We start from the raw sequence: 93,000 nt of genomic DNA, 5'->3' as shown, positions 1-93,000 counted from the left end.
CGGTGATGGGATGTAGTTTCTTGCTCATCGTGTCTCCGGTTCGGAGCGACAGTGTCGCTCATTAGCCGGTTACACAAAAATTCGTACACCCCCCACCCGAGACATGCCCCTGCAGACACACGTATTCGGACACATTCATGAAGGTTACGGGATGTACCAACGAGGAGAACAGTTGCTGATCAATGCGTGCTCTTGCACCGAGCACTACGAGCCGATTAACACCCCGGTGATATTCGTTGCCACATCTAGGCCTGCAAGGGGGGAGTAGGTCATGCGCCCCAAAATCCGAATAAGTTTCCCAACCTCATCCGGGCCTAGGCGCACACGAACCAACTGCACGGATAACAAGGGGCTGCACCTGACGCTCATGATATTAGCGACTCAGCGCTACGAGCCTCTCTCACGCTCCCAGCGTCGAATGAAACGCCCCAGCGGAGTTGTGTCTGACACACCACCGACAAAGTCCACCGCCACCGGATCATGGCTACGGCCATAGCGGGCGTCCCGAGTTGAAACACGTACCCGCTCCACATCAGCACCATTGGCCGGAGCAACGTATAGCTTGCGCCCCTCGCCTTTACGCCGATCCCCGTATACATCAATCGATTCGGTCGACTGGTGCCCCATGATGTAGGCAAGATGCCGTGGACTATCAGATGACGCCTTCAAATTCGCACCGAGCTGGTGACGAAGACTTTTCAATGTGAGCTGCACTGCCCGCCTTAGCCAGAGCTGCCTGCATGCCTTACGCAGCGCGTCACGGATAGCAGTATCGGAGCGGGCAGTATGCCGCAGACGCTCCGCCGCCAAGGTAACGGCTTTTAATGCTTTCCGGTTTTCAATCAGCAGCACCCTGTCTGCGCCGCGCTTCAGCTTACGACTTTTCTTGCCCCCTCGAATGGTGACCAGGTTGCCCTCGACCTCGATCGAGCGCATCTCGCAAGGCCGGGCACCAGTTACGTACGCCAACATCACCGCCGCCCACTCATCGCTGCAGCCAGTATCAGATAAGTGCCGCACCAACAGAGCGACGTCTTGCTTGGAGACCGAGCGCACCCGGCGCGGCCTCGGCTTACGCGGCATGGTTGAGCCAGGCGCCGTTACGGGATTGGTGACCGATCGAATCGCCTCAGCAGCAACCGGATTCCCTCGAGCCAACTGATCCGCCGCCAGTGCATTCTTCAGCACGCGAAAGGAGCTGCTGACGTACTGTGGCGCGAGCGCCACCATAGCCGCGCATATCTGCGCCGAATCAGTCGCGCTTCCGTTGCAATGGTCGCGGTAAAAATTCCGCGCCCGGGTCTGGTACTTCTTCAGGGTTTCAGGCTGCATGAGCACTCACCTCTTGTTGTTATGTTGATGACAAAGCAGCCGCTACGCGAAGGTGCGGTGAGCCGGTTCAGGCTGCACTGAAACACCCTCGGCCTACGCCTCGTGTATTTCTCATTCCGCCCGAACCAGCACACCGCCCCCATACTCGCGCCGCGAGTATGGGGAGCACGAGCGTTACTCGCGCGCCGCTTCATCTACATTCAGCGTGCGCATGGAGCAAACGTCCGTGCAAGTGTTTGTCATCAAAACAGCAGTAGCCTCCGAGGCTTCCGCCACAGAGAAAGAGCACCCTACGCCGCGCAGTGCTCGCGTCGCAGCCCCCAGGCTGCGTGGAGCGACGATATGTCAAGGACATGCGACAAGACAGGTTGGCGCAATCTAGTGCCCGGATACCACACTCAGCGGCGTGACCTATGATGAAGCACATGCACCTAGACGTTCGCGGGAAGCGGCAAGTGGACTCTGCGACTACCGGTGATCAGTGCAGACTCACACTACAATCACCTCTATACCGATATCGGATGTGCTCACGCGCTTGGCTGCAGACCCGACGCCCGCCTCACATCCACTGCTCAGCACCACCTAGGCGGCATAACCGTCAGAGTTTGTACGGGCTGAGAGCCCTGTAACCGTAAATTCGTGTACACCGCGCTAGAAGCCAGGAAAACCGAGCAGAAAGCGCCCTAGAACCTACTTGACCGTCAGACGTTGTACGGCAAGAAGCTGTAATGTGCCCATCGACTTTTGTGCGCAGCAGCCCTAACCAGGCCCGTACACGAGTTGACGGTCTTAGACAGTGGCGTCCACCTAGTTTTCGACCGTCAGCTTGTGTACGCCACGCTGGAAGCCAGGGAGATAAGGCGTAAAGCACGCGCTCCAGCCTGTCTGACCGTCAGAATCTGTACGGCAAGGTTCGTACTTTGAGCGCCGATTTCTGTACGCAGCAGGCCAAAATAGGGCCGCACACAAGTTGACGGTTGCCAGAGGCTTTCAGAGGAGGTTTTCTACCGTCAGTTTTTGTACGCAGGGCTGGAAACCAGGTAGATCAGGCAAAAGGCTCGCTACAACCTGCCTGACCGTCAGAAGTTGTACGGCCAGGATTCGCGCTTTGACCGTCGATTTCTGTACGCAGCAGCCCTAACCAGGCCCGCACACGAGTTGACGGTCTTTGATCGTAAAAGCAGCTCTCGAAATAAGAAGGCTTTTAAAATGAAGGTATCCCAACTCATCCAACTGCTCAGCAGCTACCCTGCGGATACGGAGGTACTCGTGGAAGGCTACGAGAACGGTTACGACCCGCTTCATTCCGTGCACATGCGAACACTCGCCAAGGTGCTGAATGCTGCGGACTATGACGGCCTGTTCGATGCACCTGAAAACCTGGTACTGGACGTTACCGGGGAGACACTGACAGGCATACGGAGGATGGCGCGAAAGGAAAATGGCGAACACCACAGTTACTTGGTGATCACTGGATTGCGAGGACACCGACGGTGAGACGCTAGAGGCGAATTGCTTGGCTGCGATACCTGTCTGGCAGGGAGAAATCAGAGCATCAAGGCGAAGCCTGTTGCGCACGCATCAGAGCGAGCAAGCCACCAACCGCTGGCGATGCAGATGCCTTGCGGCAGCGATTTATAGCGGACTTTTGAGCCCTGTCAAAACCCTACCCCAATCCTACCCCGGAGCTGGTTTTCGCAGAAAAAAAGGGCTACGCTGAAGCGTAACCCTTTGATTTGTCTGGTGCCGGCACCAAGAGTCGAACTCGGGACCTACTGATTACAAGTCAGTTGCTCTACCAGCTGAGCTATACCGGCGCGGGGTGCATTATATATCGCCAGATTTCTGTGTAAAGAGATCGACACCTTCGGCGGCGGCTTTTTCGCAGTGGATTTTATCCCCTGGCAGGGCAATCGCACTTGTGCATGACTTTTCTACCGACGCCTTACATAGTGCTCGCAAGCTGTTGTTTTTACACAAAGACAAAAACTGATCAACATTTAGCCTGCACCCGCCAGGCCGCGCCAAATCTGGCTTTGGCAAGGTTACTCCAGTGTCATCAACACAGTTATGCACAGAAGGCGTGGATAACCACAGGCCAGCACAAGCTGTGGATAACCCTGTGCGCAAGCGGTAGACAGGCTGGTGAGTAACTGTCAGTTGTTGTGTATAGACTGCATGGACCCATCGCACACGCCCTGTAGAGCCTTGAGCGCTCGTTCCACGCGGCGTTCAGACTTGATCAGGGCTTGCTGTCGCCAGTAGCAGCAGGTTGCGCGGGGTCAGTTCGGCTTCGCAGAACTCGCCAAGGCTGACGCTGTAGCCTGCCTCCTGTAGATAAAGTGCGCGCTCAATAACCAGCCACAGCTCCAGCGGGCGCCGGAACAGGCCGGCTACCAGCTCCAGGTTCCGTACCTCGGCCAGTCGCCGCCAGCCGCGCTGCTCCAGCGCGTCCCAGCAGGGGGGTGCCGCCAGCGTCAACTGGTGGTGATTGGCAACCGCCTGGCAGAACTGCTGTAGGTTTTCAGGCGGCCCCGGGGGCTTGGACGGGGTTGGCAGGTAGGCGTCTATCCCGCGTGCTTCACGCTGCCAAAGGTCACAGGCCAGGCGCCAGGCCATGGAGCGGTCGCGCTGGCGGCGTTCGCGTGCGCCAGCGGTGGCCGTCTGCTGCAACGGCAAACCCAGCTCATCGCGGCTGAGCTGCAGCCCGGCTTGCCTGCCGGCATTCGATATAGGTTGGTGCTGCGGCGCGCTGATTCGGTTGTAACAGCAGGGCGACAGCGCCAGCTGTGCACAACCGGCAGCCACTACCTGCTCAATCAGTTGCCGGTGCAGGTCGCCGCAGGCGTGCAGGGCCACCGCAGCGTCCTCCGGTTGCAGCTGCGCTAAAGGCAGCTGCATGACATCCGCCGTCAGATGCTGCACCGGCAGTTGCAGTTGCTGGCTAAGCTGCTGCCCGGCATCACACAGGGCGGCGTCCCACTCCAGGCAGCACACCGGACATTGGCTGTGCCAGGCCAGCAAGCGGCCCAGATGCCCCTTCCCGGCGCACCAGTCCACCCAGCGCTGCGGCGAGGCCGGCATACGCGCAGAAGTGACGGCACTGAAGCGAGTAATCTGCTGCCATTTGCGCCCCGGCATGTGCCGGTGCAGCAGCTCCGGCAGCGGCTGCATAAGGTCGCCGTGCCAGCGCGGCAGGCTGCACAACGCGCGCGCCTCCACCGCCAGCTCAGCAAAGGGTGCAGGGGCATCGGTCAGTAGTGCGGGTTGCAGTTGGGCAGCCTCTGCATCGGCGAGGCTGCGCTGGCGCAGCCACTGTGCCAACGCTGGCCAGTCCTGCTCCCAGGACAATTGCAGATGGGTAAAGGGGCGCTGGCGCCACAGCGCCTGATGACGCTGCAGCCAGTCGGTCAGCAGATTGAACCGCTCAAGCAGCCCCACCGGGTAATGTCAGCGCTGCTGACGGCCAGCGTCGACCTTGAGCCAGCGCTCCACCAGCCGGAACAGCTGGGTGAACAACAAGGTGATGATCAGATACATGACGCCGGCGACAAAGAAGAACAACTCGTACTGGTAGGTACGCGAGTTGATGGTGCGGATCACTCCCATGATGTCCATCATGGTGATGGTGTACACCACGGCACTGGCCTTGAGCATGAGGATCACCTCGTTGCCGTAGGCCGGCAGGCCGATGCGAATGGCGCGCGGCAGAATGATGTACTGCAGCGCTTGGCGCCGTGACATGCCCAGCGCGCGAGCCGCTTCCACCTCTCCGGGCGGAACCGCCTGAATGGCGCCGCGCAGGATCTCGGCGATATAGGCCGAGGTGTGCATGGTCATGGTGATCAACGCGCACCAGTAGGGCTCGCGCAAATAGGGCCAGAGAAAGCTCTTGCGCACCACCTCAAACTGCGAGATGCCGTAGTAGACCAGAAACAGCTGCAGCAGCAGCGGCGTACCGCGGAAGAAGAAGATATAGCTGTACGGCAGCGCGCGGATGTACCAGTGCCGCGAGGCCCGCGCCAGCCCCAGCGGAATCGCAAAGAACAGGCCGATGAGCACCGCCAGCCCAACCAGCTGCAGGGTGACCAGGGTGCCGTCCCACAGCTGAGGCAAAAAGCGCTCGATGGTTGCCCAGCGTTCAGCCCAGGTCATAGCTCAGTCCTCACAAAACCGCGGTTGGCGCGGCGCTCAAACCAGTGCAGCGCGCCCATGATAAAGACCGTGAGGAACAGATAGATCAGCGCGGCCAGCAGGTAAAAGGTGAACGGCTCCTTGGTGGCGTTGGCGGCCGTCTGCGCCTTGCGCATGATCTCCTCCAGGGTGATCAGCGAGACCAGCGCCGTGTCCTTGAGCATGATCAGATAGAGGTTGCCCAACCCCGGCAAGGCCACGCGCCAGAGTTGCGGCAGAGTAATGCGCCAGAAGATGCGCAGGTTGGACATGCCCAGCGCCTGCCCGGCCTCTTTCTGCCCCTTGGGAATAGCCAGCAGCGCACCGCGAAACACCTCGGTGGCATAGGCGCCAAAGCACAGCGCCAGCGCAAAGGTGCCGGCAACAAAGGGGCTGAGTGACAGCTTCGGGTTGCCAAACCAGGCACCGATGGCATTCATCGCCGACACGGTGCCGAAGTACATCATCAGTACCCAGACCGTCTCGGGTACGCCACGCACTACCGAGGTATAAAAGCCGCCCAGCAGGCGCGGCACGCGCTTGTCCGACACCTTGGCAGAAGCGCCAAGCAGGCCGAACAACAGCCCCAGCGCCAGCGCCGCCAGGGACAAACGAATGGTCATCCAGGTCCCTTCGAGAAGGGCTGGACCAAAACCGTGAAGATCAGGCATGGGTTACGTCCAAACCGGGCCCCGCAGGGCCCGGCTGGTTATCAGTAGATGCTGAAGGGGAAGTACTTGGCGTTGATGGTCTCGTAGGTACCGTTTTCAACGATAGTCTTAAGTGCGGTATTCAGGCGCTCGCGCAGCGGGTCGCCCTTGCGTACGGCAATACCGATTTGATCATTGTCGAACACCGGCTCACCCTTGAACTCGAAGTCCGCACCGGCATCGCTCTGCAGCCACTCGTACTGCACAAAGTTGTCGGCCAGCACACCGTCGATACGGCCCGCGCTCATGTCCAGATAGGCGTTTTCCTGGGTGTCGTACAGACGAATGTCGACGACATCACCCAGGTTGTCTTCCAGCCACTGACCAGCGATGGTCGCGCGCTGTGCACCGATGGTCTTGCCGTCCAGGCTCGCTTCGTCGGTCTGGAACTCGGCGTCCTTGGGCGCAACAAACTGCAGCTTGTTGGTGTAGTAGGGCTCGGTGAAGTCAACGGCCTGCTTGCGCTCGTCGGTGATCGACATGGAGGCGACCAGGAAGTCGAACTTGTTGTTGTTCAGGGCCGGGATAATGCCGTCCCAGTCGGAGGTAACCACGGTGCATTCAACCTGCATCTCGGCACACAGGGCCTTGGCGATGTCCAGGTCAAAACCCACCACTTCACCGCTGGCATCAATCTGGTTGAAGGGCGGGTAAGCGCCTTCGGTCCCAATGCGCAGGGTTTCGGCTACAGCGGGTGCACTCACGAACAACGCGGTGGCAGCCGCCAGCAACATCTTCTTGTACTGATTCATGGTACGACTCCTTATTTATGGCTAGACATGAACTGTCGGCAGCGTTCGGAACCTGGGTTATCGAACACCTGATCCGGGGTGCCGATTTCCTCGACCTGCCCCTGATGCAGAAACACCACCTGACTGGACACCTGCCGGGCAAACCCCAATTCGTGGGTAACCAACAGCATAGTACGGCCCTCGTCAGCCAGTGTACGAATCACGTTGAGCACCTCCTGGACCATTTCCGGGTCCAGTGCCGAGGTTGGCTCATCAAACAGAATCACCCGCGGCTGCATGGCCAGCGTACGCGCAATCGCGGCGCGCTGCTGCTGACCACCTGAGAGCTGAGCGGGGAAGGCATGACGCTTGTCAGCAATACCGACCTTTTCCAGAAAGGCTTCGGCTGCCTCGACCGCTTCGGCCTTGGACTGGCCCAGCACGCGGCGCGGCGCCTCGATGATGTTGTCGAGGATGCTCATGTGCGGCCAGAGGTTGAAGCTTTGGAACACAAAACCGACGCGGGCACGTAGGCGGTTGATCTGCCGATTATCGGCCGCGACCAGCTCGCCCTGGCGGGCACGCTTGAGCTTGAGCTCTTCACCGGCCACCAGAATCTGACCGTCGTGGGGGTTTTCCAGCAGATTGATGCAGCGCAGCAGCGTGCTCTTGCCGGACCCGGAGGATCCGAGAATGGAAATAACGTCGCCATCGCGGGCGACCAGATCAACGCCCTTGAGTACCTCAAGGTCGCCGTAACGTTTGTGCAGGTTGCGCACTTCCAGAGCGGGCGAAGTCACGTATCAATATCCACCTGGCTGTTTGGCCATCAGGTCTTGGGTTGGCGCACTTTTGGTGCAGCCGGTGGCGCGCGGGCGTGCACGCCGTTCGCTGTGAGGGCAAAGCTAGCACAGCTGCCAATCATGACCAAGATCAGGCGATCGGTCATTCTGGCCGTTTTCAAGGCAAAACCCTTGCCAACACCTGCGCTAGACGTATCGACTCACCAGAAACAAAAAAGCCCGCTGGGGTTGCCAGCGGGCTTTTTAAAAGGTGGTGCCCGGGGACGGAATCGAACCGCCGACACGGGGATTTTCAATCCCCTGCTCTACCAACTGAGCTACCCGGGCAACGTGGGCGCCATTAAATAGATTGCGCCTCAAGCTGTCAAGCGATCCGAAAAATATTTTCCACTTTTTCAGCCGCTTACCGCGTTATCACTCGCTGGGCGGGACGTAGCCGTCTGCCTGAGCGTATTCCTCACCGGCAAGAAACTTGTCCATTTCCTGCTGGATGAAGCGACGATCTTCGGGGTCCATCATGTTCAGCCGGCGCTCGTTGATCAGCATGGTCTGGTGTTTCTGCCACTCATCCCAGGCCTTGCGCGACACCTCGTTGAACACTTCCTGCCCCTTGGGGCCCGGATACGGCGGGCGATCCAGGCCTGGCAGCTCCTGCTTGTACTTGCGGCACATCACCATGCGCGTCATTGGCTTACTCCTCCAGGGCCGCCTGCAAAAGCGGCTCAATCCGGCCCAGCAGCTTTTTCACCGGCGCTGCCAGACCCAGTGGTTCGGGTTGCCGCAGGTTATACCAGACCTGACCGCTTTCAGCCACGCCAGCCGGGGCGGAGACGCTCAGCAGCAGAGGCTGAATATCCAGATGGAAGTGGCTGAAGGTGTGGCGCAGGGGCGCCATGTCCTGGCGTTGGTGGGCTGCCAGTTGCAAGCCGTCGAGCAGCGGCGCGAGCTGCTCTTCGTCATCCAGTTGCGGCGGACACCAGAGTCCGCCCCAGAGCCCGCTGGAGGGCCGACGCTGCAGCCACACGCTGCCGTCGCCATTCACCAGCAGGGGCATGATGCAGCTGCGCACCGGTAGTGTCTTGCGAGGTTTTGAGCCTGGGTAGCGGGTTGGCTCACCCAGTACCCGCGCTTCGCAGCCGTCACCCAGCGGGCACAGCAGACAGGACGGTTTACTGCGCGTGCACAGGGTGGCCCCCAGATCCATCATGGCCTGGGTGTAGTGCGCCACCCTGCTTTGGGGCGTTAAACGCTCGGCCATGCGCCACAAACGATCATGCACTGCCTTTTCACCGGGCCAGCCCTCGACCGCAGCAAAGCGCGCCAGCACCCGCTTGACGTTGCCATCGAGGATTGGCGCGCGAATGCCCATGCTGAGCGAGGCGACCGCACCCGCGGTGGAGCGCCCGATACCGGGCAGCTCGGCCAAGGCTTCAACGCTGCGCGGAAACTCGCCGCCATGCTGACTGACGACCTGCCGAGCAGCCTTGTGCAGGTTGCGCGCCCGGCTGTAATAACCGAGGCCCGTCCACAGGTGCAGCACCTGATCTTCCTCGGCGGCCGCCAACGCCTCAACCGTTGGCAGCTCGGCCATAAAGCGCTGGTAATACGGAATCACCGTGGCGACCTGCGTTTGCTGCAGCATGATTTCCGACACCCAGACCCGATAGGGCGTCATGTTCTGCTGCCAGGGCAGGTCGTGTCGCCCATGCCCGTCATACCAATCCAGCACGCGCTGGGCGAAAACCTCAGGTGTCACCGTGAAAACAGCCCCTTGATGGCGTCACGCAGCTCCGGTGCCTTGTCGCCAAGCGAATCATCAATGCGCTCTTCCAGTTTGCGCTGTACTTCGTTGCCCACCAGCTTGGCAGCGATCTTGCCCACCCCTTCGCTATCGACACCGCAGCTGCTGCCCGCATTATGCAGGTAGCCCTGACAACGGATCGGCCATTCGATGTCGGCATAGCGCTCGTTTACCTGACAGGCCTCATCCGGCATCTCGCTGCGATCGCCTTCGAGCAGGAGGCCGATGCTGTAATCCAAACGTTGCTCAGGCAGGTTGATGTCACCCTTGCCCTTGCCGGCCAGGCCCGGCAGGTCAACCACCAGATCACGGTTGGCAACCACACCGTTGCGGATGGTGAAGCTACCGTCGAGCTGTTCAAAGGGGGTGTTCTCGCTACCGCGCTCGCCGCTCAGCGACTTGCGGTTAGCCAGGGCGATCGCGCGGCATACCTGCTGCTCCAGATTCACGCCCAGCAAAGCGCCGTCCGTCACCTTGAAGGACGCATTACCGTTCAGGGTGTTCATCCAGCGACGCAGGCTGTTGCCACCGGCAGTGACATCCAGGTTCATATCGAGCAGGCCACTTACCTGCTGCGGCACCTCGTAGGCCTGCTGCGCGGCAGCCGAGTCGATGCCCTTGAGCTGCGCCTTTAGGCCGCTGCCGACCGGCGTCTTACGGGTATCGATACTGCCACTGGCGCTGAAGCTGCCACCAAAGATGCCACCGTCCAGCTGGGTCAGCCTGACCACGCCATCACGCGCGCGCACGGCCATGTTAAAGGGCTTGATGGTCTGCCCGGTCAGCGTGACCTGCTGCAGCGCCAGCTTGCCATCAACGTCCAGTCGCGCCAGCGTGTCCAGCGGCAACACGTCGTCATCATTCCAGGGCTCGGGCGCCGACTGCGAGCGGCTGCCGCCAGAACCGGCGCTGCCACTGCTGCTGCCCTCACCCTCGGCACTGGGCGGCAGGTAGTTATCCAGGTTCAGGTTGTCGCCGGCCAGATCAAAACGCAGCGCCTGACGCTCAAAGTCGGCCAGGCCAAGCGAGCCCTGCAGGGCAAACCCGTCGAGCGCCAGCTGCAGGTCGTTCAGCATCAGGCTGCTCGCGCCGCCCGCCAGGTTAGCGGACAGGGCAACGCTGGACAGCGCGCCCGGATCAGCCATATCTGGCAGCGTCTGGCCCAGATCACGCAGCAGGTCGCGGGCATCAAAGGCGGCCACGTCCAGGCGGCCCGCCAGCTGTGGCTCACTGTCCAGATCGCTGACCTTGAGCTGGCCGGTTGCCCGCATGTCAGCCAGGGACAAGCGCAGTTGAGTCAGCTCGGCCACCTGCTCGGCCAGATCAACCAGACCGTCGCCCTGCAGTTGCAGATTGACCGCCCGACCGCCAAAGGGCTCGCCGCTGGCGTCGACCTTCAGATCAACCCCGCTGAGCAGATAGCGCTGCTCGCCCGGCTGCAGGGTGGCCACGGTCTTCAGATCCATGCGCACGCGCATGGCCGGTTGGTCCAGTGTCAGCAACCCCAGGAAGGACACATCAAAGGGCTCGCCCGGGATCAGCGCGCCGGTGGTCAGGTTGGCTTCATCCAGCGACAGGATCTGGCCGGTCTGACGGTCTTCGTAGTGCACGCTGGCGTTGGTCACCTGCACGCTCTCTACGGTGATCTGCAGCGGCTCATTGCCGTCGTCATTCTGCGTTTGGGCCTCGGCGCCGGCATCACTGCCCTGCTCTGCTGCCGCGCTATCCTGCGGGCCGACCGTTTCCCAGTTGCCCACGCCCTGATCGTTGCGCACCAGTTGCAGCTGCACGTCGTCCAGAATCACATCGCTCATGCGCACCTGACGGCGCAGCAACGGCAGCACCTTGACGCCCAGTCCCAGGGTGCCGACCTTGGCCAGCGGCTGGGCGGGGTTATCCACCGGCGCCACGCCAACGTCTTTCAGCTCCAGCCCCAGCCACGGGAACAGCGACCAGCCGATGTCGCCGTCCAGCGCCAGCTCGATATTGGCCTGCTCGCGGGCAGCTTCGCGAATGTCGTCCTTATAGTCATTGGGGTCGAACAAACGGGTGAGGAAGAACAGGGCTGCAATCAACAGCAGGGCAATCGCACCTACTACCAACCCCAGCACCTTGACGACGGATTTCATAGTCACTCCTTGGTCTACCCGGCCGGCCCGGGGCAAAAATCTTGGCACAGTGAGAGAGGGGAGCCTACACCGCATCCAGTCGCTGCGCGACCAGCTCGGCCAGCGCCAGACTGGCTGTCAGGCCCGGCGACTCAATTCCCAGCAGGGCGATCAACCCCGGCACCCCGTGCTCGCTCTGGTCTTGGATGACGAAATCCCGAGCCGGTTCCCCCGCAGCAGACAGCTTGGGGCGCACGCCGGCATAGGCTGGTTGCAGCCTGGCTGCATCAACCTCTGGCCAGTAGCGGGCGATGGCGGCGGCAAAGCGCTCTCGCAGCGCCTCATCCACTTGATAATCCAGCGTGTCGAGGTAGCGCACATCGGGCCCAAAACGCAGCTGCCCGCCCAAATCCAGCGTCGCATGCACCCCAAGACCGGCGGCATTGGCCTCGGGCATCGGATAGACCAAATGAGAAAACGGCGAGCGCCCGCTGTAGCTGAAATAGCGGCCCTGACACAGGTGCAGCGGCAAAATCTGCTGGGCACCAGCCGCTGCCTGCAACGGCTGGGCGAACAGTCCGCCGGCGTTAACTACTTGCCGCGCGCGCAGACTGAACACCTCTCCGCTGCTGTGCCCGCTCAGCTCAAGGCCGCCGTGCGTCGGGTTAATGTGCTCGACCTGCGTGTGACACAGCAACTCACCATCCGCAGCCTGCAGCGCCGCCTCAAACGACTGCAACAGCGCATGGCTGTCGACAATCCCGGTCAATGGCGACAACAGACCAGCCACCGCCCGCACCTGCGGCTCTCGTGCCTGTACCTCGGCAGCGCTCAGCCAGATCAGCTCTACGCCATTGGCAGCGGCATTGGCCTGCAACCGCAGCAAGGCGGGGATCTCGTCTTCGTTCACCGCCACCAGCAACTTGCCGAGCTGCTGGTGCGGCACCCTGTAGTCGCGGCACCAGGCGTACAGCAGATCGCGCCCCTGACGGCACAGCTGCGCCTTGAGCGAACCCGGCGCATAGTAGATACCCGCGTGGATCACCTCGCTGTTGCGGCTGGAACAGTGCAGGCCCGGCGCCTCTTCCTGCTCCAGCACCAGCACGCTGCGCCCCGCCCGCGCCATGCGCTGGGCAATAGCCAGGCCCACTACGCCGGCGCCGATCACCACCAGGTCGACATCCACCACACATCTCTCCGCCGCTTGAATTGGCCCATTGTGCCGCCCTATCACACCGATTGGCAGGGTGAATCCGCCACTGGTAGCCCTCGGCATGGGCAGGGACGTATAATGCACGCCTTTGAACGTATCCATCAGCGGAGACAGCCATGGCTGAACGCAAGGCCAGCGTCGCGCGCGACACGCTGGAAACCCAGGTCAAGGTCGCCATCGACCTCGACGGCACCGGCCAGGCCGATTTCGACATCGGCGTGCCTTTCCTTGAACACATGCTCGACCAGATTGCCCGTCACGGCCTGATCGACATGACCATTAAGGCCCGCGGCGATCTGCACATCGACGACCACCACACCGTCGAAGACGTCGGCATCACCCTTGGCCAGGCCTTTGCCAAGGCCATCGGCGACAAGAAAGGCATCCGCCGCTACGGCCACGCATACGTGCCGCTGGACGAAGCGCTGTCACGCGTCGTGATCGACTTCTCCGGCCGCCCCGGTCTGCAGATGCACGTGCCCTACACCCGCGCCAGCGTGGGCGGCTTTGACGTTGACCTGTTCATGGAGTTTTTCCAGGGCTTCGTCAACCACGCCCAGGTCACCCTGCACATCGACAACCTGCGCGGTGTTAACACGCACCACCAGATCGAGACCGTGTTCAAGGCCTTTGGCCGCGCGCTGCGCATGGCGATTGAAGAAGATCCGCGCATGGCCGGCATCACCCCTTCAACCAAGGGTTGCCTGTAAGCCATGAGCAGCCATGTAGCCGTCATCGACTATGGCATGGGCAACCTGCACTCGGTTGCCAAGGCGCTTGAACATGCAGGCGCCCGTCAGGTCGACGTGACCAGTGATCCGCAAGTCATTCTCGCCGCCGACCGCGTGCTGTTGCCGGGCGTTGGTGCCATTCGCGACTGCGTCAGCGAACTGCGCCAGCTCGAACTGGACGGTGTCGTCCGTCAGGCTGCCAAGGAAAAGCCACTGCTCGGCATCTGTGTCGGCATGCAGATGCTGCTGGAGCACAGCGAAGAGAACAACGGCGTTGACTGCCTTGGCCTGTTCCCCGGCAAGGTGCGTTTCTTTGGCAATGAGCTGAAAGAGGCCGACGGCACCCGCCTGAAAGTCCCGCACATGGGCTGGAATCAGGTCAAACAGGCCATCGACCACCCGCTCTGGCACCGCATCGAGCAGGATGCCCGCTTCTACTTTGTGCACAGCTACTACGCCGCGCCAGACAAGAGCGGCCAGCTGGCCGGACGCTGCCATTACGGCGTCGACTTTGCCGCGGCGCTGGCACAGGACAACGTATTCGCCACCCAATTCCACCCCGAGAAAAGCCACACCAACGGCCTGCAGCTGTTGAGCAACTTTCTCGCCTGGGATGGGCGCTGGTAAACATCGAGCGACAAGCCACAAGCTGCAAGCCACAAGCCAGACCGCTTGCAGCTTGAAGCTTGAAGCTTGAAGCTCTTTTTCCAAAGGAAAAAGACATGCTGATTATTCCCGCTATCGACCTGAAAGACGGCGCCTGCGTGCGCCTGCGCCAGGGCCTGATGGACGACGCCACCGTGTTCTCCGACGACCCGGTCGCCATGGCCGCCAAATGGGTTGAAGCCGGCTGCCGCCGCCTGCACCTGGTTGACCTCAACGGCGCCTTTGAAGGCAAGCCGGTCAACGGCGATGCGGTCACCGCGATTGCGCGCCGCTACCCGGACCTGCCAATCCAGATCGGCGGCGGCATTCGCTCGCTGGACACCATCGAGGAATACGTCAAGGCGGGCGTCAGCTACGTCATCATCGGCACCAAGGCGGTCAAAGAGCCGGAGTTCGTCGGCGAAGCCTGCCGCGCCTTCCCGGGCAAGGTCATCGTCGGCCTGGACGCCAAAGACGGCTTTGTCGCGACCGACGGCTGGGCTGAAGTCAGCACCATTCAGGTCGTCGATCTGGCCAAGCGCTTTGAAGCCGACGGCGTCAGCGCCATCGTCTACACCGACATCGCCAAAGACGGCATGATGCAAGGCTGCAACGTCGAAGCGACTGCCGCACTGGCCAACGCCACCTCGATCCCGGTGATCGCCTCCGGCGGCATTCACCACATCGGCGACATCCAGACCCTGCTCGACGCCCGCGCACCCGGCATCATCGGCGCCATCACCGGCCGTGCGATCTATGAAGGCACGCTGGATGTGGCTGAAGCGCAGGCGTTGTGTGATAACGCAGCGGCAAGCCGCAAGCCGTAAGCGGCAAGCTGTCCGCGCTGGTTTACTGATTTTGCTTGCAGCTTGAAGCTTGTCGCTTGCAGCTGCTTTCGGAGAAAGCCCATGCCTCTGGCCAAACGCATCATCCCCTGCCTCGACGTCGATAACGGTCGCGTGGTCAAGGGCGTCAAGTTCGAGAACATCCGCGATGCCGGTGATCCGGTGGAAATCGCTCGCCGTTACAACGAGCAAGGTGCGGACGAGATCACCTTCCTCGACATCACCGCCAGCCACCAGGAGCGCGACACCACGCTGCACACGGTTGAGCGCATGGCCAGCCAGGTGTTCATCCCGCTGACTGTCGGCGGCGGCGTACGTACCGTGCAGGATATTCGCAACCTGCTCAACGCCGGTGCGGACAAGGTCTCGATCAACACCGCTGCGGTGTTCAATCCGGAGTTTGTCGGCGAAGCGGCTGATCGTTTTGGCTCGCAGTGTATTGTTGTTGCGATCGACGCCAAGCGCGTGTCCGGCCCGAACGAACCCGGCCGCTGGGAGATTTTCACCCACGGCGGGCGCAAGCCGACCGGGCTGGACGCGGTTGAGTGGTCGAAGAAAATGGAGCAACTGGGCGCCGGTGAGATTCTGCTGACCAGCATGGATCAGGACGGCGTAAAGAGCGGCTACGACCTAGGCGTAACCCGCGCCATCAGCGACGCCCTGCACATCCCGGTCATTGCCTCAGGCGGCGTGGGTAACCTGCAGCATCTGGCCGATGGCGTACTGCAGGGCGGCGCCGACGCGGTACTGGCCGCCAGCATCTTCCACTTTGGCGAGTACAGCATTGCCGACGCCAAGGCCTATATGGCCGAGCGTGGAATTGAGATGCGTCTCTGATACCACGGATGATTCCCACGCGCTGCGTGGGAAGCCGACCGCAGACGCTACGCGCCTATTTCCTCCGGCACCACCACGCTGCAGGGCCACGGCACGCCGTGGCCGCGCGAGTTCCATCTCCGCACCGCTGGCCAGCTCTCTACGCAGCTTTTAGTCCGCTTTTCGCCTTTTACGGCGAGCCAAGGGGGGCTGCTTGCCCAGCCCCCCCTTAGCAATCCCCCGGGGCACCCGACTACGCGGCCCTTCGGGTTCGCTGCGTTGCTCGATTTATCGGGGAGCCACAAAACTCGTCGCTTCGCTCCTCAGACACCCTGTGGCTCTTGTCCCCGATAAATCTGCGCTACTCGCCCGCGTAAACGGGACGACAGCCGGTGCACACTCCGCCGACGGAGGGCATGCGCACTATCAGCACCTAGCCCCGCCGCCATGGCGAGCCGGAAGACTCAAACTACAGTGCTCCGCAGCTACCGCTCCAACAACACCTGCACACTCACCAACTGCACCCCTTCCGCCTCCAGCTGCGGCAAGCGGCGCTCCAGATAAGCCAGGGTTTCCGGGTAGGGATGGCCGATCAGCACGGCTGCGCCCTGTTTGCGGGCGCGGGCCAGTACCTGGCGAAACTCGTGATCGATCTCTGCTTCGCTGCGCACGTTGTCCAGAAAGATGTCGCGCGAAACGTGCGGCACCCGTGCGGCCTCGGCGGCAAATGCGGCCTGGGTTTGCGCTGTGGTACGGCTGTCGACAAAGAACAGCTGCCGCTCGGCCAATACCTGCATCAGCCAGTCCATGCGCTGACGGTCTGCGGTGAGCCGGCTGCCCATGTGGTTGTTGACGCCCTGAATCGGCCCAAAGGCGTTCAGACTCTGCTGCAGCTGGCTGCGAAACTCAGCCTCGGTCATGCCGGTGGTTAGTCCGCCCGGACCAATCGACAGGCCGGCCATGTTCTCCATCGGCAGATGCAGCATTACCGGCTTGCCGGCGGCGGCCGCTTCGCTGGCCAGCGTTTGGGAATGGGGCAACTGCGGCAGAATCGCCAGCGCAACCGGCCCCGGCAGCGCCAGTAGACGTCGACCAACCGTCAGACTCTGGCCAACATCGTCGATCACAACGGCCAGACGCGGCAGCGCCGGAGCAGCAGGTGGCGGCTCCGGCGCGGGCAGCTCGGGGGCGTCGTCAGGCGCTGCGTCCGGCAAGTCGAAAGGCACCTCGACAGGCGCATCGGGAATAGCTGACGGAAGGCTCTCTGGCAGACTGACCACCGGTTCTGGCGGCAATGGCGTACCCTGCTGCACCGGCTGCGCATCAGGCGCCGGCGCGGCGGTTTGTTCAGTGCTGTCATCGGAGCAGGCTACCAGCGCTGCCAACAACAGCGCCGCCAGGCCGCAGCGCAGCCCGGCAAAGACCCCGGACCTCACTCTACGTTGCGGACGATATTGAGGCCCTTGAGCAGGTTGAGCGCCTGATTGAGCTGGTAATCGGCATCACGGGCGTCGCGCTCGCGCTGCGGCATACTGCCGGTGGGGCGCTCCTGACCGCTGGCGTTGTTGATGTGCCCGGCCAGGTCGGCCTCGCGATAGCCGCTGCTGTCATCCACCTCGTCCAGCGTCAGGTGGGCGCGCTCGACACGAATATCCGGCACGATGCCCTGGGCCTGGATCGAGCGCCCCTTGGGCGTGTAATACAGCGCCGTTGTCAGCTTGAGCGCGCGGTCATTATTCAGCGGCAGCACGGTCTGCACCGAGCCCTTGCCAAAGCTGTCGGTCCCCATGATCACGCCGCGGCCATGATCCTGCAGGGCGCCGGCAACAATCTCGGAGGCCGAGGCCGACCCGCCGTTGATCAGCACCACCAGCGGCACACTTCCGGAGGGGTTGCTGCTGGTCGCGCTGTAACGCAGCTCGGCGTTGCTCAGCCGGCCCTTGGTGTACACAATCAGCCCCTGATCGACAAAGCTGTCTACCACCTCGACTGCGGACTGCAGCACGCCGCCCGGGTTGTTGCGCAGATCCAGCACCAGCCCCTTGAGGTCGCCATTGGCGTTCAGACGGTTAAGGCTGGTGCGTACTTCATCGCCGGTGTTGTTCTGGAACTGGGTGATGCGCAGGTAGGCGTAGCCGGGCTCAAGCTCTTCGGTCTTGACGCTCTTGACCTTGATAACCGCGCGGGTCAGGGTGACTTCAAAGGGGCGACCGCTGCCACGCACCAGGGTCAGGCGAATCTCCGAACCCGGCTCACCGCGCATGCGGTCAACCGCGTCCATCAGGCTCATGCCCTTGACCGGCTGGTCGTCGATCTTGACGATCAGGTCGCCCGCCTCGATGCCTGCTTCTGCTGCCGGCGTGTCGTCAATCGGGGAAACCACCTTGAGAAAGCCGTCTTCCTGACCGACTTCAATCCCCAGGCCGCCAAACTGGCCTTCGGTGGTGTCCTGCAGGCCGGTGTAGTCTTCCGGCGTGAGGTAGGCAGAGTGCGGGTCGAGCCCTTCGAGCATGCCGCGCACGGCGTTGTCCAGCAGGGTGGCATCGTCGACCGGCTCAACGTAGGCAGCACGAATACGCTCAAACACCTCGGCAAAGGTGCGCAACTCGTTTAGCGGCAGGGGTGCTGCGGCTGCCTCGGCAGCTTGCTCCTGTGCCTGCAGGGGCATGACAAACGCCAGACTCAGACCGGCCACCAACAGACTACGCGCTGCAATCATGTAACTCTCCAATCCAGGGAAATCGAGCGGCTACCCCACCAGCGCGCTGTCATCCAGACAGCATACACCAGCGTGCCGGATCCAGCGCCTGACCGCGATGACGAATGGCGAAGTACAGCGACGGGTCAGCCTGTCCGCCACTGGTGCCGACCGTTGCAATCGCCTCGCCCGGCTGCACCCAGGTGCCTACTTCCTTCAGCAAACTCTGGTTGTGGCCATACAGGCTGAGGTAGCCGTCACCGTGATCCAGAATCAGCAACAGGCCGGAGCCGCGCAGCCAATCCGCAAAGACCACCCGGCCGCCGTGAATCGCGCTGACCTGGCTACCCGCGGCTGCACTGATCAGCAAACCGTCCCACTTCAGTCGCGCATCACTGCCACGCTGACTGCCAAACCGTGCCTGAATACGCCCACGCAGCGGCAGCGGCAGCTTGCCCTGCGCCTGTGCGAAGGGCTGATTACCGGCCGGCGTGGGAATACTCACCACTGCCTCTTCAAGACGCTTGATAACCCTGGCGAGTTCCGCACGCTCCGCTTCGCGGCTGCGTAATTGTTCGCTTTGCGAGCGTTGCTGGCCCTGCAGCGAGGCCAGTACCTGGGTCCGACGGCGCTGTTCAACGCGCAGGGCTTCGGCCCGGCTGGCCAACCCTTCACGCTGTTCCTGCAACTGCGCCTGCTGGGCGGCAGCGGCCGCTGACGCCTGCTGCACCTGGGCGATGGTGTCGTTGAACCGGCCGATCTCCTCGACCCGCGCCCGCCCGACGTATTCGTAATAACGCAGCATCCGCGCCATGCGGCCCGGATCATCCTGATTGAGCAGCAGTTTCATATAACCCTGCTGCCCTGCCATATAGGCGGCGCGCACCTGCCGCGCAATCTGCTCCTGCTGAGCGTCGAGCGAGGCCTGCAATTGCTCTGCCTGCTTGTGCAGCTCCTGCAGGCGGCTTTCGCCGTCGCGAATCTGCTGTTCTAGCTCGCCGCTCTCACGCTGCAGGCGGCCAATATCGGTTTCGCTGTCCTTGAGTTCGGCTTCCAGACCGGAGGCCTCCTGGCGCAGCTCGCTGAGGACCTCCTTCAGCCGCTCGATATCCGCCTGTGCCTTTTCCAGCTCGGCGCGGGCAGCGCGGGCGTCCTCGGTCTGATCGGCAGACAGCGGCAGCGTGAAGGCGCCGCCGCATACCAGCAGCGCCGCTGCCAGCCAGTGCCGTGCGCGTCCGTGCGTGCGCATGGTGGCTTACTGCACCCGGGTGATGATGCTGCGCCCGGTCATCTCGGCCGGTTGCGACAGCCCCATCAGGGTCAGCAGGGTGGGCGCCACATCAGAGAGAATGCCGCCGTCGCGCATCTCGACCTGACGCGGACCCACGTACACAAAGGGCACCGGCTCGCAGGTGTGAGCGGTGTGCGCCTGACCGGTGTCATGGTCGGACATCTGCTCGACGTTACCGTGGTCGGCGGTGATCAGCGCCTCGCCGCCCACCTTCTCCAGCGCAGCAGCAATGCGGGCAATGCACTTGTCGAGGCATTCGACCGCAGCAACGGCCGCGTCAAACACGCCGGTGTGGCCAACCATGTCGCCGTTGGCGTAGTTGACGATGATGGCGTCATAGCGCTGTTGCTCAATCGCCTCAACAATCCGGTCGGTGACCTCGGGCGCACTCATCTCGGGCTGCAGGTCATAGGTAGCGACTTGCGGGGAGGGAATCAGAATGCGCTCTTCGCCCTCGAAGGGTTCCTCGCGACCACCGGAGAAGAAGAAGGTGACGTGAGCGTATTTTTCGGTCTCGGCGATGCGCAACTGGGTCTTGCCCTGGGCTGCCAGATACTCACCCAGCACATTAACCAGAGTACCCGCCGGGAAGGCGCAGGGGGCCGGAATATCGGCGGCGTACTGGGTCAACATGACATAACCGGCCAGTTTGAGCTCGCGCTGACGGGGGAAGCCACTGAAAGCGGGCTCGACAAAGGCGCGGCTCAGCTCGCGGGCGCGGTCGGCGCGGAAGTTCATGAACACCACCGCGTCGCCATCCTCGACGCGCACCGGAGCACCCACGGTGGTGGCCTTGACGAATTCATCGCTTTCACCGCGTTCATAGGCGGCAGCCAGCGCATCGGCGGCGGTCTCGGCGGCAAACTCGCCCTGACCTTCGGTGATCAGCTTGTAGGCAGCTTCTACGCGGTCCCAGCGGTTATCGCGGTCCATGGCGAAATAGCGACCGATCAGGCTGGCGGTGCGGCCCTTGCCCAGGCGAGCGTAGGCGTCTTCCATCAGCTTGAGTGAGGGCTCGGCGCTGCGCGGTGGCGTGTCGCGACCATCCAGGAAACCGTGCACGTAGATCTGCTCGGCGCCGCGCTTGGCGGCCAGCTCGACCATGGCGACCAGGTGGTCCTGGTGGCTGTGTACGCCGCCATCGGACAGCAGACCCATGATATGCACCGCGCGACCAGCGGCTACGGCCTTGTCGACCGCCGCGCAGATCACCTCGTTGGCGAAGAAATCGCCGTCCTGAATCGACTTGGTGACGCGGGTAAAGTCCTGATAAACCACCCGGCCGGCACCCAGGTTCATGTGCCCGACTTCGGAATTACCCATCTGACCGTCCGGCAGGCCCACGTCCATGCCCGAACCGGACACCAGCGTGTGCGGCGCAGTTGCCCAAAGCTTGTCCCAAACCGGCGTATTCGCTGCCATGATGGCATTGGAGTCAGGGGACTCGCTGTGACCGAAGCCATCCAGGATCATCAGGACTACAGGTTTAGGGGCTGCTGTCATTGCACAAAGCTCTCGTTGGAAGGGTTCAAGGGCAACCGCGGGCATTGCCGCCGCCAATCTGCCGCACAGTTTACTTGCCCACCCCCCGGCTGTCATGCTCGGCTCGGCCCTGGGGAGCCCTTAACCACGCTTTACCTGCCGCCCGACCGGAAAGCCAGAGGGAATGGGGAACTGATCAGTGCGCCCTTGGGAAGCACTGATTAATTCCACGCTCCCCCTGCGAGTGCTCAAACGTGTGGATGCAAGGCGCGCTGTGCAGCCAATAGTGGTTCTATTGGCAAGCAGCGCAACGCCGCAGCTGCATGCTTGAACGCTCGCCCGGAGGGGCTCTCATACTGGACCGCACTCTGCCGACAAATCCCGCAATGCCCTCGGAACGACACCTTGATTCGGGACCGACCTGAAAGCCAGAGGGAATGCGGAATTAATCAGTGCTTCCCTTAGTGTATACTCGCCCTCTTTTTACCGTCCGGAAGCCCGTCAATGCAGTTTCTCCAACACCTGATCGAATTCATCGGCAACCATTACCTGCTGACCAGCGCCTTTCTCATCGTGCTGGCCCTGCTGCTGTTCACCGAAGGCCGCAAGAGCGGCAAGGCCGTGAGCACCGGCGAAGCAACCACCCTGATCAACCGCGAGAACGCAGTGGTCGTTGACCTGCGCCCGAAGAAGGACTTCAGCGCCGGCCACATTGTCGACTCGCTGAACATCCCCTACGAGTCGCTGACCAGCCGCATGGGCGAGCTGGACAAGCACAAGGGCAAGCCGCTGCTGCTGGTGTGCGCCGCCGGCCAGCACGCAGGCAGCTGCGCCAAGCAACTCAAGGCCGCTGGCCACGAGAACGTGGTACGCCTGTCCGGCGGTATCGCAAGCTGGCGCTCCGACAACCTGCCGCTGGTCAAATAACATGGCCGAGGTTCTCATCTACAGCAGCGACTACTGCCCCTTCTGCATGCGCGCCAAGCAACTGCTGGCCAGCAAGGGCGTCGACTTTCAGGAAATCTGCGTCGACGGCGAGCCTGCCGTACGTGCAGAAATGACCCGACTGGCCGGCGGCCGCACTTCCGTGCCGCAGATCTGGATTGGCGACACCCACGTTGGCGGCTGCGACGAACTCTACGCCTGCGCACGCGCTGGACAACTGGATGAGCTGCTGGCAGGGTAAGCAGCTCTTTCCAACACGCATCATTTACCATCACACCAAGGACTTTCACGATGGCCGAAGAACAGAACAATCAAGCCGCCAACGGCGCCCAGGCTAACCAGCCGCAATTCAGCCTGCAGCGCATTTACGTCAAGGACCTGTCCTTTGAATCGCCGAAGGCCCCGGCCATTTTCCAGACCCAGTGGAATCCCCACGTCAATCTGGACCTGAACACGCGCAACACCGAGCTGCAACCGGGCATCTATGAAGTCGTACTGTCAGTCAACGCCACCGTCACCACCGGCGAGAACGAGACCTGCTTCATCGCTGAAGTCCAGCAGGCCGGCATCTTCGCCATCAACGGTCTGGAAGACGCCGCACTGCGCCACACGCTGGGCGCCTTTTGCCCGAACATCCTGTTCCCCTATGCACGCGAAGCGATCGACAACCTGGTCCTGCGCGGCAGCTTCCCTCCCCTGATGCTGTCGCCGGTCAACTTCGACGCCCTGTTCGCCCAGTCCGAGCAGCGCCGCGCCAACGAAGCCGCCGGCACCGCCTGATCGGCCTGCTGCCGGGTAGCCAGCCTGCCCGGCAGTCAACGCGACACCCCGCCACATAATTCGTCTTGTGCGCCCTGCGGCGCATGCTCTAAGGTAGGCAACCGCACAGCCACCAACAGACGGAATCACGCATGACCCTCCCGGCTTCTCGCCCCCTGTACCTGCTAGCATTTATTGTCTGCGTGCTGCTCATGGCCGCCGCGCTCTATCTGGAACATGGCGTTGGCTTGGAGCCCTGCCCGCTGTGCATTCTGCAGCGTATCGCTGTCATGGTCATTGGCGTTATCTGCCTGGCTGCCGTGCTGCACAACCCCGAACCGCGCAACGGCAAGCGCACCGGCGCACGCGTATACGGCGTGCTGATCACCGTAGCCAGCGCGCTTGGCGCCGCCACCGCCGGGCGCCAGGTGTGGCTCCAGCACCTGCCGCCGGATCAGGTTCCCTCCTGCATTCTGCCGCTCGACTATATGCTCGAAACCATGCCCATGTGGGACGTGCTCAGCCAAGTTCTCAGTGGTACCGCGCAGTGCGCCGAAGTGACCTGGACCTTCCTGGGTCTGAGCATCGCCGAGGGCACCCTGATCGCCTTTATCTGCTTCACGCTGTTCGGTGTTATGCAACTGGTGCGCAAGGTCGACTGAAAGTCTTGATGCCGCCGCGCTCACTGGCCTATTCTGTTGCGACCCGGAACACATACACCCAAGTCGGCCCGACCGACACCGGAAGAAGAGGTGGAAGATGCTGGACAGTTGCACAAATGCCCAGGAGCGCTGGGGCGGCGTCCACCAGCTGATCGACCGCTGGTTGGCCGAGCGCCAACAGCTGATCCTCAATTACCGCCAGCTGCGCGAACGCCCCGAACCGGGCACGCAAGCGGACAGCGAACTGACTGCCTTCTGCGACATCCTGGTCGACTACGTATCGGCCGGACATTTCGAAATCTACGAACAACTACTACGCGAAGCGCAGGACTTTGACGACCAGCGCGGCATCGAGCTGGCGCATCGGGTCTACCCGCGCATAGAAACCATTACCCTGCAGGCCGTTGGCTTCAACGATCAGTACGGGCAAAACGCCCATGCCGACGATGAAGCAGCCATGCAGACGCAGCTGCAACAACTTGGCGGCATGCTGCATGAACGATTTGAGCTTGAAGACTGTCTGATCGAAGTACTCCACAACGCTCACAAGGACCTGCTCAGCGCCGTCTGAGAGGCCAGCACAGGAAGATCACGCGTGACCACCGACACTCCCAGCTCCAACGACAAGGTTTCCTCTCCGCTGCACCTGCTGCAGACCTTGACCCGCACCCTGAACGAGCACTTGGCAGAAGCCTGCAGCAAGGCCGAGAAGGATGCGCGCAAGGCTCACGAAAAGCTGCTGCGCCAGCAGGAAAAACTGGAGCTCAAGCTGCGTCAGGCCGAAGAAAAACTCGCCAGCCGCACCGCCGAAGACCCGGACAAACCTGCCAGCAAGACCCGTCGCAAGCTGGCCGACCTGCAGAGCGCACTGGATGAGCTGAAAACCGCACGCGAGCAGGCCGAAAGCTACATCAAGCAACTCGAAGCCGACGTGCGCCAGACCCTGCGCCTGGCCAAGGGCCTTGAGCGCATCGATGCCCAGGTAGGCCAGGCACTGGAAAAGCGCGATGCGCCCAAGCCGGCCGCCAAACCGCGTAGCCGCCGCGCCCCGACCCGCCGTAAGCCTGCAGCCAAGCCCGCCACGGCGCCTAGCGAAGGCTGAGCAGCGCTGCCAGCTGCGCCAGCAGCTGTGCACGCAGGCCGCTCACCGGCCCTGAGCAGGCAGCGCCCAACGCTGCCTGCATTGCCTGATCAGCCCGATCACCCCGCCCCACGCTGCCCTCCAGCACCTGCAAGCGCTGCAATTCAACCTCGACCTCCATCGCCTTGAGCCGCTGATATTGCGCCTGCAAGGCGGCCTGCTGCGCCAACGCACGACGCGCCTGACGCAGCGGTAGCATCAGCTCCTCACGCCAACAGGCCTGCTGCGCATGCACCTGCTGCCAGAGATCGGCGGGCAAGGCGCGGCCCTGTTGCCACAGCCAGGCGGCCAGCAACAGCAGCAGCACGTCCTCACCCGCCTCGTCCTGCAGGGCCAGCAGCGTGCTCGCCACGCCCTCCTGGGCATAGGTCTGCTCACTCCAGCGTGCCAGCGTCATCTCATTCATCACTCTTCTCCCGCCATGCGGCGCTGATATACTCCCGCTCCATGATCAGCATCGACTCCCTTACCCTGCAGCGCGGCCCCCTGCGACTGCTTGAAAACGCCAATCTTACCCTGCATGCCGGCCAGAAGGTCGGCTTGCTGGGCACCAATGGCGCCGGCAAATCCAGTCTGTTCGCGCTGCTGCGCGGACAAATCGAACCCGACGCCGGCAGCTGCAGCATTCCCGCCGACTGGCGCATCGCGCATATGCAGCAGGAGGTCAGCGCGCTGGAGCGCAACGCCGTGGACTATGTGCTCGACGGCGACCAGCGGCTGCGCGATATCCAGCAACGCCTGGCGACCGCCGAGCAGCAGGAACAGGCCGAAGCGCTGGGCGCGCTGTACGCCGAGCTGGACAGCCACGGCGGCTTCAGCGCCGACAGCCGCGCCCGCACCCTGTTGGCCGGCCTGGGCTTCAGCAGCGAACAATGCGAACGCCGCGTCGGCGACTTCTCCGGTGGCTGGCGGATGCGCCTGAACCTCGCGCAGGCGCTGATGTGCCCCTCCGACCTGCTGCTGCTCGACGAGCCGACCAACCACCTGGATCTGGACGCCATCCTCTGGCTGGAAGACTGGCTGCGCAGCTACCCCGGCACCCTGCTGCTGATTTCCCACGACCGCGACTTTCTGGATGCCGTGGTTGAGCACATCGTGCATTTCGAGAACCGCGCGCTGCATCTGTATCGTGGCGGCTTCAGCCAGTTCGAGCGCACCCGCGCCGAACGTCTGGCCCAGCAGCAATCGGCGTTCGAGAAGCAACAGGCCCAGCGCGAGCACATGCAGAGCTACATCGCCCGCTTTCGCGCCAAGGCCAGCAAGGCCAAGCAGGCGCAAAGCCGCCTGAAAGCACTGGAGCGCATGGAGGCACTGAGCCCGGCGCACATCGACTCGCCCTTCTCCTTCAGCTTTCGCGAGGCCGCCAACCAGTCAATGCCGCTGCTGGATCTGCATCAGGGCACCCTCGGCTACGATGGCAACGCCATTCTCGAGCAGGTCAAACTGCAGCTGGCTCCCGGCGCGCGCATCGGCCTGCTGGGGCCCAACGGCGCCGGCAAGTCGACCCTGATCAAGTCACTGGCAGGCAGCCTGCCGCTGATCGGTGGCGAACTGAAAACCGGCGAACACCTGGCCATCGGTTACTTCGCCCAGCACCAGCTCGACAGCCTGGACCCGAAAGCCAGCCCGCTGCTGCACCTGGCGCGCCTGGCACCGGAGGAGCGCGATCAGGTGCTGCGCAACTTCCTTGGCGGCTTCGACTTCAAGGGCGACCGCATCGAAGAGCCGGTGCTGAACTTCTCCGGCGGCGAAAAGGCACGCCTGGCGCTCGCGTTGATTGCCTGGCAGCGCCCCAACCTGCTGCTGCTCGACGAGCCGACCAACCACCTGGACATGGAAATGCGCCACGCGCTGACCGTCGCCCTGCAGGCCTTTGAGGGCGCCATGCTGCTGGTCTCGCACGACCGGGCGCTGATTCGCGATACCACCGATGAGCTCTGGCTGGTTGCCGACGGCCGGGTGCAGACCTACAGCGAAGACCTGGACAGCTACACCCGCTGGCTGGCGCAATTTCGCCAGCAGCAGGCCGCCGCCAACGCACCCGAGCCAGCCAGCAGCGCACCCAAGGTGGATGCCAAGGCGCAGCGCCGCGCGGCCGCCGAACAGCGCCAGCGGCTGGCACCCTTGAAGAAAGCCGCCGACAAGCTGGAGCAGGAGCTGAACAAGGTCAGTGAACTGAACGCCGAGGTGGAAAACGCCCTGGCCGACAGCAGCCTCTACGAAGCCGATAACAAGGACCAGCTGAAAACCCTGCTCGCCCAACAGACCGACTACCGCCAGCGCATCGCCCAACTGGAAGAAGACTGGCTGCAGGCGCAGGATGAACTCGAAGCGCTGCAGAGCGAACTCAATGGCGACTGACGCCCGGAGCCCCCATGACCCTATGGATTGACGCCGACGCCTGCCCAAGACCGGTACGCGATGTAACGGTCAAGGCGGCGCGCCGCAAGCAGATCGAGCTGGTGCTGGTCGCCAACAGCGCCCAGCAGTTGCCACCCGGCCCCGGCGTGCGGCAGGTGATCGTCGCCTCAGGCGCCGATGCGGCCGATCACTACATCATCGAGCACGCCCGTCCGGGCGATCTGGTCGTCACCGCCGACATTCCGCTGGCCGCCGGCCTGGTCGACCGTGGCATTACCGCGATCAACCCGCGCGGACAGATCTACGACAAGGGCAGCATTGGCGAACGCCTGGCGGTGCGTAATCTTATGGATGAACTGCGCGGGGCCGGACTCGCCGGCCGCAGCGGCCCGCCGCCCTACAGCGACAAGGACAAGCAGGCCTTTGCCAACGCGCTGGACCGCCTGATCGCCAGACTCAGTTGATCAAGCCTGCTCAGCGAGTACGAAACTGCCTCGCCTCGTCGGACAGTCGCCCACGCACCTGAGCCAACTCGCTGGCCAGGCGATCCAGCTCGACCGCTTCGCCGGCGTTATCCTCGCTGACCTGTTCTACCTCGCGCAAACGTCCGGTAACGTCGCCGCCCACCGCCGTCTGCTGCTCGGTGGCCGCCGCGATCTGACCGTTGAGTGCGGCGATGCTGGCTATTTCAGTGACGATGCCGGACAAGACCTGCGCACTGCTTTCAGTCACCTGCAGACAGCGGTCGACCGAGGCGCGGCTCAGCACCATGGCCTCGCGCGCCTGGGATGATGCCAGCTGCAAGCGCTGGATAAAGTCCTGAATTTCTCCGGTCGACTGGGCAGTGCGCAGAGACAAGTTACGCACTTCATCCGCTACCACGGCAAACCCGCGCCCCTGCTCGCCTGCCCGGGCCGCCTCAATGGCTGCATTAAGCGCCAGCAGATTGGTCTGATCGGCGACGCCCTTGATGACATCAACGACCTGATCGATGTCGATTGCCAGCTGGGCAGCACCTTCTACCGCATCGCTGGTCTGCGCGATATTACGCTCCAGCGATTGCACCTCGTGGGTTATATCCTGCATGGCGGCATGCCCCTGCTGGGCGTGGCGATCAGCATCACCTGAGGCACGCGCCGCCTCCGCTGCGTTGCGCGCCACTTCGCCAGTCGCCTGACTCAGCTCACTCATGGCCTGCACCATGTAATGGGTCTCACTTTGCTGGCGCTGCGCCCCCTGACGCAGATCACTGGCCCCCTTGCTCACGGCGCTACCCAGCTGTTCCAGTTGCTGCAAACTGCCATTAAGCCCGGCGACCATGTGCTCAAGGGTGTCGAGTAACTGGTTAAACGAGCTGAGCATGGGCGTATGCATCTGCGCGCGGCGGGTGAGGTCCACCCCGCGCCCGTCACCGATCATCTGCGCAACGGTATGCCCCATGTCTTCGCCCTCACGCGCTTCCTTGAACGCCATGCGCGCCAGATAAACAAGCACCGCCGCTTCAATAACGACATAGCCTGCGTGCACCAGGACCAGGCCAAAGGTGACGCCCTGAGCCAGCCAGACGCCAGCTTCACGCATCTGCAATGCGTAGAAGGCCAGGTGATGCACCGCGATCACCGCCGTCGCCACGACAATAGGCACCCAGTCTCGGTAGATGATCAGAAAAGCCAACAAAACAAAGATGGAGAAGTGCATCTCCACCGTGCCTTCAGCCTGATTGATATGCAGGGCCGCCATAACCATAAAGGCGGCACCGATAACACAGCGAAATAGCGAGCTGCCACGAATCAGCGCATACAGCAGATGCACCACTACCAAGGTGCCGCCGCCCACCAGCAGGGCCTGCAGCCAGGTACCGTGCCAGGCGGCAAGCGCCAGTGCGCCCAGTTGGCAAAGCCAGAGCACGCCGAGCATGGCTCGATCGGCGCGCAGGTAATGGGCATCAAGGGTAAGACTATGGCTGACGGGTGCGCTCATCGATAGATTTCTCCACAGCAGGCAGATCACACAGACAGGAGACTGAATCCTGCTGAGTAATATTGACCGCGCGACCATCCAGCAGTGCCTGCAGCACCGGCTCGACAAAACTGCTGTCAGCGCTGCAGTGGGCGCCATCGCTGTAAGGCCCCACGTAGGCGAGACTGCCATCGGCCGCCCAAATGGCGATGGAGGGCGCGCCGGGCCAATCAGCCCATACCTCGGGTATCGGCCAATAAGGCAATTCTTTTAAGCCTGCCGATAAACCGACTGTCGAGTACTGCCCCGAGCGCGCAAAGCGCACCCCGCGGCCGGCGAAACGCGCAGTCATTTCCTCAACGTAGGCTTCATGGCCGGCGCTGCACGGGCAGTTGGACTGCCACACATGGACTACCTGCACCTGCCCTGGGGCGAAGGGCGGCGCCACCTGTTCGGCCTGAAAAAACGCGGGCCGCTCGAAGGATTTGATGTAACGCCCCTCAAACCACCAGTAAGCCCAGCCCAGGCCGGCCGCCCACACCAGCAGCGCCAGGCTGACCAGCAACCTGCGTACCCAGATATTCATTGCGCCACCACTCGCCATACAAAGGAGATAGCCGGTCATTGTGCCATAGTCGTAGTTAGCCTATTTGTGCAAACCCCTCCACAACCTGACGCCAGAGCGGTTGGCTCTGTCTCAGCAGTGGTTTACCGTCCCGGTGCTGGCAGACTGCCTCCCTGCCAGCACAAATGCCATGGACGAACCCGCACAACCGGCTGCCGCGACGGCCAGGGATATTGCTGCGCATGCTTGCCGATCTTGATCTCAAGACCCTGACGCTATCGCTCAGTCTGGTCACTTTGATGATGACGCTACTGCTGGGGCTGGCCGCCTGGCACGCCGGCTCCGGGCGCGGCCTGCGCCACTGGGCGCTGGGCAACCTGGCGCTGATGTTCGGGCTAATGCTCAACGTCAATCAAGAATACCTGCACCACACGCTGTCGATCCTGCTGGCCAACGGCCTGATGACGCTGGGCCTGGGTCTGGTCTGGCTGGGTATACGCGCCTTCTTTGAGCGAAGCCAGCCGCAGTTGGTACCGCTGCTGGCCACCCTGCTGATCATCGTGCTGCTGGGTGTGTTCCGCTACCAGTTCGACAGCAACGCCGTGCGCTATGCCATCAGCTCGGTGATTCTTGGCGGCCTGTGCCTGCTGTGTGCCAGCGAGCTTCTGCGCCCAACCGAGCCGCCACTGCGCTCGGCCTGCTGGTTCAGCGGCGCCATCGCCCTGCTCTACGGCCTGATGCTGCTGGCCCGGCCGGTCGCCTCGCTGCTCGGCTGGAACGGCGCCGCCAACCTGCTCGGCGGCCCGCTGCAGTTGATCACCCTGCTCGGCGCCATGGCAGCCCAGATCGGCATGGCCACCGGTTTTATCCTGATGACCCACTACCGCAATCTGGCCGCCCTGCACCGCCTGTCCGAACGCGACGGGCTGACCGACACCCTGAACCGCCGCAGCCTGCACCAGCAGGCCGGCGCCCTGCTCGCGCGCATGCAGCATGGCGGCGAGCCGGTCACCCTGATCATGGTCGACGCCGACCATTTCAAGCGCATCAACGACGAATTTGGCCACCAGACCGGCGACGCCGTGCTCTGCCATCTGGTCAACCGCATCAGCCAGCACCTGCGCAATCGCGACCTGCTGGGCCGCTTTGGCGGCGAAGAGTTCACCCTGCTGCTGCCGGGGCTCGACAGCGAACAGGCCAGACCTGTCGCCGAGCGTATTCGGCACGGCATCAGCCAGGCTCCCTGGCGCCTCGCGGGTGAGACAATCAGTCTCACCGCCAGTCTCGGTGTAGCCTGCTCGCAGCATCACGGTTATGATTTCAACACGCTGCTCGGCGCCGCCGATGCCGCGCTCTACCGTGCCAAGACGCTAGGCCGCAACCGCGTCGAGCTGGCCCCGCCCCCCGGCCAGACTGATCAGGAGCAGGTCGCCCTGCGCCTCTTGTCACAATTCAGTCACAATCTTGACGTATAACGTCAGTCAGACAGGTGCACTGCGACCCGCACCCCCCTGGAGTCCCTGTGAGTTATTCCCCTGTTCCGCGTCCCTTTCCTGCCAGCCGTCCCCGTCGCATGCGCAAGGATGACTTTTCTCGCCGCATGATGCGTGAGAACACCCTGACCGCCGACGATCTGATCTACCCCGTTTTTGTCCTTGAGGGCGAGCAACAGCGCGAAGCCATTGCCTCCATGCCCGGCATTGAACGGCTGTCGATCGACCTGCTGCTGGAAGAAGCCGCTGAGCTGGTAGAGCTGGGCATTCCGGCCATCGCGCTGTTCCCGGTGACGCCGCTGGAGAAAAAGTCACTGGATGCCGCCGAAGCCTGGAACCCGGATGGCCTGGCGCAACGCGCCACCCGCGCCCTGAAGGCCCGCTTCCCCGAGCTTGGCGTCATTACCGACGTTGCGCTGGACCCGTTCACTACCCACGGCCAGGACGGCATCATCGATGACAACGGCTACGTGATGAACGACATCACCGTCGAGGCGCTGGTCAAACAGACCCTGTCGCACGCCGACGCCGGCGCCGATATCGTCGCCCCCTCCGACATGATGGACGGCCGGGTTGGCGCCATGCGCGAAGCGCTGGAAGCGGCCGGGCATATTCACATCCGCATTCTTGCCTACTCTGCCAAGTACGCCAGCGCCTACTACGGCCCGTTCCGCGACGCGGTCGGCTCGGCCGGCAACCTCGGCAAGGGCAACAAGGCCACCTACCAGATGGACCCGGCCAACAGCGATGAGGCCCTGCACGAAATCGCCGCCGACCTGTCAGAAGGCGCGGACATGGTGATGGTCAAACCGGGCATGCCCTATCTGGATGTGCTGCACCGGGTCAAAGACACTTTCAAGGTGCCCACTTTTGTTTATCAGGTCAGTGGCGAGTACGCCATGCACTGCGCCGCCATCAACAATGGCTGGCTCAGCGAGGCGGTGATTCTTGAATCGCTGACCGCCTTCAAACGCGCAGGAGCCGACGGCATCCTGACCTATTTTGCCAAGACCGCTGCGCGACAATTACGCAGCCGTCAGTAGTCGTATCGAGGAGATCATGGCAGAGCTCAACAGCACCCGAGACACCACCAAGGACAGCGCAGCGCCGGCCCTCGAGGCCAGCCCGCGTACCGATCTGGTTACCCGACCGGCGCAGGTCAGCGAAAAGGTCGCCGAACCGGCACCGGTTCCAGATCTGGGTGCGCCTGAGCTCTACATTCACCGTGAGCTGTCGCAGCTGCAGTTCAACATCCGCGTGCTGGAGCAGGCGCTGGATGAGTCCTACCCGCTGCTTGAACGCCTGAAGTTTTTGCTGATCTTCTCCAGCAACCTCGACGAGTTCTTTGAAATTCGCGTGGCCGGCCTGAAAAAGCAGATCACCTTTGCGCGTGAACAGACCGGGCCCGACGGGCTGCAGCCGCAGCAGGTACTGAGCAAGATCAGCGAGACCGCGCACTATCAGGTCAGCCGCCAGTACAGCATTCTCAACGACATTCTGCTGCCCCAGCTGAGCGAAAAGGGCATCCGCTTTCTGCGTCGCCATCAGTGGACGCACAAGCAGACCCTGTGGATTCGTCGTTTCTTCCGCCAGCAGGTTGCGCCGATCATCAGCCCGATCGGACTGGACCCGACGCACCCCTTCCCGCTGCTGGTGAACAAGAGCCTGAACTTTATCGTTCAGCTCGACGGAATCGACTCCTTCGGCCGCGACTCCGGTATGGCGATCATTCCGGCGCCGCGCTCGCTGCCGCGCCTGATTCGCCTGCCCGACGAGCTGTGCGACGGGGGCGACAACTTCGTATTCCTGTCGTCGATGATTCACGCGCACGCCGACGAGCTGTTCCCGGGCATGAAAGTGCTTGGCTGCTACCAGTTCCGCCTGACCCGCAACGCCGACCTGTTTGTCGACCCGGACGAGGTTGACGACCTGGCGCGCGCGCTGCGCGGCGAGCTGCTGTCACGCCGCTACGGCGACGCGGTACGCCTTGAGGTGGCCGACAACTGCCCGAAACCGCTGACCGACTTTTTGCTCAAGCAGTTCGGCCTGACCGAAGCAGAGCTGTACGAAGTCAACGGCCCGGTCAACCTGACGCGCCTGTTCTCCATTACCGGCCTGGAAAACCACCCGCAGCTGCAATTCCCGCCCTTCAGTCCGGGCCTGCCGCGCGTGCTGTCGAGCGCCGACAACCTGTTCCAGGCGATCAGCAAGCAGGACATTCTGCTGCAGCACCCCTACGAGTCCTTCAGCCCGGTGGTCGACCTGCTGCGCCAGGCCGCGCAGGACCCGAACGTGCTGGCGATCAAGCAGACGCTATACCGTACCGGTGCCAACTCGGAAATCGTCAACGCGCTGGTCGATGCCGCCCGTAACGGCAAGGAAGTGACCGTGGTGATCGAGCTGCGGGCGCGCTTTGACGAGGAATCCAACCTGCAGCTGGCCAGCCGCCTGCAGCAGGCCGGTGCCGTGGTGATCTACGGTGTGGTCGGCTTCAAGACCCACGCCAAGATGATGCTGATCCTGCGCCGCGAAGAGAAGAATCTGAAACGCTACGTGCACCTGGGCACCGGCAACTACCACGCCGGCAACGCCCGTCTGTACACCGACTACAGCATCCTGACCTCAGACGTCGCGCTGACCGAAGACGTGCACAAGCTGTTCAACCAGCTGATCGGCATGGGCAAGACCCAGCGCATGAAAAAGCTGCTGCAGGCGCCCTTCACCCTGAAAAAGCGCCTGCTGGAGCTGATCAACCGCGAAACCCTGAATGCCCAGGCGGGCAAGCCGGCGCACATCATCGCCAAGGCCAATTCGCTGACCGACGCCAAGATCATCAAGGCGCTGTACAAGGCCTCGCAGTGTGGCGTGAAGATCGACCTGATCGTACGCGGCATGTGCTGCCTGCGCCCCGGCATTCCGGGCGTATCGCACAACATCACGGTGCGCTCGATCATCGGCCGCTTCCTGGAGCACAGCCGGGTCTATTACTTCCTCAACGACGGTCAAGAACAGGTGTGGATGTCCAGTGCGGACATGATGGAGCGCAACCTCGACAAGCGTGTCGAGACCTGCTTCCCGCTGGAAGGCAAAAAGCTGATTACCCGCGCCAAGCAGGAGTTGCTGGTGTTTCTCACCGACAACACCCGCAGCTGGATTCTGCAGCCCGACGGCACCTACCTGCTTAGCTCACCGAGCGGCAACCAGATCCCCCGCAGCGCCCAGGCGACGCTGCTGGAGAAGCTGGCCTCGCCTCAGCGTACCGTCAACCTGTAACCGGCCTTGGCCCAGTACTGGGCCTCGCGCTCGAAGTCAGCCTGCGTCAGCGGGTTGTCTTCGAGCCAACCAGCCGGGAAGGTAACCGCCAGCGCGTCTTCCGCCGCCTCAACGGTCATTTCCGGCATGTCCTGAAAGCCACGGATGTGGTGATAAAGGATGGCCAGGCGCAGCACCATGCACAGGCGCAGCAGCGTCACCGCCTCATCACCGAACTCGCTCAAACGGTCACTGCTCGGCAGGTTACGGCGGTGTCCGCGCACCAGCAGCGCCAGCGTCTGCTGGTCCGGGCGAGAGAAGCCCGGCAGGTCGGAGTGCTCGATCAGATAGGCGCCGTGCTTGTGAAACTGGTTGTGGGCGATGTCCAGGCCAATCTCGTGTACCCGCGCCGCCCACACCAGCATCGGCGCCAGTTTGCTCTGCGCCAGTTGCCAGGCCGGCTCAACCTTCTGCAACAGCCGCAGCGCCTTGTTCTCTACCCGCGCCGCCTGATCCAGATCGACGTGGTAGCGCTCCATCAGTGCGCTCAGGGTGCGCTCGCGCACATCCTCGTGGGAGTAACGCCCCAGCAGGTCGTACAGCACACCTTCGCGCAGCGCGCCCTCGGAGTGCGGCATCACCTCAACGCCGAGGGCGTCGAACAGCGCCTCAAGAATCGCCAGGCCCGCCGGCAGAATCGGCTGGCGGTCGGGTTTGAGGCCCTGAATATCCAGCTTGTCGACGTGCGCAGCCTTAAGCACTTTGCGCTTGAGCCACTGCAGCCCCTCGCGATTGACCTCGCCCTGCCCGCGCCCGCCGGCCTGAATGCACTGGCCGACCGAGCGAATGGTGCCTGAGGCGCCCACCGCTTCGCTCCAGCCCAGGCGCTGAATGGCCTGTTCGATATTCATCAGCTCGAGACGCGCAGCGGTATAGGCCTGACTGTAGCGGGCCGCGGTAATGCGACCGTCCGGAAAGAACTGCCGACTGAAGGCCACACACCCCACGTTCAGACTTTCACGCAGCAGCGACTCGAAGCGCTCGCCAACAATGAACTCAGTGCTGCCACCACCGATATCCACGACCAGGCGTTTGCCTTCATCGTCAGCCAGAGTATGCGATACCCCGAGGTAAATCAGACGCGCTTCCTCGCGTCCGGAAATCACCTCAACGCGGTGACCCAGCACCTGCTGCACCTGACGAATGAACTGCCCGCGGTTACGCGCCTCGCGCAGCGCACTGGTGGCGACGATGCGGACAGCGCCCGGCGGCAGGCCGTTGATCAGTTGAGCGAAGCGCCGCAGACAATCGAGCCCGCGCTGCATGGCCTCTTCGCTGAGCATGTTGTCTTCGTCCAGCCCGGCGGCCAACTGCACCTTCTCGCCCAAACGTTCAAGGATGCGGATCTCGCCCTGCTCAACGCGCGCCAGCACCATATGGAAGCTGTTGGAGCCCAGATCAATCGCGGCTACCAGTGAAAAATCGTTCGCTTCTGCCTCTGCCATGCGCTCTTCCCGTGGATTTTCAAATACTCTGGGATTCTAGCACCGCGACGATGACATTTTCCCGCACAGCCGGCCGGCAAAGCCACTCAGGCACGCCACAGCCCCCATTATGCGCACCGCCTGGCATAGCGCCGGCGGCAACGCGCCGCAGCCTCAGCCCCCGCCCAATCGCCTTTCGCTGTCGCGTCGGGTGGTGCTATGATGCTGCCATTCCGCCTTTTTATCCCTCTGGAGAAACACATGAGCGATCTGATTGTGCACGTCACTGACGGCAGCTTCGACGACGAAGTGCTCAAGTCCGACACCCCTGTACTGGTTGATTACTGGGCCGAATGGTGTGGCCCCTGCAAGATGATTGCCCCGGTTCTGGACGAGATCGCCAAGGACTACAGCGGCAAGCTGAAAATCTGCAAGCTGAACATCGACGAGAACGCCGACACCCCGCCCAAGTACGGCGTACGCGGCATTCCGACCCTGATGCTGTTCAAGGGCGGCAACGTCGAGGCAACCAAGGTCGGCGCACTGTCCAAGTCGCAGCTGGCTGCCTTCCTCGACAGCAACATCTGATGTATCGCGCCCCGACCACCGTGTCGGGGCGCCTGTTTTTGCGCCCACAATGCTGGACGTCACCAGCCTGCGGTGCTAGATTTGCTTTCCAACGCCCTGACGCACCCTGCGCAGCGGCTTCCCAAACCCGCAGCCAAGCTGATCGCCCCATGCTCCATGGTGGCCGAAACACATCTTTCCTGCCGACACTCTGACATCACTCACCGACCCCTATGAACCTGACTGACCTCAAACAAAAACCTATTACCGAACTGTTGGAAATCGCCAACCAGATGGGCCTCGAGAACATGGGCCGATCGCGCAAGCAGGATGTGATCTTTGGCATCCTGAAAAAACATGCCAAAGGCGGCGAAGACATCCTCGGTGACGGCGTACTGGAGATCCTTCAGGATGGGTTCGGCTTCCTGCGCTCGGCCGACTCTTCCTACCTGGCCGGCCCGGATGACATCTATGTGTCACCCAGCCAGATTCGTCGCTTCAACCTGCGTACCGGTGACACCATTTCCGGCAAGATTCGCCCGCCCAAAGACGGCGAGCGCTACTTTGCCCTGCTGAAAGTTGACTCGATCAACTTCGACAAGCCGGAAAACACCAAGAACAAGATCCTGTTCGAGAACCTGACGCCGCTGTTCCCCGATCAGCGCCTGGTGATGGAAGCCGGCAACGGCGCTACCGAAGACCTGATGGCCCGCATCATCGACCTGTGCGCGCCGATCGGCAAAGGCCAGCGCGGCCTGCTGGTTGCACCGCCCAAGGCCGGTAAGACGCTGATGCTGCAAAACATCGCCTCGAACATCGCGCGCAACAACCCCGAGTGCCACCTGATCGTTCTGCTGATCGACGAGCGCCCGGAAGAAGTAACCGAGATGCAGCGCACCGTGCGCGGCGAAGTGGTTGCCTCGACCTTCGACGAGCCGCCGGCGCGCCACGTACAGGTCGCTGAAATGGTGATCGAGAAGGCCAAGCGCCTGGTTGAGCACAAGAAAGACGTGATCATTCTGCTCGACTCCATCACCCGTCTGGCGCGTGCCTACAACACCGTAATCCCGAGCTCCGGCAAGGTACTGACCGGTGGTGTTGACGCCCACGCCCTGGAGAAGCCCAAGCGTTTCTTCGGCGCCGCGCGCAACATCGAAGAAGGCGGCAGCCTGACCATCATCGCCACCGCACTGGTCGACACCGGTTCGAAGATGGACGAGGTGATCTACGAAGAATTCAAGGGCACCGGCAACATGGAGATCCACCTGGATCGCAAGATTGCCGAGAAACGCACCTTCCCGGCGATCAACATCAACCGCTCCGGTACCCGCCGCGAAGAGCTGCTGACCAGCGAAGACGAGCTGCAACGCATGTGGATTCTGCGCAAGATCCTGCACTCGATGGACGAGATCGCTGCCATCGAATTCCTGCTTGATCGCCTGAAAGACACCAAGACCAACGACGAATTCTTCCAGTCGATGAAGCGCAGCAAGAACTAAAACCCGGCCACAAGCTGCAAGCCTCAAGCGGCAAGCTGTCCGCGCGGGCTTGCTGCCGAGCGCCGGGCCTGCCGCCCCGCTGCCAGCCCGGCGGGCGGATCAAACTCCCAAGTGGCATGCATGCCTCATCCAGCTTGCCGCTTGCAGCTTGAGGCTTGAAGCTAGATGCAATATTCCGATCTACGCGATTTCATCAAGGGCCTGGAACAGCGCGGCGAACTCAAGCGCATCCAGACACCCGTCTCCCCCGTACTGGAGATGACAGAGATCTGCGACCGCACCCTGCGCAAGGGTGGCCCCGCCCTGTTATTTGAAAATCCCACTGGCTCTGACATGCCTGTACTCGGCAACCTGTTCGGTACGCCCGAGCGCGTGGCCATGGGTATGGGCGCCGAGAGCATCAGCGAGCTGCGTGAAATCGGCAAACTGCTGGCCTTTCTCAAGGAGCCCGATCCGCCGAAGGGGCTGAAAGACGCCTGGAGCAAGCTGCCGATCTTCAAGAAAGTTATCAACATGGCGCCCAAGGTCCTGCGCGACGCCCCCTGCCAGGCGCAGGTGTTTGAAGGTGACGATGTCGATCTGGGCCGCATTCCGGTCCAGACCTGCTGGCCGGGCGATGCCGGCCCGCTGATCACCTGGGGCCTGGTGGTTACCAAGGGGCCGCACAAGGAGCGGCAGAATCTGGGTATCTATCGCCAACAGGTGATCGGCCGCAACAAGGTCATCATGCGCTGGCTGAGCCACCGCGGCGGTGCCCTGGACTTTCGTGAGTGGCAGGAAAAGCACCCCGGTAAGCCCTTCCCCGTTGCGGTGGTGCTGGGTGCCGACCCTGCGACCATTCTGGGCGCGGTAACGCCGGTACCCGACAGCCTGTCCGAGTACGCCTTTGCCGGCCTGCTGCGCGGCCAGCGCACCGAGCTGGTCAAATGTCGCGGCTCGGACCTGCAGGTGCCAGCCAGCGCCGAGCTCGTGCTCGAAGGCGTGATTCACCCCGGCGAGATGGCCGCGGAAGGGCCGTTCGGCGACCACACCGGCTACTACAACGAGGTTGATCGCTTCCCGGTATTTACTATCGAACGCATCACTCAACGCGAGAAGCCGATCTACCACAGCACCTACACCGGCCGGCCACCGGATGAGCCTGCGGTACTGGGCGTAGCGCTGAACGAGGTCTTTGTACCGCTGCTGCAGAAGCAGTTTCCCGAGATCACCGACTTCTACCTGCCGCCCGAAGGCTGCTCCTACCGCATGGCGGTGGTGTCGATGAAAAAGCAGTACCCGGGGCACGCCAAGCGCGTGATGCTGGGGGTCTGGAGCTTCCTGCGCCAGTTCATGTACACCAAATACGTGATCGTGGTGGACGAGGACATCAACATCCGCGACTGGCACGACATAATCTGGGCCATCACCACTCGCATGGACCCCAAGCGTGACACCGTGATGATCGACAATACCCCGATCGACTACCTCGACTTTGCCTCACCCGTCTCCGGGCTGGGCAGCAAGATGGGGCTGGATGCCACCAACAAGTGGCCGGGCGAAACCACCCGGGAATGGGGCGTCGCTATCGAGCAGGACGCCGCCGTGCGTCAGCGTATCGACGCGATCTGGGCAGAACTGGGTATCGACTAGATGAGAGTAGCGCTGGAGCCAGGCGACCTGAGCCTGGAGATTGACCAGGGCGAGACCATTCTCGCCGCCGCACGCCGCCAGGGCTTTGATGCGCCCAACAGCTGCCGTAACGGCAACTGCCATGTCTGCACGGCAGTACTGCTGAAGGGGCGCGTGAGCCTGCCCGGCGACCGCGAAGGCCAGGCCGGCGACGAGATTTACACCTGCGTCGCCACGCCACTGGAAGACTGCACCCTGCATTGGGAGGGCGTCTTGGCGCCGGGCCAACTGCCGGTGCGCTCGCTGGCGTGCCAGGTTGTCGAGTGCAGCCCGATAGGCGGCGACGTCTGGCGTGTACGGCTGCGTACCCCGGCTGGCAAGCCGCTGCGCTATTACGCTGGCCAGTATCTGCTGCTGGAGCGCGAGGGCGCCGAGCCGGCAGCCTTCTCCATCGCCTCGGCACCGGGCGAGGAGCGGATGATCGAACTGCATATTCTGACCCGCGACCCGCTGACCCAGGCCGTCATCGACTACCTGCAGCACCACCGCATCGCGCGCGTACAGGTGCCGTTCGGCGACGCCTGCCTGACTGCCGCCCCCACCCAGCCGCTGGTACTGATAGCGGCCGGCACCGGCCTGGCACAGATGCAGAGCATCATCGAGGACTGCCTGCAGCAGGGCGTTACCCAGCCGATTCACCTGTATTGGGGCGTACGCCACAGCGACGACCTGTACAACGCGCCGCACTGGCAACGCTGGGAGCAAGCTCCCAACCTCTATCTGCACCGTGTAGTCAGCGACCAGGCCGACTGGAGCGGGCGTCAGGGCTTGCTGCACCAGGCCGTGTGCGAGGACCTGACCGACCTTGCCGACTACCGGTTTGTGGTCAGCGGCTCACCCGGCATGGTCTACGCGACCCTGGATGCTCTGGTCGCCGCCGGCATGCCGGAGCAGCAGATGCAGGCCGACGCCTTCGCCTACGCCCCGCGCTGACAGCGCAGGCCCGCCTCCCTATAATCACCGAAACCTGCGCAGCCCGAACAATCGGGCCGCGCGGGCCAACTCGCCGTTATTGAGGGCACGCGACATGCGGGCGCTGCCGTACTCAAGCTGGTTTTTCGGACTCTGGCTATGCGCCAGTCCGGTCAATGCCTTCGAGTTGAACAGCCTTGAGTGGCCACCCTACACAGGCGCAGCCCTGCCGGAGCAAGGCCAACTGTCCAGCCTGTTGCGCGACGCGCTGGCGCAGCAGGACATCCCGCTAAGAATCCGCTTCTGACGTGGAACCGGGCCGTCAAAACCGCCATCACCAGCCCGGAGACGCTTGGTTACTTTCCCCAGTATCAGACCGCAGACCAGACCTGTGTCCATTCAGACAGCCTGGGCACCAGCCGACTGGGCCTGGCTCATCGCAGCAGCGAACCACTCGATTGGCAGCAACTGACGGATCTGGCGCCGTATCGTATTGGCGTGGTCAGCGGCTATCGCAACACGCCGGCCTTCGACCAGAGCGTCGCCAACGGCGTCTTGCAGGTAGAGGAGTCAAACAGCGATCGGATCAACCTGCTGAAGCTGCTGTATGGTCGGCTGGACCTGGTGGTGATTGATCAGGCGGTCATGCATTACTGGTTGGAGACCTCGGAGGAGCTTAGGCACAGCGCCGAGCAGCTGGCGTTTTCCCCCAGACTGCTCGGTGAGCTGAGCTTGCATGTGTGCTTTGTGGATGGCCCCGACGCCGATCAGGCCCGGCGCCGGCTCAACCACGCGCTGCGCACATTCAGGCCCTGAGCCCGCTGCTCACTCCGGCAGCGGCAGTGTCGGCAGCTGACCCTCGATCATCTCAAAGCCATCGCGCAGGGTACGCTCGGCAGCGCCCTTGTCACCCATACGTTCCTGCAAACGAGCCAGCTCAGCGCAGGTCTGAATATCCCGGCGGCTGGAGAAGCTCGCCTCCAGGTAGTCACGCGCCTTGCCCCAAAGCCGGTTACGCTGGGCCAGGCGCCCGGCAGCCAGCAGCAGACTGGCATTGTGCGGGTGCTGGGTGAGCCACTGCTCGGCGGTCACCAGTTGGCGCGCCACATCCTTGCCCTTGAGCAAGCCGTAGAGATTGACCAGCCGCTCGTTGAACTGCTGCTGCAAGGCGCTGCGCAGCACCTCTTCGGCCAGCTCGTCACGACCACGCGTGCGCAGCTGCAGCGCATAGGCCTCGACCAGTTCCGGCTCCTCGCGCAGGCGTTTGGGCATGCGCTCCCAAGCGGCAATCACCAGACTGGCCGGATCGCTGTCCTGGGACGCGGTACGCTGCCCGGCTTGCGCCAGCAGCGCCACATGCACCTGACGCTCCAGCGCCTGCTGGTCTTCCTCGCGCAGCACCTTCTGCCGGCGCAGCTCGGGCAACAGGTCCAGCAGGCTGTGCCAGTCTTCCAGACGCACATACACCTGGCTAAGCAGCTTGAGGGCGTAGAGGTGCTTGGGGTGTTCCTTGCGCAGCCGCGTCAAGGTTGCCAGCGCCTGCTCCAGCTGGCCGCGGGCGATCTGCAGCTGAGCCTGGGTCACGGCAATAGCGACATCCGCCTTAGGCGTCGTTTCATAGGCTTCACGCAGCAGAGCATCGCACTCGGGATAGTCTTCCAGCTCGTTGGCCGCACGCGCGGCCGCCAGATAGTTGATCAGCGGCAGTTCGGAATGCGGAGCCGAGCGCTTGAGCAGGCGCAGCGACTGCTGCCAGTGCCCTTCGGCAAACTCCAGCAAGCCGCGCGTGGCGAGCAGGTTGGCGCGGTTCTGCAGATTGCGCCGCGACCAGGGGTTGATGCGCCGTCCGGATGCCGTCAGCATGCGCAGCAGCGTGCGGGTCAGCATCAGCAGTAGCCAGAAGGCAAGCAGAAAACCCAACCCGACCCAGATACTGGTCTCGATGGAAAAATGCCGCCAGGCAATCAGCATATAGCCCGGGTCCTGGGCAATGGCCATCCCCAGCAGCGCGGCGACCAGCACCACCAGCAGGATGGCTACATAACTCTTACTCATCCGCCGCCTCCTCGGCCGGCGCACTGCTGCGACGGCTCTGCAGGTAGTTGGCCAGGCTCTGCTGCAACGGCGCCAGATCCGGCGGCGACAGACTCACTGCGCGGCCATGCAGCTCCTGCAGTTGACCCTGCATTGCCTGCACCTTGGGATTTTCCAGTTCGAAATACTGCGTCAGGATCTGCTCGGCCCGATCCAGGCTGGCCTGATAGACGGTTTCTTCGCCGCGCAGGGCGGCCCACTGAGCCTGCTCCAGCGTCAGTTGCAGGGTGCGGCGCACGCGCTGCATCTCGGCCTCATCCAGCAGCGGGGTGATCACCTTGCCACGTTGAAAGTCGACCCGGACATAACGCTCCAGACGCATCAACACACGATCCCAGCGGTCGCGGCGCTGCAGACGGTCGGCGTACTCTTCCTCGGCGCTGACGTCAGTCGGGTCAAACTCCGGTACCGGCAGCGCCACCAGACGGTCGACCTGATCACGCAGGGCGCCCAGACGCAGGAACACACCAGCCCGATCCAGCTCCGGCAGGCCCTCCAGCTCGGCCTGATAGCCGGCCAACTGCTCACGTACGCCGTACAGCCCGCTATCGGGCATGGACTTGAGAATACCGTCGACGGTTTCCAGCAGCTCGCGGGCAGCGGAGACATCCTGCACGGCCTGCAGGCGCAACGCGGCAAGCCGCAGCAGGTATTGGGCCTCGGCCAGTTTCCACTCCTCACGGCCATCGCCCTGCAATACGTCAAGACGCTCGCCGAGCGCCTGCTGGCTGCGCTGCATCTCGGCAATCAGACGCTCGGCGGCCTGCCAGTCATCGCCCTCGGGAACGCCCTGCAGGCGCTGATCAAGCCGGGCGTTGGCGCGATCAAACTGGCCCTGTTGCTGCGCCAGCGCATTACGCTGGGCCTGCTGCAGGCTCTGCGCCTGCCACCACTGCCAACCTGAGGCTGCCAGCGCGATCAGCGCCAGCAGCAGGGCCAGCAAGCTGACGCCGCGACCACCACCTCCTGCGGCTGGCTTACCCGGTTTGGGGCGCTTGGCGTCACTGCCCTTTTTGTCGCTGGCCGCCGCCACCGGCTCTGCGGGCTTGGTCGCCGCAGCGGCTGCAGGCTGTTGTTCGGTCTTGTCGTTCGCTTCGCTCGGTTCCACGCGCTTCCCCTTTGTCATCCCGACGACGAGAGTACGGCCTCCACGACGGCCGCGTCATCTGCACCTCGACAGGTTACTACATCCGTGCAGCCCCACTCCCGGGCCTGCGCCGCAATCCGTTCACTTGCCACAAAACAGCGCCAGTGGCGCTGCACCTCCCAGTCTCCAGCCGCAGCCTCGCGCCAATGACGCAGGGCCTGGACGCTGAGCACCAGCACCTGATCGAGCTGCGGCGCCAGCGCGGCCAAGTCAGCCGCCAGCGCCGCCGGCATGTGCCGGGCGTAGAGCGGCAGGTAATCCACCCGCGCGCCCGCTGTCCGCAGCTGATCTGCCAGATGCTCGCGTCCAACCTCGCCACGCCAGATCAGCACCTTCAGATCGGGGCGGGCCAGCAAGGACTGCCACAACGGCATGGCCAGCAGCGCCTCGCTGTCCTGGCCCTGGGCCGGGCAACGGGCTGGCAAACCATAGTCGCGCAACACCTGCGCGGTACCGCCACCAACGGCCAACCAGGCAACGCCCTCAGGTGGCTGCGGCCAATAGTGATCAAGCCGCTCCAGCCCAAGACGCGCCGCCACCGGGCTGACCACCACGACGGCGTGATACAGATCCAGATCCAGCATGCGCTGGCGCTCTGCCGGCCCTTCGGCACAGGGCTCCAGCGCCAACAGCGGCAAGCTGCAGGTTCTGACACCGAGCGCAGCCAGACGTGCGGCCAGTCGCTGGTTATCCGCCGGTTGACGGGTCAGCAACAGGCAGCCGCTCACCGTGGCGTCGCCTCCTCGTAGACGGCATCCAGGATCGACTGCGCGCCCTGGGCCAGCAGGTCTTCGGCAACCGCAATGCCCAGCGCCTCGGGGTCGCCCTCCGACCCACGCGCCTCGGCACGCAGCATGCGCTGTCCATCCGGGTCGCCGACCAAGCCACGCAGCCAGAGTTCGCCATTCTCGCGCTCGGCGTAACAGGCAATCGGCACCTGACAACCGCCATTGAGGCGCGTGTTGAGCGCACGCTCGGCGCGCACGCGCAGCGCGCTGTCCTCGTCGTTCAGTTGCACCAGCAGCGCCTGCAATTCGGTATCCGAACTGCGGCATTCGATGCCCACCGCGCCCTGACCGCCCGCCGGCAGACTGACTTCCGGCGGCATCGGGTAGCGAATACGCGCATCAAAGCCCAGGCGCAACAGCCCGGCGGTCGCCAGTACGATCGCGTCGTACTCGCCCGCGTCGAGCTTGGCCAGACGGGTATTGACGTTACCGCGCAGGAAGCGGATCTGCAGATCCGGGCGGCGCGCCATGATCTGCGCCTGGCGGCGCAGACTGGAGGTGCCGACCACGCTACCGGCCGGCAGCGCATCCAGATCATCAAAGTGGTTGGAAACAAAGGCGTCGCGCGGGTCTTCGCGCTCACAGATGGCATACAGCCCGAGACCGTCCGGGAACTGCATGGGCACATCTTTCATGGAGTGCACCGCCAGATCGGCTTCGTCGTTGAGCATGGCGGTTTCCAGCTCTTTGACGAACAGGCCCTTGCCGCCGATCTTGGCCAGCGGTGAATCCAGCAGTTGATCGCCACGGCTGACCATGGGCACCAGAGACACGGTGATACTCGGGTCCAACTGTTCGAGGCGCGCCTTTACGTATTCGGCCTGCCACAGGGCCAGGGCGCTCTTGCGGGTGGCAATTCGCAGATGTCGACTCATGGAACTCTCACTTCAAACCAGGTCGCATCATACGCCATGGTCAGACGGGCATCCACGCGGGCGACTGTCGCAGCAAGCTTACAGACACAGATGCTCCATCAGACGACGCACGCCCGGCACGTGGCGGCGACTGACCGTGAGGGTTTCGCCCTCCAGCCCTTTCAGGCACAACTCAAAGTGCCCCATGGCCGTACGCTGCAGACATTCAATGCGGTTGCGGGCCACCAGCGCGTTGCGGTGGATGCGCACAAACTGGTCACCAAACTCTTCTTCCAGCGCCTTCAGTGGTTCGTCCAGCAGCACCTCGCCTTCGAGGTGACGCAGGGTCACGTACTTGTGGTCAGCGATGAAATACAGCACATCCTCCACGGGGATCAGCTCAATGCCCTTGCGGGTGCGCGCGCTGATGTGGCTGCGCGCCTGGGCCCCCTCGGGCTGCGCCGTGGCCTTGCCGAGGCTGGCAAGCTGCATGCGATTGGGCCGCTGCGCCTTGGCCAGGGCATCGGCCAGCGCTTCGCTGCGCACGGGCTTGAGCAGGTAGCCGACAGCACTCACGGCAAAGGCGTCGAGCGCATACTCGCCGTGCGCGGTGCAGAACACCACGGCCGGCGATTCGGCGTTCTCACAGAGCTTGGCGGCGGTTTGCAAGCCGTCCAGCCCGGGCATGCGAATGTCCAGCAGCAGGATATCGGGATGATGCGCCTCAACCAGTTGCAGGGCCTCGTGCCCATTGCTGGCCATCTCGGGCAACGCCCTGTACCCCGGCAGCGAACCAACCAGTCGCGCCAGCCGCTCGCGGGCCAGCGGCTCATCATCAGCGATCAGTACTTTCATTCGATAATGACTTCTCTGCCGTTGTTGAATCTTGTGTAACAGGATAGACCAGCCTGCTGAAGAAGCACTCCCCCTCCCGCCAGCCCGCCAACTGCGCTCGCTCACCAAACAGCGCCTGCAACCGGGCCCGGATATTGGCCATGGCCATACGCTCGCCCTGGTGCGTGTCGTTCTGCTGAGGACAGGTGTTACTCACCATAAGTTCAACCACCCCGCCCTGCAGGCGCCCTCGGATAAGCATCTCGCCACCGTCGATACGTGGCTGCAAACCATGCAGTATGGCGTTCTCCAATAAGGGTTGCAGGGTCAGCAGCGGTATCGGCAGGGTATCGGGCAGCTCGCCCACATCCCATTGCACGCGCATGCGCTCACCCAGCCGATATTGCTCAATGCGCAAGTAGCCTTCGCACAGGCGGCGCTCCTCCCCCCAACAGGAGAGGGTCTCACTACCGGACAGGTTGGCACGGAACAGGTCGGACAGATCCAGCACAGCCTGTTCGGCCTTGGCCGGCGCCACCTCGATCAGGCTGGCAATGCTGTTCAGACTGTTGAATAGAAAGTGCGGGCGAATACGCGACTGTAGCGCTTGCAGCCGTGAACGCAGCTCGGCCTGTTGTTGATGCTGCCACTGTTGCTGCAGATAAAAGTAGCGCAGCAACAGGCTGGTCATGATCAGCGCGATCAGGCCATGGCGCAGTAACTGCCCTGCTTCCCATTGCAGGGCGCCGGTCATGCCACGGTAAACCACCCAGTCGCCGAGGACGGTAAAGAACAAGGTCAGCCCCACCACCACCGCGTGACAGGCAGCGACCGCCAGCCCTAGCGGGCGCCGACGCATCCAGCCGCGCAGGCGGCACAGAGCGGCAGCCGAGAGCAGCACAATCCACTGCACAAAGAGCGAGGCCATGGCCAGCTGCAGCCAGTCAAAACCGCCGTCGGCAGGCTGCGCCAGCACCCATACCAGCACAACCAGCTGGGCAAGCACCACCAGGGTAAAAACAGCAACGGACGAGCACAGGTCAGGGAGGAAAAAGTCCTCCCCCTCATAAGGGCGTTTGAGCAGGGTCCAGAATCCGTTCTTCATCACGCCAGTGTCTGCCAGCCGGCCGCCATCGCGCAAGCGTGAAATGCTATGCTATGCGCCTCTTCACGCAGCGGAACCATCCGAGACATGAGCCAAGACAAGACAACCAACCAATCCTGGGGTGGCCGGTTCAGCGAACCGGTCGACGCCTTCGTCGCCCGTTTCACCGCCTCGGTGGATTTTGACCAGCGCCTGTACAAGCACGACATCCAGGGCTCCATTGCCCACGCCACCATGCTGGCGAAGGTGGGCGTGCTGACTGAGGCAGAGCGCGACACCATCATCGAAGGGCTGAACACCATTCGCGGCGACATCGAAGCCGGCCGGTTCGACTGGCGCGTTGACCTCGAAGACGTGCACATGAACATCGAGGCCAAGCTGACCGAGGCCATCGGCATTACCGGCAAGAAGCTGCACACCGGCCGTTCACGCAACGACCAGGTAGCAACCGATATCCGCCTGTGGCTGCGCGACGAAATCGACGTCATCATGGGCGAACTGGTGCGCCTGCAAACCGGTCTGCTGGATCAGGCCGAGCGCCACAACGCGGTTATCATGCCCGGTTTTACCCACCTGCAGACTGCGCAGCCGGTGACCTTCGGCCACCACCTGCTGGCCTGGTTCGAGATGCTGCAACGCGACCGCGAGCGTCTGATCGACTGCCGCAAGCGGGTCAACCGCATGCCGCTGGGCTCGGCCGCACTGGCCGGCACCACCTACCCGATCGACCGCAGCATCACCTGCGAGCTGCTGGGCTTTGAAGCGGTATCCGGCAACTCGCTGGACGGCGTCTCCGACCGCGACTTCGCTATCGAATTCTGCGCCGCCGCCGCACTGGCGATGATGCACCTGTCGCGCTTCTCCGAGGAGCTGGTGCTGTGGACCAGCGCGCAGTTCAACTTCATTGCCCTGCCCGACCGCTTCTGCACCGGCTCCTCGATCATGCCGCAGAAGAAAAACCCGGACGTACCCGAGCTGGTGCGCGGCAAGTCCGGCCGTGTATACGGTCACCTGATGGGCCTACTGACCCTGATGAAGAGCCAGCCGCTGGCCTACAACAAGGACAACCAGGAAGACAAAGAACCGCTGTTCGATGCCGTCGATACCCTGCGCGACAGCCTGCGCGCCTTTGCCGACATGATCCCGGCCATCGAGCCCAAGGTCGAGGCCATGCGCGAAGCGGCCCTGCGTGGTTTCTCCACGGCAACCGACCTGGCTGACTATCTGGTGCGTAAGGGCATTCCGTTCCGCGACTGCCACGAGATCGTCGGCCACGCCGTGAAGTACGGTGTGGATTCGGGCAAGGATCTGGCGGAGATGTCGCTGGACGAACTGCGCCGCTTCAGCGACCAGATTGAGCAGGACGTGTTTGAGGTACTGACACTGGAAGGCTCGGTCAACGCCCGTGACCATATCGGTGGCACCGCACCGGCGCAGGTGCTGGCAGCCGTTCAGCGCGGCCGAGCCCTGCTCGACGCCTGACCCCAAAAGAAAGGCCGGCAGCCCTCGCGGACTGCCGGCCTGTCAACAAGCACTGATCCATTGCACTCGCGCAGGATCAGCGCTCTTCTGCTTGCTTACTCGCGCTCGACGCTGATCACAAAGCTGCCACGACCGGTGTTGTCGTAGCTGCGCGCGCTCAGGGTGTAACGCCCGGGCTCGAGGTAAGTGCTGATGCGAGAGTTGGTGCCACCGGCGCCATCGTCATCTTCCAGCTCCACTCCGTTACCGCTCATGCGCAGCAGCGCATCGAACTCGGTCGCGTACAGGTCAACCTTGTACTGGCCGGCTTCAGCGATCACCAGCGTCTTGTCGACACTGTTGCCCGCCAGTGTGCCGGAAACCCCTTCGCCCGGACGCACCTGCGCGCTGTTGCTGCTGACAGGTTGCACGGCAGTGCTCAGGGTGAAGATACCGGCGCTGCCATCAACGGTCGATGCGCTGATACGGTAGCTGCCGGGGTTGGCAAGCGTGGTGATGGCCGCATCCAGATCGCGACCGGCGCCATCGTCATCGCTGGTGTCAACGCCGGGGCCTTGCAGCTTGAGGAAGCTGTCGACCTCATCCGAACTCATGACAATGCGCAGCAGCGAACGCTCCGGCACAGTCACGGTGTAAACCTTGTCGTTGCTGTCAGCCAGGCCGCTGATGGTGCTGCCCAGGGCAATCTCACCGCCGTTGACCAGCTCAACGCCCTCAGGCAGCGCGCGGCTGCTCAGGCTCAGGTCGTAGCCACCTTCGGCCGGGGAGTCCAGCGCGGTCGCTGTTACCTGGTAGGTACCCGGGTCGAGCATGACAGTCATGCGCGAGTTGGTGCCATCACCGCCGTCGTCATCTTCCAGCGACAGACCGCCACCGTTCAGCTTGAGCACGGTGTCCAGCTCCTCGGAGCCCAGGGCAATCTCGTACAGACCGGCTTCTGCGACCGTCAGGGTGTAGGTGTTGGCATCGTTGCCACGGCTCAGCAGGCCAAAGACGGAGTCGTTCAGCTCCAGCGCACCGCTATTGCGCGGCGTTACGCGCTCCAGCGTCAGGTCGAACGGGCCGTAGGCCGATGCCGTGCTGCCGCTGACGCCCAGGCGGTAAGTGCCATCGGCCTGCGGGGCCAGATGCAGGGAACCGTGACGCGGGCCGCTGACCAGTTGGTTGCGTGAATCCAGCAGGGTCAGCACCGCGCCTTCCAGGGCACCGCCCTGCTCTACGCGTACCAGCTCACCTGCCTTGAGCTTGAGATTGAATACCTGATACTGCGACCCGTCATTCAGGTTGACCGGGCTGCTGCTGGTGAGCTCGCCCTGCAGGCGTGTCGCGCCGTTGGTGTCCACGGCGCCGCCCTGGGTGGCCGCACAACCGGCCAGTGTGACGACCATGCCCACCGCCAGAGCGGTGCGAGACAGGGTAGAGGGAAAAAGTGAAGAGAACTGCATATAAATTCCTTCTGGACGGAAAACCTCCTGAAACCGCCGAGTTTGAGCCCGGCGCCGCATTCTTGCTCCGCGATTATGCCTGTTCCCCCACGCCCGGCTCCAGTACCGAAACGTGGTATGTGCGCCATGTCCGTTTTGTCTTTCAGACTGCCGGCTGTTGCTGGGTGATACAGTGGATGTTGCCGCCACCCAGCAGGATTTCCCGGCCCGGCACCGCAACCACGCGGCGTTCGGGGAACAGACCCTGCAAAATTGCCAGCGCCTCCTCGTCATGAGGATCGGCAAAGCTGGGCGCCACCACCCCACCGTTGACGATCAGAAAGTTAACGTAGGAGCCGGCCAGACGAATGGCCGGATCACGGCTCTGGCTGCCCTCGACCACCTGCACATCCGCGCACTCCTCGGCGGTCGCATGCAGCGGCCCGGGAATAGGTATGTGGTGCACCACCAGCGCACGGCCCTGGGCATCGCGCGCCTCGGCCAGCACCGCAGCTGCAGCCTGACAGCGGGAATAATTGGGATTGTCCGGATCGTCCGTCCAGGCCAGCAGCACCTCGCCGGGCCGGACAAAACAGCAGAAGTTGTCGACGTGGCCATCGGTCTCGTCGTTGTACAGGCCCTCGGGCAACCAGATCACCTTGCTGATACCGAGCTGCGCTGCCAGCTGCTGCTCAATCTCAACGCGTTGCAGGTGCGGGTTGCGGTTGGGGTTGAGCAGGCACTCCTCGGTGGTGATCAGGGTGCCTTCGCCGTCCACGTGAATCGAACCGCCCTCCAGTACAAAACCGTCGGTGCGATAACGCGGGCAGCGCTCCATCGACAAAATCTTGCTGGCCACCTGGTCATCCAGCGCCCAGTCGGCATACAAACCGCCCAGCTCGCCGCCCCAGGCATTGAAGGCCCAGTCCACCCCGCGCAGGCCGCCCTGGCCATTGATGACAAAGGTCGGCCCGGTATCACGCACCCAGGCGTCGTTGCAGCTCAGCTCCACCACCCGAATCGCCGGATGATCCAGCTGCGCGCAGGCATTGGCGTATTGCGCCGCCGAGACGCCCACGGTCACCGGCTCAAACCCGGCTATCGCCTGCGCCACCGCAGCAAACGCCGCCTGCGCCGGCTCCGCCTGTTGCCGCCAGTTATCCGGACGCTCCGGCCAGATCATCCAGGTCTGGCTATGCGGCGCCCACTCGGCGGGCATGAAGTAGCCGTCATGCTGCGGCGTGCTGTGCAGATTGAACATGGGCTCAGGACTCCAGCTCGCCATCCAGTGTCTTGACCGGGCCGTACAGATTCGGGCGGCGGTCGCGGAACACGCCCCAGGCGCTGCGAATATGCTCCAGCTCGTCCAGGTCGAAGGACTGCACCAGCACACCGGTTTCCGTCTCGTTCAGTTCCTGAACCTTCTCGCCAAACTGGTTGGCAATGAACGATGAGCCGTAGAAGGTGATGTCGTAGCCGTCCTGCTCTTCGCGGCCGATGCGGTTGCTGGCAATCAGCGGCATCAGGTTGGCGCCGGCGTGGCCCTGCTGCACCCGCTGCCAGTGGTCGCGGGAGTTGATGCTGTGGTCGTGCGGCTCACTGCCGATGGCAGTCGGGTAAAACAGCAGCTCCGCGCCCATCAGCGCCATGCTGCGCGCACACTCGGGAAACCACTGATCCCAGCAGATACCAACGCCAATCTTGGCATAGCGGGTCTGCCAGACCTTGAAGCCGGTGTCGCCCGGGTTGAAGTAATACTTCTCGTGGTAACCGGGGCCATCCGGAATATGACTCTTGCGGTAGATGCCGAGGTTGCTGCCGTCGGCATCAATGATCGCGATGCTGTTGAAGCGCGCACGACCGGCCAGCTCGAAGAAGCTGATCGGCAGCACCACCGCCAGCTCTTTAGCCAGCGCCTGAAAGTGCTTGATGGCCGGGTTGTCTTCAACCCGCGTGGCCAACTGCAGATACTCCGGGTTCGGCTTCTGGCAGAAGTACGGGGTCTCGAACAGCTCCTGAATCAGGATGATTTGCGCGCCCTTGGCGGCGGCCTCGCGCACCAGCTTGTCAGCCTGCGCAATATTCGCCTGACTATCCCAGGTACAACCCATCTGGGTGGCGGCAACGGTCACGGTACGGGTCATGGCACACTCCGGTAAGAGTTGGATAAAAATCGACTTATAGCCCAGCCCGGCACCATTGGCAAGCTACAAGACATTCAATAAATAGATATTTATCGGCCAACAAGCACTGCGCGCCGTATCAACCCAGCATCTTCACCGGGTCCTGCCGATAAAAATCGGCCAAATGCCGATAGACCGCCGGCCACTCCCTGCGCAGCACCGCAGGCCGCTCAAAGAAGCTTTCTGACAGCACGGCAAAGAACTCCGCCGGCGCCTCCAGCGCATAAGGGTCCAGTGGCAGCGCCTCGTTGCGCTCAAAACGCTGACCCAGATCGTCCCAGGCTGCCTGCATGTCACGCGCCCAATCCGCCTGGCTCATGCCCCGGTGCAGTGGCGGCGCGCCGTTGGCGCTGGAGGAGCGCATATCCAGGGTATGCGCCAGCTCATGAATCACGACGTTAAAGCCGTCGGCCCGACCCGAGTGGCGCACGTCATCCAGCGACAGCACCACCGGCCCGCGCAGCCAGGCCTCGCCGCTCAGCTGCCGCTCGCCCTCATGCACCACGCCAGCCTCGTCGCGCCACTGGTGCCGCGCGCGAAAGGGGCCATCGTAAAAAATCAGTGTCTGCCAGCCGGCGTACCAGTCGAGCCCCAGCTCCAGCACGGGAGCAACCGCCATGCCTGCCACCCGCAGGCGCAGTGCATCGGTCAGCTCAACGCCCTCGGTCGCGTGTAGGTGCTTGCGCAGCAGCAGACGCAGCGCCAGCTCGTGCAAACGCGTGCGCGCAGCGGGCGTACTGTGCTGATAGAAAGGCCAGTCGCCCAGCGCCTGCTGCCACAACTGAGGGTCGAGGTTTTGCTGCAGCTCGCGCAGTTGCTTCGCCTCTCGGCGCTGGCGCCACCACTTGAACAGCCCCATCTCAGCGCCCCTTGGCCGGCGGCAGCACCGGCGGCAGATAGACGCTCAGGTACGCGGTCATCAAGCGCGTGGCCTCGCGACAGATAGGATCGGACAGCGCGCCCGCCTGCTGGTATCCGACCGCCAGCAGCTTGTCCGCCGCCTGCATGGCGAGCGCAAAGATATCGACATCCTGCGGCAGCGCAGGCAGCACAAAGCGCTCTGCCAGGCATTGCTGAAAACGCTGGGCCAGCAGTTGATCGTGCTGCTGGTCGGCCTGACGAATAGCCGCCAGACCATGCCCGCCCAGCAAAAGCTCGCAGGCTGCCGGGTGACGGCGGTAATAGTCTTGAAAGCGCGCCTCAATCTCGGCCACCAGCGCGGCCCAGCTGTCAGGCGCAGAGGACGGGGGCTGCTGCAGCACGGCGTCCAGCTCAACAAACAGCCGTTCGGCCAGCGCCGCCAGCACATCACTGATCTGCGGGAAGAAGTGGTAGACCGATGAGGGCGGGATCTCCGCCTGCTCGGCAATGGCGTAAATCGACAGCTCGCTCAGCCCGCCCTGCCCCAGCAGGCTGATAGTCGCCTCAAGGATACGGTCGATCCGCTCCTGACTGCTGGCGCGGCGCTTGGGAACGGATCGACTCATGAAAAGCTCTCTACTGGCGACTGTCCTGCAGACGATACCACAGCAGCGCCAACGCTCGGATGGCGGTCTGCAGGGGCGCACCCGGGGGCACCGGCAGATGTCGCCAACGCGCCATCAGGTCAAAGTTGTGCGCATCACCCAGCACGGTGTCGGCCATCAACTTACCGGCCAGGCCTGCCAGCGCCACGCCCTGTCCGGAATAACCTTGCGTGTACAGCACTCGCCGCCCCAACCGTCCAAACACCGGCGCCTTGCTCATGGTCATGGCTACCTGACCGCCCCAGAGGTACTCGAAGTCTTCACCCGCCAATTGCGGAAATACCTGCGCCATGCGCTGGCGCATGGTCTGGCGAAGCGCATCGGGCCGCGCATCACGCGCACTGGCCCGCCCGCCAAACAACAAGCGGTTGTCCGGGGTCAGCCGGTAATAGTCGATCAGTGTGTTCATGTCGCAGACGGCTGCACGGGAGGGAATCAGCTCAGTCGCGAGATCACCCAGCGGCCGGGTCGCGCCGATGTAGCTGCCAATCGGCATAAAGCCCTTGCGATGCCAGGGCAACAACTTGCCGAGATAGGCGTTGCCTGCCAGCAGCAGGTGACCGGCGCGCACCTGCCCGCCCGCCGTCTGCACCGCAACCGCGCCACCCTCTTCGGCATAGCTCAACACGGCAGAACGCTCGAAGATGCGCACGCCCGCCTGTTCGGCCGCCCGGGCCAGGCCTTGGGCGTATTTGAGCGGGTGCAGATCGCCACCGCCCCAGTCCATGACGCCAGCGTGATAGTCGGCGCGCAACAGCCCCTGCAACGCAGCCCGATCATGAAACTCAAGACGGTCGTAGCCCAGCTCACCCAGCTCCTGCTGCCAGGCACGCAACTCGGGAACCTGACGCGCCTTGTTGGCCACCAGCAAAATGCCCCATTTTAGATCGCAGTCGATGCCGTGCCGCGCCACCCGATCACGCAACAGCGCAACGCCATCCACGCCGAGCTGCCATACCTTGCGCGCGGCCGCCTCGCCCAGCTCGCGCACCACGCGTGAATGATCGCAGGCCACCCCGGGGTTGATCTGCCCGCCGTTACGGCCGGAGCAGCCCCAGCCGACATCTTCCGCCTCCAGCACAATCACGCTGCGCCCGGCCTCGGCCAGCTCCAGTGCAGCCGACAGACCGGTAAAGCCTGCCCCTACGATGCATACGTCCGCATCCAGCGCACCGGCCAGCTGCGCGCGAGGTGCTGCCACAGGCACGCTGGCCCGATACCAGGAATCATTCATCACAAAGGCTCTCGCATAACGAACAATCCCGCCGGATGGCGGGATTGTGAAGGGTGATGCCCGCGGTCAGACCGTGTGCAGATACCACATGTACTCAAGGTCGGAGATGGTCTTTTCAAACTCTTCCATCTCGCTTTCCTTACAGAGTACGAAGACGTCCAGGTACTCCTCGCCGATGTACTCCTTCATCACCTCGGAGGCTTCCAGCTCGCGCAGGGCATCACGCAGGTTGGTCGGCAGGGAGGCTTCGTGCTGATCGTAGGCGTTGCCTTCGGTCATCTCCGGCGGCTCGATCTTGTTGCTGATGCCGTAGTGAATGGCCGACAGCAAGGCAGCCATCAACAGATAAGGGTTGGCGTCCGCGCCTGCCAGGCGGTGCTCGATGCGCATCGCCTCGGGCTCACCACCCGGCACCCGTACGGCGACGGTGCGGTTGTCGATACCCCAGGTCGGCGCACAGGGTACGAAGAAGCTCGGGCTGAAGCGGCGGTAGGAGTTGACGTTGGGGCACAGGAACGCCATGTACTGCGGCAGGGTTTCCAGCAAGCCGCCGACCGCCCAGCGCAGGGTGTCGCTCAGGCTGCCGTCCGGGTTGGGGGCGAAGATATTGTGGCCGTTCTCATCCGTCAGGCTGATGTGCACGTGCATGCCGTTGCCGGCCTGATCGTAGTACGGCTTGGCCATGAAGGTGGTGTCCATCTCATGGTCATAGGCCACGTTCTTGATCACCCGCTTGAGCAGCACGTTGAAGTCGCAGGCTTTCACCGGATCATCGACGTGATGCAGGTTAACCTCGAACTGGCCCGGCGCAGACTCGGCCACGATGGCGTCAGCGGGGATGCCCTGCTCGTGGGCAGCTTCGATGACGTCCTCAAGGAATTCGGCGTATTCGTCCAGATCGTCCATGGAGTAGACCTGAACCGAGTTCGGGCGTTTGCCCGACATGGGTGAGCGCGGCGGCTGCGGGCGACCGGTGATGTTCTCCTGGTCAATCAGGTAGAACTCCAGCTCAAAGGCAGATACCGGGGTCAGCTTGAGATCTTTGAAGCGTTCTACGATGCGTTGCAGAACGTAGCGGGGGTCGGCGAAGAAGGGGGTCTTGCGGTCCAGTTCGTACATGGTCATCAGCAGCTGTCCGGTTGGCCGCTTCTGCCAGGGCTCTACCGTCAGCGTGCCCGGGATCGGCAGGCAGATGCGATCGGCATCGCCAATTTCCAGCCCCAGCCCCGTCTCCTCGACGGTCGTACCTTGAATGTTGAGCGCAAAAACCGACGCCGGCAATGCGATGCCCTTCTCGAATGCCTTGGCCAGCGCGGAACGATCAATACGCTTGCCGCGCACAATACCGTTCATGTCGGCAATAAGAAGGTCAATAAAGTGGATTTCCGGATGCGCGGCCAGAAAGGCCTCCGCTTCCTGGATGCCGACCTGCGCACCGATCTCGGTGGCTACGGCTGTTAAAGCATCCGCTCCGGGTTGGGGCTGCATGGGGTTTCACCTGTTATTTGTAAAATATATCAATCACAAAACGTGCCAGCCCTGAGTTAATCCGAAAGGCTCGTTGGAGTCAATAGAGCAGGCATCGCACAAAGTCGGTGCAAGGCGCACCAATTAAGGTCATTCCGGGCCTCTCAGCGCCCCTGATGGCCGAGCGAACGTTCAGGATTTGCGGTCTTTGTGTTGAATATTTTTTATTGCTATTGTACGAAAAAACGAACAACAATGCGGTCACCCGCTATTCGAACTGGATCATCTGGAAGACAGTCAATGTCCATCGCTCGCAAGCCCGTCATCGGTATCGTCTGCTGCTCCGAGCAGCTCGGCCTCCACCCCTTCAACATCGTCGGCGAGAAATACATTCTCGGCGTCGTTGACGGCGCGGACGGCTTGCCGCTGCTGATTCCGGCCCTGGGCGAGCGCCTCGACAGCGCACAGCTACTGACGTTGCTGGACGGCATCCTGTTCACCGGCTCGCCCTCCAACGTCGAACCCCACCATTACCAGGGCCCAGCGAGCGCCGAGGGCACCAAGCATGACCCCAAGCGTGACGCCACCACCCTGCCGCTGATTCGCCAGGCCATCGACCAGGGCGTACCGGTACTCGGCATCTGCCGCGGCTTTCAGGAAATGAACGTGGCCTTTGGCGGCACCCTGCACCAGCGGCTGTATGAGGTGGGTGGATATATCGAACACCGCGAAGACAAGACGCAGCCGGTCGAGGTCCAGTACGGCCCGGCCCATGAGGTTCGCTTTGAGCCCGGGGGGTTACTTCACCAGATCGCAGGCTGCAGTTCGGCCCAGGTCAATTCCCTGCATACCCAGGGAGTAGCTACACTGGCACCCGGTCTGCAGCCTGAAGCGACAGCACCCGATGGACTGATCGAGGCCTTCTCGGTCAGCCAGGCAACCCAATTCGCCCTCGGCGTACAGTGGCACCCCGAATGGCAGGTCCGTAGCAACGCGCTCTACCTGTCGATTTTCCAGGCGTTCGGCAACGCCTGCCGGGCCCGTGCGTCGCGGCAACCCTGAGGCGGTTATGAACAAGATTGAAAGCTGGCTGAAAGAAAACAAGATTACCGAAGTGGAATGCATGGTCAGCGACCTGACCGGCATTGCCCGCGGCAAGATCGCGCCCACCATGAAATTCATCTCGGAAAAGGGCATGCGCCTGCCCGAGAGCATCTTGCTGCAATCGGTAACTGGCGACTATGTAGAAGACGACATCTATTACGACCTGCTCGACCCGGCCGACATCGACATGATCTGCAAGCCGGACGAGACCGCCATGTTCACCGTGCCGTGGGCGCTGGAGCCAACTGCGCAGATCATCCACGACTGCTTCGACAAGATGGGCAACCCCATCGAGATGTCGCCACGCAACGTGCTGAAAACCGTCCTCAAGCTGTACCAAAAGAAAGGCTGGAAACCGATTGTCGCGCCAGAAATGGAGTTTTACCTGACCCGCCGCAACGAGGACCCAGACCTGCCTCTGCAGCCGCCGATTGGCCGCTCCGGTCGCCAGGAAACCGGCCGTCAGTCTTTCTCCATTGATGCCGCCAACGAGTTCGATCCGCTGTTCGAGGACATGTACGACTGGTGCGAAGCGCAAGGCCTGGATCTGGATACCCTGATCCACGAAGAAGGCACCGCGCAGATGGAAATCAACTTCCGTCACGGCGACCCGCTGCATCTGGCCGACCAGATTCAGGTATTCAAGCGCACCATGCGTGAGGCGGCGCTCAAGCACGACATGACCGCCACCTTTATGGCCAAGCCGATTACCAACGAGCCGGGCAGTGCCATGCACCTGCACCAGAGCATCGTTGATACCAAGACCGGCAAGAACATCTTCTCCAATGACGACGGCAGCATGAGCGAACTGTTCCTGCAGCACATCGGCGGCCTGCAGCGTTATATCCCCGAGGTGTTGCCGCTGTTCGCCCCCAACGTCAACTCGTTCCGCCGGTTTCTGCCGGACACCTCGGCACCGGTCAACGTGGAATGGGGTGAAGAGAACCGCACCGCCGGCCTGCGCGTACCGGACTCCAACCCGCAGAACCGCCGGGTCGAGAACCGCCTGCCAGGCGCCGACGCCAACCCCTACATCGCCATCGCCGCCAGCCTGCTGTGCGGCTACCTCGGCATGGAAAACCAGATTTCGCCCTCGGCGCCGGTCAAGGGCCGCGCCTACGAGCGCCGCAACCTGCGCCTGCCGCTGACCATCGAATCAGCGCTGGAGCGAATGGAACAGTGCAAGGACGTCGAAAGCGTACTGGGCAGCAAGTTCTGCCGCGGCTACGTTGCCGTCAAACGGGCCGAGCACGAAAACTACAAACGGGTGATCAGCTCCTGGGAGCGCGAGTTCCTGCTGCTGTCTGTCTGACCCCAGAACCACGCACAAGTCGCGGCCCGGCGCCGCGACGACACGGATATCGGAGTACCGCATGAGCAAACTCAATACCGCCGCCCTGCAAGCCATGGACGCCGCCCACTATCTGCACCCGTTCACCGACCACAAGGATCTCGGTGCCCGTGGCACCCGCATCATCGAACGTGCCGAAGGGGTCTACCTGTGGGACAGCGAGGGTAACAAGGTGCTCGATGGCATGGCCGGCCTGTGGTGCGTGAACATTGGCTACGGCCGCACCGAGCTGGCCGAGGCCGCTTACAAGCAGATGCTCAAGCTGCCCTACTACAACAGCTTCTTCCAGTGCACCAACCCGCCCGCCATCGAGCTGGCCAAGGCGATTGCCGAGGTCGCCCCTGAGCACATGAACCACGTGTTCTTCACCGGCTCGGGCTCCGAGTCCAACGACACCGTGCTGCGTATGGTGCGCCGCTACTGGGATCTCAAGGGCAAGCCCGGCAAGAAAACCATCATCAGCCGCGTTAACGGCTACCACGGCTCCACCGTGGCCGGCGCCAGCCTCGGCGGCATGTCGGTGATGCACGAACAAGGTGACCTGCCGATCCCGGGCATCGTGCATATCCCGCAGCCGTACTGGTACGGCGAAGGCGGCGACATGTCACCGGACGAATTCGGCATCTGGGCAGCGCAGCAGCTCGAAGCCAAGATCCAAGAGCTGGGTATCGATCAGGTCGGCGCCTTTATTGCCGAGCCGATCCAGGGCGCTGGCGGCGTGATCATTCCGCCGGACACCTACTGGCCGGAGATCAAGCGCATTCTGGCCAAGTACGACATTCTGCTGGTGATCGACGAGGTCATCTGCGGTTTCGGTCGCACCGGCCAGTGGTTTGCCAGCCAGCACTATGACCTCAAGCCCGATCTAATGCCGATTGCCAAGGGCATGACCTCCGGCTACCTGCCGATGGGCGGCGTGATCGTCAGCGACCGTGTGGTCGAGACCATGGTCGAGCATGGCGGCGAGTTCTACCACGGCTACACCTATTCCGGGCACCCGGCCTCAGCGGCCGTTGGCCTGGAAAACCTGCGCATCATGCGCGACGAGAAGATCGTCGAGTATGTTCGCGAAGAAGCGGCACCGTATTTGCAGGAGAAAATTGCCGGCCTGGCAGAGCATCGTCTGGTCGGAGAAGTACGCGGTGTAGGCCTGCTCGGCGCCATCGAGCTGGTCAAGGACAAGGCCACCCGGGAACGCTTCCCGGACAAGGGCACCGTCGGCACCCTGTGTCGCGACCTGTGTGTTGCCAACGGCCTGGTCATGCGCGCGGTGGGTGACACCATGATCATGTCGCCGCCGCTGGTCATCAGCCGCAGCGAGATCGACGAGCTGGTCGACAAGGCCTGGAAGGTACTGGATCAGGTGGCCGAGCAGCTGGGCGTCTGACGCTCAGGTTGCCCAACGGCTATGCTGGCCAGTGAGCGCTTGACTCCACCGGAGCGGCCCGCGCCGCCCGGACACCGCGTTTCCAAACAATGGATGGAGAGTTGAAACGATGATGAAGCATCTGGGCAAGACACTGCTGGCCACTGCGACCGTTGTATCCATCGGTACAGCGGCGCAGGCAGAGGAAGTGGTTAACGTCTACAACTGGTCGGACTACATCGCCGAGGACACCCTGGACAATTTCCAGGAGGCCACCGGCATTCGCCCGGTCTACGACGTTTTCGACAGCAACGAAGTACTGGAAGCCAAACTGCTCTCGGGCAGCTCCGGATTCGACATCGTTGTGCCGTCCAACCAGTTCCTCGGCAAACAGATCAAGGCTGGCGCCTTCATGCCGCTGGACCGCAGCAAGCTGCCGAACTGGGAAAACCTGGACCCGACGCTGCTGCGCGCGCTGGAAACCAACGACCCGGGCAACCAGTACGCCTTCCCGTACCTGTGGGGCACCACCGGCATCGGCTACAACCCGGAGAAGGTCAAGGCCGTGCTGGGTGAAGACGCGCCGGTTAACTCCTGGGACCTGGTGTTCAAACCGGAGAACATGGAAAAGCTGGCCTCCTGCGGCGTGGCGTTCCTCGACGCGCCGGCCGAGATCATCCCCTCCGCGCTCTTCTATCTGGGCCTGGACCCGAACAGCACCAGCGCCGAGGACTATCCCAAGGCGCAGGACCTGCTGATGAGCGTACGTCCGCACATCACCTACTTCCACTCCTCCAAGTTCATCACCGACCTGGCTAACGGCGACATCTGCGTTGCGGTGGGCTGGTCCGGCGACATTCTGCAGGCCGCCGCGCGTGCTGACGAAGCCGAGAACGGAGTGGAAGTGAAGTACGTGATTCCGACCGAAGGTGCGGCCATGTGGTTCGACATGATGGCCATTCCGAAAGACGCTAAAAATGTCGATAACGCCTATGCGTTTATGGATTATATTCTGCGCCCCGAGGTGATCGCCGAGATCTCCAACTACGTGGCCTACGCCAACGGCAATCAGGCATCCAAGTCGATGATTGACGAAAGCGTGCTCACCGATCCGGGCGTCTATCCCAGTGACGAGACCCTGGCCAAGCTCTTTACTCTGGCGGAACTGCCGGCCAACATCGAACGCACCCGGACCCGCCTCTGGACGCGAGTGAAATCCGGCCAATAACGCGGAAAAGACGGTAATAACAAGCGGCCGGCTGCAGTCTCCCTGCGCCGGCCAGATCAACAGTACTACTTATCTCAGGCACCCCTGCCTTTAGGAGACACCATGAAGCAATCCATGCACCGGTCACTGCTCGCCCTGACCACCGCTACCCTGCTGGGCGGCGCCGCCATCGCGCAGGCCGAGGGCAAGCTGAACATCTACAACTGGTCGGACTATATCGCCGAAGACACCATCGCCAACTTCGAGCAGGAAACCGGCATCAAGGTGACCTACGACGTATACGATGCCAACGAGGTGGTCGACGCCAAACTACTTACCGGCAACTCCGGCTTCGACATCGTGGTGCCCACCAACAACTTCCTGACCAAGCAGGTGCAGGCCGGCGTCTACATGGAGCTGGACCACAGCAAACTGCCGAACATGAGCAACCTCAACCCCGAGTTGATGAAGCAGATGGAAAGCATCGACCCGGGCAGCAAGCACTCCATCCCCTACCTGTGGGGCACCAACGGCATCGGCTACAACGTCGACAAGGTGCAGGAAGTGCTGGGTGACGACGCCCCGCTGGATTCCTGGGCACTGATCTTTGACCCGCAGTACGCCAGCAAACTGGCCAGCTGTGGCATCAGCATGCTCGACTCCGCTGACGAGATGCTGCCCTCCGCCCTGAGCTACCTGGGCCTGGACCCGAACAGCACCAGCGCCGACGACCTGAAAAAGGCCGAAGAACTGCTGCTGGCCGTGCGTCCGCACATTACCTATTTCCACTCCTCGCGCTACATCACCGACCTGGCTAACGGCGACATCTGCGTTGCTGCCGGTTACTCCGGCGACGTTTTCCAGGCCGCCTACCGCGCCGAGGAAGCCGAGAATGGTGTGAACATCAGCTACATCATTCCGAAAGAAGGCACAGCCCTGTGGTTCGACATGATGGCCATTCCGAAAGATGCGCCGAACGCCGACAACGCCCACGCCTTCATCAACTACATCATGCGTCCGGATGTGATTGCACCGATCACCGACTACGTTGCCTACGCCAACCCGAACAAGGCGTCCGACGAGCTGGTTGACCCGGAAATCCGCAACGATCCGGCCATCTACCCGACCGACGAAGTGCTCGAGCGTCTGTACGTCAACGTCCCGCGCCCAATGTCGGCGCAGCGCCTGATGACCCGTACCTGGAGCCGCATCAAGTCCGGTCGGTAATACCTAAGGGGGCTGTCTACGGACAGCCCCTTGTCGAATCGGCAGTAGCCAATCCGACGGGTGTCCGCACCTGTCCCAATGCAAGCATGCGGCCAAGACCGCAGCGGTGGAATGATATTCGGAGAGACCTATGGTTGGTGCAGCAGGAGCCATGAAACAGGCGATGGCCAAGGCCGAGCCCAATGACTTTGTGAAGATCGAACGCATCAGCAAGCGATTCGATGAAGCGCTGGCGGTGGATGACGTCAGCCTGAGCATCAATCGTGGCGAGATCTTCGCCCTGCTTGGTGGTTCAGGCTCGGGCAAGTCGACGCTGCTGCGTATTCTCGCCGGCTTCGAGCGCCCCAGCGAGGGCCGCGTGCTGCTGGACGGTCAGGACATTACCGACCTGCCGCCGTACGAACGCCCGATCAATATGATGTTCCAGTCCTACGCGCTGTTTCCGCACATGACGGTGGAGCAGAACATTGCCTTTGGCCTCAAGCAGGACAAGCTGCCCAAGGCCGAGATTGATGCCCGCGTTAAGGAAATGCTCAAGCTGGTACACATGACCGAATACGCTCGCCGCAAACCGGATCAGCTGTCCGGCGGCCAGCGCCAGCGCGTTGCCCTGGCCCGCTCACTGGCCAAGCGGCCCAAGGTGCTGCTGCTCGATGAGCCGATGGGCGCCCTGGATAAAAAGCTGCGTACCCAGATGCAGCTGGAACTGGTCGAGATTATCGAACGCGTCGGTGTAACCTGCATCATGGTGACCCACGATCAGGAAGAGGCCATGACCATGGCCCAGCGCATCGCCATCATGCATCAGGGCTGGATTGCCCAGGTCGGCACGCCGATGGACATCTATGAAAGCCCGGTCAGCCGCCACGTCGCCGAGTTCATCGGCAGCGTGAACATCTTTGAAGGCGAGATCACCGCCGACATGGAAGACCACGCCATCATCCAATGCGACAGCCTGGACAAGCCGATTTACGTCGGCCACGGCATCACCACCCGCGCCCAGGACAAGAACATCATCTACGCCCTGCGCCCGGAGAAAGTCTGGGTCAGCGCCGAGAAGCCCGAAGGTGAGCACAACAGCTCCCACGGCGTGGTGCACGACATTGCCTACCTGGGCGGTCACTCGGTGTATTACATCAAGCTCGACAGCGGCAAGCTGGTACAGGCCTTCTTTGCCAACTCCGAACGCCGGCTGCCTCGCCCCACCTGGGACGACGAGGTCTACATCAGCTGGGATGACGACAGCGGGGTCATTCTGCACTCATGAAAATGCCACGCCTGACACCGCCCGGGCGCTTCTGGGTCATCAGCGTCCCGTATCTGTGGCTGTTCCTGTTCTTCCTGCTGCCCTTCGCTATCGTGCTGAAGATCAGCTTCTCGGAAGCCGCGATCGCCATTCCGCCCTATCAGCCGATCTTTCAGTACGTCGAGCAGAAGCTCAATGTCGTTCTGAATCTCGGCAACTACATTTTCCTCAGCCAGGACGGCCTCTACCTGTCGGCCTATCTGGGTTCGCTGAAGATCGCCTTCTTCTCGACCCTGATCTGCCTGTTTCTGGGCTACCCGATGGCCTACGCCATCGCCCGTGCGCCCAAGGAAAAGCAGCTGGTCTACCTGCTGCTGGTGATGATGCCGACCTGGACTGCGATCCTCATCCGCGTCTACGCCTGGATGGGCATTCTAAGCAACAACGGCCTGCTCAACTCGGTGCTCATGGGCATTGGCCTGATCAGTGAGCCGCTGCAGATTCTCAACACCAACACCGCGGTCTACATCGGCGTGGTCTACGCCTACCTGCCGTTCATGGTGCTGCCGCTGTACGCCAACCTGGTCAAGCACGATCACAGCCTGCTGGAAGCCGCCATGGATCTAGGCGCGGGCAAGATCAAGGCGTTCTGGACCATCACCGTGCCGCTGTCCAGAACCGGCATCATTGCCGGCTCCATGCTGGTGTTCATCCCGGTGGTCGGCGAGTTCGTGATTCCCGAGCTGCTGGGCGGCCCGGAAACCCTGATGATCGGCAAGGTGCTGTGGCAGGAATTCTTCAATAACCGCGACTGGCCGGTCGCCTCGGCGCTGGCGATTGTCATGCTGGTGATCCTGATCGTCCCGCTGGTGCTGTTCCACTACAACCAAGCCAAGGAAATGGAGAAGAAGTCATGAGCAAGCGTCCCAACTTCTCCACCGTCATGCTCTGGCTGGGCCTGATCTTCATCTACCTGCCGATGATCATTCTGGTCATCTACTCGTTCAACGCCTCGCGTCTGGTAACCGTCTGGGGCGGTTGGTCGGTGCACTGGTACGTCGGCCTGCTGGACAACACCCAGTTGATGAACTCGGTCAAACGCAGTCTGCAGATTGCCTTCTTCACCGCCACCGCGGCGGTGGCGCTGGGCACCCTGGCAGCCTTTGTGATGACCCGCATCAAGCGCTTCCGTGGCCGCACCCTGTTCTCCGGGCTGGTGACCGCGCCGCTGGTGATGCCTGAAGTGATCACCGGTCTGTCGCTGCTGCTGCTGTTCGTGGCCATGGCGCAACTGGTCGGCTGGCCGGCAGAGCGCGGCATGGTGACCATCTGGATCGCCCACGTGACCTTCTGTACCGCCTACGTCGCGGTGGTGGTCAGCGGACGTCTGGGCGAGCTGGATCAGTCGGTCGAAGAAGCGGCGATGGATCTCGGTGCACGGCCGTGGAAAACCTTCCTGCTGATCACCGTACCGATGATTGCCCCCTCGATCGCCGCCGGCTGGCTGCTGTCCTTTACCCTGTCGCTGGACGATCTGGTACTGGCCAGCTTTGTTTCCGGCCCCGGCTCGACTACGCTGCCGATGGAAGTCTTCTCCGCCGTACGCCTTGGCGTGAAGCCCGAAATCAACGCGGTCGCCAGTCTGATTCTGCTGGCGGTGTCGATCTTTACCCTGATCGGCTGGTTTATCGCCCGCAGCGCCGAAAAGCGCCGGGCGACGCCCCCGGATGACGAGGAAACCATCACCTGGCAGGCGGTCATCGACAGCCGCCGCAACTGAACCACCCGGGCAGGACGGGGCACACACTGCCTCGTCGCCGCCCATCACTACTGCATTACCCCTCTCCAGAGAAAACAGTTGGCTTTGACCGCTGATCAGTTTACTCGCCACATTGAATGAACACTCATTCAATGTGGCGTTGTGATCGCGATCGAAAGCCGCTATCACGCACTGCACAACGCTGGCGATAGTGGCTAGAATGCTCAAATGAACACTCATTCGATGACCACAAAAGCACCCCTTCCGCGCATCAAGGACAAACGTCAGGCCATTCTCAGTGCCGCCCTGAAAGTCTTTGCCGAAGGTGGTGTGAACGGCGTTCCCATGCCGGCTTTGGCCGAACAGGCTCAAGTTGGCACCGGCACGATCTATCGCTATTTCAGCAGCAAGGAGGCTCTGGTCAACGAGCTATTTCGCGAGCAGCGACAGTTCAAACGGGACCTGTTGTTCGAAGGGCTGGATCACAGCCTGTCGGCACACCAGCAGTTTGCTGTCGTCTGGCAACGCATGATCCGCTACAGCCGCGAGCACCCGGACACCTACCGGTTTCTGGAAATGCAGGATCACCGCCCGTACCTGGACGAGCAAAGCCTCAAGTTGGAGCAAACGTTCTTTGCCCCACTGGTCGCACAGTACCGGCTGTATCAGCAGCAGGGCGTTTACCGCAGCGATCTGCGTGCAGAGGTGCTGTTAGCCATGGTTTGGGGCACTTTTGCCAACCTGGTGAAGTGCGAGCGCGAAGGCCTGCTGGTGCTGCAGAGCCAGGATCTGGAGGCGGCCTGCGAGACCTGCTGGTCGATGCTCACCGGCTGACCACCACCTTGCTGTCAGACCCGCAACAAGAGGCAGCAGTGATGAGCAAAACAACACAATCCCTGAGTGCATTGGGCCTGAGCGCCGCGCTTGGCACCACCGCCGTGGCTGGTTAAACACAAGAGCGCGTGCTGCAGATGATCGCGAGCGGCGAAGCCCATTTGGCCGACACTTTGATGCCGCTGTTCAAACAGCTGGAGCCCGTCAGTCTGGACTTCATGCTTGGTACCTGGCGTGGCGCAAGTTCGATGGCGGTGCCGAACCAGACCCGCTGGAACTGGTACGGCATACGCTTCACCAGCATCAACGATGTCGAGCCGATCCTCTACCCTGGCCCGGATGGAAGCCTGCAAAACTATCACAAGCTTGGCCGTGCGCAGATCCGAGAAATAGTATTTGACGGCACGGTCTCTGCAGCGCTGATTCTGCGATCAGCAGCCGATCATCGACTATTTCCGCAAGGTCAACGATGACGTGGTCATTGGCCTTGGCGACATCAAAGGTATGCCACTGGAGTTCTTCTTCCACCTGACCCGCGATCAGTAGAGCCTGTTGCCGCTTTGGTCACCCGACCGCCGGAGCCGCCAGGCAAGGCAGAAGGAGCGCCGGGAGATGCTGAACACCCTGCGCCTCTCCCTCTTTGGTCTGCAGAGAGCTTACAGGCAGCAGGCGGCAGGCGGCAGGCGGCAGGCGGCAGGCGAACAATATAGCGACAGCCTCCGATAACAAAACGCCGCTTTTCTGGACTGCGTCAGAACGCGAATCGGGGTAGCATGGACAGCAACTCAACGCCGGCATCGCCGGCGTTTTCCTGTCATCCACCTGGAGAAGCCCCGTGTCCAAACTGGTTCCTGCCATTGATCCCGAAGGTCTGCTCGAATACTCCGTGGTCTTTACCGACCGCTCCCTGAACCACATGTCGCAGACATTCCAGCAGGTCATGCGTGATATTTCCGGCACCCTGAAAGGCGTCTACAACGCCAACGCAGTTGCCGTGGTACCGGGTGGCGGTACCTTTGGTATGGAAGCAGTCGCACGCCAGTTTGCACAAGACAAGAAGTGCCTGGTCATCCGCAACGGCTGGTTCAGCTACCGCTGGAGCCAGATCTTCGAAATGGGCCGCATCCCCGCCAGCGAAACCGTGCTCAAGGCGGTCAAGTCGGACACTGGCAACCAGCCAGCGTTTTCCCCGGCGCCGATTGAACAGGTGGTCGCCGAAATTCGTGCCAGCAAACCGGATCTGGTATTCGCCCCACACGTCGAAACCGCAGCAGGCATCATCCTGCCTGATAACTACCTGCGCGCTGTAGCCGATGCGGTGCACGAAGTCGGCGGTCTGTTCGTCCTCGACTGCATTGCCTCGGGTACCGTCTGGGTCGATATGCAGGCCTGCGGTATCGACGTGCTGATCAGCGCGCCTCAGAAAGGCTGGAGCGCCTCCCCGTGCAGCGCCCTGGTGATGTTCAGCGAACGCGCCGAGCAGGTACTGGAGCAAACCACCAGCACCAGCTTTGCCGCCGACCTGAAGAAATGGCGTCAGATCATGCAGGCGTACGAGAACGGCGGCCACGCCTATCACGCCACCATGCCGACCGATGCGCTCAAGGCGTTCCGCGATACCATGCTGGAAACCCGCGACTACGGCTTCGAGAAGGTCAAGCAGGAACAACTGGCCCTGGGCAGCGCCGTCCGTGAGCTGATGCAGGAGCTGGGCTACAAGAGTGTCGCCGCCGACGGTTTTGGTGCTCCCGGCGTGGTGGTCAGCTACACCGACAACGACGGCATTCAGAGCGGCAAGGCGTTTGCTCCGCTCGGCTTGCAGACCGCCGCCGGCGTACCGCTGATGTGCGACGAGCCAGAAGGCTTCAAAACCTTCCGCCTTGGTCTGTTCGGTCTGGACAAACTGCACAATCCCGAACGCACGGTTGCCACGCTGCGGGAGGCCTTTGCTGCGCTTTAAGCGCAGCAAAAACAGCGGCAAGCTACAAGCTACAAGCAAACCCGGCCTCGATGCCGGGTTTTGTTTATGCGCTGGGGTTGGCTGCCGCCCGGCATGCAGTTCTGCTGGCGCCACCTACCACAGCGTGCCCCGTATAAAGCCAAAAGAAAACCCGCGCGACTGAACACCGTGCGGGTTTTTCATGTAGCTTGCAGCTTGCAGCTTGCGGCTGGCTAGCCCCGCTAGCCCTTTTGCTGCGCCATGATCTCTTCCATCGCCAGGCCAGTGAGGCCGTGGATAGTGCGCCAGAGGTAGAACAGGATGCCCATCATCATCACCATCGAGGGGATGGCGATCATCGGGTAGCTGACCAGGGTCATCTGGCCCAGCTGCTCGTTGAACGCTTCGGTCCCGGCCGGGCTGGTGACGATCCACTTGGCCAGGATGTAATTCATCGCCGATGAAAAGAAGAAGGTGCCGGCCAAGAAGTAGGTGGCGCGCAGCAGACGCAGGTTGAAAATTTCCACCAGCCCGCGCTCCTGCAGTCGCTCCTGTACCAGGGCGACGTTGATCACCTTCTCGTTGTACAGCATGGTACGAATCAGCGGGTAGCGAGTGCGGGTCGAGATCAGCACCGCCAGCCCGAGCACGCCCGGCACTGCCGCTTCCTTGATGGCCAGCCACTTGTTGTCCAGCTGCAGCAGACCAATACCGCCGGTCAGCAACACGCTGACCACACCCAGCGCGGCGATAAAGTTGAACTTGCGATACTGCACCAGTTCGAACACGCCCCAGCCAACCGGCAGCGCCAGCGCCAGAATCAGCGCGTTGGCGGCGCCCAGCTGGGCCTCGCCACTGAGCTTCATCAGGATGATCGAGGGGATAACAATGCTGACCAGCAGGTCGATCAGCGGACGCGGCTTGTGCTGCGCGGGGGCGGAGTTGGCATCGGACATGGCGGGGAAAACAGTCTCCGGCGGAGGGAAAGGGCCATCATACACAGGCTGGCGCCCCGCTCCCAGCGACGCGCCAGCAGCCAGCCGCAACCTCAGGCCAGCATGGTGCTAACCAGATAGGCGGTATAACCGACGTAAGTCGCCAGCAGCAGCACGCCGTTAAAGCGGGACACCGTGCCCTGCTTGCCCATGCGGCCGATGCCCATCACCAGCAGCACCAGCGTCAGCACAAACATCACCACCCAGTCGCGGTAGAGCACAACCGGCTCAACCGCCAGCGGCGCGATGCCGGCGGCAATGCCCACCACCGCCAGGGTGTTGAACAGCCCCGAGCCGATGACGTTACCCAGCGCCAGGTCATGTTCATTGCGGCGAATGGCCGCCAGCGAGGACGCCAGCTCAGGCAGCGACGTACCGATAGCGACAATGGTCAGGCCGATAATCAGATCGCTGACGCCCAGCCCCTCGGCAATGTAGACCGCCCCCCAGACCAGCAGACGCGAGCTGGCAATCAGCAGCACCAGCCCCAGAACCAGCCAGAACAGCGCCTTGTTCAGCGGCATCGCATGGCTGGCCACTTCCTCGGCGTACTCGCCGGACAGGGCGTCGTCCTTACCGCGCATACCCTGCACAACAGACCAGCCCATCAACAGAAAGAAGGCGCCCAGCAGCACCCAGGCATCGTTGCGCGACAGCGCGCCATCCAGCAATTGGTAACCCGCCAGCAGGGTGATGCCGAGCAGAATCGGCAGTTCCTTGCGAATAACCTGCGAGTGCACCTGGATCGGGCTGATGATCGCCACCAGGCCGATGATCAGCGCAATATTGGTGATGTTGGAGCCGTAGGCGTTACCCAGCGCCAACCCCGGATTACCCTGCCCGGCAGCCAGCGCCGAGACCACCATTTCCGGCGCCGAGGTACCAAAACCAATAACCAGCATACCGATCAGCAGCGGCGGCATGCCGGCATGGGTAGCGGTGGCCGAGGCGCCATCCACGAAGCGGTCTGCACTCCAGACCAGCAGAGCCAGACCGGCAATTACGGCGGCAATAGCCAACAACATCATCAGATTCCTGTGTGAGTTGAAAAATAGCGCCCATTATCAATGATAAGCGGTGGACGGTGACAAAAAGATTCAGAATTCTCGTCGCTCGCCGATACACTACGCGGCCGCAACGGTTCTGCCGTTTCGACATGCCGGCACGCCGTTGGTGCCAAACACAATGCTCAGTCTGCGATGAAGGACCATCCCCACCCCAACACAGGTGACTATATGGCCATCAACCGTTCCCTGCGACAGCAAACTCTGGCACTCATGCTCGGTAGCCTGCTACTGATGCTGCTGGTATCGCTGATCATTACCCTGACCCTCGCCGGTAGCGTCAACAGCTACCAGAACCTGCTCGAGCGTCCGCTGGCCAGCGCCAGCCTGATCAACCGCGCCAACCTGGAGTTCAAGACCCAGGTGCAGGAGTGGAAGAACGTGCTGCTGCGCGGTACCGACAGCGCCGACCGCAGCAAATACTGGAGCCAGTTTGAGGCCAGCGAGAACGCCGTGCAGGCGACCCTGCAGGAAATCGCCGCGCTGGACATCGACAGTGCGCAACAGGCAGAGGCACGTGAGCTCGCACAGAAACACCAGACCCTGGGTACCGCCTATCGCAACAGCCTGCGCGCATTTGAGTCCGCCGGCATGGATCCGACCGCCGGCGACCAGGCCGCGCGCGGCATTGATCGGGACTTCAGCGAGCATCTGAGTGGCCTGGCCGCACGCCTCAACCAGCAGGCACAAGAGCAGAGCACAGCCATCAATCAGGCCGCCAGCCGCGCGCTGTGGATCGGGCTGGTCAGCCTCTGCGTCGCAGCAGTGCTGATTGGCGTACTCAGTCAGTGGCTGGTCAACCGCCGCCTGGTCAACCCGATTACCCATCTGATCCGGCAGATCGAGCAGCTCAGCCACGGGCGTCTGGGCCAACCCATCAACAGCCATCGCGCCGATGAGCTGGGCACCCTTGCCCGCGCCGCCAACCAGCTGCGCGACTTTCTGGAAAGCACCTTTGGGCAACTCAAGCGCAGCACCGGCGAGCTGGACCGCGCCAGCGGCGAGCTCAACACCATCGCCACCCGCATGGCCCAGGGCAGCCGCGATCAGTTCTCGCGCACCGACCAGGTAGCAACCGCGATGCAGGAAATGTCAGCGTCCGCTGTTCAGGTCGCGCAGCACGCCGCCGAAGCAGCCCATGCCGCCGACGACGCCGACAGCAACGCCCAGCAGAGCGCAGCGGTGATGCAGCAGACCATTACGGCGATGCAGGCAATGCTGCAACAGATCAACCATACCACCGACGTGATTCAGCGCCTGGAAGGCGACAGCACGCGTATTGGTAAGGTACTGGATGTGATTCAGGGCATTGCCGAGCAGACCAACCTGCTGGCGCTCAACGCAGCCATTGAAGCAGCCCGGGCCGGTGAAGCCGGCCGTGGTTTTGCGGTGGTCGCCGACGAAGTACGCACCCTGGCCCAGCGCACCGCAGAGTCCACCTCGGAAATTCAGCAGATCATCACCGACGTGCAGACCGGTGCCGGCGAGGCGGTGAAAGCCATCGCCAGTGGTCAGGCGCAGAGCGAAAACAGCATGCAGCAGGTCAATCAGGCGGGCGAGCGACTGCAGCAGATCACGCTGGCCATCGAGGCGGTACGCGACATGAACCGGCAGATTTCCACCGCCGCTGACGAGCAGACCAGCGTAGCCGAGGACATCAGCCGCAACATCACCGAGATCACCGATATCGCTGCGGCCAACCAGAAAGAAGTCGACAGCACCTCCCGCGCCAGCCAGACGCTGCACGAGCTGTCTGGCGAGCTGGGAACGCTGACCGGGCGCCTGTCGGCCTGACCAGCGGCCAGGCCGTTGCGCATGACTCAGGCGGTCGCCGCGCTGGCGCTCGCCTGACGTTGCCGCTCTTCCTCGTAGAGTTCCTTCTTCGACAGCTTGCCGACCGGCGTCTTGGGCAGCTCGGGGCGAATTTCCATCGCCGACAGCCGCTCATGCTTGCCCAGTCGTGACGCCAGAAACGCCTGCAAGGTCTCAAAGTCGAACGCCTCGGCCCCGGCCTTCAGTTTAATAAAGGCCTTGGGCGCCTGCCCGCGATAGGCATCCTGGATGCCGATTACGGAGACTTCTTCAACGCCCGGGTACTCGTAAATGGCTTCCTCGATGACGCGCGGATAGACGTTGTAACCACTGCACAAGATCATGTCCTTGGTACGATCGACGATGTAGACGTAACCATCCTCGTCCATGTAGCCCACATCACCGGTACGCAGGAAGCCGTCTGCAGTCATTGCCTCTGCCGTCGCGTCCGGGCGCTTCCAGTAGCCTGCGGTAATATTCGGCCCCTTGATGCAGACCTCACCACGCTCGCCGATCGGCAGCTCGGTTTCGCCGCCGTCGAGCGGCAGGATGCGAATCTGCGTGCCCGGCACCGGCACACCGCATGACCCGGGGCGCGGCTGGGCGTCGCGCGGCGTAAAGGTGCCGCTGGTGGTGGTTTCGGTCATCCCCCAGCCCTCACGCAGGGCGCAACCGGAACGGGAGAAGTACTGCTGCTGGACCTCGACCGGCAACGGCGCGCCACCGGAGTTGGACATTTTCAGCGACGACAGATCGTGCTTGTCGGTCTCCGGATGACTGAGCAGGCCGATGAACATGGTCGGCACGCCCGGGAAGGTGGTAATGCGGCTTTGACTGATCTCGCGCAGCACCGTCAGCACGTCAAAACGCGGGTGCAGGTAGATCTCGGCGGCAGCACGCAGGCCAAAGATCATATTCACCATCAACGCGTAGATGTGGAACGGCGGCAGCACTGCCAGCACCCGCTCCTGCCCGGGCACGATCGCCGAACGCAACACCTCGCGCAGCTGGGCACAGGAGGCCGTGATATTGCCGTGGGTCAGCATCGCCCCCTTGGGGACGCCGGTGGTGCCGCCGGTATATTGCAGCACAGCCAGCGTGTTGGCCGGATCGGCCAGCAGGTGCTCCCGATAATCGCCGGCATTGTCCAGCAGCTCGGCAAAACTGCAGCACTGATCGCCCCAGGCCACCATCGCCGGTTTGCCAAGCAAATGGCGCTGCTCGTCGCTGACCTCACCACAGAACTCGACCAGACTGCCCACGACCAGCTGACGCAGCCGAGTGCGCGTCATCAGGCTCGCCATACGCGGGTAAAAGGCCTCCAGATCCAGCGTCAGCATGATGTCGGTCTGACTGTCCTCGATCTTGTGCTCGAGGGTGCGTTCAGCATCCAGCGGTGAATAGTTCACCACCGTCCCGCCGGCGCGCAGCACACCGAGAAAACCGATGAAGTAATGCGGGCAGTTGGGCAGATACAGCCCCACATGGACGCCGGGGCCAACCCCCAGTTTCTGCAGACCACAGGCCGCGCGGGAGACCAGAGCGTCGAGTTCGCTGTAGGTAAGCTTGTGGCCAAGGAAGTCGATTGCCGGATTATCGGGGAACTCGGTGACGGCCGCGTCCAGCAACGCCGGAATGGCCTCCGGGGTATAGGCAAGCTCCCAATTCACGTCCGACGGATACGACTTCAACCAGCGCAGTTCGGTGTCCACAGCATGCTCTCCATTGTCTGCCCGGGCGGCTTTGGCGCGGGACGCTTTTTGTTTTCCCAACCCTAGTCGCTGTGCCGTGCTCCGGTGAAGCTTGATCGACTGCGGATATGTCGGGCCATAGCCGCTGCCAACGCTGAGCGACAAGGCAAATCCTGCCGCAAATCAATAATCTGCCAGTCGAATCAACGCATCATTACAGTTTGATGTTACTCGGCCGATAGCAAGTCCGAGTCGGCCCGATAACAGTATCGTCCCTATACCCCTCCCTGCCCATCCAGGAGCAAACCGTGTTCAAAAGCCGTCAATTACGCGCAGAGCTGCAACAATCCCAAGAACTGAACCGGCAACTGCAGGAGCAACTCGGCACCCTGACGGCACAACTGGACGAACGACAACGGCAGTTCGATGCGCGTATCGGCATTGCCGAGAGCGAGCAGACCCTGTCCCAGAAGCTGCTCGGTTGCCGGGAAATGGGGGATCATCTGGTCCAGGATGTGCGCGAATCGGTGGCCAGCGCAGCGAGCCGTCTGATGGATGAGCAACAGACCCTGACCGCGCTGAGCGAGATCTTCGCCCAGACCCAGCAGGCGGTGCGCAGCCTGCAGGCACGCTCCGACACGGTCGGCAATCATGCCGAACGCAATGCCGAGTCTGCCAGCAGCCTTGACGAAACCGCCGGCCGCATTCGTGCCTTCATTGCCGTCATCCAGGACATCTCCAAACAGACCAGCCTGCTGGCCCTGAATGCGGCCATTGAGGCGGCACGAGCCGGCGAAGTGGGTCGCGGTTTTGCCGTGGTAGCCGATGAGGTACGCAGTCTCGCCGAGAAGGCCCAGCACGCCAGCGAAAACATTGAGGTTCTGGTAACCCAGGTAATGGAAAAGAGCCAGACCCTGTCCGGCATGGCTGAGGAATCCATGCAGAGCAGCCTGGAAATCGCCGCCTCTGCCCAGCAGATTGATCAGGTAACCCATCAGGTCATCGACCATGCCGACCGGATGAAGCAGGTGATCAACAGCTCTGCCACGCGCAGCTTTCTGTCGACCGTTAAGCTCGATCATGTGGTCTGGAAGATGGATCTATACCAGCGCATCGCCGCCGGCAACCTGAGCCAATCACTCACCGATCACCACGAATGCCGCCTGGGGCAATGGTATTACCGTGGCCAGGGAGCTGACCTGTACAGCCACCTGCCGGCATATCGTCAGCTGGAAAACGTGCATCGCCAGGTACATGAATGCGGTCTGCAGGCGCGCGACGCCGCTCTCAAGGGTGACAATGACAGGCTGCACCGGCTGCTCCTGGACATGGAACAGGCCAGTGTCCAAGTCGCCCAGCAGCTCGACCGCCTCGAACGGGAGATCGGCAGCAGTCACTGATCTGCGCAGTGTCCGCAAGGACACTGCCGCGACACTCAGCGCTATTGCGACCATCGCCGTCACACGCTATACAGAGAGACCCTTACGCCCGCAGGAAAGAACAAGAGAGAAGGAATGCGTAAACGTCTTACGCCCGTGATCATCGTGCTGATCGGGATCATTGTTTTCATCATCCTGCGTGTCACCCGCGACCAGCCTGAACCGGTCGGCAACCAGGAGCGCGCCTGGCGCGTCGCCACCGAAACCATCAGCCCTGACGCCTTTCAGCCGCGACTGACGCTCTATGGCCAGCTTGAATCGCCCCGCCGATTCACAGTCGTAGCACCGCTGTCCGGTCGCATCGCCGAATTGCCGGCCAACGATGGTGCCAGCGTCGCCCAAGGTGAACTACTGATTGCCCTGGACGACGCTGACATCAAACCGCGTATTGCCCAGGCCCGCGCCGAGCTGGCCGACGCCAAGGCCCAGCTGGACAGCGAAAGGCTGGCTAACGATGCAGATCGCCAGGCCCTGCGCATGGAACAGCGGCTGGAAGAGAACGCCCGCAAATCGCTGGAACGCATGCAGCAACTGGTCGAGCGCCAGATGGTCCCCGCCGTCGAACTGGACAACGCCCAAGACGCGCTGGACCGCGCCGCACTGACCGTCGCCAACCGCCAACGCAGCCTGACCTCACACCCGGCGCGCCTGGCCGCCCAGCAAGCCCGCGTGGAGCGCGCCGAGGCAGCACTGCAAAGCACGCTGCGTGATGCCGAACGCAGCCGCTTTGTGGCGCCCTTTGACGGCATGGTGGGCAGCGTGCAGGTTGCGGTCGGCGATCAGGTCAACGCCAACGCCGCGCTGCTGGACTTTTACCCGCTTGAAGGCATGGAGCTGCGCGCCCTGGTGCCGCAGGTTCACAGCCAGGACTTCATCAACGCCCTGGGCGAAGGCCAGCAGCTCGAAGCCCGCAGTCTGGATGTGCAGCCACCGTTACAACTGACCCTGACCCGCATTGCTGGCCAGGCCGACGCCAGCGGTATCGAGGCACTGTTTCGGGTCGATAACCCGCGTGCCGACCTGCGCCTGGGCAACCTGATGGCAGTCAGCGTCGCGCGGCCAAGCCGCAACGACAGCGTGGCACTGCCCTACAGCGCGCTGTACGGCAACAACACGGTCTACACCGTGGAAGACGACCGCCTGCGGGCCATTGCCGTAGAGCGTGTTGGCGAAACACTGGACGAGCAGGGCAACAGCCGGGTACTGGTGCGCTCACAGGGGCTGCAAAGCGGCATGCCCATCGTCACCACGCACCTGCCCAACGCCATGTCCGGACTGAAAGTGGATATGGATGAACCGGCAGCGGAGCCGGCGCAATGAGCAATGCCGGAGCGCTGGGTTTCTTTGTTCGCCACAAGGTCGCCGCCAACCTGCTGATGCTGGTCATGCTGATGGGCGGCGTAATCGGCCTGTCGCGCATGAACATCCAGTTCTTCCCGACCTTTGCGCTGGACTTTGTCACCGTGCAGGTGGTCTGGAACGGCGCCGCCGCCGAAGACGTCGAGCAGGCCATCACCATTCCGCTGGAGCAGCGCCTGCGCAGCATCCAGAACCTGAAGAACATGACCTCGACTTCGGCCCAGGGCGTCTCCAGCATCACCCTGGAGTTCCGCGAGGGCACCGACCCGATTGTCGCGCTGGATGACGCGCGCCAGCAGGTCGATGAGTTCCGCAACCTGCCGGCAGCGGCCGAGAAGCCCGAGGTCGTTCGGGTTGCCCGCTACGACCCGATTGCCAACCTGCTGCTGTACGGGCCGTTCGAGCCGCACGAGCTGCGCAGCATCGCCAACCGCATGGAAGACGACCTGCTCAACCATGGCGTCGACCGCATCGTCATCAACGGCGTGCCCGAGCAGCAGATCAGCATCGAAGTCCCCAACGCCGAGCTGCGCCGTCTGGGCATGTCGCTGGATCAGCTGGCCACGCGCATCAACGCAGAGTCGCGCGACCTGCCGGCCGGTCAGGCCGGCGAGATGGACTCGGCGCGCGAATTGCGCGCCATCGAGCAGCGCCGCGACCCGCAGGCCTTTGGCAGCATCGCCCTGCAACCGGAGGGTGACAGCCATCTGCGACTCGGCGATATCGCCGATATTCGCCAGGAGCCACGGCGCAACCAGGTGCTGCTGCGCTATGACGGCTACCCCGCTGTCGAGCTGCAACTTGAGCGCAGTGAAGACGGCGACTCGCTGGAGTCGGCCAAAATTCTCAACGACTGGCTGCAGGAGATCCGCCCCACCCTGCCGCCGCAGCTGCAGATTCACGCCTATGACCAGGCCTGGCAACTGATCGACGACCGCATCCGCCTGCTGGTCAACAACGGCCTGAGCGGTCTGATACTGGTGCTGATCCTGCTCTATCTATTCCTGCCGGCGCGAGTGGCACTCTGGGTCGCGGTCGGCATTCCCACCGCCTTCCTCGCCGCCATGGCCGTGTTCTGGGTGATCGGTGGCTCGATCAACATGATCTCGCTGTTTGCCCTGATCATGGCCCTCGGGGTGATCGTCGACGACGCCATTGTGGTCGGCGAAGACGCCGACGCTCACCACCGCAGCGGCGAAGCCTCCGAACGCGCCTCGGAAGGCGCCGCCAAACGTATGCTCTGGCCGGTGGTAGCCTCTTCGCTGACCACCATCGCCGCCTTCATGCCTCTGCTGATGGTGGGCGGTATTTTCGGCAACATTCTGGGCGACATCCCCACGGTGATGATCTGCGTACTGATCGCCTCATTGCTGGAGTGCTTTGTGGTGTTGCCACACCACCTGCGCGAGGCCTTTCGCCCAAGCAAGCAACGCTCCGGCCGGCTGGCCGCCATCGGCAACCGCCTGGACAGCGTCCGCGCCCGTTTCGACGCGGGCTTCAACCGCTTTCGCGATGGCCGCTTTCGCAGTCTGTCGCAGGCCGCGCTGGCCAACCGCGGCACAACCCTGGCCTGCGCCCTGGTCAGCGTGATCATCACCATCGGCCTGCTCAGCAGCGGTCGCATCGGTTTCAGCTTCTTCCCCACGCCCGAGCCGCAGGTGCTGTACGCCAACGTCAACTTTGTTGCCGGCACGCCGCGCGCCAGCATGGTGTCCTTCATGCGTGAGCTGGAGGACAGTCTGGGCGAGACCGAAGCGGCGCTGGGTGGCGAGCTGATCCTCACCGCGGTAACCCGCGAGGGCGAGGTACTGGGTGACAACGGCGTTGCGCGCCAAGGCGACAACCTGGGCTCGATGATGGTCGAGCTGGTATCTCCGGATCACCGCGAGGTGCGCAACAAGACCTTTATCCGCGAGTGGCAAAAGCGTATTCAGGCACCGCCCGGCATCGACCGCATCAACATCACCGAGCAGCAGAGCGGCCCGCCCGGCAAGGATGTCGACATCCGCCTGACCGGCTCCGACCCGCAGCAGCTCAAGGATGCCGCCGACGCGCTGTCGGTAATCCTCTCCGGTATCGAAGGCGTGGTCAGCACCGACGACGACATGACCTGGGGCCGCGAGCAGCTGGTCTACAGCCTGACGCCCTACGGGCAGGCGCTGGGGCTCAGCATCGAGAGCGTCGGCAACCAGCTGCGCGCGGCCTACGACGGCCGGCTGGCGCAGATCTATCAGGACAAGCGCGACGAGATCGAAGTACGCGTGCAGCTGCCGCGCGCCGAGCGCGAAAGCCTGGCCAGCCTGGGTGACCTGAACATTCGCCTTGACGATGGCCGGTTCGTGCCGCTGCGTCAGGTGGTCACCTTTACCAGCAATCAGGGCTTCTCCGCCCTGCGCCATGCCGATGCGCAACTGGCTACCGACGTCACCGCCGACATTGACAACAACCAGACCACCGCCGGTGTGGTGCTCAAAACCGCCGCGCAGGAGCTGCCGGCGCTGGCCAGCCGCTACAACGTGCGCTACAGCTTTGAGGGGCGCTCGGTCGACCAGCAGGAAACCCTGGCCGACATGCGCGACGGCCTGATCATCGGCCTGCTGCTGATGTACGCCGTGCTGGTGTGGGTGTTCTCTTCCTGGAGTACGCCGCTGATCGTCATGTCGGTGATTCCGCTGGCCCTGGTCGGCGCCCTGCTCGGCCACTGGGTGATGGGGCTCAACCTGACCATCCTGTCGCTGTTCGGGCTGTTCGGCCTGTCCGGCATCGTGGTCAACAACTCGATCATTCTGGTGAGCTTTTATCAGGAACAGCGCAAACGCGGCCTGGCGGTCAACGAGGCTCTGAACGAGGCGGTTGTGCAGCGCCTGCGGGCGGTCATGCTAACCTCCCTGACCACCATCGGCGGCCTGCTGCCGCTGCTGTTCGAGACCTCGTTGCAAGCCCAGTTCCTGATCCCCATGGCCACCTCCATCGCCTTCGGCCTGGGCTTCTCGACCCTGCTGGTGCTGCTGGTAGTGCCGGCACTGCTGTCGATGCTGGAGGGGTGGAAGGAGCGCCGAGCGGCCGCCTAAGGCGGCCGCCAGCTGCAAGCCTCAAGCGGCAAGCTACAAGCAAACCCGGTCTTGGTGCCGGGTTTTGTTTTGGAGCTGAAAGCTGAAAGCTGAAAGCTGAAAGCCAGGAGCTTGCGCGGATGGCTGGCTTAAGAGAAGGACCGTTGCCAAGTACTTAGCGGTGGCAGCCTGAACAGCAACCAACTGTAGGGACGCGACATGTAGCGTCCGCTGCAGCTCTCCAACCGCCGACAACGTCAGCAGTGACTCAAAAAACCTAACAACCCCGAGCCAACAACCGGCCCCACCGTGAGGCCGAAAAAAAACCGCACGACTCAACGCCGCGCGGTTTTTTCTTGAAGCTTGAAGCTTGCCGCTTGCGGCTTACTTCCGAGCCGTTTCCAGCGTCTTGGTGATCGCGGCGACGGCCGAGCCGATGTTGCTCAGTTCTGCCGGCAGGATCATCGTGTTATTGGTCTGCGCGAGTTTGCCGAACTCTTTCACGTACTGCTCGGCAACGCGCAGCGATACCGCTTCCTGACCACCCTGGGTGTTGATCGCCTCGGCAACGCGGCGCAGACCTTCTGCGGTTGCGGTGGCGATCAGCTCAATCTCGCGCGCTTTACCTTCGGCTTCGTTGATCTGGCGCTGCTTGTCTGCTTCAGACAGGTTGATGGTTTCCTGCTTCTGACCTTCGGACACGTTGATCTTGGCTTCACGTTCACCCTCGGACTGGGCGACCACCGCCCGACGTTCCCGCTCGGCGCGCATCTGCTTCTCCAGCGCATCAAGGATGGTCGCCGGCAGCTCGATGTCGGCGATCTCGTAACGCAGCACCTTCACACCCCAGGGCTTGGCGGCTTCATCCAGCGCTTCAACCACCTGCACGTTGATGGTTTCACGTTCCTCGAAGGTCTTGTCCAGATCGATCTTGCCGACCACCGAACGCAGGGTGGTCTGCGCCAGCTGCATGGACGCGTAGCGGTAATCGTTGATGCCATAGCTGGCCAGTTTGGGGTCAACCACCTGCAGGTAAAGCACACCATCGACCACCACCTGGATGTTGTCGCGGGTCACACAGGCCTGGCTGGGCACGTCGATCGCCTCTTCCTTCAAGGTGTGCTTGTAGGCCACACGATCAACAAAGGGGATCAGGATGTGAAAGCCGGCGTCCAGGGTTTTCGCATACTTGCCCAGACGTTCGATGATAAAGGCCGAGCGCTGCGGCACGATACGCGCGGTCTTGGCCAGGGCAACAATGACCAGCGCCAGAAAGCCAAGGGATAAAATAGTAGCGATTTCCATGGGTAAAATTCCGTTCAGAGGATGGAAGGTTTCAATCAGCGTTGGGGCGCGTGGCGCTGACCTGCAGCACGATGCCGGAGTGGCTCACCACCCAGGCAGTCTGGCCCTGCGTCAACGGCTCGCTGGACTCGGCGTCCCATTTGGCGCCATTGAGCTGCACATCGCCAACGCCGTCGACAAAGTCGGTCAGCACGCTCACACGCATGCCCAGCAACCCGGCGTCATCGGGGTCGCGCACAGCCAGGTCGGACTCGCCACCGCGCAGCCAGCGCTGAAAGCGGCGGCGCAGCAGCCAGAGCGTCCCCACGCTGAACAGCGAGAACAACAGCACCTGCCAGGCCAGGCCTTCAACCAGCCCAACCAGCGTCAAGGCGCCAACCAGCAAGGCGCCCAGACCAAAAAACACCGCAATCAAACCGGGGAAGAAAAACTCCGACAGCAACAACGCCAGCCCCAGCAGCAGCCAAAACGCATAACTTTCCAGATATCCAGTCAACATCAACTGTCCCTGTCGGGCCTCCGTGAACTTGGGTGTGCGAGCAGCCTACCAGAAGCCTATGGCCTGCGCCTGTGGCAAATGCCTGGACTGTGCAGCAAGCCAAACGTGCCGCCAGGGCACTATTCAGCGCCTGCGCTGGCACCGCACGCTCAGTTTGGTACCCTCAACGGAAGATCAAAAAGGAGTTTGCCATGTCTCTGCCTGCCTTTGCCCGCCTGCTGCTCTGCCTGCTCCTGTGCAGCGCACCCCTTGTGCACGCCCAAACCAGCGACACGTCCACCTCCCCTCTGCGCGTCGGCATCACCGAGGTGCCGCCCTTTGTTATCGCCGATGGCAAGGGCGGCTGGGAGGGCATCAGCATCGACCTGTGGCGCGCCATCGCCGATCGCCAGGGCTGGGCGTACGAGTGGCAGGTCATGCCGTTTTCAGACTTGCTGGAGGCCGTCGAACGGGGTGAGGTGGATGTGGTGGTTGGCGCCCTAACCATGACCTCTGAACGCGAGGCGGTATTCGACTTCAGCCACCCGTTCTACCAGACCGGACTCTCCATCGGCGTGCCGCACTCACCCAAGCAGGGACTGCTGCAGAGCCTCAAGGCTCTGTTCAGCTGGGGCTTTCTCAGCGTCATTGGCGCGCTGGCGCTGTTGTTGCTGGGTGTTGGCTTTGCACTCTGGCTGCTGGAGCGCCGGCGCAACGCCGAGCAGTTTGGCGGCAGTAACGCCGAAGGGATTGGCGCCGGCTTCTGGTGGGCGGCAGTGACCATGACCACCGTCGGTTACGGCGACAAGGCGCCGGTCACCCTGGCGGGCCGGCTGCTGGCGTTGGTGTGGATGTTCGCCGGCTTGATCATGGTAGCCAGCTTCACCGCCGCCATCACCAGCTCACTGACCGTCAGTAACCTGCAGTACCAGATCAACGGCCCGCAGGATCTGCCCGGCAACACCGTGGCAACCATCGCCGGAACCGCCAGTGCGCAATATCTGCAGGAGCAGCGCATCATCTCGCAGGAATACCCCGACCTGCACAGCGCCATGCAGGCAGTCAGCACCGGCGAAAGCGATGCCGTGGTCTATGACCGACCGCTGCTACAGTACCGCAACCAGCAGTTGGGCAAGGATCGGCTGGACCTGCTGCCCGGCGTGTTCGACCAGCAGCTCTATGCACTGGCACTGCCAACCGGCAGCCCGCTGCGCGATGAGGTCAACGAAGCTATCCTGCGCCTGACCGAGTCGCCTGAATGGCGTCTGATCCAGCGTGCCTACCTGGGCGAGGCGCCCTGAGCCGCACAGGCCGGCATGGTCTGAATCTCCGTTCGTCGGATCAGCAGGCTGAATAGTAGCGACGCAGAGCCAGTGACTGATCAGTCATCTTTCTGCGCCGCGCTCAGGCGCGGATTTCTGTCGATCAGTCGCTACTTTCGCGCCCTCACGCTGACTATGCTCTGAATCGGACACTGGCCCAGTGTCTCAAGACGATACAAAAACAAGCACAACAAACAGGAGTTTCGTCATGTCGCGTAAAACCCGACTCAGTGTCGCCTGCGGCCTGATCGCCGCGCTGGGCGTGAGCACCCAGGCCAATGCGTTCTGGTTCAGCTCGTCGTCGCAGTACACCAAGACCAAGTACCCCATCGTGCTCAGCCACGGCATGCTCGGCTTCGACAGCATCCTCGGCGTCGACTACTGGTACGGCATCCCCAGCGCCCTGCGCAAGGACGGCGCTACCGTCTACATCACCGAAGTCAGCCAGCTCGACACCTCCGAAGCGCGCGGTGAACAACTGCTCGAACAGGTGGAAGAGATTGTCGCCATCAGCGGCAAGGGTAAGGTCAACCTGATCGGCCACAGCCACGGCGGCCCGACCGTGCGCTACGTTGCTGCACTGCGCCCGGATCTGGTTGCCTCGGTCACCAGCGTTGGCGCACCACACAAGGGCTCGGCCACCGCCGACTTCCTGCGTCAGGTCCCCGAGGGCTCCGCCGGCGAAACCCTGCTGGCCGGCATCGTCAACGGCCTAGGCGCACTGATCAACTTCCTGTCGGGCAGCAGCTCAAGCACCCCACAAAACTCGCTGGGCACACTGGAATCGCTGCACAGCGAAGGCGCCGCGCGCTTCAACGCCAAGTTCCCGCAGGGCATTCCGACCAGCGCCTGTGGTGAGGGTGCCTATCAGGTCAACGGCGTACGCTACTACTCTTGGAGCGGCACCAGCCCGCTGACCAATGTACTGGATGTCTCCGACCTGCTGTTGGGCGCCTCGTCGCTCACCTTTGGCGGCGAAGCCAACGACGGCCTGGTAGGCCGCTGCAGCTCGCACCTGGGCATGGTGATTCGCGACAACTACCGCATGAACCACCTGGATGAGGTCAACCAGACCCTGGGCCTGACCAGCCTGTTCGAGACCGACCCGGTGACCGTTTATCGTCAGCAGGCCAACCGCCTGAAGAACGCCGGTCTCTAACCTGACAGGGCCGCCAACCGGCGGCCCTGCCTTGCTTCTTTTCATCTGGCGCGAGTATGCGATGAAAGCCCTTGTTTACCTTCCCCTGCTGGCGGCAGCGCTGCTGCTGGGCTGGCAGTTATCCCGCTCCACCCCACCAGCACCGGCGCCAACCCAAGCCGAGCTCGCCCCTGAACCGGCAACTCAGACACCCCCAGTCAGCCTGCTGCGCGAAAGCGCCCCCGACGCTGCCAGCGCACCGCAGGCCAACTCGCTGCGCGGCACCGAAGAGGATGGCCGACTGCAAGTCGACGCCGATGGCAACCTGCTGATCAGCGACCAGCTGCGACACCTGTTCGACTACTACCTGAGCACCGCCGGCGAACAAGATCACGGGCAGATCGTAGCCCAGGTTCAGGCACTGATCCGTGACAGCCTGGATGACCCTGCGCGCAGCCAGGCACTGGACCTGTTCCAGCGCTACCTCGACTATCAACGGGCGCTGGTCGAGCTTGAGCAGGACTTCCCTGCAGCAGCAGACATCGACAGCCTGTGGGCCCGTCAGGACGCCGTAGAGCGCCTGCGTGCCGACCTTTTCAGCTCGGCCGAGCACCAGGCCTTCTTTGCCGCCGAGGAGAGCTACAACCGCTTCACCCTGGAGCGCCTGAGCATCCTGCACAACCCGAACCTCAGTGACGAAGAAAAGACCCAGGACATTGAAGCCCTGCGCGAAAGCCTGCCCGAGGCCATGCAGGCGCTGCTGGTACCGCAGATTCATCAGGACCTGCGCCAGCAGACCCAGGCCCTGCGCGCAGCCGGCGCCGATGAAGGCGCGGTGCGCGAACTGCGTATGGAGATGGTCGGGCCGGATGCGACCGCGCGGCTGGAGGCGCTGGATGTGCAGCGCGCGCAATGGCAGCAGCGACTGGATGACTTTGTACGCGAGCGCGACGCCATTCTCAGGCAGCCCGGGCTGGCGGACAGCGATCGCGCCAGCGCTGTACAGGCGCTGCTGGATGCGCGTTTTGACAGCACCGAGCAGTTGCGCGTCAGCGCACTGGGACACTGACCGGGCAACAGCGCCCTGCCATACTGCAGGCTCCCCTGCACCGGAGCTTGCGTATGTACCACCAAGGGTTACTGCTGTTATCCGCCCTGCTCTTTGCCGGCACCTGCGCGGCGCAAAGCTACAGTCCGGCGGACATCAGCCAATGGTCTGAGCGCCGCTTCAGCGAGCCCACCAGCTACCGGCTGGAGCAACGCGGCGACATCGCCCTGCTGCGCGCCGACTGCAGCAACGGCCAAGCCAGCGCACGCTACCAGGAGCAGCAGATTGATCTGCGCAAGACGCCGGTGCTGCGCTGGTCATGGACCATCAGCCAGCCGTTCAGCGGGCTCAACGAGCGCCAGCGTGAGGGCGACGACTATCCGGTGCGGCTGTACGTGGTGAAAGATGGCGGGCTGCTGCCCTGGCGTACGCTGGCGGTGAACTACGACTGGTCATCTGCTCAGCCGGTCGGCACGCACTGGCCCAACGCCTACACCGCCAACGCGCAAATGCTGGCCGTGAGCAGCGGCACGCCGGCCGGCATGACAACACTGGAGCGCAATGTGCGGGAGGACTTCCAGCGCCTGCACGGGCAGACGCTGGATCAGATAGACGGATTGGCAATCATGACCGACTGCGACAACAGTGGTCAGCCCGTTACCGGCTGGTATGGCAGCATCGAATGGCTGCCGGTTACTTCTTCGTCCACTGACCGTTGACCTGGATGTACTGACCACGCGGCGTACGATCAATCGCTTTCTGGCCGGCAATCAGCTCAACGTCGCTGAGTGCCACACCGTTGTCACGCGCTACCTTCTGGTATTCGGCCTTACGCGCGGCGTTGATCTGGCGAGCGATTTCGGCAGCGTCCCCCCCATTGCTGACCACACCAAGGTAACCGTTGGGCTGCTCGCCCAGCTGACCGGCCGATTTGGCCGCCGGCAGCGCGGACATGGCTTCGTTAAGGTTCATGGCCATTGCCACGCCACTGCCCAGCAGCAGAGCCAGCAGGCCACAGATCAGATAAGTCGTTTTACGCATTATGAATATCCTTTCGCAACGGGCTCAGAACAGGCCACTGGATTCGTCGAAGATGTCGTCCAGCTCGCGATCCACCTTGACGTAAATTTCGTGTTCGATCTTCACGTTCAGGTTGATATTGATTGGCTCGCTGGGCGCCGCCAGTTGCACCGTCGGTCCGGCGCAGGCCGACAGCAGGCCGGCCAGAAACACGATTGTCAGCCCTCGCCTGTACATGGGCGCTCCTTGTCAGGGTTGCTGGGCACGCTGTTTGATCAGGTGCTGCTGAACCCGCTGTTGAATGATCTCGCTGACCTTGCCGCTCAATTGCAGGCTGGCCAGCAAGGCCGGAATGTTCTCTTCCAGGGTGACATTCAGATTGACCTGTCGCCCCTGCTGAAAGTCGGGGTTGTTGCCCTGCAGGCGCAGCCCGAGAATCATGTTGCCGTTCTCGCCGTAGTCTACCTGGGAGCTGAGGACAGTATAGTGAAAGTCTTCCAGCACCCCGGCCAGCTCACGCATGCTCGGGTTGGCTGCGGCGAGACGCTGCAGCTTGTCCGAGCGGTAACGCAGCACACCGCCCGGCTCACGGGCGGCAACCGAGCCCTCATCGATCAGCAACTGTCCGTCGCGCAGCAGCACCGGCAGGCGGCCGTCCAGCGTACCGCCACCACTGAGTCCCTCTGTTGGGTAGACTTCGAACAGGCGGCCCAGTTCCAGCCCCTGCAGCTGCAGCTCGGCGCGCTGCTCGGGCTCGGCCAGATTCACGGTTGTCGGCAGCACCCGCACCTCACCGCCCAGCAGCCCGGTGCGCAACTCGCTTACTTCCAGGCGCCCACTGGCCGGCTGCGCCAGCGCCGCGTGGTAGGACAACTGCCCGCGCACGGGCCCCAGCTCAATGCCCGGGTTAGCCTGGACAAGCTGCAACGACGGCACGCTCACTGTCAGTTGCTCGCCCTTAAGCTGCAGTTGCAGCGGACTGTCCAGCCCGCTGAAGGCGGTGCGATCGTAAATACCCTTGATGCCGCTCAAGCTCAGATCACTGCGCACGCGCAACTGGCGCCCACCACTGGCCTGCAGGCTGCCGCTGACCTGCCCACTGGCAAACGCCAGCAGCTCAGGCCAGGCAGCCAGTGTGTCTGCCAGTGGATTGCCTGCGAGCATGAACAAAGGTGCCAGCTCACCGCTGACGCGCCAGTCGCCGGCCGCCGACCAGCTGGCGTCGTGGGTCAACGCCAGCCCGGCAACGTTGCTCAGCTTGCCGCGCCAGCTCAATTGACTCTGCTGCCAGCGCCAGTCGCCCGCCAGATCCCAGCGCTGGGCTTTCAGCTGCGCATGCTCGATGGCCGCCAGGCTACCCTCCAGCCGGCCGGAGGCACTGAGGCCCGCATCCCCTGTCAGCGGCAGGGTCAGTTGCAAGGTCGGCTGCGTCAGGCTGGCATCACGCAGCCCCAGTCCGGCATCGGCCAGTTGCAACTGCTGCCAGCGCAGGCTTCCGGACGCCGTCAACGCCGCTTGCAGAGCGGCCGCATCAGCCTGCACACGCAAAGGCCAAAGGCCGCTGACGCCCCGGGCGCGCAGCGCGGGCAGGTCCAGCTGCGGCGCCGTTACACTGAGCTGCAGCGCGTCGCTGACGAGCTGCCAGTCGCCGCTCAGCGGCGCAGACACCGGGCCGGCCAGCGCTACGGTGGCCTCTTTGGGCAACCGCGCCTCGGCCTGCAGATCCGCCTTGAGCAGCGTATCCGCCTGCAGGCGCTGCCCCGCCTGCGGGGTCAGCTGCAGTTGTAATTGTTGCGGCCGCAGCGCCGCCGGCAGCGCTTGCAGGGCGGGCAAGGTCAGCGCCTGCAACTGAGCCTGCAGGCTGCCTTGCGTCAGTTGCCAGTCACCCGCTGTGCCCTGCAGCTGCAGGCTCAGCTCACCGCTCACCTCGCCGAGCTGGTCGACTGCCCAGGGCTGTGGCAGCGTCAGTTGCCCCTGCAGCTGTACATCTCCCGCCAGCCAATCATCCAGCGCCTCAGGCACCCGCGCCGCGTCCAGTTGCCAATCCAGATGCAGCTGAGCGGCAGCCGGTATCTGCTCGATCGGCAGCGCGCCGAGCGCCATCCAGCGGCCCAGGTAGCCAAACAGCCAAGGGGTTTGCGGCCAATCCGGTATCTGCAGACTGCCTTGCCAGTGCTGTCCGTCGCGCCACTGGCTGTTCAACCGGGCGGCGGCCACCTGATCAATCTGCAGATCAGCGTCCAGTGCCACGCCCTCGGTGTTCAGGCGCAGCTGCGGCTGAACGTTAAGCTGCTGGCCATCCAGGTCGAGTTGCAAGGCGCTCGACAACATCAGCCCATCGACCTGCTCGGCACGCCGCAACTGCCAGGCACCTGCCAGCTCGCAACGCGCATCACGGCAGGGCAGGCTGGCGTTAATCTGCGCGATACGCGCGCTGTCCGGCGCCCAGTCGGCCAGCCGACGCCAGAATTGTTCGTCTCCGAGCAGCAACAGGGGGTCAAGCCCGCCGTTCTGGCTACTATCCTGCGCGGCCGGCAGGTGTAACTGCAGGCTGTCTGCCTGCAAGGTGCGTAGTCGAGGGCCGTCGCGCCAGCCCGGCTGCAAGCGCGCCTGCTGCACCGTCAACCGCAGCCCGTCCTGCATCTGCAGGTGCAGCTCATCAACCTGCAGTGCGCCCTTGCGCCAACCCACCCCCTGCCAGTCGAGTTGCTGAACACCGGCTGCCTGCAACTGCTGCTGCCCCCACAGCCGCGCCAGCAACACAAGCAGCGTCAGCAGCAGAAAAATCAGCAACAGAATCGAACTACGCCGGCGCATGCGCCCCCCAAAGGTGTCAAACCGCTCACAGGTTAGCACTCGGCCGGCACTTGGCGGTTGACCCGGCTCCGGCATGACGTCTTAAATACCGCGGGCGGCCAAGGCCGCCACAGGGATTGACTGTCACAACCAAGGAGCGGTTCACCGTATTCCTGCGCGTTGCCAATCCCTTTTTTGCTCCACATGTTTAGCTCTACATTGCCAAAGAAAGGAAACCGCATGGAATGGTATACCGCTGTATTGAAGAAGTATGTCGAGTTTCAGGGCCGTGCCCGTCGCAAGGAATACTGGATGTTTATCCTTTTCAACATCCTGGCTTCCATCATCTGCGGCGTGATTGATGGCATCCTCGGCATCATGCTGCTGGTGCCGCTGTATTCTCTGGCCGTTCTGCTGCCGTCGATTGCCGTGTGCATCCGTCGACTGCACGACACCAACCGCAGTGGCTGGTGGATCCTGATCAGCCTGGTGCCCTTTGTCGGCGGCATCATCCTGCTGATCTTCCTGTGCATCGAAGGGGACGCCGGCGACAACCGCTTTGGGCCCAACCCCAAACTGGCTGCCGCCTAACCGGCCTGAGCCTTAGTGCCGGCCCGCTGCGCGCCCTTAGGGAAGCACTGACCAATTCGACACGCTCTCTGCGAGCGCCCAAGCGTGCAGATGCAAGGCGCGATGTGCAGCCAATAGTGGTTCTATTGGCAAGCGGCGCAACGCAGCAGATGCATGCTTGAGCGCTCGCCCTGCGGGGCGTTCAGGCTGGGCCGCACTCTGCGTTGTGATTTCTCGACAGGTCCCGACATGCCTTCGAAACCACGCCTTGATTGCAGCCCAGCCTGAACGCCAGAGGGCATATGGAATTAGTCAGTGCTTCCCTGGCGCGCAGCGAGCCGGCGCCTTGCGGTTTGCATTAACGGCCAGGCTTGGGCAGTCTGCTGCTATCACCGCAACCGACCTTGATCATGCCCACACTCTGCTTTCGCTCGCTGCTGCCGGGATTGCTGCTTGCCAGCCTGCTTGGCTGCCAGCAGATGCCCGAAGACCTCTCCACTGCAACCCCGCTGCGCCCCGCCGAACAGGTAGAACTGCTGTTTGACCAGACCTGGCGCGACAGCCAGGGCCAGGAGCATGTTCAGCAGCAGATCATGGACCGGGTACTGACGCTGATCGGCGGCGCCAACGACCTGATCGTTGTGGACATGTTCCTGTTCAATGATTTTGCCGGCGAGCACAGCCACCGCGCGCTCTCAAGCGAACTGACCGACGCACTGATTGCTGCCCGCCAACGTCACCCGCAGATGCCGGTGGTACTCATTACCGACCCGTTCAACACCCTTTACGGCGGCGTGGAGTCTGCGCAGTTCGAGGCCCTGCGCGGCGCTGGTGTCGACGTGGTGATGACCGACCTGAGCCAGTTACCCGCCTCCAACCCCACCTGGACCGGCATCTGGACCCTGTGCTGCAGTTATCTTGGCAACAGCACCCGGGGCGGCTGGCTACCCAACCCGGTCGGCGAGGGCAAGGTCACGCTGCGCACTTACCTGCACCTGCTGAATTTCCGCGCCAATCACCGCAAGACCCTGATCGTTGGCCACAACGGCGAGTGGACCGGCCTGGTCACCTCAATGAACCCGCATGACGCCAGCAGCCGCCACGACAACAGCGCGGTACAGTTCAGCGGCGCTGCAGCGCTCGATCTGCTGCAGACCGAGCGCGCCGTGGCGCTGCTGTCCGGCTACGCCCCTGCCGCCGACTGGCCAGCCGCCCCGGCAGTATCCGGTAGCGAGCCACCGCAGCTGCAGGTGCTGACCGAAGGCGCCATTGAGCAGGGGCTGCTGCAGTTGATCGACTCGGCGCAAGCCGGTGATGCGTTGGATCTGGAGATGTTCTACCTGTCGTCACGGCCCGTTATCGAGGCGCTGATTCAGGCCCATCAGCGCGGCGCCACACTGCGCGTGATCCTGGACCCCAACCGCGATGCCTTTGGTCGTGAAAAGAACGGCATCCCCAACCGGCAGGCAGCCTGGGATCTGCACGAAGCAGGCATTGCCGTGCGCTGGTGCGCGACCGAGGGGGAACAGTGTCATCGCAAGTGGATCAGGCTGGAACGCACCGATGGCAGCGCCGAGCTGATTGCCGGCTCGGCCAACTTCACCCGTCGCAACCTGCACGACCTGAATCTGGAGACCAGCGTGCGACTGGTCAGCCGCAGCGATGGTCCGCAGATCAGCCAGCAGCGAGGCGACTTTGAGCGCGAATGGCAGAACGCCAACGGCGCGATCTACAGCCTGCCCTACGCAGACTTTGCAGATCACAGCCGTTGGCGCTATCTGGTGTACCGCTTTATGGAAGCCAGCGGGCTCTCGACCTTCTGAGGCCCGCCGGGCGCAGATATCCGGCCACGGCATGCCGTGGCCCTTGTATGTTGACTGTGGTCCCTGTGACCATGGTCCCCGACTGATCATCGGGCGGCAGGTGACAGGCCGGTGTGGCCCTGAAGCCTCAAGAGCTTGGTTCGTAGATGGGCCGTCACCTGCCAACACACTCAGACAGTTCGAACGGTATCTGGTGCCGGTGCTGAGCGCCTGAGCACGTATTCGCAAGGTAGAACAGAGTGTGGTGACGATCACCTTTCAACAGAGCCGGAGGCCCCATGACCTGCGCTATCGGAATCGACATTGCCAAGCACACCTTCGACATCGCTAAGCCGCTGGAGCGCGACAAATACCGCACCAAGGCCAAGGTGGCGAACACCCCCGAAGGCTTCAAGCAACTTGACCAATGGTTAGAGAAGCACGCCGAGCCACATTGCTGGGTGCTGATGGAGGCAACCAGCGTGTACCACGAAGCGCTGGCGACGCATCTGCATCATCAGGGCTATCAGGTCTGTGTCATCAACCCTGCACGCATCGCCAAATATGCGCAAAGCGAGCTGCGCCGGGTTAAAACCGACAAGACCGACGCCAAACTGATCGCCCGCTACGCACAGCGCCATCTGGAAGAGATGCGTCCCTGGGAGCCCGAGCCAGAGAGCATCCGTCAGCTACGCGGCCTGGTACGTCGGCTTGCCGACCTGAAGGCGTTGGCGCAGATGGAGCGCAACCGTCTGGACGTCAGCGCTGAATCCGCTCAAGCCTCTATCCGCATTCACTTGGAGCACCTGGACGGCCAGATAGCCCTGATCAGTAAGGCCATCAACGATCACATCGACAACGACCCTGACCTGCGCGAGCAGAAGCAGTTAATGAAGACCATTGATGGTGTCAGTGATGGCACTGCCGCCACACTGCTGGCGGAGCTGGGCAGCCCTCTGCGATTCGACAGCGCAAGGCAGCTGGCAGCGTTCTGTGGTCTGAATCCGCGTTTGCAGGAATCTGGGATATACCGAGGCAAGTCGACCATCTCGCGCACCGGGTCAGGCCGAATGCGCGCAGCGCTATACATGCCAGCGCTGTCGGCGATGACCTACAACCCGGTCATCAAAGCGATGAAAGTGAGGCTAGCTGAACGCGGTAAAACTGGTCGGCTGGTTGTCTGCGCAGCCATGCGTAAGCTGCTGCACCTCATCTACGGGGTACTGAAATCAGGTCAGCCGTTCGACCCGATCAGAGCACTTGCACACTGATCGGGAAGACGGTATCTACG

At 62.7% G+C, this 93,000-nt stretch carries 85 protein-coding genes and 2 tRNA genes; 46 read left to right on the top strand and 41 right to left on the bottom strand.

Features of this window, described 5'->3' with window-relative positions:
* Window positions 1-387: 387 nt before the first annotated feature.
* Window positions 388-1,332 (bottom strand): site-specific integrase, encoded by a 945-nt coding sequence (locus BM116_RS16465; protein ID WP_083728200.1) that lies wholly within the window; start codon window positions 1,330-1,332, stop codon window positions 388-390.
* 1,209 nt (window positions 1,333-2,541) lie between these two features.
* On the opposite strand from BM116_RS16465, the gene BM116_RS16460 reads away from it, so the two are divergent.
* The gene (locus tag BM116_RS16460; protein ID WP_083728201.1) at window positions 2,542-2,829 is read left to right on the top strand and encodes a hypothetical protein; all 288 of its coding nucleotides are present in this window, start codon (window positions 2,542-2,544) and stop codon (window positions 2,827-2,829) included.
* A gap of 244 nt (window positions 2,830-3,073) precedes the next feature.
* Here BM116_RS16460 and BM116_RS16455 read toward each other — a convergent pair.
* The 11 genes from BM116_RS16455 to BM116_RS16405 form a co-directional block, all read right to left on the bottom strand.
* Window positions 3,074-3,149, bottom strand: a tRNA-Thr gene (locus tag BM116_RS16455).
* Between the two features lie 415 nt (window positions 3,150-3,564).
* A complete protein-coding gene (locus BM116_RS16450; RefSeq protein WP_083728202.1) occupies window positions 3,565-4,773 on the bottom strand; it encodes a methyltransferase in 1,209 nt (402 codons plus the stop codon).
* 9 nt (window positions 4,774-4,782) lie between these two features.
* Complete coding sequence (locus tag BM116_RS16445) at window positions 4,783-5,487, bottom strand: ABC transporter permease (protein WP_083728203.1); 705 nt, start codon at window positions 5,485-5,487, stop codon at window positions 4,783-4,785.
* Window positions 5,484-6,176 (bottom strand): ABC transporter permease, encoded by a 693-nt coding sequence (locus tag BM116_RS16440; protein WP_083728204.1) that lies wholly within the window; start codon window positions 6,174-6,176, stop codon window positions 5,484-5,486. The genes BM116_RS16445 and BM116_RS16440 overlap by 4 nt, the downstream gene beginning before the upstream one ends.
* Window positions 6,177-6,217: 41 nt before the next feature.
* Window positions 6,218-6,967: an ABC transporter substrate-binding protein gene (locus BM116_RS16435; protein ID WP_083728205.1), complete on the bottom strand. Its 750-nt coding sequence runs from the start codon at window positions 6,965-6,967 to the stop codon at window positions 6,218-6,220.
* Window positions 6,968-6,978: 11 nt separating this feature from the next.
* Entirely contained in the window at window positions 6,979-7,746 is a 768-nt protein-coding gene (locus tag BM116_RS16430) for an ABC transporter ATP-binding protein (RefSeq protein ID WP_083728206.1), read from the bottom strand.
* Window positions 7,747-8,000: 254 nt separating this feature from the next.
* Window positions 8,001-8,076: transfer RNA gene (locus tag BM116_RS16425), tRNA-Phe, on the bottom strand.
* Window positions 8,077-8,163: 87 nt separating this feature from the next.
* Window positions 8,164-8,436, bottom strand: coding sequence for an oxidative damage protection protein (locus BM116_RS16420; RefSeq protein WP_083728207.1), 273 nt, complete (start codon window positions 8,434-8,436; stop codon window positions 8,164-8,166).
* A gap of 4 nt (window positions 8,437-8,440) precedes the next feature.
* Window positions 8,441-9,505, bottom strand: coding sequence for an A/G-specific adenine glycosylase (mutY, locus tag BM116_RS16415; protein ID WP_083728208.1), 1,065 nt, complete (start codon window positions 9,503-9,505; stop codon window positions 8,441-8,443).
* Window positions 9,502-11,679 carry an AsmA family protein gene (locus BM116_RS16410; protein ID WP_169847290.1) on the bottom strand — a complete coding sequence of 726 codons (2,178 nt, stop codon included), beginning with the start codon at window positions 11,677-11,679 and terminating at the stop codon, window positions 9,502-9,504. The genes mutY and BM116_RS16410 overlap by 4 nt, the downstream gene beginning before the upstream one ends.
* Window positions 11,680-11,743: 64 nt before the next feature.
* Window positions 11,744-12,847: an NAD(P)/FAD-dependent oxidoreductase gene (locus tag BM116_RS16405; protein ID WP_083728210.1), complete on the bottom strand. Its 1,104-nt coding sequence runs from the start codon at window positions 12,845-12,847 to the stop codon at window positions 11,744-11,746.
* A gap of 140 nt (window positions 12,848-12,987) precedes the next feature.
* On the opposite strand from BM116_RS16405, the gene hisB reads away from it, so the two are divergent.
* The 4 genes from hisB (at window position 12,988) to hisF (ending at window position 15,929) form a co-directional block, all read left to right on the top strand.
* The gene (gene hisB / locus BM116_RS16400; RefSeq protein WP_083728211.1) at window positions 12,988-13,581 is read left to right on the top strand and encodes an imidazoleglycerol-phosphate dehydratase HisB; all 594 of its coding nucleotides are present in this window, start codon (window positions 12,988-12,990) and stop codon (window positions 13,579-13,581) included.
* 3 nt (window positions 13,582-13,584) lie between these two features.
* A complete protein-coding gene (hisH, locus tag BM116_RS16395; RefSeq protein ID WP_083728212.1) occupies window positions 13,585-14,229 on the top strand; it encodes an imidazole glycerol phosphate synthase subunit HisH in 645 nt (214 codons plus the stop codon).
* 95 nt (window positions 14,230-14,324) lie between these two features.
* Complete coding sequence (gene hisA, locus BM116_RS16390) at window positions 14,325-15,074, top strand: 1-(5-phosphoribosyl)-5-[(5-phosphoribosylamino)methylideneamino]imidazole-4-carboxamide isomerase (protein WP_083728213.1); 750 nt, start codon at window positions 14,325-14,327, stop codon at window positions 15,072-15,074.
* 81 nt (window positions 15,075-15,155) lie between these two features.
* On the top strand, window positions 15,156-15,929 hold the full coding sequence (gene hisF / locus BM116_RS16385) for an imidazole glycerol phosphate synthase subunit HisF (RefSeq protein ID WP_083728214.1): 774 nt from the start codon (window positions 15,156-15,158) through the stop codon (window positions 15,927-15,929).
* Between the two features lie 464 nt (window positions 15,930-16,393).
* Here the strand turns inward: hisF and BM116_RS16380 are convergent, their stop codons facing one another.
* From BM116_RS16380 to gpmI, 4 genes are read right to left on the bottom strand one after another with little or no spacing between them, the layout of a single operon-like run.
* Window positions 16,394-17,344, bottom strand: a complete 951-nt coding sequence (locus tag BM116_RS16380; RefSeq protein ID WP_083728215.1) for a divergent polysaccharide deacetylase family protein — start codon at window positions 17,342-17,344, stop codon at window positions 16,394-16,396.
* The gene (locus BM116_RS16375; protein WP_083728216.1) at window positions 17,341-18,627 is read right to left on the bottom strand and encodes a S41 family peptidase; all 1,287 of its coding nucleotides are present in this window, start codon (window positions 18,625-18,627) and stop codon (window positions 17,341-17,343) included. The genes BM116_RS16380 and BM116_RS16375 overlap by 4 nt, the downstream gene beginning before the upstream one ends.
* Before the next feature lie 49 nt (window positions 18,628-18,676).
* Complete coding sequence (locus BM116_RS16370) at window positions 18,677-19,855, bottom strand: murein hydrolase activator EnvC family protein (protein WP_083728217.1); 1,179 nt, start codon at window positions 19,853-19,855, stop codon at window positions 18,677-18,679.
* A 6-nt stretch (window positions 19,856-19,861) separates the two neighbouring features.
* On the bottom strand, window positions 19,862-21,400 hold the full coding sequence (gpmI, locus tag BM116_RS16365; RefSeq protein ID WP_083728218.1) for a 2,3-bisphosphoglycerate-independent phosphoglycerate mutase: 1,539 nt from the start codon (window positions 21,398-21,400) through the stop codon (window positions 19,862-19,864).
* 483 nt (window positions 21,401-21,883) lie between these two features.
* Between gpmI and BM116_RS16360 the strand changes: the two genes are divergently transcribed.
* From BM116_RS16360 to BM116_RS16335, 6 genes are all read left to right on the top strand, one after another.
* The gene (locus tag BM116_RS16360) at window positions 21,884-22,306 is read left to right on the top strand and encodes a rhodanese-like domain-containing protein (protein ID WP_083728219.1); all 423 of its coding nucleotides are present in this window, start codon (window positions 21,884-21,886) and stop codon (window positions 22,304-22,306) included.
* 1 nt (window position 22,307) lies between these two features.
* Window positions 22,308-22,565 carry a glutaredoxin 3 gene (grxC, locus tag BM116_RS16355; protein WP_083728220.1) on the top strand — a complete coding sequence of 86 codons (258 nt, stop codon included), beginning with the start codon at window positions 22,308-22,310 and terminating at the stop codon, window positions 22,563-22,565.
* A gap of 50 nt (window positions 22,566-22,615) precedes the next feature.
* On the top strand, window positions 22,616-23,104 hold the full coding sequence (gene secB, locus BM116_RS16350) for a protein-export chaperone SecB (RefSeq protein WP_083728221.1): 489 nt from the start codon (window positions 22,616-22,618) through the stop codon (window positions 23,102-23,104).
* Between the two features lie 131 nt (window positions 23,105-23,235).
* Window positions 23,236-23,745, top strand: a complete 510-nt coding sequence (locus BM116_RS16345) for a disulfide bond formation protein B (RefSeq protein WP_083728222.1) — start codon at window positions 23,236-23,238, stop codon at window positions 23,743-23,745.
* 97 nt (window positions 23,746-23,842) lie between these two features.
* Complete coding sequence (gene rsd / locus BM116_RS16340; protein ID WP_083728223.1) at window positions 23,843-24,316, top strand: sigma D regulator; 474 nt, start codon at window positions 23,843-23,845, stop codon at window positions 24,314-24,316.
* 24 nt (window positions 24,317-24,340) lie between these two features.
* The gene (locus tag BM116_RS16335) at window positions 24,341-24,847 is read left to right on the top strand and encodes a hypothetical protein (RefSeq protein ID WP_083728224.1); all 507 of its coding nucleotides are present in this window, start codon (window positions 24,341-24,343) and stop codon (window positions 24,845-24,847) included.
* On the opposite strand, the gene BM116_RS16330 is transcribed toward BM116_RS16335, so the two are convergent.
* Window positions 24,834-25,292, bottom strand: a complete 459-nt coding sequence (locus BM116_RS16330) for a TIGR02444 family protein (protein WP_083728225.1) — start codon at window positions 25,290-25,292, stop codon at window positions 24,834-24,836. The genes BM116_RS16335 and BM116_RS16330 overlap by 14 nt on opposite strands.
* Before the next feature lie 41 nt (window positions 25,293-25,333).
* Here BM116_RS16330 and BM116_RS16325 point away from each other — a divergent pair, with 41 nt between their 5' ends.
* Together BM116_RS16325 and BM116_RS16320 are read left to right on the top strand one after the other, a co-directional pair.
* Window positions 25,334-27,247 carry an ATP-binding cassette domain-containing protein gene (locus BM116_RS16325; RefSeq protein ID WP_083728226.1) on the top strand — a complete coding sequence of 638 codons (1,914 nt, stop codon included), beginning with the start codon at window positions 25,334-25,336 and terminating at the stop codon, window positions 27,245-27,247.
* A gap of 14 nt (window positions 27,248-27,261) precedes the next feature.
* On the top strand, window positions 27,262-27,711 hold the full coding sequence (locus BM116_RS16320; RefSeq protein ID WP_083728227.1) for a YaiI/YqxD family protein: 450 nt from the start codon (window positions 27,262-27,264) through the stop codon (window positions 27,709-27,711).
* 10 nt (window positions 27,712-27,721) lie between these two features.
* Here BM116_RS16320 and BM116_RS16315 read toward each other — a convergent pair whose 3' ends face one another.
* Both BM116_RS16315 and BM116_RS16310 read right to left on the bottom strand, forming a co-directional pair.
* On the bottom strand, window positions 27,722-29,227 hold the full coding sequence (locus tag BM116_RS16315; protein WP_083728228.1) for a methyl-accepting chemotaxis protein: 1,506 nt from the start codon (window positions 29,225-29,227) through the stop codon (window positions 27,722-27,724).
* Window positions 29,205-29,792 carry a DUF6436 domain-containing protein gene (locus BM116_RS16310; protein ID WP_083728229.1) on the bottom strand — a complete coding sequence of 196 codons (588 nt, stop codon included), beginning with the start codon at window positions 29,790-29,792 and terminating at the stop codon, window positions 29,205-29,207. Before BM116_RS16310 ends, BM116_RS16315 begins: the two co-directional genes overlap by 23 nt.
* A gap of 221 nt (window positions 29,793-30,013) precedes the next feature.
* Here BM116_RS16310 and BM116_RS16305 point away from each other — a divergent pair, with 221 nt between their 5' ends.
* Genes BM116_RS16305 through ppk1 form a run of 3 tightly spaced genes read left to right on the top strand, consistent with a single transcriptional unit; the run spans window position 30,014 to window position 34,537 of the window.
* Complete coding sequence (locus BM116_RS16305) at window positions 30,014-31,246, top strand: GGDEF domain-containing protein (RefSeq protein ID WP_169847291.1); 1,233 nt, start codon at window positions 30,014-30,016, stop codon at window positions 31,244-31,246.
* 47 nt (window positions 31,247-31,293) lie between these two features.
* Window positions 31,294-32,307, top strand: a complete 1,014-nt coding sequence (hemB, locus tag BM116_RS16300; protein ID WP_083728231.1) for a porphobilinogen synthase — start codon at window positions 31,294-31,296, stop codon at window positions 32,305-32,307.
* A 16-nt stretch (window positions 32,308-32,323) separates the two neighbouring features.
* Window positions 32,324-34,537 carry a polyphosphate kinase 1 gene (ppk1, locus tag BM116_RS16295; RefSeq protein ID WP_083728232.1) on the top strand — a complete coding sequence of 738 codons (2,214 nt, stop codon included), beginning with the start codon at window positions 32,324-32,326 and terminating at the stop codon, window positions 34,535-34,537.
* On the opposite strand, the gene ppx is transcribed toward ppk1, so the two are convergent.
* The gene (gene ppx / locus BM116_RS16290; protein WP_083728233.1) at window positions 34,516-36,021 is read right to left on the bottom strand and encodes an exopolyphosphatase; all 1,506 of its coding nucleotides are present in this window, start codon (window positions 36,019-36,021) and stop codon (window positions 34,516-34,518) included. The genes ppk1 and ppx overlap by 22 nt on opposite strands.
* Before the next feature lie 240 nt (window positions 36,022-36,261).
* Here ppx and trxA point away from each other — a divergent pair, with 240 nt between their 5' ends.
* The 6 genes from trxA to BM116_RS16260 all read left to right on the top strand — a co-directional run bounded on the left by trxA (window position 36,262) and on the right by BM116_RS16260 (window position 41,465).
* On the top strand, window positions 36,262-36,588 hold the full coding sequence (gene trxA / locus BM116_RS16285) for a thioredoxin TrxA (RefSeq protein WP_083728234.1): 327 nt from the start codon (window positions 36,262-36,264) through the stop codon (window positions 36,586-36,588).
* A gap of 212 nt (window positions 36,589-36,800) precedes the next feature.
* The gene (gene rho, locus BM116_RS16280) at window positions 36,801-38,066 is read left to right on the top strand and encodes a transcription termination factor Rho (protein WP_083728235.1); all 1,266 of its coding nucleotides are present in this window, start codon (window positions 36,801-36,803) and stop codon (window positions 38,064-38,066) included.
* 165 nt (window positions 38,067-38,231) lie between these two features.
* Window positions 38,232-39,698, top strand: coding sequence for a 4-hydroxy-3-polyprenylbenzoate decarboxylase (gene ubiD, locus BM116_RS16275; RefSeq protein WP_083728236.1), 1,467 nt, complete (start codon window positions 38,232-38,234; stop codon window positions 39,696-39,698).
* On the top strand, window positions 39,699-40,670 hold the full coding sequence (locus tag BM116_RS16270) for a 2Fe-2S iron-sulfur cluster-binding protein (protein ID WP_083728237.1): 972 nt from the start codon (window positions 39,699-39,701) through the stop codon (window positions 40,668-40,670).
* Window positions 40,671-40,764: 94 nt separating this feature from the next.
* Window positions 40,765-40,956 (top strand): hypothetical protein, encoded by a 192-nt coding sequence (locus tag BM116_RS16265; RefSeq protein ID WP_083728238.1) that lies wholly within the window; start codon window positions 40,765-40,767, stop codon window positions 40,954-40,956.
* 191 nt (window positions 40,957-41,147) lie between these two features.
* Window positions 41,148-41,465 carry a hypothetical protein gene (locus tag BM116_RS16260; protein WP_083728239.1) on the top strand — a complete coding sequence of 106 codons (318 nt, stop codon included), beginning with the start codon at window positions 41,148-41,150 and terminating at the stop codon, window positions 41,463-41,465.
* 9 nt (window positions 41,466-41,474) lie between these two features.
* On the opposite strand, the gene BM116_RS16255 is transcribed toward BM116_RS16260, so the two are convergent.
* The 6 genes from BM116_RS16255 to BM116_RS16230 form a co-directional block, all read right to left on the bottom strand.
* Complete coding sequence (locus tag BM116_RS16255) at window positions 41,475-42,704, bottom strand: heme biosynthesis HemY N-terminal domain-containing protein (protein WP_083728240.1); 1,230 nt, start codon at window positions 42,702-42,704, stop codon at window positions 41,475-41,477.
* On the bottom strand, window positions 42,697-43,851 hold the full coding sequence (locus tag BM116_RS16250) for a uroporphyrinogen-III C-methyltransferase (RefSeq protein ID WP_175494050.1): 1,155 nt from the start codon (window positions 43,849-43,851) through the stop codon (window positions 42,697-42,699). Before BM116_RS16250 ends, BM116_RS16255 begins: the two co-directional genes overlap by 8 nt.
* Before the next feature lie 14 nt (window positions 43,852-43,865).
* Window positions 43,866-44,618 carry a uroporphyrinogen-III synthase gene (locus BM116_RS16245; protein WP_083728118.1) on the bottom strand — a complete coding sequence of 251 codons (753 nt, stop codon included), beginning with the start codon at window positions 44,616-44,618 and terminating at the stop codon, window positions 43,866-43,868.
* The gene (gene hemC / locus BM116_RS16240; RefSeq protein WP_083728119.1) at window positions 44,615-45,553 is read right to left on the bottom strand and encodes a hydroxymethylbilane synthase; all 939 of its coding nucleotides are present in this window, start codon (window positions 45,551-45,553) and stop codon (window positions 44,615-44,617) included. The genes BM116_RS16245 and hemC overlap by 4 nt, the downstream gene beginning before the upstream one ends.
* Before the next feature lie 78 nt (window positions 45,554-45,631).
* On the bottom strand, window positions 45,632-46,387 hold the full coding sequence (locus tag BM116_RS16235; RefSeq protein WP_083728120.1) for a LytR/AlgR family response regulator transcription factor: 756 nt from the start codon (window positions 46,385-46,387) through the stop codon (window positions 45,632-45,634).
* Window positions 46,368-47,471 (bottom strand): sensor histidine kinase, encoded by a 1,104-nt coding sequence (locus tag BM116_RS16230; RefSeq protein WP_083728154.1) that lies wholly within the window; start codon window positions 47,469-47,471, stop codon window positions 46,368-46,370. The genes BM116_RS16235 and BM116_RS16230 overlap by 20 nt, the downstream gene beginning before the upstream one ends.
* An 87-nt stretch (window positions 47,472-47,558) precedes the next feature.
* Between BM116_RS16230 and argH the strand changes: the two genes are divergently transcribed.
* On the top strand, window positions 47,559-48,953 hold the full coding sequence (gene argH, locus BM116_RS16225) for an argininosuccinate lyase (protein ID WP_083728121.1): 1,395 nt from the start codon (window positions 47,559-47,561) through the stop codon (window positions 48,951-48,953).
* A gap of 95 nt (window positions 48,954-49,048) precedes the next feature.
* Here argH and BM116_RS16220 read toward each other — a convergent pair whose 3' ends face one another.
* The 7 genes from BM116_RS16220 to BM116_RS16190 all read right to left on the bottom strand — a co-directional run bounded on the left by BM116_RS16220 (window position 49,049) and on the right by BM116_RS16190 (window position 56,808).
* A complete protein-coding gene (locus BM116_RS16220) occupies window positions 49,049-50,398 on the bottom strand; it encodes a hypothetical protein (RefSeq protein ID WP_083728122.1) in 1,350 nt (449 codons plus the stop codon).
* Between the two features lie 142 nt (window positions 50,399-50,540).
* Window positions 50,541-51,638, bottom strand: a complete 1,098-nt coding sequence (gene aguA, locus BM116_RS16215) for an agmatine deiminase (protein ID WP_083728123.1) — start codon at window positions 51,636-51,638, stop codon at window positions 50,541-50,543.
* A gap of 4 nt (window positions 51,639-51,642) precedes the next feature.
* Window positions 51,643-52,521, bottom strand: a complete 879-nt coding sequence (aguB, locus tag BM116_RS16210; protein WP_083728124.1) for an N-carbamoylputrescine amidase — start codon at window positions 52,519-52,521, stop codon at window positions 51,643-51,645.
* Window positions 52,522-52,639: 118 nt separating this feature from the next.
* A complete protein-coding gene (locus BM116_RS16205) occupies window positions 52,640-53,419 on the bottom strand; it encodes a M90 family metallopeptidase (protein WP_211276293.1) in 780 nt (259 codons plus the stop codon).
* A 1-nt stretch (window position 53,420) separates the two neighbouring features.
* Window positions 53,421-54,047, bottom strand: a complete 627-nt coding sequence (locus BM116_RS16200; RefSeq protein WP_083728125.1) for a TetR/AcrR family transcriptional regulator — start codon at window positions 54,045-54,047, stop codon at window positions 53,421-53,423.
* Between the two features lie 10 nt (window positions 54,048-54,057).
* Window positions 54,058-55,320, bottom strand: coding sequence for an NAD(P)/FAD-dependent oxidoreductase (locus tag BM116_RS16195; protein WP_083728126.1), 1,263 nt, complete (start codon window positions 55,318-55,320; stop codon window positions 54,058-54,060).
* A gap of 66 nt (window positions 55,321-55,386) precedes the next feature.
* Window positions 55,387-56,808, bottom strand: coding sequence for a glutamine synthetase family protein (locus BM116_RS16190; RefSeq protein WP_083728127.1), 1,422 nt, complete (start codon window positions 56,806-56,808; stop codon window positions 55,387-55,389).
* Window positions 56,809-57,093: 285 nt separating this feature from the next.
* Between BM116_RS16190 and BM116_RS16185 the strand changes: the two genes are divergently transcribed.
* The 12 genes from BM116_RS16185 (at window position 57,094) to BM116_RS16135 (ending at window position 68,841) form a co-directional block, all read left to right on the top strand.
* Window positions 57,094-57,849: a gamma-glutamyl-gamma-aminobutyrate hydrolase family protein gene (locus BM116_RS16185; protein ID WP_211276295.1), complete on the top strand. Its 756-nt coding sequence runs from the start codon at window positions 57,094-57,096 to the stop codon at window positions 57,847-57,849.
* A gap of 7 nt (window positions 57,850-57,856) precedes the next feature.
* Window positions 57,857-59,203 carry a glutamine synthetase family protein gene (locus BM116_RS16180; RefSeq protein ID WP_083728129.1) on the top strand — a complete coding sequence of 449 codons (1,347 nt, stop codon included), beginning with the start codon at window positions 57,857-57,859 and terminating at the stop codon, window positions 59,201-59,203.
* Between the two features lie 61 nt (window positions 59,204-59,264).
* Window positions 59,265-60,629, top strand: a complete 1,365-nt coding sequence (locus BM116_RS16175; RefSeq protein ID WP_083728130.1) for an aspartate aminotransferase family protein — start codon at window positions 59,265-59,267, stop codon at window positions 60,627-60,629.
* 112 nt (window positions 60,630-60,741) lie between these two features.
* Window positions 60,742-61,836, top strand: coding sequence for an extracellular solute-binding protein (locus BM116_RS16170; protein WP_083728156.1), 1,095 nt, complete (start codon window positions 60,742-60,744; stop codon window positions 61,834-61,836).
* Window positions 61,837-61,950: 114 nt separating this feature from the next.
* Window positions 61,951-63,042, top strand: a complete 1,092-nt coding sequence (locus BM116_RS16165) for a polyamine ABC transporter substrate-binding protein (RefSeq protein WP_211276296.1) — start codon at window positions 61,951-61,953, stop codon at window positions 63,040-63,042.
* A gap of 130 nt (window positions 63,043-63,172) precedes the next feature.
* On the top strand, window positions 63,173-64,309 hold the full coding sequence (locus BM116_RS16160) for an ABC transporter ATP-binding protein (RefSeq protein WP_083728132.1): 1,137 nt from the start codon (window positions 63,173-63,175) through the stop codon (window positions 64,307-64,309).
* Window positions 64,306-65,205, top strand: a complete 900-nt coding sequence (locus BM116_RS16155) for an ABC transporter permease subunit (RefSeq protein ID WP_083728133.1) — start codon at window positions 64,306-64,308, stop codon at window positions 65,203-65,205. The genes BM116_RS16160 and BM116_RS16155 overlap by 4 nt, the downstream gene beginning before the upstream one ends.
* A complete protein-coding gene (locus tag BM116_RS16150) occupies window positions 65,202-66,068 on the top strand; it encodes an ABC transporter permease subunit (protein WP_083728134.1) in 867 nt (288 codons plus the stop codon). Before BM116_RS16155 ends, BM116_RS16150 begins: the two co-directional genes overlap by 4 nt.
* Window positions 66,069-66,290: 222 nt before the next feature.
* Window positions 66,291-66,881, top strand: coding sequence for a TetR/AcrR family transcriptional regulator (locus BM116_RS16145; RefSeq protein WP_169847286.1), 591 nt, complete (start codon window positions 66,291-66,293; stop codon window positions 66,879-66,881).
* A gap of 137 nt (window positions 66,882-67,018) precedes the next feature.
* A complete protein-coding gene (locus tag BM116_RS16140; protein WP_235846782.1) occupies window positions 67,019-67,354 on the top strand; it encodes a GXWXG domain-containing protein in 336 nt (111 codons plus the stop codon).
* Between the two features lies 1 nt (window position 67,355).
* Entirely contained in the window at window positions 67,356-67,427 is a 72-nt protein-coding gene (locus BM116_RS19345; protein WP_407920320.1) for a hypothetical protein, read from the top strand.
* A 289-nt stretch (window positions 67,428-67,716) separates the two neighbouring features.
* Window positions 67,717-68,841: an aminotransferase class V-fold PLP-dependent enzyme gene (locus BM116_RS16135; protein ID WP_083728137.1), complete on the top strand. Its 1,125-nt coding sequence runs from the start codon at window positions 67,717-67,719 to the stop codon at window positions 68,839-68,841.
* Between the two features lie 221 nt (window positions 68,842-69,062).
* On the opposite strand, the gene BM116_RS16130 is transcribed toward BM116_RS16135, so the two are convergent.
* Window positions 69,063-69,776: a VC0807 family protein gene (locus BM116_RS16130; RefSeq protein WP_083728138.1), complete on the bottom strand. Its 714-nt coding sequence runs from the start codon at window positions 69,774-69,776 to the stop codon at window positions 69,063-69,065.
* A gap of 92 nt (window positions 69,777-69,868) precedes the next feature.
* Window positions 69,869-70,840: a calcium/sodium antiporter gene (locus BM116_RS16125; protein WP_083728139.1), complete on the bottom strand. Its 972-nt coding sequence runs from the start codon at window positions 70,838-70,840 to the stop codon at window positions 69,869-69,871.
* 210 nt (window positions 70,841-71,050) lie between these two features.
* Here BM116_RS16125 and BM116_RS16120 point away from each other — a divergent pair, with 210 nt between their 5' ends.
* A complete protein-coding gene (locus BM116_RS16120) occupies window positions 71,051-72,673 on the top strand; it encodes a methyl-accepting chemotaxis protein (RefSeq protein WP_083728140.1) in 1,623 nt (540 codons plus the stop codon).
* 26 nt (window positions 72,674-72,699) lie between these two features.
* On the opposite strand, the gene BM116_RS16115 is transcribed toward BM116_RS16120, so the two are convergent.
* Complete coding sequence (locus BM116_RS16115) at window positions 72,700-74,403, bottom strand: long-chain-fatty-acid--CoA ligase (protein ID WP_083728141.1); 1,704 nt, start codon at window positions 74,401-74,403, stop codon at window positions 72,700-72,702.
* Window positions 74,404-74,690: 287 nt separating this feature from the next.
* Here BM116_RS16115 and BM116_RS16110 point away from each other — a divergent pair, with 287 nt between their 5' ends.
* The 3 genes from BM116_RS16110 to BM116_RS16100 all read left to right on the top strand — a co-directional run bounded on the left by BM116_RS16110 (window position 74,691) and on the right by BM116_RS16100 (window position 80,251).
* Window positions 74,691-75,782, top strand: a complete 1,092-nt coding sequence (locus tag BM116_RS16110; RefSeq protein WP_083728142.1) for a methyl-accepting chemotaxis protein — start codon at window positions 74,691-74,693, stop codon at window positions 75,780-75,782.
* A gap of 114 nt (window positions 75,783-75,896) precedes the next feature.
* A complete protein-coding gene (locus BM116_RS16105) occupies window positions 75,897-77,141 on the top strand; it encodes an efflux RND transporter periplasmic adaptor subunit (RefSeq protein WP_083728143.1) in 1,245 nt (414 codons plus the stop codon).
* Window positions 77,138-80,251, top strand: a complete 3,114-nt coding sequence (locus BM116_RS16100; RefSeq protein ID WP_083728144.1) for an efflux RND transporter permease subunit — start codon at window positions 77,138-77,140, stop codon at window positions 80,249-80,251. Before BM116_RS16105 ends, BM116_RS16100 begins: the two co-directional genes overlap by 4 nt.
* 363 nt (window positions 80,252-80,614) lie before the next feature.
* On the opposite strand, the gene BM116_RS16095 is transcribed toward BM116_RS16100, so the two are convergent.
* A complete protein-coding gene (locus BM116_RS16095) occupies window positions 80,615-81,535 on the bottom strand; it encodes an SPFH domain-containing protein (protein ID WP_083728145.1) in 921 nt (306 codons plus the stop codon).
* A 31-nt stretch (window positions 81,536-81,566) separates the two neighbouring features.
* A complete protein-coding gene (locus BM116_RS16090) occupies window positions 81,567-82,034 on the bottom strand; it encodes an NfeD family protein (protein ID WP_083728146.1) in 468 nt (155 codons plus the stop codon).
* Between the two features lie 191 nt (window positions 82,035-82,225).
* On the opposite strand from BM116_RS16090, the gene BM116_RS16085 reads away from it, so the two are divergent.
* The 4 genes from BM116_RS16085 to BM116_RS16070 all read left to right on the top strand — a co-directional run bounded on the left by BM116_RS16085 (window position 82,226) and on the right by BM116_RS16070 (window position 86,240).
* Window positions 82,226-83,314: a transporter substrate-binding domain-containing protein gene (locus BM116_RS16085; protein ID WP_083728147.1), complete on the top strand. Its 1,089-nt coding sequence runs from the start codon at window positions 82,226-82,228 to the stop codon at window positions 83,312-83,314.
* Between the two features lie 229 nt (window positions 83,315-83,543).
* Window positions 83,544-84,494: a triacylglycerol lipase gene (locus BM116_RS16080; protein ID WP_083728148.1), complete on the top strand. Its 951-nt coding sequence runs from the start codon at window positions 83,544-83,546 to the stop codon at window positions 84,492-84,494.
* A 61-nt stretch (window positions 84,495-84,555) separates the two neighbouring features.
* Entirely contained in the window at window positions 84,556-85,542 is a 987-nt protein-coding gene (locus BM116_RS16075) for a lipase secretion chaperone (RefSeq protein WP_083728149.1), read from the top strand.
* A gap of 53 nt (window positions 85,543-85,595) precedes the next feature.
* Window positions 85,596-86,240: a DUF3047 domain-containing protein gene (locus tag BM116_RS16070; RefSeq protein ID WP_083728150.1), complete on the top strand. Its 645-nt coding sequence runs from the start codon at window positions 85,596-85,598 to the stop codon at window positions 86,238-86,240.
* Here the strand turns inward: BM116_RS16070 and BM116_RS16065 are convergent.
* The 3 genes from BM116_RS16065 to BM116_RS16055 are packed head-to-tail and all read right to left on the bottom strand — an operon-like array spanning window position 86,215 to window position 89,358.
* Window positions 86,215-86,562, bottom strand: coding sequence for a YdbL family probable chaperone protein (locus BM116_RS16065; protein WP_083728151.1), 348 nt, complete (start codon window positions 86,560-86,562; stop codon window positions 86,215-86,217). The two genes, BM116_RS16070 and BM116_RS16065, sit on opposite strands and share 26 nt — an antisense overlap.
* 24 nt (window positions 86,563-86,586) lie before the next feature.
* Window positions 86,587-86,778, bottom strand: a complete 192-nt coding sequence (locus BM116_RS16060; protein WP_065335720.1) for a YnbE family lipoprotein — start codon at window positions 86,776-86,778, stop codon at window positions 86,587-86,589.
* Between the two features lie 12 nt (window positions 86,779-86,790).
* Window positions 86,791-89,358, bottom strand: a complete 2,568-nt coding sequence (locus BM116_RS16055; RefSeq protein ID WP_169847287.1) for an intermembrane phospholipid transport YdbH family protein — start codon at window positions 89,356-89,358, stop codon at window positions 86,791-86,793.
* 219 nt (window positions 89,359-89,577) lie between these two features.
* Between BM116_RS16055 and BM116_RS16050 the strand changes: the two genes are divergently transcribed.
* The 3 genes from BM116_RS16050 (at window position 89,578) to BM116_RS16040 (ending at window position 92,980) form a co-directional block, all read left to right on the top strand.
* A complete protein-coding gene (locus tag BM116_RS16050; RefSeq protein ID WP_083728153.1) occupies window positions 89,578-89,928 on the top strand; it encodes a DUF805 domain-containing protein in 351 nt (116 codons plus the stop codon).
* Window positions 89,929-90,317: 389 nt separating this feature from the next.
* Window positions 90,318-91,730, top strand: a complete 1,413-nt coding sequence (locus BM116_RS16045; RefSeq protein ID WP_083728157.1) for a phospholipase D-like domain-containing protein — start codon at window positions 90,318-90,320, stop codon at window positions 91,728-91,730.
* A 278-nt stretch (window positions 91,731-92,008) separates the two neighbouring features.
* Complete coding sequence (locus BM116_RS16040; RefSeq protein WP_083729506.1) at window positions 92,009-92,980, top strand: IS110 family RNA-guided transposase; 972 nt, start codon at window positions 92,009-92,011, stop codon at window positions 92,978-92,980.
* Window positions 92,981-93,000: the final 20 nt, after the last annotated feature.

This window comes from Halopseudomonas pachastrellae, from assembly GCF_900114765.1.
Classification (GTDB): Bacteria; Pseudomonadota; Gammaproteobacteria; order Pseudomonadales; family Pseudomonadaceae; genus Halopseudomonas; species Halopseudomonas pachastrellae.
The sequence above is the reverse complement of the archived record's forward strand: the minus strand, read 5'-3'. Positions and strand labels throughout refer to the sequence as shown.

Coding starts and splice junctions, on each gene's coding strand:
- BM116_RS16465 (WP_083728200.1), bottom strand. CDS start 1,332: ATGCAGCCTGAAACCCTGAAGAAGTACCAGACCCGGGCGCGGAATTTT.
- BM116_RS16460 (WP_083728201.1), top strand. CDS start 2,542: ATGAAGGTATCCCAACTCATCCAACTGCTCAGCAGCTACCCTGCGGAT.
- BM116_RS16445 (WP_083728203.1), bottom strand. CDS start 5,487: ATGACCTGGGCTGAACGCTGGGCAACCATCGAGCGCTTTTTGCCTCAG.
- BM116_RS16440 (WP_083728204.1), bottom strand. CDS start 6,176: ATGCCTGATCTTCACGGTTTTGGTCCAGCCCTTCTCGAAGGGACCTGG.
- BM116_RS16435 (WP_083728205.1), bottom strand. CDS start 6,967: ATGAATCAGTACAAGAAGATGTTGCTGGCGGCTGCCACCGCGTTGTTC.
- BM116_RS16420 (WP_083728207.1), bottom strand. CDS start 8,436: ATGACGCGCATGGTGATGTGCCGCAAGTACAAGCAGGAGCTGCCAGGC.
- BM116_RS16410 (WP_169847290.1), bottom strand. CDS start 11,679: ATGAAATCCGTCGTCAAGGTGCTGGGGTTGGTAGTAGGTGCGATTGCC.
- hisB (WP_083728211.1), top strand. CDS start 12,988: ATGGCTGAACGCAAGGCCAGCGTCGCGCGCGACACGCTGGAAACCCAG.
- hisH (WP_083728212.1), top strand. CDS start 13,585: ATGAGCAGCCATGTAGCCGTCATCGACTATGGCATGGGCAACCTGCAC.
- hisA (WP_083728213.1), top strand. CDS start 14,325: ATGCTGATTATTCCCGCTATCGACCTGAAAGACGGCGCCTGCGTGCGC.
- hisF (WP_083728214.1), top strand. CDS start 15,156: ATGCCTCTGGCCAAACGCATCATCCCCTGCCTCGACGTCGATAACGGT.
- BM116_RS16375 (WP_083728216.1), bottom strand. CDS start 18,627: ATGATTGCAGCGCGTAGTCTGTTGGTGGCCGGTCTGAGTCTGGCGTTT.
- BM116_RS16370 (WP_083728217.1), bottom strand. CDS start 19,855: ATGCGCACGCACGGACGCGCACGGCACTGGCTGGCAGCGGCGCTGCTG.
- gpmI (WP_083728218.1), bottom strand. CDS start 21,400: ATGACAGCAGCCCCTAAACCTGTAGTCCTGATGATCCTGGATGGCTTC.
- BM116_RS16360 (WP_083728219.1), top strand. CDS start 21,884: ATGCAGTTTCTCCAACACCTGATCGAATTCATCGGCAACCATTACCTG.
- grxC (WP_083728220.1), top strand. CDS start 22,308: ATGGCCGAGGTTCTCATCTACAGCAGCGACTACTGCCCCTTCTGCATG.
- secB (WP_083728221.1), top strand. CDS start 22,616: ATGGCCGAAGAACAGAACAATCAAGCCGCCAACGGCGCCCAGGCTAAC.
- BM116_RS16345 (WP_083728222.1), top strand. CDS start 23,236: ATGACCCTCCCGGCTTCTCGCCCCCTGTACCTGCTAGCATTTATTGTC.
- rsd (WP_083728223.1), top strand. CDS start 23,843: ATGCTGGACAGTTGCACAAATGCCCAGGAGCGCTGGGGCGGCGTCCAC.
- BM116_RS16330 (WP_083728225.1), bottom strand. CDS start 25,292: ATGAATGAGATGACGCTGGCACGCTGGAGTGAGCAGACCTATGCCCAG.
- BM116_RS16325 (WP_083728226.1), top strand. CDS start 25,334: ATGATCAGCATCGACTCCCTTACCCTGCAGCGCGGCCCCCTGCGACTG.
- BM116_RS16320 (WP_083728227.1), top strand. CDS start 27,262: ATGACCCTATGGATTGACGCCGACGCCTGCCCAAGACCGGTACGCGAT.
- BM116_RS16315 (WP_083728228.1), bottom strand. CDS start 29,227: ATGAGCGCACCCGTCAGCCATAGTCTTACCCTTGATGCCCATTACCTG.
- BM116_RS16310 (WP_083728229.1), bottom strand. CDS start 29,792: ATGAATATCTGGGTACGCAGGTTGCTGGTCAGCCTGGCGCTGCTGGTG.
- BM116_RS16305 (WP_169847291.1), top strand. CDS start 30,014: ATGCTTGCCGATCTTGATCTCAAGACCCTGACGCTATCGCTCAGTCTG.
- ppk1 (WP_083728232.1), top strand. CDS start 32,324: ATGGCAGAGCTCAACAGCACCCGAGACACCACCAAGGACAGCGCAGCG.
- ppx (WP_083728233.1), bottom strand. CDS start 36,021: ATGGCAGAGGCAGAAGCGAACGATTTTTCACTGGTAGCCGCGATTGAT.
- trxA (WP_083728234.1), top strand. CDS start 36,262: ATGAGCGATCTGATTGTGCACGTCACTGACGGCAGCTTCGACGACGAA.
- rho (WP_083728235.1), top strand. CDS start 36,801: ATGAACCTGACTGACCTCAAACAAAAACCTATTACCGAACTGTTGGAA.
- ubiD (WP_083728236.1), top strand. CDS start 38,232: ATGCAATATTCCGATCTACGCGATTTCATCAAGGGCCTGGAACAGCGC.
- BM116_RS16270 (WP_083728237.1), top strand. CDS start 39,699: ATGAGAGTAGCGCTGGAGCCAGGCGACCTGAGCCTGGAGATTGACCAG.
- BM116_RS16265 (WP_083728238.1), top strand. CDS start 40,765: ATGCGGGCGCTGCCGTACTCAAGCTGGTTTTTCGGACTCTGGCTATGC.
- BM116_RS16255 (WP_083728240.1), bottom strand. CDS start 42,704: ATGAGTAAGAGTTATGTAGCCATCCTGCTGGTGGTGCTGGTCGCCGCG.
- hemC (WP_083728119.1), bottom strand. CDS start 45,553: ATGAGTCGACATCTGCGAATTGCCACCCGCAAGAGCGCCCTGGCCCTG.
- BM116_RS16235 (WP_083728120.1), bottom strand. CDS start 46,387: ATGAAAGTACTGATCGCTGATGATGAGCCGCTGGCCCGCGAGCGGCTG.
- BM116_RS16230 (WP_083728154.1), bottom strand. CDS start 47,471: ATGAAGAACGGATTCTGGACCCTGCTCAAACGCCCTTATGAGGGGGAG.
- argH (WP_083728121.1), top strand. CDS start 47,559: ATGAGCCAAGACAAGACAACCAACCAATCCTGGGGTGGCCGGTTCAGC.
- BM116_RS16220 (WP_083728122.1), bottom strand. CDS start 50,398: ATGCAGTTCTCTTCACTTTTTCCCTCTACCCTGTCTCGCACCGCTCTG.
- aguA (WP_083728123.1), bottom strand. CDS start 51,638: ATGTTCAATCTGCACAGCACGCCGCAGCATGACGGCTACTTCATGCCC.
- aguB (WP_083728124.1), bottom strand. CDS start 52,521: ATGACCCGTACCGTGACCGTTGCCGCCACCCAGATGGGTTGTACCTGG.
- BM116_RS16205 (WP_211276293.1), bottom strand. CDS start 53,419: ATGGGGCTGTTCAAGTGGTGGCGCCAGCGCCGAGAGGCGAAGCAACTG.
- BM116_RS16200 (WP_083728125.1), bottom strand. CDS start 54,047: ATGAGTCGATCCGTTCCCAAGCGCCGCGCCAGCAGTCAGGAGCGGATC.
- BM116_RS16195 (WP_083728126.1), bottom strand. CDS start 55,320: ATGAATGATTCCTGGTATCGGGCCAGCGTGCCTGTGGCAGCACCTCGC.
- BM116_RS16190 (WP_083728127.1), bottom strand. CDS start 56,808: ATGCAGCCCCAACCCGGAGCGGATGCTTTAACAGCCGTAGCCACCGAG.
- BM116_RS16180 (WP_083728129.1), top strand. CDS start 57,857: ATGAACAAGATTGAAAGCTGGCTGAAAGAAAACAAGATTACCGAAGTG.
- BM116_RS16175 (WP_083728130.1), top strand. CDS start 59,265: ATGAGCAAACTCAATACCGCCGCCCTGCAAGCCATGGACGCCGCCCAC.
- BM116_RS16170 (WP_083728156.1), top strand. CDS start 60,742: ATGAAGCATCTGGGCAAGACACTGCTGGCCACTGCGACCGTTGTATCC.
- BM116_RS16165 (WP_211276296.1), top strand. CDS start 61,951: ATGCACCGGTCACTGCTCGCCCTGACCACCGCTACCCTGCTGGGCGGC.
- BM116_RS16160 (WP_083728132.1), top strand. CDS start 63,173: ATGGTTGGTGCAGCAGGAGCCATGAAACAGGCGATGGCCAAGGCCGAG.
- BM116_RS16155 (WP_083728133.1), top strand. CDS start 64,306: ATGAAAATGCCACGCCTGACACCGCCCGGGCGCTTCTGGGTCATCAGC.
- BM116_RS16150 (WP_083728134.1), top strand. CDS start 65,202: ATGAGCAAGCGTCCCAACTTCTCCACCGTCATGCTCTGGCTGGGCCTG.
- BM116_RS16145 (WP_169847286.1), top strand. CDS start 66,291: ATGACCACAAAAGCACCCCTTCCGCGCATCAAGGACAAACGTCAGGCC.
- BM116_RS16140 (WP_235846782.1), top strand. CDS start 67,019: ATGATCGCGAGCGGCGAAGCCCATTTGGCCGACACTTTGATGCCGCTG.
- BM116_RS16130 (WP_083728138.1), bottom strand. CDS start 69,776: ATGTCCGATGCCAACTCCGCCCCCGCGCAGCACAAGCCGCGTCCGCTG.
- BM116_RS16125 (WP_083728139.1), bottom strand. CDS start 70,840: ATGTTGTTGGCTATTGCCGCCGTAATTGCCGGTCTGGCTCTGCTGGTC.
- BM116_RS16120 (WP_083728140.1), top strand. CDS start 71,051: ATGGCCATCAACCGTTCCCTGCGACAGCAAACTCTGGCACTCATGCTC.
- BM116_RS16105 (WP_083728143.1), top strand. CDS start 75,897: ATGCGTAAACGTCTTACGCCCGTGATCATCGTGCTGATCGGGATCATT.
- BM116_RS16100 (WP_083728144.1), top strand. CDS start 77,138: ATGAGCAATGCCGGAGCGCTGGGTTTCTTTGTTCGCCACAAGGTCGCC.
- BM116_RS16095 (WP_083728145.1), bottom strand. CDS start 81,535: ATGGAAATCGCTACTATTTTATCCCTTGGCTTTCTGGCGCTGGTCATT.
- BM116_RS16090 (WP_083728146.1), bottom strand. CDS start 82,034: ATGTTGACTGGATATCTGGAAAGTTATGCGTTTTGGCTGCTGCTGGGG.
- BM116_RS16085 (WP_083728147.1), top strand. CDS start 82,226: ATGTCTCTGCCTGCCTTTGCCCGCCTGCTGCTCTGCCTGCTCCTGTGC.
- BM116_RS16080 (WP_083728148.1), top strand. CDS start 83,544: ATGTCGCGTAAAACCCGACTCAGTGTCGCCTGCGGCCTGATCGCCGCG.
- BM116_RS16075 (WP_083728149.1), top strand. CDS start 84,556: ATGAAAGCCCTTGTTTACCTTCCCCTGCTGGCGGCAGCGCTGCTGCTG.
- BM116_RS16070 (WP_083728150.1), top strand. CDS start 85,596: ATGTACCACCAAGGGTTACTGCTGTTATCCGCCCTGCTCTTTGCCGGC.
- BM116_RS16065 (WP_083728151.1), bottom strand. CDS start 86,562: ATGCGTAAAACGACTTATCTGATCTGTGGCCTGCTGGCTCTGCTGCTG.
- BM116_RS16060 (WP_065335720.1), bottom strand. CDS start 86,778: ATGTACAGGCGAGGGCTGACAATCGTGTTTCTGGCCGGCCTGCTGTCG.
- BM116_RS16055 (WP_169847287.1), bottom strand. CDS start 89,358: ATGCGCCGGCGTAGTTCGATTCTGTTGCTGATTTTTCTGCTGCTGACG.
- BM116_RS16050 (WP_083728153.1), top strand. CDS start 89,578: ATGGAATGGTATACCGCTGTATTGAAGAAGTATGTCGAGTTTCAGGGC.
- BM116_RS16045 (WP_083728157.1), top strand. CDS start 90,318: ATGCCCACACTCTGCTTTCGCTCGCTGCTGCCGGGATTGCTGCTTGCC.
- BM116_RS16040 (WP_083729506.1), top strand. CDS start 92,009: ATGACCTGCGCTATCGGAATCGACATTGCCAAGCACACCTTCGACATC.